107 protein-coding genes (1 of these 107 running past the window's edge) are annotated in these 115,343 nt (G+C 54.5%); 49 read left to right on the forward strand and 58 right to left on the reverse strand.

Going from position 1 to position 115,343, the window contains the following annotated elements; all coding sequences use genetic code 11:
• Positions 1-76: 76 nt before the first annotated feature.
• Positions 77-637, reverse strand: coding sequence for a D-glycero-beta-D-manno-heptose 1,7-bisphosphate 7-phosphatase (gmhB, locus tag FY046_RS15690; protein ID WP_133842165.1), 561 nt, complete (start codon positions 635-637; stop codon positions 77-79).
• A 188-nt stretch (positions 638-825) separates the two neighbouring features.
• On the opposite strand from gmhB, the gene metN reads away from it, so the two are divergent.
• From metN to proS, 6 genes are all read left to right on the forward strand, one after another.
• Positions 826-1,857 (forward strand): methionine ABC transporter ATP-binding protein MetN, encoded by a 1,032-nt coding sequence (gene metN, locus FY046_RS15695; RefSeq protein ID WP_133842166.1) that lies wholly within the window; start codon positions 826-828, stop codon positions 1,855-1,857.
• Positions 1,850-2,503 carry a methionine ABC transporter permease MetI gene (locus FY046_RS15700; RefSeq protein WP_133842167.1) on the forward strand — a complete coding sequence of 218 codons (654 nt, stop codon included), beginning with the start codon at positions 1,850-1,852 and terminating at the stop codon, positions 2,501-2,503. Before metN ends, FY046_RS15700 begins: the two co-directional genes overlap by 8 nt.
• 36 nt (positions 2,504-2,539) lie before the next feature.
• The gene (locus tag FY046_RS15705; RefSeq protein WP_133842168.1) at positions 2,540-3,355 is read left to right on the forward strand and encodes a MetQ/NlpA family lipoprotein; all 816 of its coding nucleotides are present in this window, start codon (positions 2,540-2,542) and stop codon (positions 3,353-3,355) included.
• 140 nt (positions 3,356-3,495) lie between these two features.
• A complete protein-coding gene (rcsF, locus tag FY046_RS15710; protein ID WP_133842169.1) occupies positions 3,496-3,900 on the forward strand; it encodes an Rcs stress response system protein RcsF in 405 nt (134 codons plus the stop codon).
• Entirely contained in the window at positions 3,897-4,604 is a 708-nt protein-coding gene (tsaA, locus tag FY046_RS15715) for a tRNA (N6-threonylcarbamoyladenosine(37)-N6)-methyltransferase TrmO (protein WP_133842170.1), read from the forward strand. The genes rcsF and tsaA overlap by 4 nt, the downstream gene beginning before the upstream one ends.
• A gap of 90 nt (positions 4,605-4,694) precedes the next feature.
• On the forward strand, positions 4,695-6,413 hold the full coding sequence (gene proS, locus FY046_RS15720; RefSeq protein WP_133842171.1) for a proline--tRNA ligase: 1,719 nt from the start codon (positions 4,695-4,697) through the stop codon (positions 6,411-6,413).
• A gap of 73 nt (positions 6,414-6,486) precedes the next feature.
• Here the strand turns inward: proS and FY046_RS15725 are convergent, their stop codons facing one another.
• The 4 genes from FY046_RS15725 to FY046_RS15740 form a co-directional block, all read right to left on the reverse strand.
• Positions 6,487-8,343 carry a M48 family metallopeptidase gene (locus FY046_RS15725; protein WP_167863197.1) on the reverse strand — a complete coding sequence of 619 codons (1,857 nt, stop codon included), beginning with the start codon at positions 8,341-8,343 and terminating at the stop codon, positions 6,487-6,489.
• 337 nt (positions 8,344-8,680) lie between these two features.
• Complete coding sequence (locus tag FY046_RS15730) at positions 8,681-9,091, reverse strand: copper resistance protein NlpE N-terminal domain-containing protein (protein ID WP_133842173.1); 411 nt, start codon at positions 9,089-9,091, stop codon at positions 8,681-8,683.
• Positions 9,092-9,117: 26 nt separating this feature from the next.
• Positions 9,118-9,534, reverse strand: coding sequence for an alternative ribosome rescue aminoacyl-tRNA hydrolase ArfB (gene arfB / locus FY046_RS15735; protein ID WP_133842174.1), 417 nt, complete (start codon positions 9,532-9,534; stop codon positions 9,118-9,120).
• Positions 9,531-10,085: a YaeQ family protein gene (locus tag FY046_RS15740; protein ID WP_133842175.1), complete on the reverse strand. Its 555-nt coding sequence runs from the start codon at positions 10,083-10,085 to the stop codon at positions 9,531-9,533. The genes arfB and FY046_RS15740 overlap by 4 nt, the downstream gene beginning before the upstream one ends.
• A 132-nt stretch (positions 10,086-10,217) precedes the next feature.
• On the opposite strand from FY046_RS15740, the gene FY046_RS15745 reads away from it, so the two are divergent.
• Together FY046_RS15745 and rof are read left to right on the forward strand one after the other, a co-directional pair.
• Positions 10,218-10,421, forward strand: coding sequence for a YaeP family protein (locus FY046_RS15745; protein WP_133842176.1), 204 nt, complete (start codon positions 10,218-10,220; stop codon positions 10,419-10,421).
• Positions 10,405-10,671 (forward strand): Rho-binding antiterminator, encoded by a 267-nt coding sequence (gene rof / locus FY046_RS15750; protein ID WP_133842177.1) that lies wholly within the window; start codon positions 10,405-10,407, stop codon positions 10,669-10,671. Before FY046_RS15745 ends, rof begins: the two co-directional genes overlap by 17 nt.
• A gap of 37 nt (positions 10,672-10,708) precedes the next feature.
• Here rof and FY046_RS15755 read toward each other — a convergent pair whose 3' ends face one another.
• The 21 genes from FY046_RS15755 to rpsB form a co-directional block, all read right to left on the reverse strand.
• Positions 10,709-11,023 (reverse strand): c-type cytochrome, encoded by a 315-nt coding sequence (locus FY046_RS15755; protein ID WP_159336930.1) that lies wholly within the window; start codon positions 11,021-11,023, stop codon positions 10,709-10,711.
• A 14-nt stretch (positions 11,024-11,037) separates the two neighbouring features.
• The gene (tilS, locus tag FY046_RS15760) at positions 11,038-12,339 is read right to left on the reverse strand and encodes a tRNA lysidine(34) synthetase TilS (RefSeq protein ID WP_159336929.1); all 1,302 of its coding nucleotides are present in this window, start codon (positions 12,337-12,339) and stop codon (positions 11,038-11,040) included.
• 53 nt (positions 12,340-12,392) lie between these two features.
• Entirely contained in the window at positions 12,393-12,788 is a 396-nt protein-coding gene (locus FY046_RS15765; RefSeq protein WP_133842180.1) for a VOC family protein, read from the reverse strand.
• Between the two features lie 90 nt (positions 12,789-12,878).
• Complete coding sequence (locus FY046_RS15770; RefSeq protein WP_167863198.1) at positions 12,879-15,029, reverse strand: lysine decarboxylase LdcC; 2,151 nt, start codon at positions 15,027-15,029, stop codon at positions 12,879-12,881.
• Positions 15,030-15,130: 101 nt separating this feature from the next.
• A complete protein-coding gene (gene accA / locus FY046_RS15775; protein ID WP_133842182.1) occupies positions 15,131-16,090 on the reverse strand; it encodes an acetyl-CoA carboxylase carboxyl transferase subunit alpha in 960 nt (319 codons plus the stop codon).
• A 12-nt stretch (positions 16,091-16,102) separates the two neighbouring features.
• Entirely contained in the window at positions 16,103-19,585 is a 3,483-nt protein-coding gene (gene dnaE / locus FY046_RS15780; RefSeq protein ID WP_133842183.1) for a DNA polymerase III subunit alpha, read from the reverse strand.
• Positions 19,586-19,661: 76 nt separating this feature from the next.
• Positions 19,662-20,294, reverse strand: a complete 633-nt coding sequence (rnhB, locus tag FY046_RS15785; RefSeq protein ID WP_159336926.1) for a ribonuclease HII — start codon at positions 20,292-20,294, stop codon at positions 19,662-19,664.
• Positions 20,291-21,436 carry a lipid-A-disaccharide synthase gene (gene lpxB, locus FY046_RS15790; RefSeq protein WP_133842185.1) on the reverse strand — a complete coding sequence of 382 codons (1,146 nt, stop codon included), beginning with the start codon at positions 21,434-21,436 and terminating at the stop codon, positions 20,291-20,293. Before lpxB ends, rnhB begins: the two co-directional genes overlap by 4 nt.
• 3 nt (positions 21,437-21,439) lie before the next feature.
• A complete protein-coding gene (gene lpxA, locus FY046_RS15795) occupies positions 21,440-22,228 on the reverse strand; it encodes an acyl-ACP--UDP-N-acetylglucosamine O-acyltransferase (protein WP_133842186.1) in 789 nt (262 codons plus the stop codon).
• A 3-nt stretch (positions 22,229-22,231) separates the two neighbouring features.
• The gene (gene fabZ / locus FY046_RS15800; protein WP_133842187.1) at positions 22,232-22,687 is read right to left on the reverse strand and encodes a 3-hydroxyacyl-ACP dehydratase FabZ; all 456 of its coding nucleotides are present in this window, start codon (positions 22,685-22,687) and stop codon (positions 22,232-22,234) included.
• 148 nt (positions 22,688-22,835) lie between these two features.
• Positions 22,836-23,858, reverse strand: a complete 1,023-nt coding sequence (lpxD, locus tag FY046_RS15805; RefSeq protein WP_133842188.1) for a UDP-3-O-(3-hydroxymyristoyl)glucosamine N-acyltransferase — start codon at positions 23,856-23,858, stop codon at positions 22,836-22,838.
• A 3-nt stretch (positions 23,859-23,861) separates the two neighbouring features.
• Positions 23,862-24,359 carry a molecular chaperone Skp gene (gene skp / locus FY046_RS15810; RefSeq protein ID WP_133842189.1) on the reverse strand — a complete coding sequence of 166 codons (498 nt, stop codon included), beginning with the start codon at positions 24,357-24,359 and terminating at the stop codon, positions 23,862-23,864.
• Between the two features lie 117 nt (positions 24,360-24,476).
• Positions 24,477-26,888, reverse strand: coding sequence for an outer membrane protein assembly factor BamA (gene bamA / locus FY046_RS15815; protein WP_133842190.1), 2,412 nt, complete (start codon positions 26,886-26,888; stop codon positions 24,477-24,479).
• Between the two features lie 55 nt (positions 26,889-26,943).
• Positions 26,944-28,293: a sigma E protease regulator RseP gene (rseP, locus tag FY046_RS15820; RefSeq protein WP_446186275.1), complete on the reverse strand. Its 1,350-nt coding sequence runs from the start codon at positions 28,291-28,293 to the stop codon at positions 26,944-26,946.
• A 9-nt stretch (positions 28,294-28,302) separates the two neighbouring features.
• Entirely contained in the window at positions 28,303-29,160 is an 858-nt protein-coding gene (gene cdsA, locus FY046_RS15825) for a phosphatidate cytidylyltransferase (RefSeq protein ID WP_159336923.1), read from the reverse strand.
• 18 nt (positions 29,161-29,178) lie between these two features.
• Positions 29,179-29,931 (reverse strand): (2E,6E)-farnesyl-diphosphate-specific ditrans,polycis-undecaprenyl-diphosphate synthase, encoded by a 753-nt coding sequence (gene ispU / locus FY046_RS15830; protein WP_133842193.1) that lies wholly within the window; start codon positions 29,929-29,931, stop codon positions 29,179-29,181.
• Positions 29,932-30,224: 293 nt separating this feature from the next.
• A complete protein-coding gene (ispC, locus tag FY046_RS15835) occupies positions 30,225-31,439 on the reverse strand; it encodes a 1-deoxy-D-xylulose-5-phosphate reductoisomerase (RefSeq protein WP_446186276.1) in 1,215 nt (404 codons plus the stop codon).
• A 149-nt stretch (positions 31,440-31,588) separates the two neighbouring features.
• On the reverse strand, positions 31,589-32,146 hold the full coding sequence (gene frr / locus FY046_RS15840; RefSeq protein ID WP_133842195.1) for a ribosome recycling factor: 558 nt from the start codon (positions 32,144-32,146) through the stop codon (positions 31,589-31,591).
• Between the two features lie 128 nt (positions 32,147-32,274).
• A complete protein-coding gene (gene pyrH / locus FY046_RS15845) occupies positions 32,275-33,000 on the reverse strand; it encodes a UMP kinase (RefSeq protein WP_133842196.1) in 726 nt (241 codons plus the stop codon).
• 154 nt (positions 33,001-33,154) lie between these two features.
• The gene (gene tsf / locus FY046_RS15850; protein WP_133842197.1) at positions 33,155-34,006 is read right to left on the reverse strand and encodes a translation elongation factor Ts; all 852 of its coding nucleotides are present in this window, start codon (positions 34,004-34,006) and stop codon (positions 33,155-33,157) included.
• A gap of 199 nt (positions 34,007-34,205) precedes the next feature.
• Positions 34,206-34,931 carry a 30S ribosomal protein S2 gene (gene rpsB / locus FY046_RS15855; protein ID WP_133842198.1) on the reverse strand — a complete coding sequence of 242 codons (726 nt, stop codon included), beginning with the start codon at positions 34,929-34,931 and terminating at the stop codon, positions 34,206-34,208.
• A 370-nt stretch (positions 34,932-35,301) separates the two neighbouring features.
• Here rpsB and map point away from each other — a divergent pair, with 370 nt between their 5' ends.
• The 4 genes from map to FY046_RS15875 all read left to right on the forward strand — a co-directional run bounded on the left by map (position 35,302) and on the right by FY046_RS15875 (position 40,480).
• Complete coding sequence (gene map / locus FY046_RS15860) at positions 35,302-36,093, forward strand: type I methionyl aminopeptidase (protein ID WP_133842199.1); 792 nt, start codon at positions 35,302-35,304, stop codon at positions 36,091-36,093.
• 109 nt (positions 36,094-36,202) lie between these two features.
• Complete coding sequence (gene glnD / locus FY046_RS15865) at positions 36,203-38,860, forward strand: bifunctional uridylyltransferase/uridylyl-removing protein GlnD (protein ID WP_133842200.1); 2,658 nt, start codon at positions 36,203-36,205, stop codon at positions 38,858-38,860.
• A gap of 173 nt (positions 38,861-39,033) precedes the next feature.
• A complete protein-coding gene (dapD, locus tag FY046_RS15870) occupies positions 39,034-39,858 on the forward strand; it encodes a 2,3,4,5-tetrahydropyridine-2,6-dicarboxylate N-succinyltransferase (protein WP_133842201.1) in 825 nt (274 codons plus the stop codon).
• 229 nt (positions 39,859-40,087) lie between these two features.
• Positions 40,088-40,480 (forward strand): DUF3461 family protein, encoded by a 393-nt coding sequence (locus FY046_RS15875; RefSeq protein ID WP_133842202.1) that lies wholly within the window; start codon positions 40,088-40,090, stop codon positions 40,478-40,480.
• Between the two features lie 98 nt (positions 40,481-40,578).
• Here FY046_RS15875 and degP read toward each other — a convergent pair whose 3' ends face one another.
• Together degP and dgt are read right to left on the reverse strand one after the other, a co-directional pair.
• Positions 40,579-42,024, reverse strand: coding sequence for a serine endoprotease DegP (gene degP / locus FY046_RS15880; RefSeq protein ID WP_133842203.1), 1,446 nt, complete (start codon positions 42,022-42,024; stop codon positions 40,579-40,581).
• 147 nt (positions 42,025-42,171) lie between these two features.
• The gene (gene dgt, locus FY046_RS15885) at positions 42,172-43,677 is read right to left on the reverse strand and encodes a dGTPase (RefSeq protein WP_159336920.1); all 1,506 of its coding nucleotides are present in this window, start codon (positions 43,675-43,677) and stop codon (positions 42,172-42,174) included.
• A gap of 196 nt (positions 43,678-43,873) precedes the next feature.
• Here dgt and mtnN point away from each other — a divergent pair, with 196 nt between their 5' ends.
• From mtnN to FY046_RS15900, 3 genes are all read left to right on the forward strand, one after another.
• The gene (mtnN, locus tag FY046_RS15890) at positions 43,874-44,572 is read left to right on the forward strand and encodes a 5'-methylthioadenosine/S-adenosylhomocysteine nucleosidase (RefSeq protein ID WP_133842205.1); all 699 of its coding nucleotides are present in this window, start codon (positions 43,874-43,876) and stop codon (positions 44,570-44,572) included.
• Entirely contained in the window at positions 44,565-45,374 is an 810-nt protein-coding gene (gene btuF / locus FY046_RS15895; protein ID WP_339507339.1) for a vitamin B12 ABC transporter substrate-binding protein BtuF, read from the forward strand. Before mtnN ends, btuF begins: the two co-directional genes overlap by 8 nt.
• Before the next feature lie 120 nt (positions 45,375-45,494).
• Entirely contained in the window at positions 45,495-45,749 is a 255-nt protein-coding gene (locus FY046_RS15900) for a hypothetical protein (RefSeq protein WP_133842207.1), read from the forward strand.
• A gap of 148 nt (positions 45,750-45,897) precedes the next feature.
• Here the strand turns inward: FY046_RS15900 and erpA are convergent, their stop codons facing one another.
• Positions 45,898-46,242, reverse strand: coding sequence for an iron-sulfur cluster insertion protein ErpA (erpA, locus tag FY046_RS15905; RefSeq protein WP_133842208.1), 345 nt, complete (start codon positions 46,240-46,242; stop codon positions 45,898-45,900).
• A gap of 100 nt (positions 46,243-46,342) precedes the next feature.
• Positions 46,343-47,758, reverse strand: coding sequence for a H(+)/Cl(-) exchange transporter ClcA (gene clcA, locus FY046_RS15910; protein WP_339507338.1), 1,416 nt, complete (start codon positions 47,756-47,758; stop codon positions 46,343-46,345).
• 168 nt (positions 47,759-47,926) lie between these two features.
• Between clcA and hemL the strand changes: the two genes are divergently transcribed.
• Positions 47,927-49,207 carry a glutamate-1-semialdehyde 2,1-aminomutase gene (hemL, locus tag FY046_RS15915; RefSeq protein WP_133842210.1) on the forward strand — a complete coding sequence of 427 codons (1,281 nt, stop codon included), beginning with the start codon at positions 47,927-47,929 and terminating at the stop codon, positions 49,205-49,207.
• A 66-nt stretch (positions 49,208-49,273) separates the two neighbouring features.
• On the opposite strand, the gene fhuB is transcribed toward hemL, so the two are convergent.
• From fhuB to FY046_RS15945, 6 genes are all read right to left on the reverse strand, one after another.
• Positions 49,274-51,250: a Fe(3+)-hydroxamate ABC transporter permease FhuB gene (gene fhuB / locus FY046_RS15920; RefSeq protein ID WP_446186296.1), complete on the reverse strand. Its 1,977-nt coding sequence runs from the start codon at positions 51,248-51,250 to the stop codon at positions 49,274-49,276.
• The gene (fhuD, locus tag FY046_RS15925; protein WP_133842211.1) at positions 51,250-52,131 is read right to left on the reverse strand and encodes a Fe(3+)-hydroxamate ABC transporter substrate-binding protein FhuD; all 882 of its coding nucleotides are present in this window, start codon (positions 52,129-52,131) and stop codon (positions 51,250-51,252) included. The genes fhuB and fhuD overlap by 1 nt, the downstream gene beginning before the upstream one ends.
• 30 nt (positions 52,132-52,161) lie before the next feature.
• Positions 52,162-52,956, reverse strand: a complete 795-nt coding sequence (gene fhuC, locus FY046_RS15930) for a Fe3+-hydroxamate ABC transporter ATP-binding protein FhuC (RefSeq protein ID WP_133842212.1) — start codon at positions 52,954-52,956, stop codon at positions 52,162-52,164.
• Positions 52,957-53,004: 48 nt separating this feature from the next.
• Positions 53,005-55,218, reverse strand: coding sequence for a ferrichrome porin FhuA (gene fhuA / locus FY046_RS15935; protein ID WP_446186277.1), 2,214 nt, complete (start codon positions 55,216-55,218; stop codon positions 53,005-53,007).
• A 211-nt stretch (positions 55,219-55,429) separates the two neighbouring features.
• The gene (gene mrcB, locus FY046_RS15940) at positions 55,430-57,979 is read right to left on the reverse strand and encodes a bifunctional glycosyl transferase/transpeptidase (RefSeq protein WP_159336917.1); all 2,550 of its coding nucleotides are present in this window, start codon (positions 57,977-57,979) and stop codon (positions 55,430-55,432) included.
• Between the two features lie 165 nt (positions 57,980-58,144).
• Positions 58,145-59,107: a LysR family transcriptional regulator gene (locus tag FY046_RS15945; RefSeq protein ID WP_197931242.1), complete on the reverse strand. Its 963-nt coding sequence runs from the start codon at positions 59,105-59,107 to the stop codon at positions 58,145-58,147.
• 167 nt (positions 59,108-59,274) lie between these two features.
• Here FY046_RS15945 and FY046_RS15950 point away from each other — a divergent pair, with 167 nt between their 5' ends.
• From FY046_RS15950 to FY046_RS15980, 7 genes are all read left to right on the forward strand, one after another.
• The gene (locus FY046_RS15950; protein ID WP_133842216.1) at positions 59,275-60,738 is read left to right on the forward strand and encodes an NAD(P)-binding domain-containing protein; all 1,464 of its coding nucleotides are present in this window, start codon (positions 59,275-59,277) and stop codon (positions 60,736-60,738) included.
• Positions 60,735-61,217 carry a CMD domain-containing protein gene (locus FY046_RS15955; RefSeq protein ID WP_446186278.1) on the forward strand — a complete coding sequence of 161 codons (483 nt, stop codon included), beginning with the start codon at positions 60,735-60,737 and terminating at the stop codon, positions 61,215-61,217. The genes FY046_RS15950 and FY046_RS15955 overlap by 4 nt, the downstream gene beginning before the upstream one ends.
• Positions 61,214-61,780 (forward strand): peroxidase-related enzyme, encoded by a 567-nt coding sequence (locus FY046_RS15960; protein WP_167863203.1) that lies wholly within the window; start codon positions 61,214-61,216, stop codon positions 61,778-61,780. Before FY046_RS15955 ends, FY046_RS15960 begins: the two co-directional genes overlap by 4 nt.
• Positions 61,781-61,818: 38 nt before the next feature.
• Positions 61,819-62,559 (forward strand): amino acid ABC transporter ATP-binding protein, encoded by a 741-nt coding sequence (locus tag FY046_RS15965; RefSeq protein WP_200643777.1) that lies wholly within the window; start codon positions 61,819-61,821, stop codon positions 62,557-62,559.
• Between the two features lie 17 nt (positions 62,560-62,576).
• A complete protein-coding gene (locus tag FY046_RS15970; RefSeq protein WP_133842220.1) occupies positions 62,577-63,404 on the forward strand; it encodes a transporter substrate-binding domain-containing protein in 828 nt (275 codons plus the stop codon).
• A gap of 68 nt (positions 63,405-63,472) precedes the next feature.
• The gene (locus FY046_RS15975) at positions 63,473-64,180 is read left to right on the forward strand and encodes an amino acid ABC transporter permease (RefSeq protein WP_133842221.1); all 708 of its coding nucleotides are present in this window, start codon (positions 63,473-63,475) and stop codon (positions 64,178-64,180) included.
• Positions 64,181-64,199: 19 nt separating this feature from the next.
• The gene (locus FY046_RS15980; protein ID WP_133842222.1) at positions 64,200-64,892 is read left to right on the forward strand and encodes an amino acid ABC transporter permease; all 693 of its coding nucleotides are present in this window, start codon (positions 64,200-64,202) and stop codon (positions 64,890-64,892) included.
• Between the two features lie 79 nt (positions 64,893-64,971).
• On the opposite strand, the gene hrpB is transcribed toward FY046_RS15980, so the two are convergent.
• Positions 64,972-67,422 carry an ATP-dependent helicase HrpB gene (gene hrpB, locus FY046_RS15985; protein WP_446186279.1) on the reverse strand — a complete coding sequence of 817 codons (2,451 nt, stop codon included), beginning with the start codon at positions 67,420-67,422 and terminating at the stop codon, positions 64,972-64,974.
• A gap of 183 nt (positions 67,423-67,605) precedes the next feature.
• Here hrpB and sfsA point away from each other — a divergent pair, with 183 nt between their 5' ends.
• The 8 genes from sfsA (at position 67,606) to panD (ending at position 74,507) form a co-directional block, all read left to right on the forward strand.
• Positions 67,606-68,310, forward strand: a complete 705-nt coding sequence (sfsA, locus tag FY046_RS15990; protein WP_133842224.1) for a DNA/RNA nuclease SfsA — start codon at positions 67,606-67,608, stop codon at positions 68,308-68,310.
• A 366-nt stretch (positions 68,311-68,676) separates the two neighbouring features.
• On the forward strand, positions 68,677-69,132 hold the full coding sequence (gene dksA / locus FY046_RS15995) for an RNA polymerase-binding protein DksA (RefSeq protein WP_133842225.1): 456 nt from the start codon (positions 68,677-68,679) through the stop codon (positions 69,130-69,132).
• 69 nt (positions 69,133-69,201) lie between these two features.
• Positions 69,202-70,110, forward strand: a complete 909-nt coding sequence (gluQRS, locus tag FY046_RS16000) for a tRNA glutamyl-Q(34) synthetase GluQRS (protein WP_167863215.1) — start codon at positions 69,202-69,204, stop codon at positions 70,108-70,110.
• 58 nt (positions 70,111-70,168) lie between these two features.
• Positions 70,169-71,590, forward strand: a complete 1,422-nt coding sequence (gene pcnB, locus FY046_RS16005; protein ID WP_207105627.1) for a polynucleotide adenylyltransferase PcnB — start codon at positions 70,169-70,171, stop codon at positions 71,588-71,590.
• A complete protein-coding gene (gene folK, locus FY046_RS16010; RefSeq protein WP_133842227.1) occupies positions 71,587-72,066 on the forward strand; it encodes a 2-amino-4-hydroxy-6-hydroxymethyldihydropteridine diphosphokinase in 480 nt (159 codons plus the stop codon). Before pcnB ends, folK begins: the two co-directional genes overlap by 4 nt.
• 331 nt (positions 72,067-72,397) lie before the next feature.
• On the forward strand, positions 72,398-73,192 hold the full coding sequence (gene panB / locus FY046_RS16015) for a 3-methyl-2-oxobutanoate hydroxymethyltransferase (RefSeq protein ID WP_133842702.1): 795 nt from the start codon (positions 72,398-72,400) through the stop codon (positions 73,190-73,192).
• Between the two features lie 14 nt (positions 73,193-73,206).
• Positions 73,207-74,061, forward strand: a complete 855-nt coding sequence (gene panC / locus FY046_RS16020; protein WP_133842228.1) for a pantoate--beta-alanine ligase — start codon at positions 73,207-73,209, stop codon at positions 74,059-74,061.
• A gap of 65 nt (positions 74,062-74,126) precedes the next feature.
• Positions 74,127-74,507, forward strand: coding sequence for an aspartate 1-decarboxylase (gene panD, locus FY046_RS16025; RefSeq protein WP_446186280.1), 381 nt, complete (start codon positions 74,127-74,129; stop codon positions 74,505-74,507).
• 91 nt (positions 74,508-74,598) lie between these two features.
• On the opposite strand, the gene FY046_RS16030 is transcribed toward panD, so the two are convergent.
• Positions 74,599-75,369, reverse strand: a complete 771-nt coding sequence (locus FY046_RS16030; protein WP_159336910.1) for an ABC transporter permease — start codon at positions 75,367-75,369, stop codon at positions 74,599-74,601.
• The gene (locus FY046_RS16035; protein WP_133842231.1) at positions 75,366-76,292 is read right to left on the reverse strand and encodes an ABC transporter ATP-binding protein; all 927 of its coding nucleotides are present in this window, start codon (positions 76,290-76,292) and stop codon (positions 75,366-75,368) included. The genes FY046_RS16030 and FY046_RS16035 overlap by 4 nt, the downstream gene beginning before the upstream one ends.
• 107 nt (positions 76,293-76,399) lie before the next feature.
• Between FY046_RS16035 and can the strand changes: the two genes are divergently transcribed.
• Positions 76,400-77,062: a carbonate dehydratase gene (gene can, locus FY046_RS16040; RefSeq protein ID WP_133842232.1), complete on the forward strand. Its 663-nt coding sequence runs from the start codon at positions 76,400-76,402 to the stop codon at positions 77,060-77,062.
• Between the two features lie 58 nt (positions 77,063-77,120).
• On the opposite strand, the gene hpt is transcribed toward can, so the two are convergent.
• Positions 77,121-77,657 (reverse strand): hypoxanthine phosphoribosyltransferase, encoded by a 537-nt coding sequence (gene hpt, locus FY046_RS16045; RefSeq protein ID WP_133842233.1) that lies wholly within the window; start codon positions 77,655-77,657, stop codon positions 77,121-77,123.
• Positions 77,658-77,909: 252 nt separating this feature from the next.
• Between hpt and FY046_RS16050 the strand changes: the two genes are divergently transcribed.
• Entirely contained in the window at positions 77,910-79,187 is a 1,278-nt protein-coding gene (locus FY046_RS16050) for a cystathionine gamma-synthase family protein (RefSeq protein ID WP_446186281.1), read from the forward strand.
• A gap of 345 nt (positions 79,188-79,532) precedes the next feature.
• Here the strand turns inward: FY046_RS16050 and cueO are convergent, their stop codons facing one another.
• Complete coding sequence (gene cueO / locus FY046_RS16055) at positions 79,533-81,137, reverse strand: multicopper oxidase CueO (RefSeq protein WP_339507351.1); 1,605 nt, start codon at positions 81,135-81,137, stop codon at positions 79,533-79,535.
• Positions 81,138-81,342: 205 nt separating this feature from the next.
• On the opposite strand from cueO, the gene FY046_RS16060 reads away from it, so the two are divergent.
• The 3 genes from FY046_RS16060 (at position 81,343) to speD (ending at position 83,598) form a co-directional block, all read left to right on the forward strand.
• A complete protein-coding gene (locus FY046_RS16060; protein ID WP_048914955.1) occupies positions 81,343-81,690 on the forward strand; it encodes a YacC family pilotin-like protein in 348 nt (115 codons plus the stop codon).
• 213 nt (positions 81,691-81,903) lie between these two features.
• The gene (gene speE / locus FY046_RS16065; protein ID WP_133842706.1) at positions 81,904-82,761 is read left to right on the forward strand and encodes a polyamine aminopropyltransferase; all 858 of its coding nucleotides are present in this window, start codon (positions 81,904-81,906) and stop codon (positions 82,759-82,761) included.
• 27 nt (positions 82,762-82,788) lie between these two features.
• The gene (gene speD, locus FY046_RS16070; protein WP_133842235.1) at positions 82,789-83,598 is read left to right on the forward strand and encodes an adenosylmethionine decarboxylase; all 810 of its coding nucleotides are present in this window, start codon (positions 82,789-82,791) and stop codon (positions 83,596-83,598) included.
• Positions 83,599-83,716: 118 nt separating this feature from the next.
• On the opposite strand, the gene FY046_RS16075 is transcribed toward speD, so the two are convergent.
• The 3 genes from FY046_RS16075 to dtnK are packed head-to-tail and all read right to left on the reverse strand — an operon-like array spanning position 83,717 to position 86,741.
• Positions 83,717-84,478: a DeoR/GlpR family DNA-binding transcription regulator gene (locus FY046_RS16075; protein WP_133842236.1), complete on the reverse strand. Its 762-nt coding sequence runs from the start codon at positions 84,476-84,478 to the stop codon at positions 83,717-83,719.
• A gap of 6 nt (positions 84,479-84,484) precedes the next feature.
• Positions 84,485-85,465 carry a D-threonate 4-phosphate dehydrogenase gene (locus FY046_RS16080; protein WP_159336909.1) on the reverse strand — a complete coding sequence of 327 codons (981 nt, stop codon included), beginning with the start codon at positions 85,463-85,465 and terminating at the stop codon, positions 84,485-84,487.
• The gene (gene dtnK / locus FY046_RS16085) at positions 85,458-86,741 is read right to left on the reverse strand and encodes a D-threonate kinase (RefSeq protein WP_421505187.1); all 1,284 of its coding nucleotides are present in this window, start codon (positions 86,739-86,741) and stop codon (positions 85,458-85,460) included. The genes FY046_RS16080 and dtnK overlap by 8 nt, the downstream gene beginning before the upstream one ends.
• A 229-nt stretch (positions 86,742-86,970) precedes the next feature.
• Here dtnK and FY046_RS16090 point away from each other — a divergent pair, with 229 nt between their 5' ends.
• From FY046_RS16090 to FY046_RS16125, 8 genes are all read left to right on the forward strand, one after another.
• On the forward strand, positions 86,971-88,119 hold the full coding sequence (locus FY046_RS16090; RefSeq protein ID WP_167863210.1) for an iron-containing alcohol dehydrogenase: 1,149 nt from the start codon (positions 86,971-86,973) through the stop codon (positions 88,117-88,119).
• 13 nt (positions 88,120-88,132) lie between these two features.
• Positions 88,133-89,017 (forward strand): dihydrodipicolinate synthase family protein, encoded by an 885-nt coding sequence (locus tag FY046_RS16095; protein WP_159336948.1) that lies wholly within the window; start codon positions 88,133-88,135, stop codon positions 89,015-89,017.
• A 54-nt stretch (positions 89,018-89,071) separates the two neighbouring features.
• On the forward strand, positions 89,072-90,022 hold the full coding sequence (locus FY046_RS16100) for a phosphoglycerate dehydrogenase (protein ID WP_133842240.1): 951 nt from the start codon (positions 89,072-89,074) through the stop codon (positions 90,020-90,022).
• Positions 90,023-90,081: 59 nt separating this feature from the next.
• A complete protein-coding gene (locus tag FY046_RS16105; protein ID WP_133842241.1) occupies positions 90,082-91,401 on the forward strand; it encodes an MFS transporter in 1,320 nt (439 codons plus the stop codon).
• 130 nt (positions 91,402-91,531) lie between these two features.
• Positions 91,532-92,947, forward strand: a complete 1,416-nt coding sequence (locus tag FY046_RS16110; RefSeq protein ID WP_133842242.1) for a sodium:solute symporter family protein — start codon at positions 91,532-91,534, stop codon at positions 92,945-92,947.
• Between the two features lies 1 nt (position 92,948).
• Positions 92,949-94,130, forward strand: coding sequence for a sialidase family protein (locus tag FY046_RS16115; protein ID WP_446186282.1), 1,182 nt, complete (start codon positions 92,949-92,951; stop codon positions 94,128-94,130).
• Complete coding sequence (locus FY046_RS16120) at positions 94,127-94,603, forward strand: YhcH/YjgK/YiaL family protein (RefSeq protein ID WP_159336906.1); 477 nt, start codon at positions 94,127-94,129, stop codon at positions 94,601-94,603. Before FY046_RS16115 ends, FY046_RS16120 begins: the two co-directional genes overlap by 4 nt.
• Positions 94,600-95,277 carry an SDR family NAD(P)-dependent oxidoreductase gene (locus tag FY046_RS16125; protein ID WP_159336905.1) on the forward strand — a complete coding sequence of 226 codons (678 nt, stop codon included), beginning with the start codon at positions 94,600-94,602 and terminating at the stop codon, positions 95,275-95,277. The genes FY046_RS16120 and FY046_RS16125 overlap by 4 nt, the downstream gene beginning before the upstream one ends.
• Positions 95,278-95,338: 61 nt before the next feature.
• On the opposite strand, the gene yacL is transcribed toward FY046_RS16125, so the two are convergent.
• Entirely contained in the window at positions 95,339-95,701 is a 363-nt protein-coding gene (gene yacL, locus FY046_RS16130) for a protein YacL (RefSeq protein WP_133842246.1), read from the reverse strand.
• Between the two features lie 305 nt (positions 95,702-96,006).
• Between yacL and FY046_RS16135 the strand changes: the two genes are divergently transcribed.
• Positions 96,007-96,339, forward strand: a complete 333-nt coding sequence (locus FY046_RS16135; RefSeq protein ID WP_159336904.1) for a type II toxin-antitoxin system RelE/ParE family toxin — start codon at positions 96,007-96,009, stop codon at positions 96,337-96,339.
• Positions 96,336-96,608, forward strand: coding sequence for a helix-turn-helix domain-containing protein (locus tag FY046_RS16140; protein WP_159336903.1), 273 nt, complete (start codon positions 96,336-96,338; stop codon positions 96,606-96,608). Before FY046_RS16135 ends, FY046_RS16140 begins: the two co-directional genes overlap by 4 nt.
• A 51-nt stretch (positions 96,609-96,659) precedes the next feature.
• Here FY046_RS16140 and acnB read toward each other — a convergent pair whose 3' ends face one another.
• The 3 genes from acnB to FY046_RS16155 all read right to left on the reverse strand — a co-directional run bounded on the left by acnB (position 96,660) and on the right by FY046_RS16155 (position 102,060).
• Entirely contained in the window at positions 96,660-99,257 is a 2,598-nt protein-coding gene (acnB, locus tag FY046_RS16145; protein WP_133842249.1) for a bifunctional aconitate hydratase 2/2-methylisocitrate dehydratase, read from the reverse strand.
• A 485-nt stretch (positions 99,258-99,742) separates the two neighbouring features.
• Positions 99,743-99,955 (reverse strand): transcription antiterminator/RNA stability regulator CspE, encoded by a 213-nt coding sequence (gene cspE, locus FY046_RS16150; protein WP_133842250.1) that lies wholly within the window; start codon positions 99,953-99,955, stop codon positions 99,743-99,745.
• A gap of 1,178 nt (positions 99,956-101,133) precedes the next feature.
• Positions 101,134-102,060: an aldo/keto reductase gene (locus FY046_RS16155; RefSeq protein ID WP_446186297.1), complete on the reverse strand. Its 927-nt coding sequence runs from the start codon at positions 102,058-102,060 to the stop codon at positions 101,134-101,136.
• 101 nt (positions 102,061-102,161) lie between these two features.
• Between FY046_RS16155 and FY046_RS16160 the strand changes: the two genes are divergently transcribed.
• Entirely contained in the window at positions 102,162-103,103 is a 942-nt protein-coding gene (locus FY046_RS16160; protein ID WP_159336901.1) for a LysR family transcriptional regulator, read from the forward strand.
• A complete protein-coding gene (locus tag FY046_RS16165) occupies positions 103,100-103,882 on the forward strand; it encodes an enoyl-CoA hydratase/isomerase family protein (RefSeq protein WP_133842252.1) in 783 nt (260 codons plus the stop codon). The genes FY046_RS16160 and FY046_RS16165 overlap by 4 nt, the downstream gene beginning before the upstream one ends.
• 2 nt (positions 103,883-103,884) lie before the next feature.
• On the opposite strand, the gene FY046_RS16170 is transcribed toward FY046_RS16165, so the two are convergent.
• The 3 genes from FY046_RS16170 to FY046_RS16180 are packed head-to-tail and all read right to left on the reverse strand — an operon-like array spanning position 103,885 to position 107,010.
• The gene (locus tag FY046_RS16170) at positions 103,885-105,090 is read right to left on the reverse strand and encodes a thiolase family protein (protein WP_446186283.1); all 1,206 of its coding nucleotides are present in this window, start codon (positions 105,088-105,090) and stop codon (positions 103,885-103,887) included.
• The gene (locus FY046_RS16175; protein ID WP_446186284.1) at positions 105,053-106,564 is read right to left on the reverse strand and encodes an AMP-binding protein; all 1,512 of its coding nucleotides are present in this window, start codon (positions 106,562-106,564) and stop codon (positions 105,053-105,055) included. The genes FY046_RS16170 and FY046_RS16175 overlap by 38 nt, the downstream gene beginning before the upstream one ends.
• Positions 106,565-106,569: 5 nt before the next feature.
• A complete protein-coding gene (locus FY046_RS16180) occupies positions 106,570-107,010 on the reverse strand; it encodes an acyl-CoA thioesterase (protein WP_339507329.1) in 441 nt (146 codons plus the stop codon).
• A 37-nt stretch (positions 107,011-107,047) separates the two neighbouring features.
• Here FY046_RS16180 and FY046_RS16185 point away from each other — a divergent pair, with 37 nt between their 5' ends.
• On the forward strand, positions 107,048-108,034 hold the full coding sequence (locus FY046_RS16185; protein ID WP_446186285.1) for a zinc-dependent alcohol dehydrogenase family protein: 987 nt from the start codon (positions 107,048-107,050) through the stop codon (positions 108,032-108,034).
• Positions 108,035-108,176: 142 nt separating this feature from the next.
• Here the strand turns inward: FY046_RS16185 and FY046_RS16190 are convergent, their stop codons facing one another.
• The 7 genes from FY046_RS16190 to aceE form a co-directional block, all read right to left on the reverse strand.
• The gene (locus FY046_RS16190) at positions 108,177-108,713 is read right to left on the reverse strand and encodes a biotin transporter BioY (RefSeq protein WP_133842257.1); all 537 of its coding nucleotides are present in this window, start codon (positions 108,711-108,713) and stop codon (positions 108,177-108,179) included.
• A complete protein-coding gene (locus tag FY046_RS16195; RefSeq protein ID WP_421507125.1) occupies positions 108,713-109,357 on the reverse strand; it encodes an energy-coupling factor transporter transmembrane component T family protein in 645 nt (214 codons plus the stop codon). Before FY046_RS16195 ends, FY046_RS16190 begins: the two co-directional genes overlap by 1 nt.
• Positions 109,354-110,028 carry an energy-coupling factor ABC transporter ATP-binding protein gene (locus FY046_RS16200; RefSeq protein ID WP_421505180.1) on the reverse strand — a complete coding sequence of 225 codons (675 nt, stop codon included), beginning with the start codon at positions 110,026-110,028 and terminating at the stop codon, positions 109,354-109,356. The genes FY046_RS16195 and FY046_RS16200 overlap by 4 nt, the downstream gene beginning before the upstream one ends.
• 13 nt (positions 110,029-110,041) lie before the next feature.
• Positions 110,042-110,746, reverse strand: a complete 705-nt coding sequence (locus tag FY046_RS16205) for an SDR family NAD(P)-dependent oxidoreductase (protein ID WP_133842260.1) — start codon at positions 110,744-110,746, stop codon at positions 110,042-110,044.
• A 131-nt stretch (positions 110,747-110,877) separates the two neighbouring features.
• Positions 110,878-112,305 (reverse strand): dihydrolipoyl dehydrogenase, encoded by a 1,428-nt coding sequence (lpdA, locus tag FY046_RS16210; RefSeq protein ID WP_133842715.1) that lies wholly within the window; start codon positions 112,303-112,305, stop codon positions 110,878-110,880.
• Between the two features lie 300 nt (positions 112,306-112,605).
• Positions 112,606-114,207, reverse strand: a complete 1,602-nt coding sequence (aceF, locus tag FY046_RS16215) for a pyruvate dehydrogenase complex dihydrolipoyllysine-residue acetyltransferase (RefSeq protein ID WP_213202135.1) — start codon at positions 114,205-114,207, stop codon at positions 112,606-112,608.
• A 14-nt stretch (positions 114,208-114,221) separates the two neighbouring features.
• Positions 114,222-115,343, reverse strand: the end of a protein-coding gene (gene aceE / locus FY046_RS16220; protein WP_159336895.1) for a pyruvate dehydrogenase (acetyl-transferring), homodimeric type. Its footprint extends 1,542 nt past the window's final position; the window shows 1,122 of its 2,664 coding nt (coding positions 1,543-2,664); its start codon lies beyond the right edge, outside the window; its stop codon occupies positions 114,222-114,224.

A 115,343-nucleotide genomic window follows, 5' to 3' on the forward strand; every position in this document is an offset into this window, starting at 1 on the left:
ACAGGCGCTCCGGGAACGCAAGCAGTAATCTCAACTTTTTCACTGCCTGCTGAAAGTTCCAGCGAAACGCTGCTTTTTAGCCCTGTTTGATACGTCCAGGCAGCTCTTTCAGGCTATTAAGCACCCAATCCGCTGCACTCTCGCCTTCAGCAGTGACAGGCTTCCCGCTACGAACCAGTACTTTTTTACCGACTCCGGCAGCTAAAGCGGCCTGCATGTCCTCAATCTTATCGCCAACCATATAAGAAGCGGCCATATCGATGTTCAGCTCCTGCTGCGCGGTCAGGAACATTCCCGGCTGCGGCTTACGGCAATCACATGACTGACGTAACTCTTCTACTATTGCTTCCGGATGATGCGGACAGAAATAGATGCCATCCAGATCGACATCGCGGTCGGCCAGCGACCAGTCCATCCATTCGGTCAGATGCATAAACTGATCTTCGGTAAACAAGCCGCGCGCGATACCGGACTGGTTTGTCACCAGCACCAGCGCAAAGCCCATTTCTTTTAGTTCACGCATGGCATCAATCACGCCATCGATAAACTCGAAGTTGTCGCTTTCAAATACATAACCGTGATCGACATTAATGGTGCCATCCCGATCGAGGAAAATTGCGGGGACTTTCTCAGCCACGTAGTAACTCCTGCTACAAAATTTGCCGTAGTGTATCGCATCACTACCATAAAAGAGAGAATGGCAGATTGAATGACTTCGATTGATTTAGACGTCTGGATGCCCTACCATCCATCCAGTCCCTTCAATGCGGGATGCCGTTATAATGAATGCCACGGATAACTCCCATCACGATAATAAATAAATCAATGATTAAACTTTCAAATATCACCAAAGTGTTCCAGCAGGGTTCACGCACGATTACAGCGCTGTCTGATGTCAGCCTGCATGTGCCCGCCGGACAAATTTATGGCGTGATCGGCGCTTCCGGTGCAGGTAAAAGCACCTTAATCCGCTGCGTCAATTTGCTGGAGCGTCCAACTTCCGGCAGCGTGCTGGTTGATAACCAGGATCTCACCACACTATCAGAAAGCCAGTTAACACTGGCGCGTCGCCAGATTGGCATGATCTTCCAGCACTTCAACCTGCTGAACTCACGTACCGTCGCCGGTAACGTTGCACTGCCGCTGGAGCTGGGCAACCTGTCAAAGGCTGAGATTAAAGCCCGTGTCAGTGAATTACTTGACCTGGTTGGCCTGGCGGATAAACACGATGCCTGGCCTGCCAATCTCTCCGGCGGGCAGAAGCAGCGCGTGGCCATTGCCCGTGCGCTGGCCAGCAACCCCAAAGTGCTGCTGTGTGACGAAGCCACCAGCGCGCTGGACCCGGCGACCACCCGTTCCATTCTTGAATTGCTGAAAGACATCAACCGTCGTCTTGGGATCACCATCCTGCTGATCACTCATGAGATGGACGTGGTGAAACGTATCTGCGATTGCGTTGCGGTCATCAGCAACGGTGAGTTGATTGAGCAGGATACGGTGAGTGAAGTGTTCTCTCATCCAAAGACGCCGCTGGCCCAACAGTTTATTCAATCAACGCTGCATCTGGATATCCCGGAAGACTACCTGAAACGTCTCTCCCCAGAACCCAGCGCAACAACCGTTCCTTTATTACGCCTGGAATTCACCGGTCAGTCAGTGGATGCCCCGCTGCTGTCTGAGTCAGCACGCCGTTTCAATGTGAACAACAATATTATCAGCGCGCAGATGGATTACGCCGGTGGCGTGAAGTTCGGCATTATGCTGGCCGAAATCCACGGTGAGTCAGCCGATACTCAAGCGGCCATCGCGTTCCTGCAAGAGCACCATGTGAAGATAGAGGTATTAGGTTATGTCTGAGGCGATGATGTGGTTAATGGGCCGCGGCATCTGGGAAACCCTGATGATGACCTTTGTCTCCGGCTTTTTCGGTTTTGTGCTTGGGCTGCCCGTTGGTGTGCTTCTTTATGTTACCCGTCCTGGGCAGATCGTGGCGAACGCGAAGCTTTATCGCGTGCTGTCAGCCGCGGTGAATATCTTCCGCTCGATTCCTTTCATTATTTTGTTGGTGTGGATGATCCCCTTCACCCGGATTATCGTCGGTACCTCAATTGGTCTGCAGGCCGCGATTGTTCCGCTCACCGTAGGCGCAGCACCCTTTATTGCCCGTATGGTTGAGAATGCCCTGCTTGAATTACCTACCGGCCTGATTGAAGCATCACGCGCCATGGGTGCCACACCATTGCAGATTATCCGTAAGGTTCTGCTGCCTGAAGCACTGCCAGGTCTGGTGAATGCCGCTACTATTACTCTGATTACTCTGGTCGGCTACTCAGCAATGGGTGGCGCAGTCGGCGCAGGCGGTCTGGGTCAGATTGGCTATCAGTACGGCTATATCGGTTACAACGCGACAGTGATGAATACGGTATTGGTTCTGCTGGTTGTTTTGGTGTATTTGATTCAGTTCTGTGGCGATCGCATTGTTCGTGCGGTTAGCCACAAGTAAACACAACAGTAATTTCTCTCTATTTAAGGAAGGGATATGTCTTTTAACGTTAAAACGCTTGCCGCTGTTGGCGCACTTATCGGTACTCTGGCACTGGCTGGCTGCGATCAGAAAGAGAAAGATCCAAACCACATTAAAGTGGGTGTGATCGTGGGTAGCGAGCAGCAGGTAGCTGAAGTCGCCGCGAAAGTGGCAAAAGATAAATACGGCCTGGATGTTGAGCTGGTGACCTTCAACGATTACGTACTGCCTAACGAAGCATTGAGCAAAGGCGATATCGACCTTAACGCCTTCCAGCATAAACCTTACCTGGACCAGCAGATCAAAGATCGCGGTTACAAGCTGGTTTCTGTAGGCAGCACCTTCGTTTATCCGATTGCGGGTTACTCGAAAAAGATTAAAACGCTGGATGAACTGCAAAACGGTGCACAGGTGGCTATCCCTAACGACCCAACCAACCTGGGTCGTTCACTGCTTCTGCTGCAGAAAGTGGGCTTGATCAAACTGAAAGAGGGTGTTGGCCTGCTGCCAACCTCACTGGATGTGGTTGAGAACCCGAAAAACCTGAAACTGGTTGAACTGGAAGCACCGCAGTTGCCACGTTCCCTGGACGATCAGCAAATTGCCCTGGCAGTGATCAACACCACTTACGCCAGCCAGATTAACCTGACGCCAGCAAAAGACGGCATCTTCGTTGAAGATAAAAACTCGCCGTACGTAAACCTGCTCGTTGCCCGCGAAGATAATAAAGACGCGGAAAACGTGAAGAAATTCGTACAGGCTTATCAGTCAGATGAAGTTAACGACGCAGCGAACAAAGTGTTCAACGGCGGCGCAGTGAAAGGCTGGTAATTTAACCAATGCGGGTGGCTTCTGCCGCCCGCTATCACATTCTCATCGTCCATACGTGCCAGACTGTACGCTCTCCGCTTGTTATTTCCCTCCCGGCTTGCTTCAATAACGCCACTTTTACCGATCGTGAGGATTTTCCCATGCGTGTTTTACCGCTCTGTTTGTTAGCGCTAACGCTGACAGGGTGCTCGTTGGTACCACGGCCCTATGAGCCTGTGAAACCTTTTCCACAGTCTACGCAAACTGGCGCATCTCAGTCGAAACCCGCAGCCCGCCCTGCCCCGGTAAAACTGTATACCGACCCTGCTGACCTCGTTAGCAAACCTTTTGCTGACCTGGGCGAAGTCTATGGCGAAGATTGCCAGAGCAGCGCACAGGATTCACCACCGAATCTCGCCACCGCACGTAAACGTCTGCAGATCCGGGCATCCGGTATGAAAGCCAATGCGGTGCTGGTACATAAATGTGAGATCGTGAGTGGCGCTCAGGGCTGCGTGCGTCAGGCCGTATGCCAGGGTTCAGCCCTCAAAGTCAGCAATCAATGAGTCGTTTCTCCTTCGATCAGATTGGCGTGATCCATTCACCGTGGAAGGAGAAATTTGCCGTTCCCCGTCAGCCTGGTTTGATACAGGATGGTGGCGGCGAGCTGCATCTGCAAGCGCCTTATAACCAGCCGGAAGCCGTACGTGGGCTTGAAGCATTCAGTCATCTCTGGCTGTTGTTTGTTTTTCATCAGACGATGGAAGGCGGCTGGCGGCCTACCGTACGGCCACCGCGGTTAGGGGGTAATGCGCGCATGGGTGTGTTTGCCACCCGCTCAACCTTCCGTCCAAATCCTATCGGCATGTCGCTGGTTGAGTTAAAGGGCGTTCGTTGTGAACAGCAGCAGGTGATCCTCGAATTAGGCAGCCTCGACCTGGTTGACGGCACGCCCATCGTGGATATCAAACCTTATCTGCCGTTTGCCGAGGCGCTCCCCGAAGCGCGCGCCGGGTTTGCCCAGCAAGCCCCCGATGCCGATATGCCGGTCTGCTTCAGCCTCCCGGCACAACAGCAGTTACAACAGCATCAGCGGCACTATCCGCACCTTGAACGCTTTATCGCTCAGGTGCTGGCTCAGGATCCCCGGCCAGCATATCGCAAAGGCGAAGAACCGGACCGGGAATATGCCGCCTGGCTGCTGGAATTCAATGTACGCTGGCGCGTGACCCAGTCCGGTACGGAAGTTATCGCCATCGACCCGCGTTAATTTCTCCCGGCATCTTTTGACTCACCTGACACGCTGGTACACTAGCGTCCACGTTTTTTGGCTTTATGCGTTCATATGGAATCGTAATTCATGCGTACTACTCAATACCTGCTCTCCACTCTGAAGGAGACACCTGCCGACGCTGAAGTGATCAGCCACCAGCTGATGCTACGCGCCGGGATGATCCGTAAACTGGCCTCCGGTCTGTACACCTGGTTGCCGACCGGTTTACGCGTGCTGAAAAAAGTTGAAAACATCGTGCGCGAAGAGATGAACAACGCCGGTGCAATTGAGATTTCTATGCCCGTCGTTCAGCCTGCGGATCTGTGGCAGGAGAGTGGTCGTTGGGAGCAATATGGCCCGGAGTTACTGCGCTTCGTTGACCGTGGCGAGCGCCCGTTTGTTCTCGGCCCAACGCATGAAGAAGTGATTACCGATCTGATCCGTAACGAACTCAGCTCCTATAAGCAATTACCGCTGAACCTGTTCCAGATCCAGACTAAATTCCGTGATGAAGTGCGTCCACGCTTTGGTGTAATGCGCTCACGTGAATTCATCATGAAAGATGCCTACTCGTTTCATACTTCGCAGGAGTCGCTGCAGGAAACCTACGATGCGATGTATCGTGCCTACAGCCAGAGTTTCAGCCGTATGGGGCTGGACTTCCGCGCCGTTGATGCAGATACCGGCTCTATCGGCGGCAGCGCCTCCCATGAGTTCCAGGTGCTGGCGCAGAGCGGTGAAGACGATGTGGTGTTCTCTACCGAATCTGACTACGCCGCCAATATTGAAAAAGCAGAAGCAGTCGCCCCTGCCGGTGGCCGTGCAACCGCCACGCAACCGATGGTGCAGTTCGACACGCCAAATGCAAAAACCATCGCCGAACTGGTAGAACAGTTTGGGTTGCCGATCGAGAAAACCGTCAAGACACTGATGGTGCAGGCAACCAAAGAGAGCGGCCATACGCTGGTTGCCCTGCTGGTTCGTGGCGATCATGAGCTGAATGAAGTGAAAGCGGAACATATTGATATCGTTGCTGCCCCGCTGACCTTCGCAACAGAAGAAGAAATCCGTGCGCTGGTTAACGCGGGCCCTGGCTCCCTCGGTCCGGTAGGCCTGAACATGCCGATCATTGCAGACCGTACTGTGGCAGCGATGAGCGATTTCAGCGCAGGTGCCAATATTGACGGACAGCACCTGAAAGGCATCAACTGGGAGCGCGATTTGCCGCTGCCACGCGTTGCGGATATCCGCAATGTGGTCGAAGGTGATGCCAGCCCGGATGGGAAAGGTACGCTGTTGATCAAACGCGGTATTGAAGTTGGCCATATCTTCCAGCTGGGCACCAAGTACTCTGAAGCGATGAAAGCATCGGTACAGGGTGAAGACGGCCGTAACCAGATTATGACCATGGGCTGCTACGGGATTGGTATTACGCGCATCGTTGCGGCGGCCATTGAGCAGAACCACGATGAGCGCGGCATTATCTGGTCTCCTGCGCTGGCACCTTTCCAGGTGGCCATCCTGCCAATGAACATGCAGAAGTCATTCCGCGTGAAAGAGCTGGCGGAAGAGCTATATGCCACTCTGCGTGCTAAAGGGATTGATGTGATCCTCGACGACCGCAAAGAGCGCCCGGGTGTGATGTTTGCCGATATGGAACTGATTGGCGTACCGCATACCATCGTGATTGGCGACCGTAACCTCGATAGCGAAGAAGTTGAGTATAAAGCGCGTCGTGCCGGTGAGAAACGTATGATCAAAACCAATGAAATCGTTGATTTCCTGGTGAGTGAGCTGGCGGTTTAAGATCCACGACTACTGACCAAAGCGATCAGACATAAAAAAGCCACCGCATGCGGTGGCTTTTTCGTTTTAGCTTTTAGCTTTGCGCTGCCAGAGCCTGGTCTTGTTCCTGTAACGCCCGCATTGTCTGATGGCGCTGCCAGTAGTGACTCAGTGTGTATTTAAATACCTCAATATCCTTCTTCACCCCAGGCAAACGGATCTCAGTGCGTTTTTTACCCGCTGCATTAGGCTGAACATGTTGTAGATAAAGCACGTCAGTGCCGAAACGGCGAATCACATTGATATTTTTAATATTATCCCACGGTAACAGTTCAGCGGTCCCTGGCTTCACAATCCCCTGATACGTAATCTCAATCGGGTTGCCGTCTTTCAGCGTCCAGGCCGCCGGTGGGAAATGCTTCAGTACCAACGCCGTCTCTTCTTCACCTTCCGGCTCATAACGCCATGCAAGGCTCTGTTCATGAGCAGATGAGAAATCCTGCTCATATTTCTGCCAAAGGTGTTGTTCAATGTCTGACGCCACTGGCATCAGGTCGACCCAGCTCTCCGTCGGCAGTTCCGCCGCGATTGCGGCATAACACGTTTCGTCGATCGTATAACCGACATTGCGCATGCGATCGGCCAGCGGCGGATGCGAATCGAACGGATGCGGTACGTTCTGTTCACGCATCACGCTAATAAAGTCAGGTGAATTAACGTGCTGAGGCAGGCCAATGGCAATCGCTTTACTGATCCCCAGCTCATTCCCATGCAGGGTTTTATTTTCAAACAGCATTTGCTCAACTTCACTACGATAGCTGGCATAGGCCGAGATTTTAATCAGCGACTCGACGATCGCCGCCGGGGTAATTACGTTTGCGGCACTGCGGTCAGCCACAAATTCGCGCTCACGGCTGTTACGCTGCCACGCCAGTTCAAACAGCATGCGATACAGGCAGAGCGGATAGAACACCACCAGCGTAGACACATCGCTGCTCATCAGATGAATGTACTGATCGAAGCGATGCAGCTTCGGCCCCAGCAGGGCACCCGAGGCGGTATCCCCCTCATGCAGGTGCGTTAATTCATGCACCATCACGCCATCTGCCTGTGCCGTAGTTAGCTGGCGCAGCAAGGGAATACTGACGTACAGTTTGCGACCATTCAGTGCCTGCTCATTCACGCTGAGAGGCGCTTCAGTAACATAAAAGTTGGTATCGATACCCGCAATAATATGATCCGGCGGCGTGGTCCCCACCTGCGACGCCAGTGCATCAATGCGTGCCCAGAGTTCAGGTGCGGCTTCGCGCGTGACCACTTCACCTTCAACATCCTCATCACGTGGCAGCTTTTTGAAGATGCCTCTGATCATATAGAACATCGCGACCAGCACCAGCAGGCCCATCGCCATAACCAGCTTCGGATAATAGGTTTGGGTAAAGAATGCCGTTCCCCAGAAGGAGAGCCAGACCAGCATACCTCCCTGCACCAGCACTTCCAGCGCACTGGCCAGCATCAGGAAGGGACGTGCCAGCGTCAGGCTTTGCAACTGTCCCTGACGATTTTTAAATGCCAGCACGCTGAACAGAACAATCATCAGCAGCATGGCGACACCGCCCACCAACGTCCAGAAGGCAACTTTATCCATCATCCAGAACTGCCACAGCTCTGACTTCTCTGCACAAACCGCCCCCTGATAGTCGAGCAGATCGTCCGGTACCACACCACAAACGCTGGAAGGGGGATTCTGTTGCAGGAAAGCAGTCAGTTTATTGACGTCCTGACCTTGCCCGCGGGCATCATCAATAAAAATTTCGCTGTATTCCTGATCGAGCTGGCGTGTGCCGTATTCAGCAAAAACCAGCGTAATAGTGGGGATCAGGAAAAGCGTGACTAAAAGCCACAGGAAGACTTTTGCATAGCCTTTTTTCAATGCCGTTAATTGATTCAAAATTATAAACTCGCAAACTGTGTGTAAGAAGACAAAGCTGCTTATATCAGGCAATACCGAAAGAGTGATCTCCCGACATAATGGGAAATGGCGTGAGATCCTTCTCTGGCGTGCTTCAGCTATATTGGATAATAAAGGTCAGAACGAGGATATAAAACGATAAATGAACCGAAGCAACAAGAGGTTAGCCACGTTTTAGGATTATTTACCTGGGGAAGTGCGCCATGACCATTGCAGAGAATCGTTCTGTTCTACAATGGCCATATTAATTTGAGTTAATTCCACTTAATCCCGGAAATGCATCACGTTAATAAATACGGGATGATTTAAGGGACTTTTATAACACCTTACGGTTATTCGCCGTGAGATGATAAGGATGCTGACTGTTCATTGCCACCGAGCGCCAGGAAATCACGTCGAGGCCATTTTCCGTGGGGCGAAAACGTTGTTTCTCACCGTTCATGGCCACCAGCGTCAGCGTATCAGCCGTGCGCGCCCATTTACCATACTGCGCACTACGTAGCGTACTCTCTCCGCCCGCACGCTGCTCCAGCACATAACTGCCATCGGCCGCCAGGAACAACGAGGATTCACTGTCCTGACAGGCAGGTCCGCAGGGCAGCAACCCGCTATAACTCTGCTGCATCGGCTCCAGCGGTGAGGGTTGTTGTGCGTTTTGTCGGTTATTACAGCCAAATAACGCGCCCAATGCCAGTGTGGCAAACAGCGTGAGAACAACAGCTTTCATAGTCGCTCCTGCAAAAAATAAACAAGTCAGTCGCCGCGAACTTTACCCCGCAGCGATTTGGTTGAGGCCTTATGCGCTTTACCTTCCAGCCGACGCTTTTTTGATGCCAGCGTCGGACGCGTTGCGCGGCGGGTTTTCTCCACCACGGTAAGCTCAAGAATCAAATTCTCCAGCCGCTTTAATGCCGCCTCACGATTCATCTCCTGGCTGCGATATTCCTGCGCCTTAATAATCACAATGCCTTCGGGAGTGATCAGATGGTGGCTGACAGCCATCATCCTTTCCTGATAAAACACCGGCAGGCTGGAGCGCCGAATATCAAAGCGCAAATGGATTGCCGTCGAACTTTTATTCACGTTCTGACCACCGTTTCCCTGCGCTCTGATCGCGGTGATTTCGATTTCGGCATCAGGAATAGTGACGCTACGTGATAATACAATCATACCCTTTTTCCTGCCTCCAGCCACTGCTCAAACTGAATTTCCAGATGATGAGTCTCATCAGAGAGCCAGATAGTGCCGTCCTGAATAGTGGCCTGTAACGTCATTGAGCGTGATGCCAGTTGCGTCAGAGCACTCAGTTGCTCGTCATTGAGGTAACGTATCGTCAGATTATCATGCTGGGTCAGTTTGTTTTGATGCTGCTGCCACCAGGGCTGTGCCGCGCGCCAGTTATAGGTGTACAGCCAGACATGTTGAGAGCGACTACAGGCCTTTTTAATTCTGCGCTCATCTGGCAGACCGAGATCCACCCAAACATCAATCCCACCATGATCGTTCAGCTGCCAGATTTCTGGCTCATCTTCTGCGCTCAGTCCACGCGTAAAGGTCAAACGCTCATTCGCATGAACCAGCCAGGCCAGCAGACGCAGCATCAAACGCTCTTCGGTTTCCGAAGGGTGGCGGGCCAGCGTCAGGGTATTATCGATAAATACATTGCGGTCCATGTCTGCGACGTTAACCGTGGCTTTATAAATCGTTGCTTTCAGTGCCATAAGGATCCTTATCTCAGTTACCCGCTATTGTAACCTGATGACGAAGCAAATCACCCGCTCGCAGGCTGATTTCCCGTAAATGCCTGTGCTATAGTCGGATAATCGCCAGAGAAAACTCGGAAGGGGGTGCATGTGCAAAAGTATTGTGAATTAGTTCGCCGGAAATATGCCGAAATAGGCAGTGGCGACCTGGGATACGTGCCTGACGCATTAGCGTGCGTGTTGAAAGCGCTTGATGAAGTAGCGGGCGATCCTGTGCTACCGTCTTCCATCAGGGAAAAGGCAGCGTTTGCTGCCGCGAACTTATTGGTGAGCGACTATGTTGACGAAAGATGAAGCCTACAAACCGATCAACTGTGATGACTATGACAACCTGGAACTCGCCTGCCAGAACAACTGGATGCTGACACTGGCGTTAAAAGACGGTGAACAGCTTAAGGCAAAGGCCAAAGATATGGTGTCGCGAAAGAACGTGGAATACCTGAGCATTGACATTGCCGGAGAAAACCGCGATCTCCGCCTCGACCATATTGCCAGCTTCAGCCACCCCGACCTCGGTACCGTGGTGGTGAGTGAATCCGATTAGTCTCCCAGTCAGGCGGATCGTCGATCCGCCTCTCTTCTCAGGGCTTCAGCCCCGCATAATACGCTGCTAAATCATCAATATCGTCATCACTCAGCCCGGCAACAAACGCTTTCATCACTTCCGCCTGGCCGCCGCTGCGTGCCCCACTTTTATACGCCTGCAATGCCTGAGCCAGATAAGGCGCATGCTGCCCGGCAAGGTTGGGGTAGATCGGTGCCGATGCTTTTCCTTCTGTTCCGTGGCAGGCCATACAACGCGCTGATTTTTCCTGCCCGGCGCCGCTGTCTCCTGCGGCCAGGGCGGGCAGGCTACCACTCAGCAGCAGCAACACCATCACTCTGATAATTATCATGACTCTCTCAATATTTAGCGACGCCAGTACACAAACCAGTCCGTATCCGCAGCCGTTGGGGCACCGTCACGGGTGACAAAAAAATCAGCGGCGGCAATCAGACGGTCGCCATAAAAAATCAGCGGTATTCGACCCCGCTGCCACGGCGGCACCGCCAGTTCCTGCCACAGTTTTTTCAGCGGGCGACTGCCTGCGCGTCCGACGATATGCAACGATCCCTGTGCCTGGAAGCGTACGCTGACCGCCTCACCGGAAAGGGGGCGCCGCAGCGCCAGACCATCATTATGCTGTTCCAACTGCCCTAGCCCGTCAGGCAGCTGTAGCGGTTGTGCTCTATCCGGCCACGGCAGCGCGTGCTCGCTTAACGATGTCAGTAATGGCAACCAGTAAAGACGGCCACGAAAACGGCGTACCTCGTTCTGCCCGAGCCGAAAACGCGGCTCTGCATCCTCACGGCTACAGGCCACCTCCTGCCATACACGCCGCAGCGCATCGCGCGAGGGCATACTGCCCTGCTGATGCGCAATCCAGCGCCGCAGCAGGGCAAAGCGCCGGGCTTCACTCATCTCCAGCATCGGGAGAATCGACAACGTGCCGGATGCATCCATCAGCGAATCCAGTGACTCCGCCAGTAACTCATCCAGAAGTTGTTCCTGCTCGCCACACAGCGCTGCGCTGCGGGCCACCGCACGTGAGAAGTGCGGCCAGCGGGCATTCAGCATTGGCATCACCTCGAGGCGCAGAAAATTCCGGTCATAGCGCGCATCGCTGTTGCTGTCATCCTCAATCCACATCAGCTGGTGCTGTTCGGCCCACTCCTCCAGTTGCTGACGACTGTGTGTCAGCAAGGGACGCAGATGCCGGTGTTCGCCCAGCCAGTGTTGTTCCGGCATCGCCGCCAATCCAGCCGGCCCACTGCCCCGCTTCAGCGCCAGTAACAGGGTTTCGCTCTGATCGTCCTGATGCTGGGCGGTTAACAGCGTTTCCCCCGCCCGCAGCCGCTGACGGAAGGCCAGATAGCGTGCGGTACGTGCGGCTGCTTCAACCCCCCCCTGACGTGCATCCACACTGACATAGACCACCTCCAGTGGCACCTGCCAGCGTGCACACTGCTGCTGACAGTGCGCGACCCAACTCTCCGCCAACGGGTTGAGGCCATGATGAATATGCACCGCCCGCAGCTGCAACGCCGGACGCTGCTGTCTGAGCAACACCAGTTGATGCAGCAATACGCTGGAGTCGAGCCCACCACTGTAGGCCAGCAGCAGGCTGTGCTCATTCGCCAGTGTGGCTTCAAGATGGGCAAGGGATGACATGGCTTTCCTGAAAGAAGAACCCGACAAAAAGCCGGGTTTAGCAGAGGGGTATTTTAAGCCTGATACAACTCTAACGGCAATCCATCCGGATCATTAAAGAAGGTAAAGCGCTTACCGGTCAGCGGGTCAATACGGATCACCTCACAGGACACGCCGTGTGCTTCCAGTTGTCGTTTCGCCGCATCAACATCCTCCACGCTAAATGCCAGATGGCGCAGACCGCAGGCTTCAGGCTGAGTTGGTCGTGCAGGGGGGTGCGGGAAGGAGAACAGCTCAATAATGTACTCACCGTTTAGCGTCAGATCCCCTTTCCACGAATCGCGCTCCTCGCGATACACTTCGCCCATCAGGCCGAACCCCAGGATATCGCAGTAAAATGCCTTACTCACCGCATAATTCCCGGCAATGATTGCCACGTGATGGACTTTTTTTAACTGTAAACCTGACATTGTGGCTCCTGAATGCTCCTGATAAATACATGCCTGACGACCTTAACCGCCAGGCCTGACAGCGACAATGGCACGATTCTGGATCTTGGGTTAAATCTCTACGTCGTCCTTTAGCACGCGCACCAGATATTGCCCCTCATCGGTGAGCTTCGCGCCGTGAATATCGGTCTCAAACCCCGGATAGTGTTTGCCGATAGCGCACAACATCAGGAGAAAATCGAGCACTGCCCTGCTCTGCTCGGTGATCATCTCGCCCGGCATCACCACGGGTACGCCGGGAGGATAAGGCAGGATCATATTGGCCGAGACACGCCCCACCAGCTCACTGATATCTACTGTTTCGATATTGCCCTTCACCTGCTGCTGAAACATATGATGTGGTGTGAGCTTCATCTCGGGCAATGTGGCAAAGGCCTGTAACATCAGACGCGGCAGATCGTGTTGGCGGATCAGCGTATGGATCCCCTGCGCCAGATCCTGAATACGCATAGTGCGGTAAAAATCGGGATCTTCTGCATACAGATCCGGCAGCATGTTTTTCACCCGGAGGTTAAGATCGTACGAGCGCTTAAATTCGGTCAGCCCGCGCAGGACGCTCATCGCTTTGGTCTTATCAATACCGATGCTGAACAGGAACAACAAATTGTATGGCCCGGTTTTTTCCACCACCACACCACGTTCATCGAGGAACTTCGCCACCAGCGCCGCCGGTATCCCCTCTTCTGCCATCTCACCCAGTTCGCTCATCCCTGGTGTCAGGATCGTGACTTTGATCGGGTCGAGATACATATGGTCAGCATCTGCATCGCGGAAACCGTGCCACTCCTCGTCCCCGGGCTGAATCGCCCAGCATTCTGGTTCATCGACGCCTTCCGGCTGCCAGATATCAAAGAACCAGCCCTCAGACTCTTCGCGCAGACGCTGAACTTCGCGACGAAAATGCAGTGCCCGCTCCACTGACCGATTAATCAGACGCTTACCCGGATTACCACGCAGCATCGCTGCCGCCGTCTCAATAGAAGCCACAATCGCGTAGTTGGGGGACGTCGTGGTGTGCATCATGTAGGCTTCATTAAAGGTTTGCTCGTCATAGTCACCTTTAATATGAATCAGCGAGGCCTGTGAAAAGGCCGCCAATAGTTTGTGCGTCGACTGGGTTTCATAGATCACCTTACCCGGCGTGCGCTCTCCGCTCATACCGCTGAGTCCCTGGTAGATCGGGTGAAAGTTGGTATAGGGCACCCAGGCAGAATCAAAGTGGATAGACGGCACATCCAGCGTCTCTTTGATGTACTGCGTGTTATACAGCAATCCGTCATACGTCGAGTTGGTGATCACCGCATGGACCGGCCAGCTGGCACGCGGTGTCTGCGCGACTTTCAGGGCAATACTCTCTTTGGTGAATTCACGTTTCGGGATGCCGCCAAGAATACCCAGCGCGTTACGCGTCGGTTTCAGCCAGATCGGGATGATATCGCTCATCATCAACAAATGGGTGAGCGACTTATGGCAGTTACGATCCACCAGCATGGTGCTGCCTGCGGGGGCGGCGTACATACCGACGATCTTATTCGAGGTCGAGGTGCCATTGGTGACCATATAGCTCTGCTCGGCCCCAAACGTGCGCGCGACATACTCTTCAGCTTCAAGATGCGGGCCGGTATGGTCGAGTAGCGAGCCCAGTTCAGTAACGGAAATCGAGATATCCGCCTTCAGCGTATTGGCACCAAAGAAATCATAGAACAGGCTGCCCACCGGGCTTTTCTGGAACGCCGTTCCTGCCATATGCCCTGGCGTACAGAAGGTGTATTTACCCTCCTTCACATAGGTAAACAGCGCTTTGGTCAGGGGTGGCGTGATGGTATCGATGTATTCATCGGTGTAGTGCCGTATGCGCTGAGCAATGTCATCGGCCGCATTCAGGGCATATTCAAAGAACCAGAGGGTCATGCGCATTTCGTTAATGCTGACATCCATCGTCGAGTGGGTGTTGATAAAGGCGTATAGCGGCAGATACTCATTTAACTGGTTGATATCACGGCAGAGTTCGAGACTGTATTCGTCCCAGTCAAACACCACGCCACAGATGCGCGGGTTGTGTTCAATCAGCTTCAGCAGGTCGCTGGCATCGTGCGGATAGATGGTCTGAAAACCCTGGTTTTTTAACGTAGCGTCGAGTTCACGGATGGGTTCATCTTTATAGAATGCGTTATGCGGTCCCATGATCGCGATAATATTCAATGTGGCCTCCTGGTCGGTTTGCTCCAGTGTGTAAGCATAGTGGACGCAAAACAAAAAGGGCCAGACAATGTCTGGCCCTTTGGGTAACGAATGCTGAACGATCAGGCGTAGCCGTAGCTCATCAGACGTTGGTAGCGGCGATCCAACAACTCTTCTTTCGTGAAGGTATCGAGATCGGCCAGATCGGCAAGCAGCTGGGCCTTCAGTGACACACCAATCGCCAGTGGGTTGCGGTGTGCGCCGCCCAGGGGTTCCGGGATCACAGTATCAATCAGCTTCAGCTCTTTCAGACGCGGTGCAATGATGCCCATCGCTTCTGCGGCCAGTGGCGCTTTGTCGGCGCTTTTCCACAGAATAGATGCACAGCCTTCCGGCGAAATCACCGAGTAGGTGCTGTACTGCAACATGTTCACTTTGTCACCGACACCAATGGCCAGTGCGCCACCGGAACCGCCCTCACCGATAACAGTACAGATAACCGGCACGGTCAGGCCAGACATCTCACGCAGGTTGCGTGCGATGGCTTCAGACTGACCGCGCTCTTCTGCGCCCACACCAGGATAGGCACCCGGGGTGTCGATAAAGGTGATGATCGGCATATTAAAACGCTCGGCCATCTCCATCAGGCGCAGCGCTTTACGGTAACCTTCCGGCGCAGGCATGCCGAAGTTACGACGAATTTTCTCTTTGGTTTCACGCCCTTTCTGATGACCAATGATCATCACCGGACGGCCATCGAGACGCGCAGTACCACCAACGATAGCTTTATCATCGGCATAGGCGCGATCGCCCGCCAGCTCGTCAAAGTCAGTGAACACATTGCGAACATAGTCCAGCGTATACGGGCGCAGCGGATGACGCGCAAGCTGCGCGATCTGCCAGGCACCTAAATCTGAGAAGATTTTACGGGTCAGCTCAACGCTTTTATCGCGCAGACGCTGAATCTCTTCATCCAGATTAATATCCAGTTTTTCATCCTGACGGCCAACCGACTTGAGCGAATCAATTTTCGCTTCAAGCTCAGCGATTGGCTGTTCGAAATCCAGGTAATTAAGACTCATAATAATCCTGTTTTAGTCAAACTCCAGTTCCACCTGCTCCGATCCTATCAACGATCGCAGATCGTTCAGCAAACGATCGCTCGGCGACACGCGCCAGGTTGCACCGAAGCGCAACTTCGCCCGCGCATCCTCTCTCTGATAGTAGAGATGTACCGGAATTGTCCCCGAACGATGGGGTTCCAGGGATTGACGGAGACGGTTCAAAAGCTGGTCATCAATTTGCCTGTCCGTCAGCGAGATAGCAAGCCCACGTGCATATTTTTCACGTGCTTCATCAATGTCCATCATCTCGCGGGCCATCATTTTAAGCCCGCCGTTGAAGTCATCGAAGCTGACCTGCCCACTGACGATCAGGATACGGTCTTTCTCCAACATATGCTGGAACTTATCTAACGCATCTGTAAATAACATCACTTCCAGACGACCAGAACGGTCATCCAGGGTGCAGATGCCAATACGGTTACCGCGTTTTGTTACCATGACGCGGGCCGCCACCACCAGACCGGCTGCGGTGATCATCTTACCACGCTCGGTCGGGTGCATGTCTTTCAGGCGCAGTCCACCGACGTAGCGCTCAATCTCTTTCAAGTACTGGTTGATCGGGTGACCCGTTAAGTAAAGCCCTAACGTCTCTCTTTCGCCATCCAGTTGAATCTGTTCCGGCCATGGCGTGACGTCCGAATAGGACTTCTCTACCTGTTCCGGGGCTTCTGCCAGCACACCAAACATATCTGCCTGGCCGATGGCTTCGGCTTTGGCATGTTGGTCGGCTGCTTTCAATGCATCCGGTAAGGCGCTCATCAAGGCGGCGCGGTGCGGACCTAAACGGTCAAACGCGCCGGACATAATCAGTTTTTCCAGCACCCGCTTATTCAGCTTTTTGGTATCGGTGCGTGCGCAGAGGTCAAACAGCTCGCGGAAATACCCGCCCTCATTACGTGCGTCAATGATGGCTTCGATCGGGCCTTCGCCCACCCCTTTGATCGCGCCAATGCCGTAAACAATCTCGCCGTTATCGTTAACGTGGAACTGGTACTGCCCGGAGTTAATATCCGGCGGTAAGACCTTCAGCCCCATGCGCCAGCACTCATCCACCAGGCCAACTACCTTTTCGGTGTTGTCCATATCGGCAGTCATCACGGCGGCCATAAACTCAGCCGGATAGTGTGCTTTCAGCCACAAAGTCTGATAAGAGACCAGCGCATAAGCGGCGGAGTGAGATTTGTTAAATCCGTACCCGGCGAATTTTTCCACCAGGTCGAAGATTTTAACCGCCAGCTCGCCATCAATGCCGCGTGATTTCGCCCCATCTTCAAAGCCGCCACGCTGCTTGGCCATCTCAACCGGGTTCTTTTTACCCATCGCACGACGCAGCATATCCGCCCCGCCTAAGCTGTATCCTGCCAGTACCTGGGCGATCTGCATCACCTGTTCCTGATAGAGGATAATGCCGTAGGTCGGCTCCAGCACGGGCTTCAGCGACTCATGCTGCCACTGAATATCCGGATAAGATATCGCCTCACGCCCGTGTTTACGGTCAATGAAGTTATCCACCATGCCGGACTGAAGCGGGCCGGGACGGAACAAGGCAACCAGAGCGATCATATCCTCGAAGCAGTCAGGCTTCAGGCGTTTGATCAGGTCTTTCATGCCGCGTGATTCGAGCTGGAACACCGCCGTGGTTTCCGAGCGTTGCAGCATATCGAAACTTTTCTGATCTTCAAGCGGGATCGCCGCAATATCGATCGGATCTTTACCTTCTTTCGCACGACGGGCGTTGATCATCGCCAGCGCCCAGTCGATGATCGTCAGCGTGCGCAGCCCCAGGAAGTCAAATTTCACCAGCCCGGCATATTCCACATCGTTCTTATCGAACTGGGTAACCGGATGGTGGCCATTTTCGTCACAGTAGAGCGGGGCAAAATCAGTAATTTTGGTCGGCGCAATCACCACGCCCCCGGCATGCTTACCGGCGTTGCGCGTCACCCCTTCCAGAATGCGCGCCATGTCGATCAGCGCTTTAACCTCTTCATCTGCCTCATAGATTTCTGGCAGCTGCGGTTCTGCGGCAAAGGCTTTTTCCAGCGTCATACCGGGGTCAGGTGGCACCAGTTTGGAGATGCGATCCACGAAACCGTAAGGATGCCCCAGCACGCGGCCGACATCGCGGATGACCGCTTTTGCCGCCATGGTACCAAAGGTGATGATCTGTGAAACCGCCTGGCGCCCGTACATCTCAGCCACATGCTCAATCACCAGATCGCGTTTTTCCATACAGAAATCGACGTCGAAGTCGGGCATCGACACACGTTCCGGGTTGAGGAAACGTTCAAACAGCAGATCAAATTCGAGCGGGTCGAGGTCGGTAATTTTCAGCGCATAGGCCACCAGTGAACCGGCACCCGATCCACGTCCCGGCCCCACTGGCACATCGTTATCCTTCGACCACTGGATAAACTCCATCACGATCAGGAAGTAACCAGGGAATCCCATCTGGTTGATAACGTTGAGTTCAATATCCAGGCGCTCATCATAGGCGGGGCGGCGTTCGGCGCGCACCTGCTCATCAGGGAACAGAAACGCCAGGCGATCTTCCAGCCCTTCTTTCGATTTCACCACCAGGAAATCTTCCGTTGTCATGTCACCCGTCGGGAACTGCGGCAGGAAGTACTCACCCAGACGGATAGTGACGTTACAACGACGGGCAATTTCCACGCTGTTTTCCAGCGCTTCCGGGATGTCCGAGAACAGCTCGCACATCTCCTCACTGCTACGCATATACTGCTGCGGACTGTAGTTGCGCGGACGTTTTGGATCGTCGAGGGTAAAACCATCGTGGATGGCGACGCGGATTTCATGTGCATCGAATTCTGATTCCGTCAGGAAACAGACTTCGTTGGTGGCGACCACCGGGATCGCGTTCTCCATTGCCAGCGCAACGGCAGCATGCAGGTACGTTTCTTCGTCCGGGCGACCGGTACGAATCAGTTCAAGGTAGTAGCGATCGGGAAAATGATGCTGATAAAACGCCAGACACTCTGCGACCTGCGCCGTGTTGCCGCGCAACAGCATTTTACCGACATCGCCACGCCGTCCGCCTGACAATAAAATAATCCCCTGCTGATGCTCAACCAGCCAGTCCCGATCAATCGTCGGGCCCGCCGGACCGTAGCCACGTTGGTAGGCTCGGGAAATCAACAAGGTGAGGTTTTGATAACCGTCGTTATCGGCGGCCAGTACGGTGATTTGGGACAGCTCATCACCCATGGCCTCACTACTGACGTTGAAATCTGCGCCAATAATCGGCTTCATGCCTTGACCGTGTGCAGTGCCGTAAAATTTTACCAGCCCACACAGGTTGGTGAAATCCGTGATCGCGATGGCTGGCATGCCCATTTTTGCCGCGTTTTTCACCAACGGGCCAGTTTTGGCTAGCCCATCGATCATGGAGTAGTCGCTGTGGACGCGTAAATGAATAAAACGAGGTTCGGCCATCGGTGATCCTGTTAAAACAGAGGAAGAAGATTAACTATTCTGCAAACGTGAAACGGCAGCGCTGCCACCGTAACCGTTATATCGGCTCACGCGTACACGCAACCGTAGCGGCAACATCGGCATCCATTAAGACATTGCGTACCGGAGCGAAACTGCGCCGATGCTGCGATGTCGCGCCAAACTGAGTCAGTTTTTCCATATGCAATGCGGTCGGGTAACCTTTGTGCTGGGCAAAACCATATTCAGGATAGAGCCGATCCAACTCAGCCATTTCGCGGTCGCGTGTCACCTTCGCAATAATTGAAGCGGCGCTGATTTCTTTCACCAGGCTATCACCTTTAACCACTGCCTGACTGGGCATGGCCAGCGCCGGGCAACGGTTACCGTCAATCAGTACAAAGTCTGGCGTCAGGTGCAAACCGGCCACCGCACGCTGCATCGCCAGCATGGTGGCATGCAGAATATTCAGCTGATCAATCTCTTCCGGTTCTGCCCGGCCCAGACTCCAGCTCAGTGCCTTCTCTTTGATCTCATCGTACAACGCCAGACGGCGTTTTTCCGACAGTTTTTTCGAGTCGGCAAGCCCGACAATAGGCCGCGCCGGATCCAGGATCACGGCGGCAGTCACCACGGCGCCCACCAGCGGGCCACGGCCAACTTCATCAACGCCCGCAATCAGCGCGGCATTGGGATAAATAAATTCACTCATGGGCACAGCTCCAGTACGGCTGCCGCTGCCTGCTCATCGGCATTCCAGCGGATCTGATGATGGAGTTCAGCAAAAGTCGCCAGCAGTTTATCGCGGGTTTCACCTTGTGCCAGCAGCGGTTCTAATGCTGCGGCCAGCCGATCGGGCTGACATTCATCCTGGAGCAGCTCTTTCACCAACTCACGGCCCGCCAGCAGATTGGGCAGTGAGACGTAATCCGTCTTTACCAGGCGTTTTGCCAGCCAGAAGGTGAAAGGCTTCATACGATATCCCACCACCATCGGACACTTCGCCAACATACACTCCAGCGCAGCCGTACCGGAAGCCAGCAGTGCGGCATCACTGGCGACCATTGCCTGTCGCCCTTTACCATCCAGCAGATGCATGGTCAGGTCAGGTGCAACCTCGGCTTTGATTTTCTCAAACTGCTCGCGACGGCGCGGATTAACCAGCGGCACCACAATTTCCAGCGCCGGGTATTTTGCCCGAAGCAGCATCGCCGTTCGCAGAAAATCGCCACTGAGCATCTCGACTTCAGCCCCACGACTGCCAGGAAGCAGTGCCAGACAAAGTGCATCCGGGGCAATGCCCAGCTCGCGGCGTGCAGCCTCTTTATCCGGTTCTATCGGCATCGCATCAGCCATGGTATGGCCAATAAAGCGACACGGCACATTAAAACGGTCGTAGAAAGCTTTTTCAAATGGCAGGAATGCCAGCACCAGGTCAGTGGAGCGACCAATCTTAAACACCCGTTTCTGACGCCATGCCCAAACGGACGGACTGACGTAGTGAATTGTCCGGATGCCCTGCTGTTTCAGACGCCCTTCCAGGGTGATATTGAAATCTGGCGCATCAATGCCGACAAAAACGTCAGGCTTTAGCGCAGTAAAGCGGCGGGTCAGATCGCGGCGTATATGTAACAGGCGACGCAGGCGGCCGAGCACTTCAACAATGCCCATCACCGCCAGTTCTTCCATTTCATACCAGGCTTCACAGCCTTCAGCCTGCATCAGCGGGCCAGCCACCCCAACAAAACGGGCGTCAGGATGCTTTTCTTTCAGCGCACGAATGAGACCTGCACCAAGAATATCGCCGGAGGTTTCTCCGGCGACAAGGGCAATCGTTAAGGGATGCTTTGGCATGAGTTAACGAATCAAACCCCTTGTAGAGCGGGCAAAGAAGTCATAGAACGGCTGAACTTCAGGATGCGCTTTCGCGATTTCCTCAATTTCAGGTTTCACTTCGTCCAGTGTTTTGCCGCTGCGGTACAACAGCTTGTAGGCGGCAGTAATCGCATGCAGCGCGTCTTTGCTGAACCCACGGCGCTTCAGGCCCACAAGGTTAATACCAAACGGCGTCGCATGGTTACCCTGCGCAATCACGTAGGGTGGCACATCCTGGGCAACGCCAGAACAACCACCTACCATCACATGAGCACCGATGATGCAGAACTGATGCACTGCCGTCATCCCCCCAATGATCGCATGATCATCGACGGTCACATGGCCGGCCAGCGTTGCGTTATTCGCCAGGATGCAATGACTTCCTACCACACAGTCGTGCGCCACGTGCGCATTGACCATCAGCAGGTTGTCATCACCGACTTTCGTCAGCCCACCGGACTGCGCCGTACCACGATGGATGGTGACGCTTTCACGGATGCGGTTACGGTCGCCGATCTCAACTCGCGTCGGTTCACCAGCGTATTTCAGATCCTGATTCGCTTCACCAATTGAAGCAAACTGGTAGATAGTATTGTCTTTACCGATAACGGTGTGACCATTGACCACTACATGGGACTTCAGAACCGTGCCTTCGCCGATCGAAACGTTCGCACCAACGATGCAAAACGGACCAATCTGGACACCGGCACCAATAATGGCGCCTTCTTCTACGATCGAGCTGGGGTGAATTACGGCGGTGCTATCAATCACGAATTAAGCCTCCCGGCTGCGGGCACACATCATCGTTGCTTCGCAGACAATTTTACCGTCAACAGTGGCCACACCTTTAAAGCGTGTCACACCACGGCGGGTTTTTTCGAAAGTGACTTCCATGATCATTTGGTCGCCTGGTACCACGGGGCGCTTGAAGCGCGCATCGTCAATACCGGCAAAGTAGTACAGCTCACCCGGCTCAAGTTTACCAACGCTTTTAAACGCCAGAATACCTGTTGCCTGTGCCATTGCTTCCAGAATCAGCACACCGGGAAAAATCGGTTTACCAGGGAAATGGCCCTGGAAAAACGGTTCGTTGACCGAGACGTTTTTTACTGCACGCAAGAACTTGTGTTCTTCAAACTCAAGGACGCGATCAACCAGTAAAAACGGATAACGGTGCGGTAAAAGTTCAATAATCTCTTCAATCTTCAGAGTATGAGTTTCAGTAGTCAAAATACTCTTCCTGTCCTAAAAATTCTGATGGCATCAATGACACGGCCCGCAACGATCATCCCATCGTCTGCAGGCCGCAAATTTTTCTGTACGCTAACGCTTTCGCATATTGTATTTATGAAAGCCGGGCAGCGTGATGTTGACGCGCTTAGTCTTTGCCGACCTTGCGTTCGATGGCTTTTAAGCGTTTGCTTATTTCATCGATGTTCATCACCAGAGCTGCAGTTTTGCGCCAGGATTTGTTGGGCTGTAGCGGAATCCCGGAGGAGTATACTCCAGGTTCAGTGATTGGCCTCATCACCATTCCCATCCCTGTGACGGTAACTTTGTCACAAATTTCCATATGACCATTAATCACGCTGGCACCACCAATCATGCAATAGCGGCCAATTTTCAGGCTGCCAGCCATAATTACGCCACCGGCCACTGCGGTGTTGTCGCCAATCACCACATTGTGAGCAATCTGGCACTGGTTATCTATGATAACACCATTCCCTATTTGGGTGTTATCGAGAGCACCGCGATCGATGGTGGTACAAGCACCAATTTCTACACGATCGCCAATGATCACCGTGCCAAGCTGGGGAATTTTCACCCAATTGCCACGATCGTTAGCATAACCGAAGCCATCAGAACCGATCACTGTGCCAGACTGAATCAGGCAATCACGGCCAATCTCAACTTCATGGTAGACAGAAACGTTGGCCCACAAGCGGCTACCGGCACCAATACGTGCCTTTTTACCCACAAAGCACCCTGGGCCGATAACAACATTATCGCCAAGGGTAACATCAGATTCGATCACCGCATTCGCGCCAATCGAGACATTATTGCCAAGCTGTGCGCTCGCATCAATCACGGCGCTGGGGGCGATATTTTTGGCAGGTTGCGGCGTAGTATCCAGCAACTGTGCCATACGGGCGTAGGTCAGATACGGGTTTTTAACCACCAGCGCTGCGCCAGGGAAAAATTCCAGATCCGCTTCAGTGAGCACCACGGCTGAAGCCTGACAGGCTGCGAGCTGCTCGCGGTAACGGCTGTTTGAAAGAAACGTGATCTGACCGGTTTGGGCGGATTGCATAGAAGCAATGCCGGAGATGGCGATATCGCCATCTCCGTGCAATTCTGCATCCAACTGCTGGGCTAAATCAGCCAGTCGAATTGAAGACATGAATTATTTAACCTGTTTCAGAACATCAGCAGTGATGTCTTTAGATTTAGCAGAGTATGCAACCGCATTTTGATCGATTACAACATCGTAACCTTCGCTATCAGCCACTTTCTGAACGGCGTCCTGGATACGGCTCAGGATCTTGTTACGCTCTTCCATCTGACGACGACGGTTGTCCTGCTCGAAAGCCTGCGCTTTCGATGAGAATGCTTCACGCTGCGCCATCACGTCTTTTTCCATGCGGCTGCGGTCGGCTGCCTTCATGGTAGAACCGTCACGCTGCAGACGCTGCATTTTAGTTTGCAGATCACGTTCCATACCCTGCAACTCAGTTGCACGGCCTTTGAATTCGTTCTCCAATTGCTTCGCAACGGTCGCACGCGCTGGTAACTGTTGGAAAATGCTGGAAACGTTCACCACTGCAATTTTATCAGCAGCCTGAGCACCGGCGGAAACCGCCAGAGCAATACCCAGACCTGCGGCACACAACAACTTTTTCACTATAAAACTCCTCACCATCAACGTTTGTGTCACGGACACATGTGTTGCGCTTACCCGCTCTTTTTTCAAACAGAGTAAGCGCGATACTCTCTTGCAGTGCTTCCGTGCAAATCCGAATTACCAGGTTTTACCAATGTTAAATTGGAACTGTTCGGCCTTATCTCCATCATACTTTTTGAACGGCTGGGCGTAAGAGAACACCAGCGGGCCCAGAGGGGACATCCATTGTAATGCCAGACCTGCTGACATACGGATGTTGCTTGGATCGCTGTAGTCCGGGATACCTGCTGCACGGGTGGCGGCAGTGTTTTCCCATTTGGTGTCCCACACAGTACCAGCGTCCACAAACAGGGACGTACGTACAGAGTTAGCGTACTTCTCACTCAGGAACGGCGTTGGGGTGATCAGCTCTGCGCTGGCAACCGCCATGGCGTTACCACCGATAGCATCATCGGAGTTACACACCTTATTCACATCGGTACCTGAACAGTCCGAAGAACCGTTATTCAGGTAAGCCGCTTTAGGACCAATGTTATTGGAACGGAAACCACGAACGGTGCTGGAACCACCGGCATAGAAGTTCTCATAGAACGGCATTTCTTTACCGCTCAGGCCATCCCCATAGCCCACACGGCCACGACCTAACAGAACCCAGGTACGATCCTGGTTCAGTGGCAGATACTGTTGCGTATCCAGCGTCGCTTTGTAGAAGGCATTATCGGAACCTGGGATGGTCACTTTACCGTTCAGGTTGGTACGGTTACCCGCCGTTGGGAAGAACCCACGGTCAAGGGTGTTATACGTCCAGCCATAGTTAAAGGTGAAGTCATCTGCGGAGTAGTCTTCATCACCAGACAACGTCGGATTCTGCCCCACAGAACGCAGGTAGCGCCACATGGCAACCTGAGGCTGCATATTAGACAGGCTGTTATGAACATAGCCCAGGCCAACACGCAAACTGTTGTTCTCATTGATTGGGAAGCCCAGCGTTCCATCCACACCATAACTTTTATTGGTGTAGTCAGACAGGTCAGCATCGTCCGCTTTAAAGTCATTATAGAAGACGCGGCCACCCAGGCTGACACCATCAACCGTGAAGTACGGGTCAGTCAGTGAGAATTCAGCATAGGTTTGGTAATCGTTCTTGGTTCCGCTGATGCCAACGGTATTACCCGTACCCAGCCAGTTATCCTGGGTGACGCCGACCTGGAAGCTCACGCCACTCTCGGTGCCGTAACCCACGCCGAAGTTCAATGTACCGGTGTTGCGTTCTTTCACCTTGTACACGACGTCGACCTGGTCAGGCGAACCTGGCACACGCTGAGTGTCAGTGTCGACGGTTTCGAAGTAACCCAGACGGTTCAGACGCTCTTTACCCTGCTCGACCAGGTCGCTGCCTAACCAGGCACCTTCCATCTGGCGCATTTCGCGGCGCAGAACAGAGTCTTTAGAGGTGTCGTTACCTTCGAAGCGGACTTTGCGCACATAGAAACGGTTGCCCGCATCCACATTGATACGTAATTTTACGGTTTTGTTCGCATCATCAATTTCTGGCTGTGTCTGCACACGCGGATAAGCGTAGCCATAACGACCCAGCAGTTTCTTGATATCGTCTTCGATGCGCGTCACTTTCGAACCGTTATACAGTTCACCTGGGGTGATTTTACTCAGCGTTTCGATTTCTGCTGAGTGCCCGGCCAGATTACCCGTCACCGCAACACCGGAAAGCTTGTACTGCTCGCCTTCATTGATGTTAACGGTAATGTAGATACCTTTTTTATCTGGCGTCAGGCTGACCTGGGTTGAGTCGATATTGAATCGTGCGTAACCGCGATCCAGATAGAAACTGCGCAGGGTTTCAAGGTCACCCGCCAGTTTCTGTTTCTGGTATTTACGATCGCCGACGACGTTCCACCATGGCACATCATCACGCAGCTGGAAGCGCGAGATCAGTTCATCTGAACTGTACGCTTTATTACCCACGATGTTGATCTGTTGGATCTGAGCAGAGACACCTTCAGTAAACACCAGCTTCAGGTCAACACGGTTACGTGGCAGTGGCGTAACCACTGCTTTCACGCTGGCACTGTATTTACCGACGCTGTAATAGAAGTCTTCCAGGCCTTTCTCAATGGAGGAGATCGTGGTGCGATCCAGAGCTTCACCCACTCGCACACCGGATGCTTCAAGGTTCTGCTTGAGCATGTCCTCTTTCACCGCTTTGTTACCGGAGAAAGTGATACTGGCAATGGTCGGACGCTCTTTCACCTGGACGATCAACGTATTGCCGTCGCGCAGGACCTGAACATCTTCAAAATTCCCGGTGGCAAACAGTGCACGAATGGTGTTACTGAGATCTTCATCGGAGACAGTATCTCCAACGCGGACTGGCATACTGAGCAATGCCGCACCGACGGCGACTCGCTGCAGGCCTTCAAAGTGAATATCATTCACCACGAATCCGTCTGCACCGTATACGGTAGCGCTGCTAAGCAGCAGCGACGCTATGAGCAACTTTTTCATCGCCATCGTTTTTCTGCAATCTTCCTAACTAGTTCTCACAGACAATTTACCGATTGGTAAACTATAGCCTTGAGAAGTCATTGAATAGCGCAAGCCCCATTAACAGCACCAGCAAAATCGAGCCGATACGATAACTGAAGTCCTGAACTCGCTCGGACACCGGCCCTCCCTTGATCTTTTCGATCAGCAGGAACAGCAAATGGCCACCATCTAACACCGGCAATGGGAACAGATTGATAATTCCAAGGTTCACGCTAATCAGAGCGAGGAACATCAGGTAGTAAATCAAACCGTATTCCGCTGACATCCCAGCACCCTGCGCGATCGAAATCGGCCCGCTGAGATTGTTCAACTTCACATCACCAACAATCAGTTTGCCCAGCATGCTGACCGTAAGCTTCATCAGTTGCCAGGTTTTCGCGCTGGCCTCACCGATTGCGGCAAACGGGCCATACTGGCGCACCGTTCTGTACTCTTCAGGCAGAGGATTAATGCGCGGTATCACTCCGGCAAACCCTTCGGCCTTGTTATGGGGATTAACGTCCGGTGTCAGTGTCAAACTGACCGTACTGCCCTGACGCTCCACCTCAATGGCTATATCTTTACCTGGATTATCGCGCACTGTGGCAACAAAATTTTGCCACTGGTCTAAAGGCTGACCATCGACTTTAACGATCCTGTCGCCAGCTTGCAAACCCGCTCGACTTGCAGCGGAATCCTTTTGCACCTGTGCCAACACCGATTCGATCTGTGGTCCACGCGGCTGTATCCCCAATGACGTCACGGGATCCTGCTTGTCTGGCTCAAACTGCCAGTCGTGCAGATTCACTGTCTTATCACTGGTTTTTTCACTGCCGAATGGCGCAAGGGTTAACGTGGTGCTTTCGTCACCAATCTTCGCAACCAGTGCCATACGCACAGCATCCCAATCAGGCGTTTCGATACCGTCAACGGCTTTAAGTTCCGTGCCTGGGGTAATTTGCGCTTCAGCAGCTGGCGATCCGCTCACTATTTCGCCAACAACCGGGCGTACACCCGGAACGCCGATGATAAACACCAGCCAATAGGCGAAGATGGCAAAGATGAAATTTGCGATAGGGCCGGCACTGATGATCGCGGCACGCTGGAGGACCGTTTTGTTATTGAAGGATTGATGGCGAAGTTCTGGCGGTACACTTTCTACACGCTCATCGAGCATCTTGACGTAGCCGCCCAGCGGGATCAACGCGATAACGTACTCAGTGCCCTGCTTGTCACGGCGCCGCCACAGCGCTTTACCGAAACCAATGGAGAAGCGCTCAACTTTCACGCCGCAACGGCGGGCTACCCAGAAATGGCCAAATTCATGCACGGTGATTAATATCCCCAGTGCAACAATAAAGGCAGCAAAACTCCAGAGTACGCTCAACATAATGTTTCCCTACAGCGTCCCAAAGACCAGCAGCAACAGGCAGGCAAACACCGGTACAGCTGCCGTGAGGCTGTCAATGCGATCAAGAATACCGCCGTGACCTGGAATAAGACTGCCGCTGTCTTTAATGCCCGCTTCGCGTTTAAACATGCTCTCGGTTAAATCACCCAGGACCGATGCAAGCGCGGCAGTAATTGAACAAATCAGCAATGTCGACAATGGCACTTGAAGCGGAGCGAACACGCTAAACAGCCATGAGAGTACTGCTGATGTCACCAGCCCGCCGAAGAAACCTTCCCACGTTTTACCTGGTGAGACCTTAGGTGCCAGCTTGTGTTTGCCGAATAATTTGCCAAACATATACGCGCCAGAGTCAGCTCCCCACACGAGGAACATCACATAAAGCAGCCACCATGCACCCGCATAATGGTCAGCTTCGTAGTGATACTGACGCAGCGCCAGCATCCCCCAGAAGAACGGGACAATGGTAAGCAACCCAAATACCAGACGTAATGGGCGGGAATTACGCCAAAATGCGGCAGAACCGGGATAGGACAAGACCAAAAGTAGCGCCACAATCCACCAGCCAAGTGACACCCACAAGGCGCCACCAATCTGCGGCAGATGCACGGAGTGCTGATATGCAGGCAATGTAAACAGCATAAAGGCCAGCAGCAGCCCACACAGCAGTGCAAGCCAGATGCGCTGTGAGCGGGCAGCAAAGCCCGCAAACTGGCCCCATTCCCACGCGGCCAGCATGCAGATCGCTAAAATTGTGATGGCAAACCCTAGCGGCGGCAGCATAAACAGCGCTGCAATGACGATAGGTATTAATATAAACGCGGTAATCAGGCGAGACTTTAACAAAGATTACCCCCAGTGCGCTTATGCGCCGCCGGGTGCTGCGCCGCCAAACCGACGCTCTCGTTGTGCAAACGCATTCAGTGCACCTTCAAAAACTTGTTCATCAAAATCAGGCCAAAGAGTATCGGTAAACCAAAACTCTGCATAGGCGACTTGCCACAGCAGGAAGTTACTAATCCGATGCTCTCCCCCGGTCCTTATTACCAGATCCACAGGTGCCAGTTCATTCAGGCAGAGATACGGGTGCAAGGTCTCTTCTTCGATCTGATCCGGGCGAAGAAGTCCTTCCTGTACCTGTTCTGCTATTTTTCTGACTCCGTGGATAATATCCCAACGTCCGCCATAATTCGCGGCAATGTTGAGTGTTAGTCCATTATTTTGTTGAGTAAGTTCTTCAGCACGGCGAATACGCTCTTGCAAACGTGTGTTGAACCGACTGATATCACCGATAATTTTCAACCGGACATTATGTTTGTGCAGGCTTTTTACTTCACTGTCGAGTGCCCAAACGAACAACTCCATCAGCGCCAGAACTTCCTGCTGAGGACGGTTCCAGTTTTCACTACTGAAGGCATAGAGTGTGAGCGCATCCAGCTTATTGCTCACCGCAAAACTCACGGCGCGACGCACGGATTTCACTCCCGCTTTATGACCAGAAATACGCAGCTTGCCCTGGCTTTTAGCCCAGCGACCATTGCCATCCATAATGATGGCCACATGGCGGGGGCCTGCCCCCTGCTGGTCATCGGTTTGTAATTGATTTTCGGACGACATAATGCGTAATTATTTCCTTATTCAGAAATATACCCTTCATATTTTAAGCTGCTGCTGCGCCGACCGCCGACATTCGCGCCTGTCACTTACTACTGTAAGCGTAAACAGAACAATGCCTTGCCGCCTTGCTGCAGCGCCAATGATTTGGGTATGCAATGGCTTCTGAAATATCTCACCCGCCCGGCGTAAATAGACTGTAATTGCACGAACTTATCCGCTTAATCACGCACTGGCACCGGAACGGTGGGGCAAGACTATACCACCTCCGCCCAGCGCTCACAAATAGCGGCGCGTTAAATCGCGCTGGCTCTGCCTGCAGAAAAACGTGGCAGTAAAGCACTTGCCATCGCGCGGGCTTCCCGGTCAATGGCAATCACCGCGTCGACGCTAGAAGGTTCCTTGCAGGACAGTGTCTCCAGTACCGCAACATTCAAAGCAGCAATATCGGTAAAGCGGATCTCAGACGCAAGAAACGCGGCAACCGCAATTTCATTCGCCGCATTCAGCATGGTGGTCGCCGCCTGCCCGGTAATACTGGCATCAATAGCCAGTTTCAGGCAGGGATAGCGCGCATAATCAGGCTCAGAGAAGGTCAATGCCGACATACGTGTGAAATCAAGCGGTTGGGCACCTGAAGTCACGCGCTGCGGCCAGGCCATCGCGTGAGCAATTGGCGTACGCATATCCGGCGATCCAAGCTGGGCAATCACACTGCCATCACGATAACGGACCATTGAATGAATAACGGATTGCGGATGCAGAACCACTTCCATCTGCGCATCAGTCGCATTAAACAGCCAGCGGGCTTCAATATATTCCAGGCCTTTGTTCATCATGGTGGCCGAATCGACAGAGATTTTTCGCCCCATCGACCAGTTCGGATGCGCACACGCCTGATCCGGCGTCATATGGCGTAACTCTGCCAACGGCGTCTCACGAAACGGGCCACCTGACCCCGTGAGGATAATGCTGTCAATGCCATTATCTTCTAAAGAAGCGTACCCTAACTGCTGCTGGAGGGAAGCAGGCAAACTCTGAAAAATGGCGTTGTGCTCGCTATCGATGGGCAACAACTGCGCTTTCGAGGCGCTTACTGCCTCCAGGAATAGGCGGCCGCAGGTCACAAGCGACTCTTTATTGGCCAGTAAGACCTGTTTTCCAGCGCGAATTGCAGCCAGGGTAGGCAATAATCCTGCTGCACCAACAATCGCGGCCATTACCTGGTCCACACCATCCAACGCGGCCAGATCGCAGGCAGCCTGCTCCCCGCTTAACACTTCAGTGGCCACATTCAGATCTTTCAGACGAAGACGCAGTGTTTCAGCCGCTTTACTATCTGACATTGCGGCGTAATCCGGGCGAAATGCCAGGCATTGTTCGGCCATCAGTTCCACATTGCGCCCGGCAACCAGTGCCTTCACGGCAAACAAGTGAGGGTTAGCACGTACCACGGCCAGCGTGCTGGTCCCGATAGAGCCGGTCGAACCGAGGATCGTCAAGTGTTTCATGAGGCTGCTCTGTGTAATGACCCGGCGCAGGCAGCAATCAGGAGAAGGGAGAGAAACCTGCCGGGGAAGTTAACAAATGCAAAACGCCGTAAGACCGACCCTTCATGTGAATGGCAATCTGTACGGCGTTTCATTGGGTGATGACGAACTCAGAAGTCCATCAGCTCCGCTTCTTTTTCGGCCAGCGCAGTATCAATTTTCTTGATAAATACGTCAGTCATTTTCTGTACATCTTCCTGTGAACGACGATCATCGTCTTCACTGATCTCTTTGTCTTTCAGCAGTGCTTTCACTTTGTCATTCGCATCACGACGAACGTTACGCACAGACACACGACCCTGCTCAGCTTCACCGCGCACGATTTTGATCAGGTCTTTACGACGCTCTTCGGTCAATGCTGGCAATGGAACACGGATGTCTGTGCCTGCTGACATTGGGTTCAGACCCAGATCAGACGCCATGATCGCTTTTTCAACGGCAGCGCTAATAGAGCGGTCGAAGACGTTGACTTTCAGCGTACGCGAATCTTCTACGGTCACACTGGCCAGCTGACGCAGCGGGGTTGAAGAACCGTAATAATCGACCATGATACCGTCGAGAATACTCGGCGATGCACGGCCGGTGCGGATTTTGCTGATATGGCTTTTGAATGCCTCGACGCATTTATCCATGCGCGTTTCTGCATCTTTCTTGATGTCGTTAATCACGTGGGAACCCTTGGATTCTGTTTGATCCACCAGCCTCTGGCATCGCCAGAAGCCGTTCAAATACATTTAAAGATAATCCTGACATGCAGAATATACCTTATTTTAACCCTTTTAACCGCAGACTGATATTAATGCGTAATCAGTGTGCCTTCTTTTTCACCCATCACTACGCGACGCAGTGCGCCCGGCTTGTTCATATTGAACACGCGGATTGGCAGTGAATGGTCACGCGCCAGGGTAAAGGCGGCCAGATCCATCACTTTCAGTTCTTTATCCAGCACTTCAGTATAGGTCAACTGCTCGTGCAGGACCGCATCCGGGTTCTTCACCGGGTCGGAGGAGTACACGCCATCCACTTTGGTGGCCTTCAGCACCACATCGGCTTCGATTTCAATGCCACGCAGGCAGGCTGCAGAATCTGTGGTAAAGAACGGGTTACCGGTACCGGCGGAGAAAATCACCACGCGGTTATTACGCAGCAGGCTGATGGCTTCTGCCCAGCTGTAGTTGTCACACACACCGTTCAGCGGAATAGCCGACATCAGGCGGGCGTTAACATAGGCACGGTGCAACGCATCACGCATCGCCAGGCCATTCATCACGGTTGCCAGCATACCCATATGGTCGCCAACAACACGGTTCATACCAGCCTGAGCCAGACCAGCACCGCGGAACAGATTACCACCACCGATAACCACACCTACCTGAATGCCCAGTTCTACCAGTTCTTTCACTTCCTGAGCCATACGATCCAGCACGCTGGCATCGATACCGAAGCCTTCAGCACCTTGCAGGGCTTCGCCACTCAGTTTTAGCAGGATACGTTGATATACGGGTTTTGCATTGGTCGCCATGGTTTTTTTCCTGGAAGATATCGTCGAAAAGGGGTGTTAACTGTGTGCGGTATCATCCTAAAAGCATCAGAGAAATACTATTGGGATGAGACTGAAAATGCGCTGCCAAAAGCAGGCAAAAAAGAACCGCCATTTGGCGGTTCTTTTCGGATCATTAAGACTGCTTGGACATGGCAGCAACTTCTGCCGCAAAATCTGTCTCAGCTTTCTCAATGCCTTCGCCCACTTCAAAGCGGATGAAGTTGGTCACGTCTGCGTTTTTCTCTTTCAACAGTTGGCCCACAGTTTTGCTTGGGTCAATGACGAAAGGCTGGCCGGTCAGAGAAACTTCGCCGGTGAATTTCTTCATACGGCCTTCAACCATTTTCTCTGCGATTTCTTTTGGCTTGCCAGACTGCATAGCGATGTCCAGCTGAACCTGGTACTCTTTCTCTACCACTTCAGCAGACACGTCTTCAGGCTTAACGAATTCTGGTTTGCTTGCAGCAACATGCATTGCCAGCTGCTTAACCAGCTCTTCGTCAGCGCTTTTAGCCGCGATCAGAACGCCGATGCGAGCACCGTGCAGGTAGCTACCCAGCACTTCGCCTTCCAGAGTAGATACGCGACGAATGTTGATGTTTTCACCGATTTTAGCAACCAGTGCAACGCGCTCTTCTTCGAACTGTGCTTTCAGCACTTCAACGTCAGTGATTTTGCCTGCAACAGCAGCATCCAGCACTTTGTCAGCGAAAGCCTGGAAACCAGAATCTTTAGCAACGAAGTCAGTCTGGCAGTTAACTTCCAGAATCACTGCGTAGTTGCCGTCGATCTTAGTTTTGATCACGCCGTCAGCAGCAACGTTGCCTGCTTTCTTAGCAGCTTTGATCGCGCCAGATTTACGCATGTTCTCGATCGCCAGCTCGATGTCGCCGTTGGCTTCGGTCAGTGCTTTTTTACAATCCATCATGCCAGCGCCAGTGCGCTCGCGCAGTTCTTTTACCAGAGCAGCGGTAATATCAGCCATTCTCTAATCCTCGGTTAGCTTGCATCTGCCAGCTCGCCTTGCGGCGTTCGCTTGAGATGCCTGGTCTCGGGAGAAACATTCTGCCCCGCCGATTGTGACAACCGGCAAAGCGAAGTCGAAAAAATAAAGGGGCCAATCAAGGCCCCTTCCTTACAGATTCACATCTGATGTACAAGGGCTCTCTAAAGAGCAAGCCTTATTACTCAGCTTCAGCGAAGGTTTCTTCAGCTTGCTGAGCCAGGTCCTGAGAGCGACCTTCACGTACAGTGGTAGCCACTGCAGTCAGGTACAGGCTAACAGCACGGATTGCATCGTCATTACCAGGGATAATGAAGTCAACACCGTCTGGATCAGAGTTGGTATCAACGATAGCAAATACTGGGATACCCAGGTTGTTTGCTTCTTTGATAGCGATGTGTTCGTGATCTGCATCAACAACAAACAGTGCGTCTGGCAGGCCGCCCATATCTTTGATACCGCCCAGGCTGTTTTCCAGCTTGGCCAGTTCGCGGTCGCGCATCAACGCTTCTTTCTTGGTCAGTTTGTCGAAAGTGCCGTCCTGAGACTGAATTTCCAGATCTTTCAGACGTTTGATTGACTGACGAACAGTTTTCCAGTTAGTCAGCATACCACCCAACCAGCGGTGATTAACGAAGAACTGGTCGCAGCTCAGAGCGTGCTCTTTTACCGCTTCGCTTGCAGCGCGCTTAGTACCAACGAACAGAATCTTACCTTTACGGGAAGAGATCTTGCTCAACTCAGCCAGAGCTTCGTTGAACATTGGCACAGTTTTCTCAAGGTTGATGATGTGAACTTTGTTACGAGCGCCGAAGATGAATGGCTTCATTTTCGGGTTCCAGTAACGGGTCTGGTGACCGAAGTGTACACCGGCCTTGAGCATGTCGCGCATGGAAACAGTTGCCATGATTACCTCTATAGATATAGTTTGGGGTTAAGCCTCCACGTATCCCATACAACCGACCCATCGGCTCTTTCGAACCAGCAAGGCACCCCGGCGTAGGTGTCGATACGTGTGTGTTATTTACACATAGTGAGATTTATGCGTTTCTCTCATCGCAGTGAGAATCACCGAACAGAGAATCGTCGGCGCGCTTTATACCATAAATGAGGCATTGAAGCCAACTGGTAGTTGCCTTATTCACCGAAATGGGCTGACTCACGTCTGCGCCGCGGTTTACGCTACAAACTACAATTGGCAGCGTCCGGGGGGACTGCTACCATTGCAGCACTTTCTTTATTATTGTCGAAAATGACGACAAATGCGGACCTGATGAATGGCTATTTCAATTAAAACCCCGGAAGAAATCCAAAAAATGCGCGTGGCTGGCCGCCTGGCCGCCGAAGTTCTTGAAATGATTGAAGCGCACGTTAAACCGGGCGTCAGCACCGGTGAACTTGATCGCCTGTGTAACGATCATATTGTGAACCAGCAGCATGCGGTTTCTGCCAGCCTGGGCTACCACGGTTTCCCTAAATCTGTATGCATATCTGTGAATGAAGTGGTGTGCCACGGTATTCCCAGCGACGAAAAAATCCTCAAAGATGGCGATATCGTCAATATCGATGTCACCGTCATTAAAGATGAATACCACGGTGATACCTCTACCATGTTCATCGTCGGTAAACCGACCATTCAGGGCGAGCGTCTGTGCCGTGTGACTCAGGAAAGCCTGTATCTGGCTCTGCGCATGATCAAACCCGGCATTCGCCTGCGTACCCTGGGCCGCGAAATTCAGAAATTTGTTGAAGCACAGGATTTTTCTGTTGTGCGTGAATATTGTGGTCACGGTATCGGTAAGGGCTTCCACGAAGAGCCACAAGTATTGCACTACGATGCCGATGACGGCGGTGTCGTCTTGCAGGCCGGTATGGCTTTCACCGTTGAGCCAATGGTCAATGCCGGTGATTACCGCATTCGCGTCATGAAAGATGGCTGGACGGTAAAAACGAAAGATCGCAGCTTGTCCGCTCAGTACGAACACACTATTGTGGTGACAGAAAACGGCTGCGAAATTATGACGCTGCGCAAAGATGACACCATTCCGGCCATTCTGGTCGCAGAATAATGCGTAGGGGCTGACCTTATCTTCCGGTCAACCCGGGTCAAATTTAAAGCCGGCGCCAGCCGGCTTTTTTACGTGTTCAGTATGATCAGATCCACATTGGGGCGGTGAAATGAATAAAGACGTACCTGAAGCCAGCATCCTGAAAAAACTCACCAAGGCCCCGCGCCGCTGGGAAGATGCCGAACTGAACCGCGATACGCTCAGGCATCACCTGGATGTTTTCCAGCAGCATCTCGCTGCCGCTTTTGACGCCGGGCAGGATGCAGAAAGCCTGATCGACGCCCGTACCCTCTTCATCGATCGCCTTCTCCGGCGCCTGTGGCGCTTCTTCGGATTCCCGGAAAAAGACGGCATTGCACTGGTTGCGGTCGGTGGCTACGGTCGGGGTGAACTGCATCCACTATCGGATATTGATGTCCTGATCCTCAGTCGTAAACCCCTGTCCGAGGAAGATGCCCGTCGTACCAGTGAGTTGCTGACCCTGATGTGGGACCTCAAGCTGGAAGTCGGTCACAGCGTGCGAACGCTGGAAGAGTGTTTGCTCGAAGGGTTGTCCGACCTCACCGTCTCAACCAACCTGATTGAATCGCGCATGTTGACCGGCGATCTCACGTTATTTCTTGAGATGCAGAAGAACGTCTTCAGCGATGGCTTTTGGCCGTCAGACCGCTTTTTCGCAGCAAAAATTGATGAACAACAGGTACGTCATCAACGCTATCACGGCACCAGCTACAATCTGGAACCGGACATCAAGAGCAGCCCCGGTGGCCTACGCGACATTCACACGCTGTTGTGGGTGGCACGCCGTCACTTCGGCGCGACCTCACTGGATGAAATGGTCGGTTTTGGCTTTCTGACGGAAGCCGAGCGTAACGAGTTGAACGAGTGCCAGAGCTTCCTGTGGCGCATCCGTTTTGCCCTGCACCTGACACTGACGCGCTACGACAACCGCCTGCTGTTTGATCGTCAGCTCAATGTTGCCCAACGCCTGAACTATCAGGGCGAAGGGAACGAGCCGGTTGAGCGCATGATGAAGGATTTCTTCCGTGTCACACGCCGCGTTGGCGAGTTAAACCAGATGCTGTTACAGCTGTTTGATGAAGCCATTCTGGCGCTGCCAACCGACGAGAAACCCCGCCCGCTGGACGATGAATTCCAGCTACGCGGCACGCTGATTGATCTGCGTGATGATACGCTGTTTGCACGTCAGCCAGAGTCCATCATGCGTATGTTCTACACCATGGCGCGTACACCGAAAATTACCGGTATCTACTCCAATACGCTGCGTCATTTGCGTCACGCGCGCCGTAACCTGAAGCAGCCCCTGTGTACCATCCCAGAGGCCCGGGAGCTGTTCCTGTCGATACTGCGCCATCCAGGTGCAGTCAGCCGGGCACTGGTGCCTATGCACCGCCACAGTGTGCTGTGGGCTTATATGCCGCAGTGGAGCAACATCGTTGGTCAGATGCAGTTTGATCTGTTCCACGCCTATACGGTCGATGAACACACCATTCGCGTACTGCAAAAGCTGGAAAGCTTTGCCGACGAACGTACACGTCAGCAACATCCGCTGTGCGTTGAACTCTGGCCACGCCTGCCGCAGTTGGAATTACTGCTGATGGCGGCGCTGTTTCACGATATCGCCAAAGGGCGCGGCGGCGATCATTCCATTCTCGGGGCCCAGGATGCGCTGGAGTTTGCCGAGATGCACGGCCTGAACTCACGCGAGACGCAGCTGGTTGCCTGGCTTGTGCGCCATCACCTGCTGATGTCGGTCACCGCCCAGCGCCGCGATATTCAAGACCCGACGGAGATCCAGCAGTTTGCCGAGGTGATGCAGAATGAAAACCGCCTGCGTTATCTGGTGTGCCTGACCGTTGCCGATATCTGTGCCACCAATGAAACCTTATGGAACAGCTGGAAGCAAAGCCTGTTACGCGAGCTGTTTTTCGCCACAGAGAAACAGCTGCGCCGTGGAATGGAAAACAGCCCGGACCTGCGCGAACGCGTGCGCCATCATCGGCTTCAGGCGCTGGCCTTACTGCGCATGGATAATATCGACGAAGAAGCGTTGCACAGCATCTGGGGCCGCTGCCGCGCCGACTATTTCCTGCGGCACACGCCAAACCAGCTCGCGTGGCATGCGCGTCATCTGATGAATCACGATCTCAACCAGCCCCTGATCCTCGTTAGCCCGCAGGCGACACGCGGCGGTACCGAGATCTTTATCTGGAGCCCGGACCGCCCGTACCTGTTTGCCACTGTAGCCGGTGAGCTGGATCGTCGTAATCTGAGCGTCCATGATGCCCAGATCTTCACCAGCCGCGACGGCATGGCAATGGACACCTTTATCGTGCTGGAGCCGGATGGAAGCCCGCTGGCGACTGACCGCCATGAGATGACACGCCAGGCGCTGGAACAGGCGATCTGCCAGACCAGCTGGCAGCCTCCGCGCACGCGCCGTCAGTCAGCTCGTTTGAAGCATTTTAATGTCGATACCGCGGTCAACTTCTTACCCACACACACTGACAGGCGAACTTATCTGGAATTAGTCGCGCTGGATCAGCCGGGATTGCTGGCGCGCGTTGGCGAAGTTTTTGCTGACCTGAACGTGTCGCTGCACGGTGCGCGCATCAGTACCATCGGTGAACGCGTCGAGGATTTGTTTATTCTCGCCAATAGCGAGCGCCGGGCATTGGATGCCGATTTGCGCCAACGGCTGCAACAACGGTTGACAGAGGCCCTTGTTCCAAACGATAAAGTGTGACCCAGATTTACTTTTCATCCCTAAAGAGTGACACAGGCGTCATTGTCGCAGGCAGTTTGAGCGCAGACAGCGCAGCGTACTGAAGTACGTGAGGATGGCGAGCACTGCCTGCGTTCAAAATGGCAAGTAAAATAGCCTGTTACACCGAACTCACTGAAATTGAGAGATCTAATATGCAACAGTTACAGAGTGTTATTGAAGCGGCCTTCGAACGCCGTGCGGACATTACCCCAGCAAACGCTGACGCCGCAACCCGCGAAGCCGTCAACCAGGTTATCGCCCAGCTGGATAGCGGTGCCCTGCGCGTCTCTGAGAAAATCGACGGCGAATGGGTTACGCATCAGTGGTTGAAGAAAGCGGTCCTGCTCTCTTTCCGCATCAATGACAATCAGGTAATTGATGGCGCAGAAAGCCGTTATTACGATAAAGTTCCGATGAAATTCGCTGACTACGACGAAGCACGCTTCAAAAAAGAAGGCTTCCGCGTTGTTCCACCAGCGGCAGTACGCCAGGGCGCATTCATCGCACGTAACACCGTGCTGATGCCTTCTTACGTTAACATCGGCGCTTACGTTGACGAAGGCACGATGGTTGATACCTGGGTCACCGTAGGTTCCTGCGCGCAGATCGGTAAAAACGTTCACCTGTCTGGCGGCGTTGGCATTGGTGGCGTACTGGAGCCATTGCAGGCCAATCCAACCATCATTGAAGACAACTGCTTCATCGGTGCGCGTTCAGAAATCGTTGAAGGCGTGATCGTAGAAGAAGGTTCCGTGATTTCAATGGGCGTTTATATCGGCCAGAGCACCAAGATCTTCGACCGCGAAACCGGGGAAGTGCATTACGGCCGTGTCCCTGCGGGTTCCGTTGTCGTTTCAGGCAACCTGCCATCGAAAGACGGGACTTACAGCCTGTACTGCGCCGTTATCGTGAAAAAAGTCGATGCGAAAACGCTGAGCAAAACCGGCATCAACGAACTGCTGCGCACTATCGATTGATCCTCCTGCGGGCCACACCAGTGGTCCGCACCTTACTGTAAAGTAAGTTTTACACTCCTGCCCTGAACTACCTCTTTCACGTCACGAAACAAGTGGTGCTATTGTGCACAATCTGCGCCATAATCCGCGCCAGAAAATACTGTATTTAAATTAAACGATCCTTTTCCGTTTCTCGGATAGCGACTACTCTGATCGCATCTGGATCGATAGTCTCTTAAAGGAAAATACCATGTACGACAATCTCAAGGGTTTGGGCATCGCGACGCCGGAAGATATCGACCGTTACAGCCTGCGTCAGGAAGCCAACAATGACATCCTGAAAATCTATTTCCGTAAAGATAAAGGCGAGTTCTTTGCCAAAAGCGTGAAATTTAAATATCCGCGCCAGCGCAAAACCGTGGTAGCTGACAATGCCAGCCAGGGTTACAAAGAAGTTCAGGAAATCAGCCCGAACCTGCGCTATGTGATTGATGAACTTGACCAGATTTGCCAACGTGACCAGGTAGAAGTTGATCTGAAGCGCAAAATTCTTGATGACCTGCGTCATCTGGAGAGCGTGGTCTCCAACAAGATTGCTGAAATTGAATCAGACCTGGATAAACTGACCCGCGGCGGTCGTTAATTCCTTTTCTGACATAAAAAGGGGTGACCATAATACTGGTCACCCCTTTTTTTTGTCCGGTGCCGCTCTTATTTTCGAACGGCACTTTTCAGCATAACTTACTGCATCAGCAAATAAATACTGGCATCGCCACGCTGGATATTCAGCGCCAGCACTGACGGTTTGGTATCCAGGATTTTGCGCAATTCGCCCAGATTCGCGACCGGCTGTTGGTTAACGCCTAAAATCACATCATCTTTCTTCAGGCCAACGCGCGCTGCCGCAGAACCCGCTTTAACGCTGTCCACTTTCACACCCTTAACGCCTTTCGCATCAAAGTTGCTCAGGTCAGCCCCTTCGATACCGTTATAGATAGTGCCAGAATCGACTTTCGCTGCGGCGCTTTGTTGCAACGCCACGTTCACTTTCATTGGCTTGCCATCCCGGATCAGGCCCAGTTCCATTTTGGTGCCAACCGGCAACGACCCCACTTCCGCACGCAACGCAGAGAAACTGGAGATCGGCTTGTTGTTGATCGACACAATCACGTCACCGGCTTTAATGCCCGCCTGCGCCGCTGAAGACTTCGGCAATACCTGACTGACGAACGCACCGCGCTGGGCATCAACTTTCATCGCCTTCGCGAGTTCGGAGTTCAGTTCGGTGCCCATGATCCCCAGCTCACCGCGTTTCACCTGACCGAATTCAACCATCTGTGACGTCAGGTTTTTCACCATATTACTTGGGATGGCGAAGCCAATACCGATGTTGCCGCCGTCTGGCGCGAGTATCGCCGTGTTAATCCCAATCAGCTCACCATTCAGGTTCACCAGCGCCCCCCCGGAATTACCCCGGTTAATCGCGGCATCAGTCTGGATAAAGTTTTCGTAGTTTTCCAGGTTCAGACCACTGCGGCCAAGGGCAGAGACAATACCGGAGGTAACCGTTTCCCCCAGACCATACGGGTTACCAATCGCTACCGTGTAATCGCCCACGCGCAGATTATCGGAGTCAGCAAGCTTAATCGCGGTCAGGTTTTTCGCCTCTTTCAACTGGATCAGCGCAATATCAGAACGCGGATCTTTACCAATCACTTTTGCATCGTATTTACGACCATCGCTCAATTGAACCTGAATTTTTGTCGCATTGTCGACCACGTGGTTGTTGGTTACGACGTAGCCTTTAGCGGCATCAATCACCACACCGGAACCCAGTGCGCGGAATTTCTGCTGCTGACTGTCAGCGCCGCCGTTGCCCTTCCCTTCCGGGCCACCTTCCTGACACATCGGCGATCCCTGGAATGGAGAACCGTCCTGACAGAATGGGGAATTATCGCCAAAGAACTGCTGGAACTGCTGAGGCATGCGCGGCGTACGTACCGTCGTGCTGCCCTCAACATTAATGCTGACAACCGAAGGCATCACTGTTTCCAGCATAGGAGCCAGACTGGGTAATGGCTGGCTTGAAGAGGAAGAGGCCGTTTCAGCAGCACTCGCCGCTAAAGGGTTTAACGCCAGCCCAAGGCTCAGAGCCAATGCGCTCAATACTAACGTGGTTTTTTTCATTCGTCGGATTCTCAAGTGATTCTGTGGGATAACCATTGCTGTGGTTGTGAAGGTGAGATTAATTTTTTATCCCTAAGTTCATATTTAACCACTAAGAAAAAGTAAAAAAATATTGTTCTTCTTTACAAATCATCACGACTGATGGATTTATTCCACGGCCATTAACCGTCGATACTCATCCCAGGCATACAAATCTGTCATCCCGCTAATGTAGTCCTGCAATAAACGAACGCGATAATAGTATTCCCATATATTCTCTTCGTCGGGATTTTTATCCAGAGACTCCACCGCTTCGCTGTAAGCAAGACGAAAACGCGTCGAAAGCTTATGGAACAGGCGTGTTTCAATCGGATAACCTTTTAAATAATCCTTTTCCGTCAATTCGCTGAACTCTTCGCGCGTCAACAGCAACAGTGGCTGGTAAATATCCAGCAAGCCGCTGATCACCCGATACCCTTGCAACTCTAACTGTTCCACTTCAGGATGGTTAAACACATGACGAAAAGCGACTTTTTTGAAAATATCTAATAGCTGACTATGCGGGCTACCATCTTCCAGCAGCGCCTCATTAAACTCGCCGTGGTACACCGCAGGCAAATGCTCGATAAAACGGCTGGCCGCATGGGGCACCAGTTCTGCCACCGTATTCACACGTAAATACATAAAGAACTGGTCTTCACTGCTGCGATTTGTGCGGCGACTGCGTGATTTATCTAACGCGCTGGTCACCACGGTGGCAAACAGATCGCCTGCCTGATGGTCAGGCCAGAGTTGGAATAAATAATGATACAGTTGTTCAACAGTAAAGATATTTTTTTCTACGGCATCTTCTAAATCGGCTACGCAGTAAGAGATATCGTCAGCAGCTTCCATAATATAAGTCAGCGGAAAACGGCAATGCGGCTGAAGATCTAATTGCTCACGCAGTCGCGCGATATATTCCTCTTCTGCCAGGTAGTATCCCGGTTTCTTCATTAAATAATCATGGCTGGCGGGAATGGCTCCGCTATGCCAGGCAGGACGCGTGTATTTTAAAATACAGCCGACCTGCGCCCAGGTCAGGTTCATCTTCATCAGCGTATGCACCGTGCGGATTGCCTGCGCGTTGCCTTCAAAATGAGACAGGTCCTGACGGACTTTAGCCCGCAGCGCATTCAAGCCATCATCCTGATGGCGTAATACCTCGGGTACACAGCGATCTTCCCGTCCGCTCTCCGGCTGCCAGCTTGTATCAAACTGCTGACGGAACCAGTCATTGATCGCTGCCTCACCAAAGTGACCAAACGGCGGATTGCCAATATCGTGCATCAGGCAAGCCATCTCGACGATACTCTCAAATGGCCCGGTCAACTGCGCCAGCCCCAAAGAGACTAAACGGTCAGCTTCCTGCAAGCGTGTCAGTACTTCTTTTGCGATATAGCGCCCCACCTGCTGCACTTCCAGCGAATGCGTCAGCCGGGTGCGAACGGCGGCATTACGCTCAAGCGGGAAGACCTGGGTTTTCTGCTGCAGTCGGCGGATAGCTGCTGAATTAATAATACGACCACGATCGCTTTCAAATATGCGCAGGATTTCATGTTCATCCTTCGGTCCCTGATAGGGGCGATAGCGCCGCTGCCAGTTGATTTTTATGCGAAAATCGATCCCAGTCATACCTTATTCCCTCTGATAAATGGCGCAGTCATTCTCGCAGTATACCCAAAATAATTCGAGTCCCCTCATGGGGCCTACTTTTGATGCAGCCAACGCCTGTGCAGCTTGAAGTATGACGGGTATAGCGATGATGTTTGTCATGATAAACTATGCGCCGCAATGAATAATACATTCCACAACTTCAGAGAGTATCCCTATGAAAGCAGGCATTATTGGCGCAATGGAACAGGAAGTGACGCTGCTGCGTGACAAAATTGAAAACCGTCAGACCCTCACCCTGGCGGGCTGTGAAATTTACACCGGTACACTGAATGGCGTTGAAGTTGCTCTGCTGAAGTCGGGCATCGGTAAAGTGTCTGCGGCGCTGGGCACCACCCTGCTGCTGCAACTGTGCAAACCCGATGTGGTCATCAATACCGGTTCAGCTGGCGGCCTGGCCCCTACGCTGAAAGTGGGTGATATTGTGGTGTCTGATGAAGTGCGTTATCACGACGCCGATGTGACGGCCTTTGGCTATGAACCTGGCCAGATGGCGGGCTGTCCGGCGGCGTTCAAGGCGGATGATAAGCTGATTGCCGCTGCCGAACAGTGCATTGGCGAACTGAACCTCAACGCAGTCCGTGGTCTGGTGGTGAGCGGCGATGCCTTTATCAATGGCGCAGCGCCGCTGTCACGTATTCGCAGCACCTTCCCGCAGGCCATTGCGGTTGAGATGGAAGCGACCGCGATTGGCCACGTTTGCCATCAATTCGGCACACCGTTTGTCGTGGTCCGTGCTATCTCCGATGTAGCCGATCAAGAATCACACCTCAGCTTTGATGAATTCCTGGTGGTGGCAGCACAGCAATCATCACTGATGGTGGAAACCCTGCTGACCCATCTGTCTCGTGGCTAAACGCCTTGTTTGCCTGCTGCTGTGGCTGGCCTGCGCCGCCACAGCTCAGGCCGCCCCCCGCGTGGTCACGCTGGCACCCAATATTACCGAACTGGCCTTTGCTGCCGGAATTACTCCGGTGGGCGTCAGCGCTTATTCCGATTACCCTGCCGCCGCACAGCACATCGAACAGGTCGCTAACTGGCAGGGGATCAACAGCGAAAAGCTACTCAGGCTGAAGCCGGATGTCGTGGTTGCCTGGAAAGGCGGCACGCCGCAACGCCAGGTCGATCAGCTTCAGGCGTTGGGCATCAGGGTGGTCTGGCTGGCACCGGATTCTATCGATCAGTTGATTGCCAGCCTGCGTCAGCTTGCCGCCTGGAGCCCGCAACCGCAACAGGCAGAGCAGTCGGCTGCCACGCTGCAACAGCAGTTTGCTAACCTGCGCCAACGCTATCAGCACTCACCCAGGCAGCGCGTCTTTCTTCAGTTTGGCCTCAAACCGCTGTTTACCGCATCGGGCAATACCTTACAGGATGAAGTTCTGCGCTTATGTGGCGGAGAGAACATCTTTGCCGATGCCCGCGTGCCCTGGCCACAGGTGAGCCGCGAGCAGGTATTGTTACGCCATCCCGCCGCTGTCGTCATCCCCGGCGATCATACTCATGCACAGCAGATTGTGCAGTTCTGGCAACCCCAGCTCACACTCCCGGTCATCGCCATCAATGATGACTGGATAAGCCGAGCCGGACCGCGTATGATTCTGGCCGCACAAAAATTGTGCAGTGAATTACACACCATCGGCACGTCAAAACCGCAATAATCGCCGCCAAAGGTGAGTAAAGTTCTGACAAAAATTGCCGTTAACCAAAGATAACGGGCGACTTTACGCTCGTTTTTTATTCAGGGCTTTTTGCTCTGATTTTGACCAGGAAATTGCAACATGAAAACCGTTTATCTGGCCCTCGGGCTGATGATGACGGGTCACGCCTTTGCCGCTTCGATTACCGGCAGCATTGGCGTGAAATTAACCATCTACTCACAGTGCAGCGTAGAGAGTCGCAGCTTGTCTGCTGTCAATTTACCCGGTGTTGTGTGTGGAGCTCAGCCTGATGCGCAGCCAAAAGTGACGCAAAGCGTTATATCACGTAATGCGGATACGCGGCAGGAAGCAAGGTTAGTGACCGTCGAATGGTAAGTTCTTACTAAACAGTATCTGTTTACCCAGAATAATTGGCGGTGCAGCAAGGCGGAAAGTGCTTGAATCCCCGGGAGCTTACATCAGTAAGTGACCGGGGTGAGGGTTCGCAGCCAACACAGCAGCGGCGTCAAGTATGAAGGGTAAATCAGATACTGAAGGACGATCCGCAGCCACAGGTGGTCTTGGCATTCGGGTTGGTCACAATAAAGCGCGACCCTTCCAGCCCTTCGGTATAATCCACTGCGCCACCCACCAGATATTGCAGACTCATCGGGTCAACAACCAACGCCACGCCCGCTTTCTCAATGGTCATATCACCATCGTTAATCTTATCGTCAAAGGTAAAACCGTACTGGAAGCCGCTGCAACCGCCGCCGGTGATGTAGACGCGCAGTTTCAGATCCGGATTGTTTTCATCGGAAATCAGGTTTTTGACTTTACTGGCCGCTGCTTCAGTAAATTGCAGGGGCAGTGCTACATCGTCGCTCATAGGTAACTCCAGTATACATACGTACAGGCCGGGTGCCTGACAGGTCACAAATCGACCATAATTGTTGTTATTATCTTACACACTGGTATAGCAATCAAGCTCAGGCTGTACCACCCTGTGCGGTAGCATTAGCCGTTTCCTGCTGCTGTTGTTTCGCCAGAGTGCGGGTAAGCAGTGACGAATACAAGGGTTGCCCCCCAAGAAACTGGGCTAATAGCGTCGCGCCAAGGCAGGTAATAATCATCGGTAAAATCAGCTGATAGTTATCCGTCATCTCCAGTACCAGTATAATACCGGTCAGTGGCGCACGTACCGAGGCGGCAAACAGCGCGCCCATCCCGGCAATGGCAAAGGTGCCAGCCTGCAAGTGATACTCCGGGAGCCAGCTTGAGGCGCACAGGCCAAATGCCGTTCCCAGCAGCGTGCCGAGTGCCAGCATCGGGGCAAAAATCCCGCCGGGTGCGCCGGAACAGAAGCACAGTAAAGTGGTAATCAGTCGAACAATAAACAGAAACAGCAACATGCCGATAGAAAAGTTTCCCGCCGCCGCCAGTGGGATCAGGCTGGCTCCCCCTCCGGCCGCCGCGGGCAGAAACACCCCCAATACGCCGCACGCCCCTCCCAGCACAGCCCCCACCAACAGTATTTTACCTAAACGTCCGCCGTGGAAACGCTGGAACAGATCCTGGATGCGGAAAATCAGCTGATTGAACAGCACCCCCACCACGCCAAACACCATACCGAGCAGCAGATAGAGCCACAGAGTATTGACAGGGGCATCGGTCAGGCGGCCTATCTCGATCACCGCATGTTCACCGTTAAAAATCCGAAACACCACGCTCGACATAATCACGCCAACGAACACGGCTTTAATGGAAATCAGACTGTAGCGAAATTGCAGACGCATCTCTTCAATAATAAACAGGATCCCGGCAAGAGGGGCATTAAAGGCAGCCGACAGACCCGCCGCCGCGCCCGTTGCCAGCAGCGTGTGCCGCGCCTCAGTGCTTCTCATCCTGAAAATATCCAGCATCATGCGGCCAATATTGCCACCCAACTGAACCGTTGGTCCTTCACGTCCCAGCACCATCCCCGCTCCCAGCGTGCCCATCCCGCCGATAAACTTCACTGGGATCACCCGCCACCAGCGCACCGGACGCAGTTCCTCCAGGGCACCTTCAATCTCCGGAATCCCCGACCCCGCCGCCTCTGGTGCAAAGCGGCGCACCAGGTAATAGCCGATAGTGGCCAATAGCGCGGAGACCAGAAATGCGCACAGCACCATCACCCCAGGATGGCTTCCCAACGTGGCAAGCCAACGGGTGCGCTGGTGAATAATCTCGTTGACGGCCAGCTCGAAACCCACGCCCACCAGGCCAGTCAGTGTGCCAACAATTCCCGCCATCACCAGCACCGCCAGCGGCGTTTTATCGCGGCGTAACAACATCCGCAGGAAATCACCGCGCCGGGCAGGCACAACATTCAGTTCGTTGGTAGAAAGTGATTGTTGATTCATGAGCCATTCATAACATTGTCAATCCATGTCAGCATTTTACGTATTCTCACGCTGAATGCCCGCATTTAAGGCTCTCTAATCGTGTCGCAGATGCGAGTAGCCTTTCGCTACCCCATGATGTTCACTTAGAATAGAGGGGTTTTTAAATGAATGATCAGGAGCGGTTCCATGAGTAAGTCTGAAAACCTGTACGCCCAGGCGCAGCAGTTAATTCCCGGTGGCGTAAATTCACCGGTGCGGGCCTTTAACGGCGTGGGCGGCGTGCCGCTGTTTATCGAACGTGCTGACGGTGCCCTGCTATACGATGTCGATGGTAAAGCCTATATAGACTATGTCGGTTCATGGGGCCCAATGGTGCTGGGTCACAACCATCCCGCCATCCGTCATGCCGTTATCGACGCTGCCGAACGCGGCCTGAGTTTCGGCGCGCCGACGGAGATGGAAGTCAAAATGGCCGAACTGGTCACCCAACTGGTACCGACCATGGATACCGTTCGCATGGTCAACTCCGGTACAGAAGCCACCATGAGTGCCATTCGTCTGGCACGCGGTTTCACCCACCGTGACAAAATTATTAAGTTTGAAGGCTGCTACCATGGCCACGCTGACTGCCTGCTGGTGAAAGCGGGCTCTGGCGCACTGACGCTGGGCCAGCCGAACTCACCGGGCGTGCCCGCTGACTTTGCCAAACATACCCTGACCTGCACCTTCAACGATCTCACCAGCGTACGCGCGGCCTTTGAGCAGTACCCGGAAGAGATCGCCTGCATCATCGTTGAACCGGTCGCGGGCAACATGAACTGCATTCCACCGCAGCCGGACTTCCTTCCGGGCCTGCGTGAACTGTGCGACGAATTTGGCGCGCTGCTGATTATCGACGAAGTGATGACCGGTTTCCGCGTTGCGCTGGCAGGTGCACAGGCCCATTACGGTGTGAAACCGGATCTGACCTGCCTGGGTAAAATCATCGGTGGCGGTATGCCAGTGGGCGCCTTTGGTGGTCGTCGCGAAGTGATGGATGCGCTGGCACCGACCGGCCCGGTATACCAGGCGGGTACGCTGTCCGGTAACCCGATCGCGATGGCAGCGGGCTTTGCCTGTCTGACGGAAGTCTCCCGCCCGGGCACGCATGAGACGCTGACCCGTCTGACCACCCAACTGGCCGATGGCCTGCTCGCTGCGGCAAAAGCCGAAAATATCCCGCTGGTGATCAACCATGTCGGCGGGATGTTTGGGATTTTCTTCACGGATGCAGACAGCGTGACCTGCTATGCGGATGTGACGAAGTGCGATGTTGAGCGTTTCAAGCGTTTCTTCCATCTGATGCTGGAAGAAGGTGTGTATCTGGCACCGTCCGCCTTTGAAGCAGGCTTTATGTCGCTGGCGCACAGCCCGGATGATATTCAGCACACCATCGATGCGGCACGCCGTAGTTTCGCGAAGCTGTAACATCCAGACGGGCGGGGCATGCCCCGCCCCGACCCGAAGGGGTCAGGCATGCCTGACCCTTTTTTTTTATACCTTACGCAGCAGATAGATAAAGTACGGCGCACCGATAAAGGTCGCCAGCAGCCCTGCCGGGATCTGATCCGGGAACGAAAGCATTCTGCCGCACCAGTCCGCCGCCACCATCAATCCACCGCCCAACAGTGCCGCCATCACCTGCTGCGGCAATGCCCGGCGGAAACCGAGCATCCGCGCAATATGCGGTGCCATCAGCCCCACAAAGCTTAATGGCCCAATGGTCAGCGTTGCGGCAGCAGTCAGCACCGCAGCCAGCAGCAGCAGCGTCAGACGCGTTGGCGTCAGCGCCATACCGACTGCGCGCGCCGTGGCACCGCCCAGTGGAAGGATGGTCAGCCAGCGACGGCATAGCGGCACCAGCGCCAGCAGCACGACCATAATGATCAGCGTGCGCTTCGCCTGCAAAACATCAATGTTATAGGTTGAGCCGGAGATCCACGTCAGCAGATTCGCCATACGCGGGTCACCGCTGGCCAGCAGCAGCATCATCAGCGTGGTGAAGGCCGTGCTGAGCGCCATCCCGGCCAGCAGCATCCGTTCCGGTGAAAAACCCCCGCGCCCGGCAGCGATCGAGATCACCAGCAACGTCAGGGCCGCGCCAATACTCCCGGCAGGCAGCAGCCAGCCAAACGCATCACCCGGTACGATAAACAACATCACCACGACGCCAAATGCCGCCCCGGAGCTAATCCCCAGCACTTCAGGGCTGGCCATCGGGTTGCCTGTCAAACGCTGCACGACGCACCCTGCCACACCCAGCATCATCCCGGTCGCCATCGCGGCCACCAGACGCGGCCAGCGCCACGGCAGAAGTTGCTGCCACAGTTCACCGCTGGCCCATACCCAGCCGTGAGCATCGCGTCCAAAGCTTAACGCCACCGCCATCAGCAACAGCAGAGCACCGCCCCCGATGAGCGCCCACCACAGTACCCGGTGACGTTCTGTCGGCACATTGTCACCCTGGTTCATCGCTGGCGGCACCGAACCGGTTCGCAGACGCGGCAGCAGCCACAGCAGCAGCGGCGCACCGATAACCGCAGTGATGGTTCCCGTAGAGATCTCTCCCAGACGACTGGTCAGCCAGAGCACCGACTGATCCGCCAGCCACAGGAGTAGCGCCCCAATAATCGGCGCCACCAGCAAACGGCTGATCAGACGACGGAAGCCCAGCATCCGCGCCAGCAGAGGAGAGAACAGCCCGATAAAGCCGATAATACCGACAGCATTTACCAGGGAAGCACTGATTAAAATCGCCAGTGCCAGCAGGCCAAAGCGGGCCAGCGAGATCGCCAGGCCCAGGTTCTTTGCCACACCATCATCCAGCCCCATCAGGGTCATCGGACGTAACATCAGTAGCGTGAGCAACAGGCCGCCGAGCAGCCGTGGCCAGAGGAACTCCACGTTGCTCCAGTCCATCTGATTCAGTGAACCGGTGCTCCACAGAAACATATTCTGCAGCTGGTCGTGATTGAAGATGGCAAAAATCTGGTTCACCGCACCACAGTAAAGTGACACCACCAGCCCGGCGAGGATCAGCGTTACGGGCGACATCCGTTTGCCCCAGGCGACGCCGAACACAATCAGCCCCACCAGCACCGCACCGATCATCGCGGCCAGCTGCTGCGTGACCATACCGCCCGGCACGCTCCACAGAGTGACAACGGTCAGCCCCAGTTGCGCACCGCTGGCGACGCCCAGGGTTGCCGGTTCGGCCAGGGGATTGCGCAGCACCTGCTGAAACAGCAGGCCCACCAGCCCCAGGCCTGCGCCCGCCAGCAATGACAGCGACAGGCGCGGCATCAGGCTGTAATGAAACACCATCTGCTCAATGCGGTTGGTGTCCGGGGTCAACAATGCTGTTAACCACTGCGCACCAGGCAGCCGCTGTTGCAGGTTAATCAGCGTCAGAGCCAGTGCACTGGCAAACAATGCTGTTAACAGCAGGATGGCTAAACGATAGTGACGCATCATTTCACCTCCAGCGCATGGTCAAGGCTGTGGATCAGCTGCATTGCCGACAGTGTGGCACCGTAGAACCACACGCGCGGCATCTGCCTGAAACGCCCGGCACGCACAAACGGCAGCGACTGCCAGAGTGCGGTCCCGGTCACCTGATCAACAATCGCCTGATTGTCATGTTCGAAGCCGATGGCATCGACATCCCCCAGATCGGCCAGACGTTCAATGCCAATGATCACGCTCCCCCAGAAAGTGCTTTCTGCTTTCCAGGCATTTTCCAGCCCGAGGTTATCCAGCACTTCCTGGAACAGTCCATTCTCAGTGAAAACAATCACATGACGCGGATCGACAATCGACAACAGCAGCAGCGGGCGCTTCGGCCTGTTTGCCAGTTTGGTTTTCAGGCGCTCAGTCTGGCTATCCAGTTCGGCCAGATTCGCCACGGCCTGCGGGACGCGATCGACCCGCTTTGCCAGCTCCATGAGTGCGTGACGCGCACTGGTCAGCGGTTTCCCCTTCCCGCCTTCGTTAAAGGCAAACCCCATTCCCGGGGCGATGCGCATAAAGCGAGTCGGATCGGGCCCATAGCCCTGTGAAAACAGGATCAGAGAAGGCTTCATCTGAGTTATCAGTTCAAGATTAGGTTCGGTTCGCAGCCCGACATCGACCACGGAGGCGGGCAACTTCGGTTCACCAACCCACTGGCCATAACCGTAAAGCTCGGCGGCGCCGATCGGCATCACGCCCAGCGCAAGCAGCAGCTCAAGGGGATACCACTCGAGTGCGATAATGCGTTGTTCTGTCGCAGCACGCAGCGGGAAGGGAAACTGGGCCAGCAGCGGGGAAAAAGCCAGTGCCGTCAGTAAACGGCGACGCAAAATATCCGGCATCACAACATCCAATTCTCAGAGCCTAAGCGCTTAGTAAACAAAGCTTACCGGCGCGCCACCTTGTGGGTGCGGTAAAATTCCCATAGGAATGCCATAAATCTGTTCCAGCACATCCCCGTTCATAATCTCAGCAGGCTCGCCCTGAGCAATCATTTCGCCACCGCGCAGCGCCACCAGGTGGTCGCAATAACGCGCAGCCATATTGATATCGTGCAGTACCGCAATCACCGTCAGGCCACGTTCACGGCTGAGACGCTGGATCAGCGCCAGCACATCGACCTGGTGGGCGATATCCAACGCGGAAGTGGGTTCATCCAACAGCAGGCAACGGCTGTTCTGCGCAACCAGCATGGCAATCCATGCACGCTGACGCTCACCGCCGGACAGACTGTCCACCAGGCGATGGGCAAAAGGCTTCAACCCGACAAGTGCAATGGCTTCATCAACACGTTCGCGATCTTCCACACCGTAACGCCCCAGCGCACCGTGCCACGGATAGCGGCCAATGGCGACCAGTTCACGTACTGTCATCCCTTCCGCCGCAGGCAGTTGCTGAGGCAAATAGGCAACTTCACGGGCAAAGGCTTTACTCTGCCAGCTGGCCACCGGCTGCTCATTCAGCAGCACCTGCCCGGCCGATGCCGCGTGATGGCGGCCGAGCATTTTCAGCAGTGTGGATTTTCCTGAACCGTTATGGCCGATCAGCCCACAGACTTTTCCGGCGGGAAAGGCCAGCGACAACGGTTGTAACAGGGTACGGCCTGGAACGCTAAAACTGACACGGTCCAGGGTGAAGGTCGTTTCTGACGTGTGCTGTTGTTGCATGGTGATCTTCTGATTGGCGGGCGCGGCGAACCGCGCCCGGATAGATATTTAGAAACGGAAGGTGGCAGTACCGACAATCTGACGCTCTGCGCCCCAGTAGCAGGCATGCTCACGATAACAGCTGGCAACATACTCACGGTCAAACAGGTTGTTAACGTTAATACCGACCGATGACCCTGGAAGTCCAAAACGAGCCAGGTCGTACTTCACGACGGCATCAACCAACGTATAACCGGCAACATCAAAATTCTGATCCTGGTTATCGCCATTACTCGCCTGATGACGATACAGACCTTTACTCTCACCCACGTAGCGCAAGCCCGTGCCCAGCGTCAGGCCGGATAAGGCACTTTCATTGAATGTGTAGTCGCCCCACAGTGATGCCATATGTTTAGGCACCTGCACTGGCGTTTTTCCACGCAGGTAATTGTCTTCTGTATATTCAGCATCGGTATAGCTGTATGACGCAGTCACGTTGATGTTGGCATTGACGGCGGCTTTGGCTTCAAACTCGAACCCACGGGAACGAATCTCCCCGCCCTGTACGCTAAACAGTGGCGCAGTCGGGTCACCCATCAGGTTGTTATTTTTGGTCAACTGGTAAATCGCCCCGGTCAGAACAATAGGACGATCTTTCGGAACGTATTTCACGCCTGCTTCATACTGTTTTGCACGGGAAGGTGTGAAGGTTTCCCCACCGAGAGTAGTGCCAGTATTAGGAATAAATGATTCGCTGTAACTGAAGTAAGGTGCAATACCGTTATCGAAGACATAGTTCACCCCGCCGCGCCAGGTAAAGGCCTGGTCGTGGGTTTTGTTTTCACTGGCATTACGGTCAAACGCCGACATGGTCAGGTAGTCATAGCGTCCGCCCAGTGTCAGCACCCAACGATCCCACTCCATTTGGTCCTGCGCATACAGACCGGTTTGTTCCTGCTTATTCAGATATTGATACGGGAATCCTGATCCCTGAATCATTTGATCGTTTCCATATTGTGGATTCAACGCATCCAGCGGCGCAACGGCGCCAAAAATCGCATCTATATCATTGCGTGAACGCTGATAATCCACGCCCATCAGCAGAGTGTGATCCACCTGACCAGTAGCAAACTTCGCCTGAGCCTGGGTATCAACCGCAAACTGATTCAGCTTTTCCTGTGAATGCGCGTATCCACGATTAATGGTGTTGTTGGCTGTATTCAGGCCGTTGCCATAAATGCTCAGGTAATTAGTACGCATCTGCGCATAACGCAGGTTCTGACGTACGGTCCATGTATCATTGAACGCATGATCGAAGCTGTAACCGATCATTTTGGTGTTGCGGGAGATTTTATTGCTGTCTTCACCCTCATCAAAATCGGTTGGTAGCTTGTGCTGATTGCCGTTGGCATCCGTAATGGGCACGACCGTGCCTTCACGCGGCAACCAGCCGTAATAACCGGTTTCCGGTTCATTCTGGAAGTAGCTCAGGAAGGTGAAATGGGTATTCTCATCCGGTTGCCAGCTGAAAGATGGCGCGATGGCATAGCGCTTCTCTTTATTCATCTGCTGCTGCGCATCTGCGCTGCGTGCCAGACCCGTTAAGCGGTAAGAGAACTCGCCGTTGTCATCCAGAGCGCCTCCGAAATCAAAGCCGGTAGAAAACAGGTTATCGGTCCCCATCTGGAACTGGACTTCACGCAGAGTTTCGGTGGTTGGGCGCTTGCTCACCATCGATACAATGCCACCCGGGTTACTTTTTCCATACAGCACAGACGTTGGCCCGCGCATCAGTTCAACGCGTTCCAGGAAATAAGGGTCAACAGCAAATTCGGAGTAGTTATCACCCTGTAATTTCAGGCCATTGAGATACTGATTGGTATTCGTTTCACTAAAACCACGAATGGATAATGCATCAATCACGTTTGACGCACCGCGGTTACCTACCATCACTCCGGTGGTATAACCCAGCGCTTCTTTTACTGACAAAGGCTGATGTGTTTGCATTTCCTGGCTGGTGATAACAGACACAGACTGCGGATTCTTCTCAATCGGTGTATCGGTTTTGGTGCCGGTGGCGCTGTGTTTTGCCGCAATGGTCGGGGCCGGGCCCCAGGCACTTTCCTGCGGCGCACTGCCAGCATCCGCCGTGACATTAATCGTCTGCTCAGCGGCAGCAAAGGCTGCACCACTGGTGAGTGAGAGAGCGACCAGCGCCGCCAGTTGTCGTTTTGCTGTTTTCAGGTGTGTAAAATCAGTGGATAAATCGCGCACATTGGCCATTTAGCTTTTCTCTGAACAAGGATTGTTGAATGTGAAACGAAACGATAATTATTATTATAACGCTCGGATAATATGCGAAACAAAGTCAGTTCTGCAAGGAAAAACGCCCCACATGATCTGCCACACAAGCGGCATGGGCATTGACCTGGCGCGGAAAAAAGCCAAAAAAAAAGCCGGTTTCCCGGCTTTTTCATTCAGATAACAATGAAGGCTACTGACCAAACATATCTTTGATCCAACCAGCCACACCATCGCCATCCTTTTGCTGATTCTGCGGTTGCTGCCCTTGTTGCTGATTCTGTTGCTGATTCTGCTGTTGATTCTGCTGCTGCAACATCTGTTGCTGCTGCTGAACCTGCTGCTGTTGCTGCTGGCACAGGGCGTTAGCATCCGTGGTCCAGACCGGCAGGCTACGCCAGCTGCTGCTGGCACTACCGCAGACAAAGTTACCGGCAGAATCGACGTTCATCAGTGCAATATCTTCTGGTGGCGTGAGAGTTAACGGCATCGGCGCCTGCATTTCCAGATAACGACGATACAGCTGCATCGCCCCGCTGGAACCATACAGTTTGGTCGGCTGGTTGTTATCACGACCCACCCAGGTGATGGCGACTTCTTTGCCATCGATCCCGGCAAACCAGGTATCTACCTGATTGTTGGTGGTGCCGGTTTTGCCTGCCAGCGTCGCTTTCGGATACTTAGCCCCAAGCGCACGCGCCGTACCGTGATCCACCACCTGCTGCATGCTGTAGAGCGTCAGGTAAGCCCCCTGCGCCGGAACGGCACGTTCGGCCTGCGGGAAGCTCTGATACAGCACGCTACCATCTTCAGCAATCACGGAACGTACGGCCGACAGCGGCGCACGGCTGCCGCCGCTGGCGATAGTCTGGAAAGCCTGTGCCACTTCAATCGGTGTCAGGTTCAGCGCACCCAGTAACATCGCCGGCACCGGATTCAGCTGATCTTTCGGTACACCCAGCTTGGTCCAGGTATCCACCACCTGTGGCAGACCGAGCGTCATCCCCAGGTTCACCGTCGGCACGTTCATGGAGTTGGTCAGTGCATCCACCAGCATCACCTGGCCGCTGTAACGACGGTCGTCGTTCTGCGGTTTCCACACCTGGCCGTTAGGCTGTTTCAGCGCAATCGGATTATCCGCGAGCCAGGTATTCAGACGGTAGGTATCCGGCTGGCTCAGCGCGGTCAGATAGGTCGCCGGTTTTGCCAGTGAACCAATCGAACGACGCGCCTGCAAGGCACGGTTGTAGCCCGCGAACTGTGGATCGGCACCACCGACCATGGCGCGCACTTCACCGCTGAAGCGGTCCACCACCACCATCGCCGCTTCCAGATCGTTGACCCCACGCTGTTTACGCAGCGCCGGGATCCCCTCTTCGACTGACTTCTCAGCAGCATCCTGCGACACCGAATCCAGCGTGGTGAAAATTTTCACCCCGGAGAGATCCTTCACCTTATCGCCGAGTTTGCTCTGCAACTCGTTACGCACCATCTGCATAAACGCTGGCTGTGGGGTGATCACGCCGCCTTTCGGCTGCACGCCCAGCGGACGCGCACTCAGCATGTCGTAAAGCTCCTGGTCGATCACCTTCTGCTGCTGCAACAGGCGCAACACCAGGTTACGACGCTCCAGCGACAACTGCGGGTTGCGCCACGGGTTATACAGCGATGCGCCTTTCACCATGCCCACCAGCAGTGCCTGCTGGTCAAGGCTCAGCTCATCCACGGGACGGCCAAAGTAATACAGGCTGGCCAGCGGGAAGCCACGGATCTGATCGTTGCCTGCCTGGCCGAGATACACCTCATTGAGGTACAGCTCCAGAATGCGGTCTTTGCTGTAGCGCGCATCCATGATCAGCGCCATATAGGCTTCGTTGGCTTTACGCCACAGCGAGCGTTCGTTGGTGAGGAACAAGTTCTTCACCAGCTGCTGGGTCAGCGTACTTCCGCCCTGCACTGCACGTCCGGCAGTGATGTTGGCGACAAAAGCACGGCCAATCGAATAGAGGCTGATGCCATCATGCTGATAGAAATGACGGTCTTCGGTCGCCACCAGCGTATCCACCAACAGGTCCGGGAACCCGGCGCGTGGTACAAACAGGCGCTGTTCGCCGTTAGGCGACTGCAACATGGTGATCAGACGCGGGTCGAGGCGGAAGAAGCCGAAGCTGCGTCCATTGTCGAGGTTCTTAATATCGCTCAGCCGATCGCCGCTGAAGCTCAGACGTGCGCGGATCTGCCCCTCTTTGCTGTCGGGGAAATCAAACGGACGACGGATCATCTCAATGCTGTTGGCCTGCACGGTAAATTCGCCCGGGCGCGTCATGCGCGTCACTTCGCGATACTGTGTGCCTTCCAGCAGCGTGATCATCTCTTTTTTGTTGTACGACATACCTGGCTCAAGGTTGACCATGCGGCCATAGACCGTGGCCGGTAGCTGCCAGACTTTGCCATCAATACGGCTGCGGATCTGTGAATCGAGGTAGAAACCATAAATGGCCATGACCACCGCGAAGATCAGGAAAAGCTTAAACAATAAGCCTATCCAGCCTCTTTTTTTACGCGTCCCGCGCCCTTTTCCTTTACGTGGCATCGAAGTTACCTCTTCCTCATCCAGATCTTCATCATCCTGATCGTCATAGTCATCATATTCTTCTTCCCTGCGGCGACCACGCCCCGCTTTGTTGCGCGCAGGCTGGGGCTGTTTTCCTTTACGCCCGATAGGTTCGCGATCGTCAGACATCTTGTTTATTTCTCCAGAAGCAGGCGTCGGCCGGGCCGACTACTTTCGTCGTATGACGACAGTTGCGGAACCAGAACCTTCTGAAAGCCTCTGGCAGTCACACAAGCGCGACAGAATACCATTTATTACTGGCGAGCATCTATTGTGCCTTTGCAACAAAAAACCTTAATTCTCCTGATGCAGGGACTGCATCACACGCGCATGTTCATTCGCATCAAGGCAGATAAACTCCGGGAGCAGGCTGGTAGCCGCCTGTTTCAAGGCATCGATCAAGGCCAGAACGCTGGAACGCGGTGGGCGGGATTGCGGAGTGGTGACCCCAAAGTAATAAGGAATGTCCACATCCAGCTCTCTGATCACCACACCGGCCACGGGCAAACCGTAAGCGGTGACGGGTTCCATAATCGCCACGCCTAATCCCGAACGAATGCAGGAGAGAATATTCACCGATGAGTTCGTTTCAATCACACCCGCCGGTTTGACCTTTGCCTTACGTAATACCTGCTCATAGCGCCTGCGCAGGCGATACGGGTTGTAAGGTGTGATCAGCTTGCGTGACGTTAAGTCGGTTAACAGCACCTGCTCTTTCTGGGCCAACGGGTCATCTTCTCTCAGCGCCATGACGCAGCGTGATTGACCAATCCAGTGAACCTGCGCCCCCTGATGCTCCAGCGGCAGGCTGCTGATCCCCAACTCCGCCTGGCCGGTAATAATGGCGTGCGCCGTTTGTTCTGCGGAATCACTCAGGATTTGCACCGAGTCATCCAGATTCACCTGCGCCAGTGCCACGGGCAGCAGGCCGGAGGACATTGATGGCGTAGCGGCAATCAGCAGCGGGGTTTTTTCTTCTTTCCAGATCTCATTGGCGCGCAGGCGTATCTGTTGCAACGACGTCAACGCCGTCTCAACGTACTCATGCAGACGCAGTGCCTGCTCGGTCGGGTAGATACGTGGCCCGTTACGCAAAAAAAGCGGATAACCAAGGGTGTTCTCCAGATCCTGGATCAGCCGGGTCACGGCAGGCTGCGAACGTTGCAGAACTTTAGCCGCTGCCGTCACACTGCCGGACGAGATGACCGCCGAGAAAGCCTGTAACTGGCGAAGGTCAAGATCGTTAAGTGAAGCCAGGTTCTGCATACGGGAATCCTTTATTTTTCAACAGCCATAATTATCAAGTGCAATTTTTGAATAAGCTAATTATTAATTAGTATTAAGAATACGCATACACACTAATTCATAATGCGTTTTTCATATAATCCATTATATGCATTGAGATGACGAAAAGGGGCTTAATCATGTCAGCAAAGGGTGCAAACAAAACCGGTTTAGACGCGTTGCAACAACGCCTGGCTGAGGATTTGTCTTTGCTGGAACTGCCCGCCAGGCCCTGGGTTCCCACACGTGTTTACCATGGTACCGCTGTGCGTGACGTGGTGGTGATTGGTGGCGGTATGTGCGGCCTGGCTACCACGGCAAAGCTGATCCTGAGCGGGATCACCAATGTCGTTGCCTATGATGCCGCGCCTGCCGGGCTGGAAGGGCCGTGGGTAACGTTTGCCCGTATGGAAACACTGCGATCCCCCAAAACGCTGCACGGCCCGGCACTCGGCCTGCCGCAACTGACCTTTCGTGCCTGGTTCACGGCGCAGTGGGGAGCAGAAGCCTGGGAAGCGCTGGATAAAATTCCGAAAGGTCAGTGGATGGATTATCTGGTTTGGTATCGCCAGGTGCTGGCGCTGCCCGTGCGTAACAATGTGCGCATGACCAGCATCACTGCAGCGGACGATCTGATCGCTATCGATCTTGAGGGCGCAGAAACGGGCCGGGTCTATACCCGGCATCTGGTGCTGGCAACGGGACGTTCAGGGCTGGGCGGCTTTGCCGTTCCTGATTTCCTGCAAGGGGTCGACCACGCCCTCTGGGCACACTCTGCCGATGATATCGATTTCGCTGCACTGAAGGGCAAGCGCCTGGCGGTGATCGGGGCGGGTGCATCATCGATGGACAATGCCGCTGCGGCACTGGAGTCCGGTGTCGGCTCCGTTGACCTGCTGATCCGCCGCAAAGAGATGCCACGCATCAACAAAATGACCGGCATCGGCAGCCAGGGCGTGGTGCACGGTATGCATCTGCTGCCTGACGCGTGGAAATGGAAGTTTGTCGACTACACCAACACCACCCAGACGCCGCCGCCACGCTCCTCCACCCTGCGCGTTTCCCGTCATGCAAATGCCCGCTTCCTGCTCGATTGCGGTATCAGGGCGGTTGAAGAAAACGCGGGCGCGCTACGCATTGACACCACTCAGGGTCCGCTGCATTACGATTTTCTCATCGCCGCCACCGGCTTTTCCAATGACTTTAACGGCCGCCCGGAATTTGCTGCCATAGCGCCGCATATCCGCACCTGGTCGGATGGCCGCTACACGCCGGAAATGGGTGCACCGCGCCCTGGCATGCTGGCGTCACCGGACCTGGGGCCAACGTTTGAATTCCGAGAGCGTGTACCGGGTGCCTGCCCGATGCTGGCGAATATTCACTGCTTTAACGATGCCGCCATGCTGACGCACGGGAAGGTGTCCGGTGATATCCCGGCGGTCAGCGCCGGGACAGAACGTCTTGTGCGCGGCATTGCCGCTGCATTATTTGCTGAAGATGTCGATGCACACTTCACCAGCCTGATGGCTTATGACATCCCAGAACTCCAGGGAGATGAATGGACTGATTCCACTCCCCAACTTCAAAAGGATAACGCATTGTGATTGATGCTATCGACAAGGCGGCAGGCCTTGCCGCCGAGGATGCACTGTACGCAACCCGGCGTTTTCGCCCGGAATTTGTTCAGGGGGCCGAACTGTGCCGTCTCTCGGTGCTGCACCCCGAAAACGATCAGGGTCTGTCTGCGGCATGGCGCCATGGGGTGGCCCTGCGCATCGTCACATTGAATGCGGATACAGCACTGATAGCCGAATACAGCGCACAGCTGGCGGCGTTGACGCCTGACGGCACGCTGCTGGCTTTCGCCAGTGGAGCATCCGTCTGCGACGAACCGCTGGCGACCCTCGCTCGCCATGTTGACCGGATCACACTGACTCCGGGTGAAGCCAAAGCCGATGATATCGCCCGGCTGGCCGGGGCGGGCTTCAACAATCCGCAGATCGTCGCGCTATCTGAACTGATTGCCTTCGTGAATTTCCAGACCAAAGTGGCCAGCGGTTTGCGCCTGATGAGGTTGTTATGATCCCATCTGTTACCCTGAAGCCCCTGACCTGGCACCCGCATATCGCTCCGGTCGAGCTGTCTGAAGCCACGCCACAGCAGATTGAAGCGATGAAGGTCACGCCATCGAATAAGAAGGTCTCGGAATATGTGCGCACGCTGGCGCACGACCCCGAGAGCTACGTAGCCCGTACCGTGCTGTTCAATGCCATTATGTATGTTGACGGCGGTTTGCCCCATGCCGACCGCGAACTGGGTGCGCTTGGAGCGTCAATGGTGAATGGCTGCAAGTTCTGCGCCGTGGTTCATGCGCGCCGCCATGCCAACCTGACCAAAAGCAACGACGTAGTCAGCGCACTCTATTTCGATAAACCCGAGCAGCTCGGCCCACGCGATGCGGCGATCCACCGCTTTGCCCGTCGTCTGTCGGCCGTGCCCTCGGAAGCGACGGCGGAAGATATCGCCCTGCTGAAATCCGTTGGCATGGATGACGTCGACATCGTCGACCTGATCCACGCCATCTCCATCTTCGGCTGGGCAAATCGCCTGATGCACGTTCTCGGCCACGCCGATAGCGGAAACTGAAGCACCTTAACGCCACCTGTGCCAGGAAACTGACCAACATGCTTGAACTTGACAATATTAAGCTCGCCTACGGTAGCTCAGAAATTCTGAAAGGCGTGAACCTCTCGGTGAAACGCGGTGATGTGCTGTCGATTATTGGCCCAAGCGGCACCGGGAAAACCACGCTGCTGCGCTGTATTAACTATCTGGCGAAGCCTTCATCCGGCAGCATCACATTCGATCAAATCCGCATGGATTATCAGTCCGTCGACAAAAACGCCGTTCAGGCGATCCGTCTGCGTACCGCCATGGTATTCCAGCAGTTTAACGTGTTTAAAAACATGACGGTCATTCAGAACGTGATGGATCCGCTGATTGTCGTACAGCGTAAGTCTGCTGATGAAGCGCGTAAAATTGCCCTTGAAGAACTGGAGCGCGTCGGTTTGTCTGACAAGCGCGACCACTATCCGTCTCAGCTTTCCGGCGGGCAGCTTCAGCGTACCGGCATCGCCCGTGCGCTGGCGGTGCGGCCGGATGTGATCCTCTTCGATGAACCGACCTCCTCACTGGACCCGGAGCTGGTCGGCGAAGTACTGAAAGTGATCAAAGAGGTGACTTCATCGGGGATCACTTCGCTGCTGGTCACCCATGAGATGCAATTTGCTAAAAATGTCTCAAACCGCATCGTGTTTATGGATCAGGGCGTTGTCGCGGCGGAAGGTAGCCCGACGGAGATTTTTGACACGCCGTCAAATCCACGACTCGCGCAGTTCCTCCAGTCCGAAACAACGCTCTACTAACTAAAAGGATAATAACAATGCCTGCAAACACTACCCCTTTCCGTCGTCTGACCCTGGCATTACTTGCCGGTGTCGCCATCGCGGCATCCGGCATGGGTTCCGCCTCTGCACAGACGCCTGTACGCGTTATTAAAGTGGCTACCGCTGCAGAATCTAAGCCGCTCTCCTGGGGCGCCATCGGCCATGAACCCCAGGGCTACGAGCCCGATCTGTTGAGAGCGATTAACGCCAAACTTCCGCAGTATCGCTTCGAGCTGGAAGGGGCCGCGGATATTGCCCAGGAAACCGGGCTGGCCACCGGCAAATACGATATGGCGACCGGCGGTTTCTACACCGCTCCGGCACGCAGCAAGCAGTTCCTGATCCCGGCCACCCCGATGGGGGCCAGCATGATGAAAATCTACAGCCGCAAGGACAGCAACATCAACACCATGAAGGATCTGGTGGGTAAGAAAATTGTTCCGGTCACTGCCGGCGGTGGCGTCTATAAATTTGTGACTCAGTGGCAGCAAGAGAACCCGAACGATGCGGTGAAAATCTCAGCGTCCAGTGCCGGTATTCCTTACCCGGACCGTCTGAAAGAAGTGCAGCGTGGTAAGTACGATGCCCTGATCCTTCCTTCAAACCTGGGTGAGCAGACGGTTATCGAAACACAGAAACTCGATATCAAAGCCAGTGAGCCGGTGTCAATCAACAATACCTACGTGCTGATCCACCGCTCAGAAGAGAACCAGCGTCTGTCAGATGATATTGATGGCGTGCTGAAAACGCTGAAAGCCGATGGCACTCTCGACAAACTGTCGCAGAAGTGGTTCGGCGAAGACGTGGTGAAGTACATCAAGTAACTCTGACGATGGCCCGGCGTTGCCGGGTCAACGGTCAATGCCGACATTATTAGCAGGAGTGTTTCACCATGGATCTTACCGTCATGATCCCAGAGCTACTCTCGGCCTTGCCGTTAACGCTCGCGATTATGTTTGTAGCGCTCATCGCTGGCTTCGTGCTGGCGCTGATTGCCACAACCTTCAGGATTCGCAGGGTACTGGTGCTCAGCCAACTGGCCGACCTTTACGTCTCCTATGCCCGCAGCGTGCCGGTGGTATTGCAGCTGTTCGTGGCGTTCTACGGCCTGCCTGTTTTTGTTGCCCTGTTTGATATGAAAGATTTCGTCACGCCCACGCTGGCGTCAATGGTTGGGCTGAGTCTGTATCACGGCGGCTATCTGTCAGAGGTGATTCGCCCGGCCTGGCTGGCGGTTGAACGCGGCCAGCATGATGCCGCAGACAGCCTGGGTTACAGCTTCTGGCAAAAACTCACCCGCGTCGCCGGGCCACAGGCATTGCACATTGCGTTACCGGGTTACGGCAATGCGGTGATCTACATGATCCACAATGTGGCGCTGGTGATGTATATCGGGGCTGCCGATATCATGGCGACCGCGCACCTGGTGATGGAGCGGGATTACAACCAGTATCAGTTCAGCACCTATCTGGTGTTGGGGGTGATTTACTCCCTGCTGTGCCTGATTTCCTGGCTGATTGTGCGCGTCTTCGAGCGTCGGTTCTCTCGCTACACCTCGAAAACCGCCCCGTCCAGAATTAAGCTCACGGCGAGCATCTGACTGAAGAAGGTGATTAACCATGTTTGATTTAGATGTCTTGCTGCCGGATTTTTTAAGCATTATGGACGCTGTGCCATTAACGTTGATGATGGCCGTGACGATTTTTATCTTCTCGACGCTGACAGGGGGTCTGTTTGCCCTGATCGAATACCGACAAATCCCGGTGCTGCGGCAACTGGTTGTCGGTTATAAGGTGGTGTTTAAAGGCGTGCCGATGGTGGTGATGATTTTCCTTGCCTACTACGGCCTGCCTCCGGCACTGCATTTCAGCGCATCGCTGGTCGGTGTTGACTATAACGGCCATTCCATGCCGAACTGGGTAATCGTTATCGTGGCGCTCACGGCCTGCGTGGCCGCCTTCCAGGCCGAAGTGATCAAAGGGGCGCTGAACTCCTTTGATACCGGGCAGTCGGACGCCGCGCGTTCGCTGGGCTACTCCAACGGCCAGCTGTTCCGCCGCGTGCTCTTTCCTCAGACGATCATTGCCGCGATCCCGGATCTGGCAAACTCCTTTATGGTGATCATGAAGGCGCTCTCGCTGGCCTTCGCCATTGAAGTGGTGGATATCTTTGCGCAAGCACAGCTGACAGCGGCACTGAACTATTACTACCTGGAAGCGTTCCTGGTGGCGGTGGTGTTCTATATGGTGATCGCCTGGGTAATCACCAAAGTGGCCGATAAACTGGAAGCACGGCTCAGGATCAGAACCTGATTATTGCGGGTTTCACAAAGGATCATCGCCCTGGCAGGTTGCCGGGGCGATTGTCGTCAGGCGCACTGACAGCAGAAAGTTACTTCTTGGTTGCAGACGGGGAAAACCGTTTCACCCGGCTGGTGGGGAGGGTATTGGCGGGATCATCAGGCCACAAATGCTTTGGATAACGCCCTTTCATCTCTTTTTGCACTTCCCGATAGGCACCCGACCAGAATGCTGCCAGGTCCCGCGTGATCTGCAACGGCCGATGCGCCGGGGATAACAGCTCCAGTACCAGCGGCACGCGTCCGTTCGCCACGCTTGGGTTCTTCGCCTCGCCGTACATCTCCTGCAAACGCACCGCCAGCGCCGGGGGCTTATCCTGATGATAGTGAACAGGTAAGCGGCTGCCGGTGGGCACGACATAATGAGTCGGCAGTACCGCGTCCAGCTGCTGGCGCTGCGCCCAGCTCAGCAGCTGCGATAGCGCGCTGGTCACATCGAGCTGTCGCAATCCTTTACCATCACGCACACCGCTCATTGCCGGCAGCAGCCATTGTTCCAGCGATGCCAGCAACGCAGGCTCCTCTGCATCGGGCCAGCCCCCTTCGGGCAGCCATTGCGCGGCACACACCAGACGTAACCGCAGCTGTTCTGCCTGCGGGGTCCAGTTAAGCACCGACAGCCCTTTCGCCCGCACCCAGCGCAGCATCGCGGTATGCAGCTCACCCTCTTCGGGTTTTGCCAGCGGCTGGGATTTCAATACCAGCTGGCCGATCTGCTCGCGCCGCCAGGCACGCAGGGTGCCTTTTTCTTCATCCCATTCAACGTCAGTCTGCTGCTGCACCAGCTCAGGACACTGGCTGACCAGACGCTCAATATCCAGCGGTAACGCCTGTAACATACGTGCATCCGGCTGGCTGTTTCCCTGCAACAGGGCGGGGGCGATCAGCCATTCATGGCGAGTTAAACCGTCTTCACGATCGAGCGAAGCACCGCTGCCGTTCGCTAACTGATAGCGCCCGTCCACACCCCGCCGCCGTGCAATCCGGTCTGGAAACGCCGCCGCCAGCAACGGCGCAATAAGATCGTCGTCAGCCCGTCCTCCGGTGATGTTTAACCGTTGCTGAAGCTGACGTGCGCGGCGCTGCCACTGTGGCAGGCGGCGATGAAAACTGTCACGCAGATCCGTGCTGCCGCGCACCGGCTCCTCCAGCATCGCCACCAGCTCCGCAGCGGTGGCAACCGCATTCGCCTCCTGCCCGGCCGCCATCAGCAGCGCGGCAAAGCGCGGCTCACTGCCCAGCGTCGCCATTTTTCGCCCGCGCGACGTCAGGCGGCCTTCATCATCGGTTGCGCCCAACTGGCGCAGTAACTGACGGGCGGCCGCAATCCCTGCCGCCGGAGGCACATCCAGCCACTTCAGCTGGCTGACCTCCTGGCATCCCCACTGCAACAGATCGAGCCACAGCGCAGCCAGATCGCTGTTGAGGATTTCCGGCTCGCTATGAGCAGCGGCACGCTCCGCCTGTTCACGGGCAATCAGATGCAGACAGATGCCGGGCTCCAGACGCCCGGCACGTCCGGCGCGCTGGGTCATCGATGCCTGGCTGACGCGCTGCGTTTGCAGGCCAGTCACGCCGCTGCGCAGATCAAACTGCGCGCTACGTTCCTGAGCGCTGTCCACCACCAGGCGAATGCCTTCAATCGTCAGGCTGGTTTCCGCAATATTGGTCGCCAGCACCACTTTACGCCGCCCGTCAGCGGAAGGCAGGATCGCCCGGCGCTGTTCCGCCAGCGACAGCGCGCCGTAAAGCGGGCAGAGGTCAACATCGCTGGCGACTCGTTCGGCCAGTTGCGTTTGCACGCGCTGAATTTCGGCCACGCCGGGCAAAAAAAGCAGCATCGAACCCGACTCTTCATTCAATAACTGGCTGGCCTGCCGCGCCACCGCCTCTTCAAAACGCAGGTTGGTCGCCAAAGGCTGATAACGGCGCTCCACCGGAAATGATCGCCCTTCTGAGCTGATCAACGGTGCCTCGGGTAACCTTTCGCGCAGCCGTGAATTGTCCAGCGTCGCAGACATGATCAGCACTTTAAGGTCATCACGTAATCCGCCCTGCACATCCAGCAGCAGCGCCAGCGCCAGATCGCCTTGCAGGCTGCGTTCGTGGAACTCATCGAGGATCACCAGCGACACACCGTCCAGCATCGGGTCCTGTTGCAGCATGCGCGTCAGTATCCCCTCCGTCACGACGTCCAGGCGGGTATGTTTTCCGCTGCGGCTTTCACCCCGCATGCGGTAACCCACGGTGGCACCCGGCTCTTCCCCCAGCAGTTCGGCCAGCCGTTGCGCCACATTTCGCGCCGCCAGCCTGCGGGGTTCAAGCAGCAGAATACGCCCGTCAAAACCGGCCTGTTGCAGGATCTGCAGCGGCAGCCAGGTGGATTTCCCGGCCCCGGTGGGCGCAGCCAGCAATACCTGCTGTGATGTCTGCAAGGCGGCCAACAGCTCAGGTAATACGACACTGACGGGTAATGAACTCACGTTTTGCTCCAGAACAACATGGTCTAATTTTTGCGGGCATTGTAGCATTGCCCGCGAGGGATTGACCGCAGGACGCAATGCGTGTTTGCAACTATCCACCCTATTCATCTGCCTGTCACATTTCTGCGCAACGCTACGCAGCCTGACGTGCTGCTGCCGGGCAATTTACGATAAGGAATTCCTATGGAATTTACGCCCGGACTGCTGTCAGCACGACTGGTTAAACGTTATAAACGCTTTCTGGCCGATATTGTGACGCCCGAAGGAGAGGCCCTGACCATCCATTGTGCCAATACCGGTGCGATGACCGGATGTGCCACGCCGGGCGATACGGTCTGGTACTCGACATCGGCCAGCCTGACGCGGAAATATCCGCACAGCTGGGAGCTGACGCACACGCAGCAGGGGCACTGGATTTGTGTTAATACCCTGCGCGCTAATGGACTGGTACGTGAAGCACTCGCCGCCGATCGGATTCCAGAGTTATCCGGTTACGATAAAATCGTACCTGAAGTGAAATACGGCAGCGAAAACAGCCGGATTGACTTCCTGTTACAGGCGGATAATCGCAGTAACTGCTATATTGAAGTCAAATCCGTGACGCTATTACAGCAGGGTAAAGGGTATTTTCCGGATGCGGTGACCGAGCGTGGCCAGAAGCATTTGCGCGAACTCATGCAGATCGCGCAATCGGGCCATCGTGCGGTACTGTTCTTCGCCGTTCTGCATTCGGGGATTGAGGACGTTTCCCCGGCGCGTCATATCGATGTACGCTACGCGGAACTATTGGCACAGGCACAACAGAGTGGCGTTGAACTGCTCTGTTATAAGGCGCAGTTATCACCCGAAGGGATCAACCTGCACAGCCCCCTGACGGTAGAGTTGTAAAATTTAGCGCAATTTGTTTTGATACGGCAAATCTGCATTTCCAACCGATTTCAAACGGCAGAAAAAGGGCAACCGAAAGAATCTCCCAATGCTTACATCATGTTAAGTGCAGGGGGAAAAAGAAGAAGCCAACATCGCTGTGGATTGAGAGAGGAAGATGAGCCGCGCTAAATACGCTTTTCCTCACATGCTTGTCAATAGATGTTCAGGAATAATTGCTAACCTTGACCGCTTCTGTTATTTATAGCGGCCTGTTTTTTCCCCTTAGTGGGATCGATACCCGAAGATTCGGGTTGCAGGATGGCTGCTAACGCACCTGCAGCTTAAAGACAAAGGGTGTAGTGCGTGTTATCCAGGAGAAACAACATGCAAGAAGGGCAAAACCGTAAAACATCGTCCCTGAGTATTCTCGCCATTGCTGGTGTGGAACCATACCAGGAGAAGCCGGGCGAAGAGTATATGAACAAAGCCCAGCTGGAGCACTTCAAGAAAATTCTTGAAGCCTGGCGTAACCAGCTTCGGGATGAAGTGGACCGCACTGTTTCGCATATGCAAGATGAAGCCGCTAACTTCCCGGACCCCGCTGACCGCGCAACTCAGGAAGAAGAGTTTAGTCTTGAACTGCGTAACCGTGACCGTGAGCGCAAGCTGATCAAAAAGATCGAGAAGACGCTGAAGAAAGTGCTGGATGACGATTTTGGCTACTGTGATTCCTGTGGTGTTGAAATCGGTATTCGTCGCCTTGAAGCACGTCCAACGGCTGATCTTTGCATTGACTGCAAAACGCTGGCGGAAATCCGCGAAAAACAAATGGCCGGTTAACGGCGCATTGATTGTGCAGTGAAGCAGGGAGCGGTTTCCGCTGCCGCTTCACTGCCTCTCTTATTCATGATGTCATCATCTTATATTGGGCGCTTCGCCCCCTCCCCGTCTGGCGACCTGCATTTCGGCTCACTGATTGCTGCTTTAGGCAGTTACCTACAGGCACGTGCGCAACGTGGCCTCTGGCGTGTCCGTATTGAAGATATCGACCCTCCCCGCGAAATTCCCGGCGCCGCAACGCGTATCCTGAAGCAGTTGGAAGATCACGGGCTGGAATGGGATGGCGATGTGCTGTGGCAGTCGCAACGCCATGACGCTTACCGTGCAGCACTCCACGATCTGCAACGGCAGGGTCATTGCTATTACTGCACGTGTACCCGTAGCCGGATCCAGCAAACAGGCGGACTGTATGACGGCCACTGCCGCACGCTAGGTCATGGCCCGCATCAGGCTGCGCTGCGTTTAAAAGTCGACCATCCGGTGCTGGCGTTTAACGATCGGCTGCGCGGGCGGGTTGAGGCCGATCCTGCACTGGCACGTGAAGACTTTATTATTCATCGCCGTGATGGGCTCTTTGCCTACAATCTGGCGGTGGTGGTCGACGACCATTTTCAGGGCATCACTGAAGTGGTGCGCGGGGCAGACCTGATTGAACCCACGGTGCGCCAGATAACGTTGTATCAACAGTCTGGCTGGACTGCGCCCGCACATTTACATCTGCCGCTGGTGCTTAATCAAGACGGCAATAAACTGTCCAAGCAAAATCATGCCCCGGCATTGCCCGCAGGGGATTCGCGTCCGGCCCTGGTTGACGCATTGCGTTTTCTCGGCCAGACCGTCACCGCTGGCTGGCGCGATTTAACGCTAACAACACTATTACAGCAGGCCGTTGATGGCTGGGATTGCGAAAAAATCCCCATTAACGATGCCAGGCTGGCGCATACCGCGACTTCGGCATTCTCAAACGGCTCACTCTGAGCTATGATTAGCCGCTGTTTTTACTGACCAGATTTCAATGTCACTATCGAGGTGTCCCATTTTTACCCGAGTTGCTAATTTTTGCCGGAAAGTCCTCAGTCGTGATGAGGTGGCGCCAGCCGTGGTCGAGGAAGTGCGCCAGATGGCCATCGTTCCGCGTGACGCCCATAACATCTCGCGCAAGGACATCAGTGAAAATGCCCTCAAGGTTCTGTATCGCCTGAATAAAGCCGGATATGAAGCCTACCTGGTAGGCGGCGGCGTGCGCGATTTGTTGCTGGGTAAAAAACCGAAAGACTTCGATGTGACCACCAATGCCACGCCGGACCAGATGCGCAAGCTGTTCCGCAACTGCCGCCTGGTTGGCCGTCGCTTTCGTCTGGCACACGTGATGTTTGGCCCCGAAATTATCGAGGTTGCCACCTTCCGTGGGCATCACGAAGCCGAACAACAGGTTGCCGATGACCGCAACAGCTCGCAGCGCGGCCAGAACGGCATGCTGCTGCGCGACAATATTTTTGGTTCAATTGAAGATGACGCCCAGCGCCGCGATCTGACCATTAACAGCCTGTATTACAGCGTGGCTGACTTCTCCGTACGTGATTACGTTGGTGGGCTCAGCGATCTGCAGCAAGGCATTATCCGCATGATCGGCGACCCGGAAACCCGCTACCGTGAAGACCCGGTGCGTATGCTGCGCGTAGTGCGTTTTGCCGCCAAACTGGATATGAGCATCGCGGCCGAGACAGGTGAACCTATCCCGCGTCTGGCAACGCTGCTGAATGATATTCCCCCGGCGCGTCTGTTTGAGGAAACCCTTAAACTGTTGCAGGCGGGCTACGGCCACAATACCTACCTGAAACTGCGTGAACACCAGTTGTTCCAGCCGTTGTTCCCAATCATCACTCGCTACTTCACCGAACAGGGTGACAGTAATATGGAGCGGATGATCCTTCAGGTGCTCAAAAACACCGACAGCCGCATCCACAACCAGATGCGTGTTAACCCGGCGTTCCTCTTTGCCGCCATCTTCTGGTACCCACAGCTGGAAGCGGCACAGAAAATTGCTCAGGAAAGCGGCCTCGCTTATTACGATGCCTTCGCCCTGTCGATGAATGATGTGCTGGATGAAGCCTGTCGTTCGCTGGCGATCCCGAAACGTATTACCACGCTGGTGCGTGACATCTGGACGCTGCAACTCCGCCTGTCACGCCGTCACGGCAAACGTGCGTGGAAGCTGATGGAGCATCCTAAGTTCCGTGCCGCCTACGACCTGCTGGCACTGCGTGCTGAAGTGGAACATAACCACGAGCTGCAACGACTGACCACATGGTGGAGCGAGTTCCAGGTTTCTGCGCCACCGCAGCAGAAAACCATGCTCAATACCCTGGGCGACGATCCGGTGCCACGCCGTCGTACGCGCCGTCCGCGTAAACGCGTACCGGGCAGCCCACGTCGCGATCATAATAACGACGCATGATCCGCGTTTATCTGGCGCTGGGCAGTAATCTGGCCGACCCGTTGCATCAGGTGCAGTCTGCACTGAATGCGCTGGCGGCCATTCCCGATACTACGTTGGTTGCCACCTCGTCCCTCTACCGCACCCCACCTTACGGTCCGCCGGATCAGCCTGATTTCCTCAACGCCGCCGTGGCGCTGGATACCCGACTTGACGCTGAATCCCTGCTGAACCATACCCAGCGTATTGAGCTGGAGCAGGGCCGCGTACGTAAAGCACACCGCTGGGGGCCACGCACCCTCGACCTGGATATCATGCTGTTTGGTGAGCAGACGCTGAACACGCCGCGCCTGACAGTGCCGCATTATGATATGCACAACCGCGCCTTTATGCTGCTGCCGTTACTGGAGATAGCGCCAGAGCTTTGCCTGCCAGATGGCACGCGGCTGGCGGATATTCTGGCCACCCTCGACAGCAGCAGTATCCGGCGCTGGTAAAGCATAAGGGTCGGGCATGCCCGACCCCTACGGAAAAATCGCACGTCTGTTCCCACCCCAACGGAAAAATCGCACGTCTGTTCCCACTCCACGGGAAAATCGCACGTCTGTTCCCACCCCACGGGAAAATCGCACGTCTGTTCCCACTTCTACGGGAAAATCACACGTCTGTTCCCACCTCTACGGGAAAATCACACGTCTGTTCCCTTACCCGTAGGGGCGAGGCACGCCTCGTCCGCGACAGTGCTGACATGCCTCACCCGCGACAGTGCTGACATCCCTCTTCCCTTCCTTTAAGATACTGCCCAACTGGATTTTATTAGGTGGAATGATGAAACCGACAACTGTCTCGACCCTGCATCAGTGGAAACAACAGGGGCGTAAATTCGCCTCAATTACCGCGTACGATTTCAGTTTCGCCAAACTCTTTGCCGATGAAGGCATTGAAGTGATGCTGGTCGGGGATTCGCTCGGCATGGTCGTACAAGGCCATGACTCCACACTGCCCGTGACGGTTGCAGATATTGCCTATCACACTCAGGCAGTGCGCCGTGGCAGCGCCAATGCCCTGCTGCTCGCCGATCTGCCGTTTATGAGTTACGCCACACCGCAACAGACTTTTGATAACGCCGCGCAGTTGATGCGTGCCGGGGCCAATATGGTCAAACTGGAAGGCGGGAAATGGCTGGCAGAAACGGTAAAACAGCTGACTGAACGCGCAGTGCCCGTTTGCGGGCATCTGGGTCTGACGCCCCAGTCGGTCAATATTTTCGGCGGCTACAAAGTCCAGGGGCGCTCCAGCAGCGATGCTGACCGCCTGCTGGATGATGCGCTGGCGCTGGAAGCCGCAGGTATGCAGCTGGTCGTACTGGAGTGCGTGCCGGTTGCACTGGCGCAGCGTATTACCGAAGCACTGACCATTCCAACCATCGGCATTGGTGCGGGTAACGTTACCGATGGTCAGATCCTGGTGATGCACGACGCCTTTGGCATCACCGGCGGCCATATCCCCAAATTCGCCAAGAACTTCCTCGCTGAGGCTGGAGAAATCCGCGCTGCAGTGCGCCAGTATGTGGCAGAAGTGGAAGCCGGAAGCTATCCGGCTGCCCAACACAGTTTCCAGTAACCGAGGAGTAAGCCGTGCTGATTATTGAAACCCTGCCGATGCTGCGTCGTGAAGTGCGGCGCTGGCGCCAGGATGGCAAGCGTATCGCGCTGGTTCCCACGATGGGTAACCTGCATGACGGGCATATGACGCTGGTCGACGAAGCACGCGCGAGTGCCGATATCGTCGTGGTGTCGATTTTCGTTAACCCGATGCAGTTCGAACGCGCTGATGACCTGGCACGCTACCCGCGTACGTTGCAGGAAGATTGCGAAAAGCTGAATCGCCGTGGCGTTGACCTGGTGTTCTCTCCTGCCCCTGGCGACGTTTACCCGCAAGGTCTGGGTGAACAGACCTTCGTTGAGGTTCCCGGCCTCTCCACGCTGCTGGAAGGTGCCAGCCGTCCCGGTCACTTCCGTGGCGTCTCCACCATCGTCAGCAAGCTGTTTAATCTGGTGCAGCCCGACCTCGCGTGCTTTGGCGAAAAAGATTATCAGCAACTGGCGCTGATCCGCAAAATGGTGGCGGATATGGGCTACGATATTGACATCGTTGGTGTGCCAACCGTGCGCGCCAAAGATGGCCTGGCGCTCAGTTCGCGTAACGGTTACCTCACCGCCGATGAGCGCAAAATTGCGCCCGTGGTGAGCAAGGTCATGAACGGTATTGCGGAAAAACTGAGCCAGGGTGAACGCCATGTGGACACACTGATTGCAGAGGCCGAAAACGCCCTCAGCGATCAGGGGTTACAGCCTGACGGCCTGGCGATTGTCGATGCCGATACGCTGCGACCGCTGAATGTCGACAGCCAGCGCGCAGTCATCCTGATGGCGGCGTGGTTGGGTAAAGCGCGTTTGATTGATAACCAACAGGTTGATCTGACGCAGTAGACAGCCGCGCCCTCTCAGGCAATACTGACGACCGTTTTTTTGAATTGATTGCAGAGTGACTCTTTATGAAACGTACTATGTTGCAGGGCAAACTTCACCGGGTCAAAGTGACTCAGGCGGACCTGAATTACGAAGGTTCCTGCGCCATCGACCAGGACTTCCTCGACGCTTCCGGCATTCTGCAATACGAAGCGATTGATATCTATAACGTGAACAACGGCCAGCGTTTTTCCACCTATGCGATTGCTGCCGAACGGGGTTCAAAAATCATTTCGGTGAACGGTGCGGCAGCGCGCTGTGCCTGCGAAGGGGACCTGCTGATTATCTGTTCTTACGTGCAGTTGTCCGATGCCGAAGCGCGTGAATGGCAGCCTAAAGTGGCCTATTTTGAAGGCGACAACCAGATGAAGCGCCTGGCGAAAGCCGTGCCAGTTCAGGTCGCGTAAGTGATATTTAACGGGCCGATCGGAAAAATGATCGGCCCCTTTGCGACCTGTAGGGATTGACCCTCTTTTTCGGTCAACCCGCTATCTCACATTAAGTACGTAACCCGCGTCCACGCTGAATTAACACCCACACCAGCGCATAGAACACCACGATAAACGCCACCAGCACGCCCAGCGTAAACACCAGAGGCACATCGTTAATCCCCAGGAAACCATAGCGGAAGCCACTGATCATATAGACAATCGGGTTCAGCTTAGACACCATCTGCCAGACCGGTGGCAACAGCGTCAGCGAGTAGAACACGCCCCCCAAATAGGTCAGCGGCGTCAGCACAAAGGTCGGGATCAGACTGATATCATCGAAGGTCCGGGCAAATACGGCGTTCAGCAGACCCGCCAGTGAGAACAGCACCGCCGTCAGCACCAGCGTAACCGCCACCATCAGCCATGAATGCACCTGGAACGGCACGAAGAACAGTGAAATCGCCGTCACCAGCACACCCACACAGATACCGCGCGCCACACCGCCGCCCACGTATCCGGCAATGATCACGTGCGTCGGCACCGGTGCCACCAGCAGTTCTTCAATGTTGCGCTGGAACTTGGCGCTGAAGAAGGATGAGGCCACGTTGGCATAGGCATTGGTGATCACCGCCATCATGATCAAACCCGGCACGATAAACTGCATATAGCTGAAACCGTGCATTTCACCGATGCGCGAACCAATCAGGTTGCCGAAAATAATGAAATAGAGCGTCATAGTGATCACCGGCGGCACCAGCGTCTGAATCCAGATGCGCGCGAAACGATTCACTTCCTTGCCCCAGATGCTTTTCAGCGCCACCCAGTACAAATGTGTCATGCTTTATCTCCTTTGCGACCGTTCACCAGGTCGACAAACAGCTCCTCAAGACGGTTGGCTTTGTTGCGCATACTGAGCACCTGAACCCCCTGATGACTCAGCTGGCTGAACACACTGTTCAGCCCCTGCTCACGCAGCACTTCCACTTCCAGCGTTGAGGTATCCGCCAGACGATACTGGAACCCTTCCAGCTTCGGCAGCGGGCTTTTTGGCGCGAGGTCGAGGATAAAGGTTTCTGATTTCAGCTTAGAGAGCAGGCCTTTCATCGAGGTGTTTTCCACCAGCTCACCGCGCTGGATAATGCCGATATTGCGGCACAGCATCTCGGCTTCTTCCAGATAGTGGGTGGTGAGAATAATGGTGGTGCCCTGGGCGTTCAGCTCCTGCAGGAAAGTCCACATTGAGCGACGCAACTCGATGTCGACACCCGCGGTGGGTTCATCGAGGATCAGCAGCTTAGGCTCATGCATCAGCGCACGGGCAATCATTAAACGGCGCTTCATCCCACCGGAGAGCATCCGCGCACGTTCGTTGCGTTTCTCCCACAGATCCAGCTGTTTGAGATACTTTTCAGCGCGTTTCTGCGCTTCCGGTTTTTCCACGCCGTACAGTCCAGCCTGGCTGACCACAATCTGTAGCACCGTTTCAAACTGGTTAAAGTTGAATTCCTGCGGCACCAGGCCCAGTTGACGCTTAGCGTTAACCACATCCTGCTGGAGGTCGTAGCCAAACACGCGCACCTTACCGGCGGTTTTATTGACCAGCGAACTGATAATGCCAATGGTGGTGGACTTCCCTGCGCCGTTAGGTCCCAGCAGTGCATAGAAGTCACCGGCTTCTACCGCAAGGTCGATTCCTTTGAGCGCCTGAACCCCACCTGCGTAGGTTTTGGTTAGCTTTTCAAGCTCCAGTGCATAAGTCATAGATTAAAGAGTGCCCTGTTTTGTTGTGGTTTCTTGTTTGTCATTTTCAATTGCGCCGCATTACCCTATATTACTGTACGCATTTCGAGTTATTGGCCGACACCATTATGAAAGACATTGATACCCTTATCAGCAACAACCGCCAGTGGTCCAGGTTGCTGAAAGAGGAAGATCCCGGTTTCTTTGAGCGCCTTGCTCAGGCACAAAACCCCCGTTTTCTCTGGATTGGCTGTTCAGACAGCCGTGTACCTGCCGAGCGCCTGACCGGGCTGGAGCCGGGTGAACTGTTCGTTCACCGTAACGTCGCTAACCTGGTGATCCATACTGACTTAAACTGTCTTTCGGTCGTGCAATACGCGGTTGAAGTGCTGGAAGTGGAACACATTATTATTTGTGGTCACTACGGCTGCGGCGGCGTTAAAGCGGCAGTTGAAAATCCAGAGCTTGGCCTGATCAACAACTGGCTGCTGCATATTCGCGATTTGTGGTACAAGCATAGTTCGTTACTGGGTGAGCTGCCGCCAGAAAAGCGTTTCGACAAACTGTGTGAAATCAACGTGATTGAGCAGGTATATAACCTGGGTCATTCGACCGTGATGCAGTCAGCGTGGAAACGCGGGCAGAAGGTCAATATTCATGGCTGGGTTTACGGCATCATGGATGGTTATCTGCGCGATCTGGGCGTCAGCTCAACCAATCGTGAAACCCTGGAACAGCGCTATCGCCAGGGCATTGCTAACCTGCTCAATGACCCGGACCTTAATCCTTAAGCGGCACATATTATTATAGGCCGGAGGATCCGGCCTTGGTCGATTGTGCTCTGCCGGATTATTCGTCCAGCATGACCACTTTGCCCACATAGGGCAGGTGGCGATAGCGCTGAGCGTAGTCAATACCGTAGCCCACCACAAACTCATCGGGGATGGCGAAGCCAACATATTCTACTGGCACATCCACTTCGCGACGCGACGGTTTATCCAGCAGGGTACAGATCGCCAGCGACTTTGGCCCACGCAGGCTGAATATCTCACGCACTTTGCTCAACGTATTACCTGAATCGATAATATCTTCGACGATCAGTACGTCTTTGCCACGGATATCTTCATCCAGATCTTTCAGGATTTTCACATCACGCGTGCTTGAGGTGCCATTGCCGTAGCTGGACGCCGTCATAAAGTCGACTTCGTGAGAAACATCGATCGTGCGGCACAGGTCGGCCATAAACATAAAGGAGCCACGCAGCAGGCCCACCAGCACCATGTCGCTGCCGCTGTCACGGTAGTGGTCACTGATTTGCTTGCCGAGTTCGGCAACGCGGGATTTGATCTCAGCTTCGGAGATCATCACTTCAACGGTGTGTTTCATAGATAGTGGTTCGTCGATTGCTCAGGGAAAGCGGTGAAGTTTATCACACTTCAGCGCTTTCCCTCACTGTTGCGCAACGTCGCTTACTCACTTCTCGCCACAGACATATAGACTGCCATACGTTCAGATAGCCCTATTTCATATGGCTTTTTGATTTAACCATAGAGCGATTATTCATTTATCTCTCACTCCTGCCCCATGCTAGCTTATGCGCAACAATAATAAGTCACAGGCCTGATAGCCGGAGTTTGCATGCCTTCTTCACATTCGAAAAAAACACGTATCGGTAACCGCGAGCTACATCCTGAAACCCAGATGCTCAACTATGGCTATGATCCGTCATTGTCAGAAGGCGCGGTCAAACCGCCGGTGTTTCTCACCTCCACGTTCGTATTTAACAGCGCAGAAGAGGGGCGGGACTTCTTTGACTATGTTTCCGGCCGCCGTGAACCGCCAGCCGGAGAGGGCAACGGGCTGGTCTACTCGCGCTTTAACCATCCGAACAGCGAAATAGTTGAAGACCGCCTGGCAATTTATGAACGCACCGACAGCGCTGCGTTGTTCTCTTCCGGCATGTCAGCGATCTCCACCACCCTGCTGGCTTTCGTCAAACCGGGCGATACCATCCTGCATTCACAGCCGCTGTATGGCGGCACGGAGACGCTGCTGAGTAAAACCTTCCGTAATCTGGGCGTTTCGACGCTTGGCTTTGCGGATGGTGTGAACGAAGCCGTGGTGCAAGCCGCCGCTGAAGAAGCGATGAAGCTGGGACGGGTATCGGTGATCCTGATTGAATCCCCGGCAAACCCGACCAACAGCCTGGTGGATATTGCGCTGATTAAGCGTGTAGCCGACCATATTGAGCGCCAGCAGCAGCATCGCCCGGTGATCGCCTGCGATAACACCCTGCTCGGCCCGGTGTTTTCACGCCCGACGGAACACGGTGCCGATATTTCTCTCTACTCACTGACCAAATACGTAGGCGGCCACTCCGACCTGATTGCCGGAGCCGCCATGGGCAGCAAGGCGTTAATCCGCCAGGTGAAAGCCCTGCGCAGTGCCATTGGCACCCAACTGGACCCGCATTCCAGCTGGATGATTGGTCGCTCGCTGGAGACGCTGGCGCTGCGTATGGAGCGCGCCAACGATAACGCCACGGCGGTTGCTGAGTTCCTGCGCAGCCATCCGCAGGTGGAGCACGTCCATTATTTGCCGTTCCTGGACCCGGCCTCCCCAGAGGGCAAGGTGTATACCACTCAGTGCAGCGGCGCAGGCTCGACCTTCTCCTTTGATATTCGCGGCGGCGAGGCAGCAGCGTTCCGTTTCCTCAACAGTCTGCAACTGTTTAAGCTGGCGGTGAGCCTGGGCGGCACCGAATCCCTCGCCAGCCACCCGGCCAGCACCACCCACTCCGGCGTACCGCTTGATGTGCGCAACCGTTTTGGTATCACCTCATCCACCATTCGTCTGTCGATTGGTATTGAGAATAAAGATGATTTGATTGAAGACGTCAGGTTATCGCTGGGCTAAACGTGTTATCCGCAGCGCAGAGAAGCTCTCGTTTGTAGAGCGCGAGATATAACGTTTTGCGCTGCGCCAGCCCAATGTTGGGGCGGACCCTTTTTTCCGGTCCGCCCTTTCTAAACTGCCTGTACGGCAGTGAACAAGCAGAAGAGAACAAATAGTGCATATTGCATTTTCTAAGCTGCCTGTACGGCAGTGAACCCGTTAGCTTACAACGCTAACCTGTTAACTTAATTACCTTTTATCACTTTTTATCATGCCAGACCCTTTTTTCATCGCCATATCCCTATACTGATATAAATCAGTTAGATAAAAACACATCTAAAAAAAGGGTCTGTCACACCGTGGTGATTACGCCACGGTAAAGCCCAGCATCATGCCGGTATCTTCATGCTCCAGCAGATGGCAGTGCGCCATATAGGCATTGGCGGCATCGGCCTGATGGTTGAAGCGCACCAGCACCTCGCTGCGCCAGCCCTCAACACGAACGGTGTCTTTCCAGCCGCTGCGATGTGCGACAGGGGGTTTGCCATTTTCCGACAGGATACGGAACTGGGTGCCGTGAATATGGAACGGATGCAGCATCTCATCGCCTTCACCTGAAATGGTCCACTTCTCATACACGCCCTTCGCGACCTCAAACGAGGGTTTATCCATATTAAAGGCCACGCCGTTGATCTGATTACCGTTATGGAAATCATAGCCTTTCACTGGTTTTGCATGATCCATTCCGGCCATGTTGCCGTGATCCATTCCAGCCATATCAGATTTCGCCGGGCTTGCCGGTTTATCGCTGTCGTGCCCGTCCATCGCCATACCCGCCATTGACGCATGTCCGTATTTTTCCATCAGCGCCATCATGCCGCGACGGTCGAGTTCCGGATCCATCATTAATTGCATCCAGCGAGTTTTAAGCCCGTCAGTCGCAGGAACAGCGGGCATATCCACCAGCTTGTCCGGTAGCGTTCCGCTGGCCAACACCCGCAATGGGTTGATCGACAACACCGGCAACGGCTGATCAAAGGGCTTCAGTGTCATGCCCATCTGACGCACCGGCAGCGTTTGCAGATCGAAAGGTTTACCGTCAGAGGTATCTACCAGCACTTCATAACGTTCACCCGGCAGCATCGGCAGCTCGCTGACCTGCACGGGCTCAGCCAGCAGGCCGCCATCACTGGCAATCACATACATCGGGCGCTGATCGCTGGTGGTCAGATTGAGCGAACGGGCATTACAGCCATTTAGCAGACGCAGGCGCAGCCAGCCTCGCGGTACGCCGGTCTGCGGGTAGATAGCCCCATTCGTCAGCATCGTGTCGCCAAACCAGCCCACCGCCGCACTCATAATATCCAACTGGTAATCGATCTGGCTGCCGTCAGCACTCAGTCGCTTATCCTGTAAAATCACGGGAATGTCATCAACGCCCCACTGTTTGGGCAGCAGCAGCTTGCCGCTTTCCGGGTCGTTGATCAGCACCAGCCCAGCCAGTCCTTGCGCGACCTGGTAACCGGTACGGCCATGTTGATGCGGATGGAACCAGCAGGTCGCAGCCGGTTGATCGGGCGTGAATGTCACCCGGCGGCTGCTGTTCGGCGCGATCCGCGCCTGTGGCCCACCGTCGACGTTGCCCGGCAGTTCCAGACCATGCCAGTGCACCGTCGTCGTTTCGGGCAGACGATTATGCACGGTGATGTTGACCTCTTTGCCACGATCCAGTTGGATCGCCGGGCCAAGCAGGCTGCCATTATAGCCCCAGCTTGGCACGTTTTTACCGCGCCACAGGCTGTTACCGGTCTGGGCAATCAGGGTGATTTCACTGCGCGCATCGGCCGTCAGTAACGTGGGTATCGGCAACAGCGGGCGCTGTTCAGCCGCCATTAATGAACGGCTCCACAGGGGCAAGGCACTGGCTGCGCCGATAGCGGCGCTTAATTTGATAAAATCACGACGTTGCATCATCCATTCCTTATTCAGTCCTTGTGTAAGATGTCTGTGTCAGATATCGATAGCGACTGACAGCATAAACCCTGCCCCAGTGGGAAGGTCAAGCCCGTTAAAAGATTGCGGGATAAGCCCTTCAGGACTTTTCTGTCTTAAAAGTGGCTGGCACCCGGCCTGAACTGTGCTAACGTCAAGCTATTGCACACGTATGAGATAAACCATGAAGAAAAGCATCAAGGCTCTGTTGCTGTTAGGGCTGTTTGGCTTCTCCTCCACCAGTTTCGCCCTCAGCGAATCGGAAGCAGAAGATTTGGCAGATTTAACCGCCGTATTTGTTTATTTGAAAAACGATTGTGGTTATCAGGATCTCCCCGACGGGCAAATTCGCCGTGCATTGGTGTTTTTCGCACAGCAAAATCGTTGGGATTTAACCAATTACAACAGTTTTAATATGAAAGCATTAGGTGAAGACAGCTATCGCGATCTCAGTGGTATTGCCGTACCGAACGATACTAAGTGTAAATCTCTGGCGCGTGACTCTCTGAGCCTGCTGGCCTACGTGAAGTAATCGTTCTCTCGCCCTCCTGCTGCTGATTTGACCGTGCAACTGCGGTCATTAATCGCTATGATACTGGCCCATTTTTCGCGGCTGTTATATTCGCCCTGATTCAGCCTGCACCTGCGCAGGCCGCGTTTGCTCCCCCGTCACACAGTGTTCACACGGGTGCCGCCGGGCTGCAACGTGCATGACGGAGAGTATATGAGGATGAAAACCCCCACCATGACCGATAAAGAAATGTGGTATGAAACGCTTCATGCCGGATTCGGGCAGTATTTTTCTGTCGACAACGTACTGTATCGCGAGCAGACCGAACACCAGGATCTGATTATCTTTCAGAATGCGGCATTAGGCCGGGTAATGGCGCTGGACGGCGTAGTACAAACCACCGAACGCGATGAGTTTATCTATCACGAGATGATGACCCACGTTCCGTTGCTGGCCCACGGCGCCGCAAAGCGAGTGCTGATCATCGGCGGCGGTGACGGGGCCATGCTGCGTGAAGTATCCCGTCATAAAAACATCGAACAGATCACGATGGTCGAAATCGATGCTGGCGTGGTGACCTTCTGCAAAGAACACCTGCCGAACCACAGCCAGGGCGCCTATGACGACCCGCGCTTTACCCTGGTGATTGACGATGGCGTGAACTTCGTTAAACAGACCAGCGAAAAATTCGATGTGATTATCTCTGACTGCACCGACCCGATTGGGCCGGGAGAAAGCCTGTTTACTTCAGACTTTTATGAAGGCTGCCACCGCTGCCTGAACCCGAATGGCATCTTCGTGGCACAAAACGGCGTCTGTTTCCTGCAGCAAGATGAAGCGGTGAACAGCCATCGCAAACTCAGCCACTATTTCGCTGATGTCAGCTTCTACCAGGCTGCGATCCCGACCTACTACGGTGGCATTATGACCTTCGCCTGGGCCAGTGATAATCCCGCGCTGCGCCAGCTCGATGCTGCGACAATTGCCTCACGCTTTGCACAAGCGGGCCTGACCTGCCGTTACTATAATCCGGCGATCCACACTGGCAGCTTTGCCCTGCCGCAATATCTGTTAAATGCGCTGGCCGACTAACCAGGTATTTCAAGGGGGTGAACTAAATTGCAAAAGCTTAAACTACATGGCTTCAACAACCTGACGAAAAGCCTGAGTTTTTGTATCTACGATATCTGTTACGCAAACACCGATGCGGAGCGTGACGGATATATTGCATACATTGATGAGCAGTATAATGCTAACCGCCTGACCGAGATCCTGAGCGAGACCTGCTCAATTATCGGTGCCAACGTGCTGAATATCGCGCGTCAGGATTATGAACCCCAGGGGGCCAGCGTTACGATTCTGGTCAGTGAAGAGCCGATCGATCCGCGCGACATCGACACCTCCGAACATCCTGGCCCGCTGCCCAACTCCGTTGTGGCGCACCTCGACAAAAGTCATATCTGCGTACATACCTACCCGGAAAGCCATCCTGAAGGCGGTCTGTGTACCTTCCGTGCAGATATTGAAGTCTCGACCTGTGGTGTCATTTCACCACTGAAAGCGTTGAACTATTTAATTCATCAGCTGGAATCCGATATTGTCACCATCGATTATCGCGTGCGTGGGTTTACCCGCGATGTGAACGGGGTGAAACACTTCATCGATCACGAGATTAACTCTATTCAGAATTTCATGTCGGATGATATGAAATCGATGTACGACATGATGGATGTGAATGTGTATCAGGAAAATATCTTCCACACCAAAATGCTGTTGAAAGAGTTCGATCTGAAACACTATCTGTTCAATACCGAACCCGCCGATCTGAGTCCACAGGAACATAAACGCATTACGGATTTACTGTGGAAAGAGATGCGTGAGATTTATTACGGCCGCAATATTCCGTCGTTGGGATTAAAAACGCAGTAACTGGTTGGGTGTATTGATATCCGCAAAAAGGCGACCTTCGGGTCGCTTTTTTTATTGGCGTCAGATTTTGTTACTGAAAAGTGCGCGGGTCGATCGTTGATCGGCCCGGGATTTAGCGTTACAGCGCCAGCCTCAGCGTAAAGTCCTGCTCACTCAGCTCACTCTGAGATTCATCGGTTAGCAGCCTGTCGGTAATAATATCCGTCAGTTGCTGAAGCGGTGCCGCCTGAAACAGCGACCAGGAACCGTACTTACTGCTGTCGGCCAGCAGCACCCGGCGGCGCGCATTGGCCAGCAGGTCCTGCTTCAGTCCGGCTTTCTCTTCCGTCGGTGCCGTGATGCCCTTCTCCAGGCTCCAGGAGTTACAGCTGACAAAAGCGATATCCGGATAGATATTACGCAGCAGACGGCGTCCGTGCTCACCAATACAGGACTGACTGGAGTCGTCGATGCGCCCGCCGATAATCGTCACTTCAATCTGCTTAAACTCGGAAAGAAACAACGCGATATGCAAATCAGCCGTGATCACCCGCAGCGGCAAATGCGTCAGCTGACGTGCCAGCTCCAGCATGGTGGTGCCGGCATCCAGCACCACAGCATCACCGGATTTCACCAGGCTGGCCGCGGTATGCGCAATAACCCGTTTCTCTGCCAGATGGCGCTGCATCTTCTCAACCGTGGTGGGCTGATTGGGAATAAAGCGGTTCAGGGTTACCCCACCGTGGCTACGGCTGATCACCCCTTCCTGATCGAGTTTTATAAGGTCGCGTCGGATGGTGGCGGGTGACGCCGCAATGGCAGCCACCAGCTGTTCGACCGTGACCAGATTATGACTTTTCAGATAGTCCATAATCTGATCGAGGCGGCTTTGTCCCTTCATATGTCCTTATGCAAGCTGCATCGCTAACTGAATAGAGATCGCCATGCTGGCAGAGTTCGCTTTTCCTGTCCAGGCAATATCAAAAGCCGTGCCGTGGTCTGCCGAGGTACGGATAAACGGCAGCCCGGCGGTAATATTGACCCCATCGTAAAAGCCCAACAGCTTGAGCGGAATGTGCCCCTGATCGTGATACATCGCCACTACAATATCGTACTGGCCTTCCTGGCACTGCAGGAAAACGGTATCCGGCGGGCACGGCCCGGTCACGTTCAGCCCTTGCGCTTTCATCGCCTCTACCGATGGGCCGACGATAGTGATCTCTTCATCGCCAAACAGGCCATTTTCACCCGCATGCGGATTCACCCCGGCCACGGCAATACGCGGGTTCTCAAAACCAACGCGCCTGAGGAAGGTATCCGCCATGCCGATCACCGTCTCAACACGTTCACGCCCCAGGGTATCAAGGAACTGACGCAGCGCAATATGCGTGGTGACGTGGATCACCTTCAGCTTGTCGGTATACAGCACCATCGCGTAATTTTTGCTGTCGGTCAGCTTCGCCAGCAGTTCGGTATGCCCGGGATAAAGATGCCCGGCTGAGTGCAGCGCTTCTTTATTTAACGGGGCGGTGGCAATCGCCTGTACTTCCCCCGCCAGCGCCAGTTCCGTGGCACGTTTAACGCAGCGGTACGCCAGATCACCCGCTTCCGACTGCACGACTCCGGGCTTCAGGGCAGCCGGATCGGTCAGCGGTTCATCGATAACATTGATAATACCAGGGGCGAAGTGAGCATCGGCCACGCGATCCAGCACGCGCAGTTCTGCCTGCGGGGTAATATTCAGGCTCAGCACGCGCCGCAGGGTACTGGCACAGCCCACCACCACTGCCGGAACCCCGGACAGCTCACCGCTGGCCAGTGATTTGATAATGATTTCCGGACCGATACCCGCCGGGTCGCCCATAGTGATCGCAATAATTTTACTCACTCGATTTCTCCTCAATAAAACGAATAACGTCGACCAGGGTGTTTGCATCACCGAAGCCACCGGCTTTGGTCATCACCAGCAAGGGTTCAGTCACATTTAATAAGCGGCCCCAGGGCACACAGCCCGCAATCTGGCCTTGAATCTGGAATCCACTGGCACCCAGCCCGCGCGCCACGGCAATCGCCACGTCACCGCCGGAAAGATACAACCCGCCAGGCTGGGCTTCTGCCAGCACTTCAGCCGTGAGCTGTGCCAGTAGCTGGCAAATTTCTTCACCCAGTTGAGCACGGCTCAGTTGATGTTCTTCACACAGTGCAGCAATCGCTTCACGCTGCCCGTTATGCTGGCAGGTGCGGACCACACAGTGCTGCCCGGCGCGCAATGCCTTGGTCACGGTCTGGCGCCAGGTGGGAAACGATACCCAACGCGGGCGAGAAAACAGTTCGGCAATATCGATATCCACCAGCGTCACGGGATGCTGCTGCTGAATCCGGTCAATTTGCTGACGGGCAATGTCACTCATCGAGCCCACCACAGCCAGCAGCGGTGACGGGTGGCGATCCACCAGCAACGCCGTCAGAGCATCACTCAGCCCGGCAGCACCGACCAGCAGCGGACGCTGTGCCAGGTGGGACGCTGCCTGCGCAATGCGCTGTAAGTCATCATCGGTTTCTGCATCCACCACCAGCAGCGACGGTGTGCTGTCGGCGGCCTGTTGCATCAGCGCCAGCAGCTGTGGCCCGCGCACCTGCGCCAGCGTCAGGCCGCCGCAAGGCAATGTGCTCTGCTCCAATAACCGCCGGGCAATGTTCGCTGTTGTCACCGGCGTTTTCGGGTCGCTGGCAAATTCGGTCTCGGTCAGTCGCAAGCCGTGAATAAAGCACTCACCGTCGCGGGTAATGCGCCCCAGCCGTGGAACCGCCGGAACTACCAGCGCCAGCGATGCACCGCTGGCCAGCAGAGCCGCTTCGGTTTCTGCGCCCAGATTGCCGCGCAGAGTGGAATCCATCTTCTTAAACAGCCAGCCTTCGCGGGCAACCGGCGACCAGTGCATCAGCGCACGATGCACCCGCTCTGCAGCATCCTGGGCAGAGAGCGCGCGGCTGTCCGTGCTGACCACCCAGACGTCGGCCTGCTCGTCACCACACGGTGACTGGCTGTCAAAAAGCACATTCACCCGCGCTCCCGCTCTGGCCAGCCCGCTGCCCGCATCATTGGCCCCGGTAAAATCATCCGCAATCACCAGTACCGGCGTTTGCCATTTACGCTGCGTCATCGCCACTCCTGTACGGAACATTGAGGTGCCTGTCTGTGAAGAGAGGTTCAGGACACCACTCATTATTTGAATATGATTATATTCAATCACATTTGATTAAATGTGAGCAAGTTCAAATTAATCAGAATCAATATGCCCTATAAATTACCCATCAAAGTCGGAAAGCCCTTACAAATGACGAAATACAATCACCCGTAACTGAAAGCGGCGTGATGAGGAGAAATCAGGCATGAACATAAACAGTACCGTGATCGCGGGCTACCAGACACTCAATGACATTGGCTACCTGTTAAAAGGTAAGCAGCGTGTGTTGCTGGTCACCGATAAGAATATTGCGGCGATCCCGGCAGTGCAGACGCTGACGGAGCAGGTACGCCGTCAGGTCTCAACCTTACATACCGTCAGCAACGTGCCACCCGAGCCGAGCCAGCATGATGTAGCAGAGATCCTCGCCGGCCTGGCCTCGCGCGATGTGGATCTGGTGATTGGCGTAGGCGGTGGCAGCGTGCTGGACGTGGCAAAACTGCTGTCGGTGCTGTGCGTTGAGAATGCACCTACGCTAGAGGCCCTGCTGGCCGGAGAGAAACCTCAGAGACGCACCTCCTCGTTGCTGATCCCGACCACTGCAGGTACGGGGTCAGAAGCCACGCCAAACGCCATTCTGGCCATCCCGGAGAAAGAGACGAAAGTCGGCATTATTTCCCCAGTGATGCTGCCGGACTATGTGATTCTGGCCCCGGAACTGACCACCAGCATGCCGGCACATATTGCATCTTCAACCGGGATTGATGCGCTCTGCCACCTGATTGAGTGCTTTACCGCGACGGTTTCAAACCCGGTGAGTGACAACTACGCGCTGATCGGGATGAAGAAGCTGTTTGCCAGCCTGGAAACCACCGTGGCTGAACCCGGTAACCTGGAAGCCCGACTGAATATGCTGTGGGCGTCTTATTACGGCGGGGCGGCCATCGCCCATGCCGGGACTCATCTGGTGCACGCCATGTCCTACCCGCTGGGAGGCAAATATCACCTGCCGCACGGCGTGGCGAACGCCATTCTGCTCGCTCCCTGCATGCGCTTTGTGCGCCCGGCGGCGGTAAGCAAATTCGCCGAAGTCTACGATCTGTTGCCAGAGGCTAACCCGCAGCTCAACGCGGAGGAGAAGTCTCACGCACTGGTGGATTACTTCGCGGCCCTGGTCCAGCGACTGAAGCTGCCTGCCAGCCTCGACGAGCTGGGGATCACCTCAGAACACCTGCCTTATTTAGTGGAAGCGGCACTCGATGTGCAGCGCCTGATGAAAAATGTCCCGGCACCGGTGAGCGCAAACGACGTGCGTAACGTGTACCTGACGCTGTTTCCGGCACTGAATCACTAACAGAGAGATTATGATGAGCAAAACTATTCAGGGCGTACTGACCGCCATCGTCACACCTTTCGATCATGACGGCGCCTATGCTGAAGCAGCCATGCGCCGTCAGGTGCAGCGCCAGCTGGCGGCCGGAAACGGTATTTTCTGCGGCGGCACCAACGGTGAGTTCTTCGTATTAAACGAACAGGAAAAGCTGGCTGTGACGGCCACCTGCGTCGACGAAGTGGCCGGAAAAGCCAATGTGGTGGCCCACGTCGGCGAGATATCCACACGTGAAACCATTCGCCTCGGTAAACAGGTTGCCGCGCTGGGTGTGGATGCCGTGTCGGTGATCACTCCGTACTTTGTTCCACTCAAACAGTCAGAGCTGATCGCCCACTACACCGCCGTGGCCGATGCACTGACGGTGCCGGTGTTTCTCTACAACATCCCGGCGCGTACCGGCAATACCTTACAGCCGGAAACCGTTCGCCAGCTGGCTGCCCACCCCAACATTATCGGCATCAAAGACAGCGCAGGCAGCTATGAGAGCCTGAGCGGCTTCCTGAAAGCAGCCGAAGGTATTGATCACTTTAACGTGCTGAACGGTCCGGACTCGTTGATCCATCAAGGATTCGTGGACGGCTGCTCGGCGTGTATTTCCGGTCTGGCTAACGTTGCACCGCAAGAGATCAACGCCATCTGGTCGCACTTCCACGCGGGCGATATCGCGGCCTCACGCAAAGCCCAGGAGAACGTCACCGGACTGCGTACCGACCTGTATGCCGTGGCCTTCTCACCCGCAGCGGTGAAAAAAGCCGTGGCACTGATGGGCTTTGACGTGGGTGACAGCCGCTACGCGGTGCAGTTTAGCGCGGAAGAAGAGCAAAAAATTCGCCAGATCGTTAACCAGTATCTTCAATAATTTTCCGGCAGCGGCACTGCGATGCCGCCTGCTCTGACACCGGGGATCCCTGTCATGAAAGTGATTTGTACTTCACCGTCTTTTGCTAAATATGATGCCCAGCCTATCACCACATTGCGTGAACAGGGCTTCGAACTGATCAGCCTGCCTGCGGATGCACCGCTCAGTGCACTGGAGCCACATCTGGCCGATACCGTGGCGATGATCGTTGCCTTTACGGACGTGAATCAGGCACTACTGGCGTGCGCACCAAAACTGGCGATCGTCTGCAAGCACGGCGTGGGCGTCGACAATATCGACCTGAATGCTACCCGCGAACGCGGCATCTATGTCACCAACGTACCGGATGCCAATAAACATGCGGTGGCTGACTTTGCCTTTGCCTTGATGCTCAACAGCGCCCGGCAGCTGAATCAGGCCATCAACGACACCCGCTCCGGGCAGTGGCCACGTATTTTTGCCACCGATATGTACGGCAAAACCCTTGGCATAGTGGGGCTGGGCAATATTGGTAAGCAGGTGGCACTGCGGGCACGCGGTTTCAATATGCGCGTGCTGGCATTTGATTTCTATCCTGACCAGCAATTTGCCGCCGACCATGACATTCAATTCGTCAGCATGGACCATCTGACGCAGGAGAGTGACTTCATCACCCTGCACACGCCACTGACGGCCGAAACCCACAATCTGTTTGATGCTGTCCGCATGAAGCGTATGAAAAAATCCGCCTTCCTCGTGAACGTGTCACGCGGTGGCGTTATTAATGAAGCCGACCTCTATCAGGCGCTGGCCGATAACGTGATTGCCGGTGCGGCAGCCGATGTCTTTGAGCATGAGCCGCTGGAAGCCCACCCCCTCTTTACCCTGAATAATTTCCTGCCGACGTCGCACATTGCCGGCTATACCGACGGTGCCATTGGCGCGATGGGTGAACGCTGCGTGCAGCAAATTATTCAGTGCATTAAAGCACGCCAGAAGCCCGTCAATATTATGAATCAGCTCTGAAAATTACAACGCTGCTGTTAAATCAGTAGCCTACGATAACTTTGACCTCGGTTACTACGATGAATAATGTTGCAAGCAGCACCAGAATTCGCTGGTGGATCGCCGGGTTGATGTGGCTGGCAATTGCCATTAACTACATTGACCGCACCGTGCTGTCAGCGGCGGCTCCGCACCTGATCGATGAACTTAGCCTGAATCCGGAAATGATGGGCTTTATTATGGCGGCCTTCTTCTGGTCCTATTCGCTGTTGCAGATCCCGGCGGGTTGGTTTGCCGATCGCTACGGCCAGAAAAAAGGGCTGGGGATTGCCGTTGCCTGGTGGTCTATTGCCACCTCAATGATGGGCCTGGCCACCGGGTTTAAATCCCTGCTGGCATTACGCCTGGCGCTCGGCGTGGGTGAAGCGGCGGCGTATCCAAGCAATGCCGGGATCACCGCGCGCTGGTTCCCGGATAAAGAGCGCGCCACCGTCTCTGGCTTGTTTGACAGTGCCTCGAAATTTGGCGGTGCCGTGGCGATGCCGCTGATCGTCTGGATGATCTATATGGTCGACTGGCGCATGACCTTCCTGATCATCGGTAGCGTCGGCCTTCTGTGGGTGATCGCATGGTATCTGATTTACGCCGAAAACCCGGAAGATCATCCGAAAATCAGCAAGGCAGAAGTCAGTTTGATCCGTGATGGTCAGGCTCAGAAGCATGGCGATAAAAACGTGTTGCCGATGAAGTGGTACAAGCTACTGCGCTACCGCAATATCTGGGCGATGTGCCTGGGCTTTTTCACCATTAACTACACCTCCTATTTCTTTATCACCTGGCTACCGACCTACCTGGTGAAAGATAAAGGCATGGATTTCATCAAGATGGGGATGGTTGCCGCTCTGCCGTTGCTGTGTGGCATGGTGATCGAAGTGATCGCGGGCTGGGCATCCGATCGTATGGTCCATAAAAAAGTGCTGTCGCTGACCGCCACCCGCAAACTGTTCCTGACGATTGGCCTGCTGATGGCACTGTGCATCGGATTCGCGCCTTTCACAGATTCCGTCTTTATGACCGTGTTCCTGCTGTGCGTTGCCAAATCAGGCACCACGGTAGCGGCGTCTCAAGTTTGGGCACTGCCGGGCGATGTGGCACCAAAAAATAGTGTGTCGATGGTCGCCGGGCTACAAAACACCGTCTCCAATATGGGCGGCGCGGTCGGCCCGATTATCACCGGTGCCATCGTCGCCGCGACAGGATCCTTTACTTATGCACTGGTGTTCTCAGCCGCGTTGGTGGTGTTGGGGATCCTGAACTACCTGTTCCTGCTGGGTAAGGTCGAACCCATCATCGATGAGGATCAACCTGCTCTTTCTCAAACTTCAGCCAGTCACGGCTAAATCAGACACGAACAGCAATACAGGCACACCTTCCTGTGAGGTGTGCATCGCTCTCTTTTGCCTTTGTACCCTACTGAAGCGTCACAAGAGCCTGAAGGCCAGCGCGCTTCCTACAACTTAAGAGGTTGTTATGAAAGAATTTACCACGCAAGGTACGCTGATCATCGTCGGGATGGTGCTGGTGTACATCCTGTTTACCAGTTGGCTGACCTGGCGACTGCGCAGTAAAACCTCCGGTGAACATATGGAAGGCGCACGCGCCATGCCCGCGTTTATCGTCGGCATCCTGCTGATGTCGGAATATATCGGCGCCAAATCCACCATTGGTACCGCACAGGCGGCGTTCGAAGATGGCTTCGCGGCCTCCTGGTCGGTGATTGGTGCCGCCATTGGCTTCCCGATTTTCGGTCTGCTGCTGGTAAAACGCATCTATAACACCGGAAAAATTACTATTTCTGGTGCCATTGCCGAGAAGTACGGCAACACCACCAAATGCATTATCTCGCTGATTATGATCTACGCCCTGCTGCTGGTGAACGTGGGTAACTATGTCAGCGGTGCGGCGGCGATCTCCACCGTGCTGAAAGTGAACCTGCCGGTGGCGGCCTTTATTACCGCCATTGTCAGCACCTTCTACTTTGCCTTTGGCGGCATGAAGGGGATGGCCTGGGTCACGATGCTGCACAGTGGCCTGAAGTACATCGGTATTCTGATTATTCTCGGCGTGGCACTGAAGATGACCGGCGGTATTACGCCCATGGTTGAGAAAATGCCATCGTTCTACTGGACCTGGGATGGTCACGTTGGTGCCAGTACGATTATGGCGTGGCTGATCGGAACTATCGGTTCGATCTTCTGTACCCAGTTCGTGATCCAGGCGATCTCCTCCACCAAAAGCCCGGCCTCTGCGCGCCGTGCCACCTGGGTGGCCTTCTTCTTCTGTCTGCCGATTGGCCTGGCGATTGCGGTGATTGGCGTGGCGGCCAAATTCCTGCATCCGGACATCAACAGTCTGTATGCCCTGCCCGTATTTTTACAGGATATGAGCCCGTGGCTGGCGGGTGTGGTCACGACATCGCTGGTGGCCTCGATCTTCGTCAGCGTCAGTACGGTAGCGCTGGCGATTGCATCGCTGATTGTGAAGGACTTCTATGTGCCGATGCGTAACCCAACGCCAGAGCGTGAGTTCAAAATGACGCGCTGGCTGTCGCTGGCCATCGGCTTTGCCCCGCTGATTTTTGTGTTGCTGGTGCCGGAAGTGTTGAAGCTGTCGTTCTTCACCCGTGCTATCCGTCTGTCGATTTCCGTGGTGGCGATTATCGCCTTCTACCTGCCGATGTTTAAAAGTGCGCGCGGCGCAAACTGGGGGCTGATTGGTTCCTGCGTCGTGACCTCGGTCTGGTTTGTCATGGGCGATCCGTTCGGCATCAATAACATGTACATCGCCCTGATTGTTCCGGCGCTGGTGATGGTGATTGATCGCATGATCCCATCGCGGGACAGCCAGAAAAAAACCGCACACCAAATTCAAAAAAGTGGAGCCTGATATGACACTGGAAACGCTCACCGTAGAACGTAACGGCATTATCGCTACCGAGGGTGACAGGCAGCAGGCGATACTGCCCTCATCCTGCCCGCAAAATCATGCGGCTAACCTGCTGCCGCTGCCGGATGGCGATGTGCTGTGCGTATGGTTTGGCGGTACTCAGGAAGGGATCGCCGATATTTCTGTCTGGTGCTCACGCCTGGAGAAAGGGAGCGAGCGCTGGTCCGACGCGGTAAAACTCTCGGACGACCCGACCCGCTCGGAGCAGAACCCGGTACTGTTCCTCGACCCGGACAACGTGCTGTGGCTGCTGTACACCGCGCAAAAGTCCGGTAATCAGGATACGGCGATTGTGCGCTATCGCCAGTCAACGGACTTCGGCCAGAGCTGGGGGCCGATTGCCACGCTGCTCGACCAGCCCGGCACCTTTATCCGTCAGCCCGTGGTCGTGCTGGCTAACGGCGACTGGCTGCTGCCGGTGTTCTACTGCCGTACCCAACCCGGAGAAAAATGGGTGGGCAATAATGACGACAGCGCGGTAAAAATCTCGCGGGATAAAGGCAAAAGCTGGCACGATGTGGCCGTGCCGGACAGCACCGGCTGCGTGCATATGAATATTACGCTGCTGAAAGATGGCTCGCTGCTGGCGCTGTATCGTAGCCGCTGGGCAGATCATATCTATCAAAGCCGGTCCGACGACGGCGGGCAAAGCTGGTCCGCCCCACAGGCCACCGAACTGCCAAACAATAACTCGTCGATTCAGGTGACCACGCTGGCGAACGGTGACCTGGCGTTGGTGTTTAACGCCATGAGTGCCGAAGGGGCCAGCGAACGCCGCACCTCACTGTATGACGAAATTGAAGATGAAGAGGATGACGTGGCGGTCGCCGCCGAACCGGTGATCCACAGCGGTAAAACCGCCTTCTGGGGAGCACCACGAGCCCCCATGACGCTGGCGATTTCACGTGATGGCGGAAAAAGCTGGCCGTTCCGGCGTAATCTGGATGAAGGCGACGGCTACTGCATGACGAATAATTCGCAGCAGAAGCTGAACCGTGAGTTCTCCTACCCCAGTATTAAGCAGGGGCTGAACGGGGAACTGCATATTGCCTACACCTATTTCCGCCAGGCGATTAAATATGTGCGTGTGGAAGAGGAATGGGTGACAGGAGATCGCCGATGATCGCCGGTAACCTCAACCATCTGACGCTGGCTACCCTGCCTGCATCGCTGTTTCAACTGCTGGCGCAGCCCGCGCACAGCCTGGCAGCATTGAGTGCGCTGCCCGATGGGCGATGGCAGCCGGAGGGGGCCGCCTGGTTCTGTCATATCGGCTCACAGCAGAGTGCACCAGCGGTCACACGCCATACCGAGTTTCACCGGGAATATCTCGATATTCAGATCGTGCTGACGGGCGAGGAGGTTATCCGCTACGGACTGACCGATGCACGCCCGGCCGGCGGTGAAGAACGTAAAGCGGATCTGTATATCGTCGCCGATCCACAGCTGACGCAGCAGGTCCATCTGCGTCCCGGCGACTTTGTAACGTTTGCACCAGGCGAAGCGCATCAGGCACTGTGCGCCATCGGGCAACCGATGATGGTCCGCAAGGCCGTTTTTAAGATCCCGGTGGGAATGCTGGAGGGCACGCTATGAGCCGTCATGCGCTGGTGACCGGCGCCAGTTCAGGCATTGGGGCGGCGATTGTCGATCATCTGTTAACACAGGGCTGGCAGGTGACAGGATTAAGCCGCAGCCACATTGAACATGATAACCCGCAGTTTCGGTCTGTCAGCGTGGACCTGTTCGACAATGCCGCGCTGGCCCGGGTACTTGCCGGGATGGAGACACCGCAGGCCATTGTTCACGCGGCCGGGATGATGAAAGCGGCATTGCTGGGGGAGCTGGATGTCACGGCCAGCCAGCAACTGTGGCAGCTGCATATTGCCGTGGCGGAAACGCTGGCCAATACCTTTGTGCCGCATATGCGCAGCGGTGGGCGCATCGTGCTACTGGGCAGCCGCACGTCACGCGGGGCAGCAGGCCGTAGTCAGTATGTCGCCACCAAATCGGCCATGATAGGTATGGTTCGCAGTTGGGCAGCAGAACTGGCACCTCGTGGGCTGACGGCCAATATCGTTGCGCCTGGCGCCACACAGACACCGATGTTGAACAGCCCCGGACGCGAAGGTTCGCCGCCAAAACTGCCACCCATCGGCCGCTTTATTCAGCCGCAGGAAGTTGCCGAACTGGTGGGCTATCTGCTGTCACCTGCCGCCGCCGCCATTACCGGGCAGGAGCTGGTGATGTGCGGTGGAGCATCGTTATAAAACAGGCATGTATTGGCAAGGGCCGGGCATGCCCGGCTCCTGCGGGGCTTCGGCGTAAACGTTAACGCCCCTGTAAAAATTCCCGGTAGGCGGCAATCACGGCCAGAAAGTCTTCCACTCCGCAGAATGACAGACTCTCTTCATCGTAGTAATTCATCCCCTCTTCCATCTCATCGCCTTCAAAGTTGAGCTGGTTTGAACGGATCATCACTTCTTCTTCATCCAGTAACAGCGTGTACTCTTTGCCCACGCGCTGCCACTGACGCACGCTGCCTTTGACGTCTTCGGCAGCGGCTTCGACCTCATCCAGCAGGGTGAGGTCTTCATTCACTTCATCATTAAACCAGTGACCGACGGCTTCATGGCCCATCGTCATGCGAACCTTCACACCACCGGTGATATCTCTTAAAAATTCATATTCCATCGCGCTTTCCTCCCGGCCAGCCTGCTCACAGGCTCAACCACATTTTGCGCGTCTGCCGCGACAATACTGAGCTTTGGCGCGCATTATCGCAGCCCGGCGCGGGAAAAGCAGGAGGTTTTACGTAGCGCTTTCCAATATTGATAACGGAACAGTGAAAATACTGGCCTGTCCGCTTTCCCCCATGGCATGTTCTGCCCGGCACAACGGTAATACCCGTTCACCAGCAACATAAAATTACGTAATCACGGAAAAACAGTTGCTTAAAATTACGTAATTCCGTAAATTCATCAACAGGGAAGAATCGAATGAAAAAGATCTGTTTTCTTGGTAGCTCGTTGAGCGACCTTAAACGCTTTCCCAGGAATGTGATGCATGATGCGGGTTATCAACTCGCTCAGCTACAGGCGGGTGCGACACCCGCAGATTTTAAATCACTGGCTGCTGTTGCCAGTGGGGTGTGGGAATTGCGAATACATGATGGTGACAGCGGGACATTTCGCGTGGTCTACGTGTCAAAGCTCCGCGATGCTATCTATGTACTGCATGCTTTCCATAAGAAAACGCTCAAGACCAGCCCGCAGGATGTGGCACTGGTCCGCCAGCGTTATCAGCAACTGATACAGGAGTTCAGCTCATGATCCAGCGTTTCGACAGTGTCTGGGATGCCCTTGCCGACACCCCGAAAGAGGCCGAACAGCTCAAAGCACGCTCACAATTACTGATGGCGTTGCAGGAAAAAATTGACGGCATGCCGCTCAAAGAGGCCGCCGTACTGCTCGGCGTCACCGTCTCACGTATTTCCGAAATTCGTAGCGGAAAGTTTCATCTTTTCAGTCTGGATAAACTCGTCACACTGCTTGCCAAAGCCGGCTATCAGGTGAAGTTCGAGATCGCAGCCATCCACTGAGCACATAAAAAAACCGGGCACATGGCCCGGTTTCTTAGCGCTAACTGAAGATTAAACCGCAGTCTGGAAAATCACGCCATCGGCTTTGTCGGTGTACTGACTCAACTGGTCGAAGTTCAGATAACGATAGGTGTCCACAGCGGTTTTATCCACCTGGCCCATAAACGTCAGATACTCTTCCGGCGTTGGCAGTTTACCCAGCAGAGAAGCGACTGCGGAGAGCTCAGCAGACGCCAGGTACACATTTGCACCCGTTCCCAGACGGTTCGGGAAGTTACGCGTGGAGGTCGATACCACCGTTGCGCCATCTGCCACACGTGCCTGGTTACCCATGCACAGTGAACAGCCCGGAATCTCAATGCGCGCGCCGCTCTTACCGAATACGCTGTAGTAGCCTTCCTCGGTCAGCTGTGCCGCATCCATCTTGGTTGGCGGAGCCACCCAAAGACGCGTAGGCAGCTGGCCTTTATGCGCATCCAGCAGTTTCCCAGCCGCACGGAAGTGGCCGATGTTGGTCATGCAGGAACCGATAAAGACTTCATCGATTTTTGTGCCCTGCACATCAGACAGCAGACGGGCATCATCCGGGTCATTCGGTGCACACAGAATCGGCTCTTTAATATCTGCCAGATCGATGTCGATCACCGCAGCGTATTCCGCATCCGCATCGCCTTCCAGCAACTGCGGGTCGGCCAGCCATTTTTCCATGCCCTGAACACGACGTTCAAGCGTACGACGATCGCCGTAACCTTCAGAGATCATCCATTTCAGCAGCACGATATTCGAGCTGAGATATTCGATGATCGGCTCTTTATCCAGCTTGATGGTACAGCCGGCTGCGGAGCGCTCTGCTGAAGCATCCGTCAGTTCGAATGCCTGCTCAACTTTCAGTTTCGGCAGGCCTTCGATTTCCAGCACGCGACCAGAGAAGATGTTTTTCTTCCCTTTCTTCTCAACGGTCAGCAGGCCAGCTTTAATCGCATACAGTGGGATCGCATGCACCAGATCGCGCAAAGTGATACCCGGCTGCATTTCACCTTTGAAACGCACCAGCACGGACTCTGGCATATCCAGTGGCATAACGCCGGTCGCAGCAGCAAAGGCCACCAGACCTGAACCCGCCGGGAAGGAAATACCAATTGGGAAGCGAGTATGTGAGTCACCGCCTGTACCTACGGTATCCGGCAGTAGCATACGGTTCAGCCAGCTGTGGATTACCCCATCCCCCGGACGCAGCGACACGCCGCCACGGTTCATAATGAAGTCAGGCAGCGTATGGTGCGTGGTCACATCGACCGGCTTCGGATAAGCCGCGGTATGGCAGAAGGACTGCATCACCAGGTCTGCAGAGAAACCGAGGCAGGCGAGGTCTTTCAGTTCATCGCGGGTCATTGGACCGGTGGTGTCCTGCGAGCCAACCGAGGTCATTTTCGGTTCGCAGTAGGCACCAGGGCGCACACCGTCAACGCCGCATGCACGGCCGACCATTTTCTGCGCCAGTGAGAAGCCACGGGTACTGGCTGCCACATCTTTCGCCTGCTCGAACACATCACTGTGCGGCAGATTCAGAGATTCGCGGGCTTTGGTGGTCAGGCCACGGCCGATGATCAGTGGAATACGGCCACCAGCACGAACTTCATCCAACAGTACGTTGGTTTTCAGTTCAAAGTTAGCCAGAACTTCGTTGGTGTCGTGATTGCGGACTTCACCTTTATACGGATAGATGTCGATAACATCGCCCATATTCAGACGGTCAACATCGACTTCAATTGGCAGTGCGCCTGCATCTTCCATCGTGTTAAAGAAGATAGGTGCGATTTTACCGCCGAGGCAGACGCCACCGCCCTTCTTGTTCGGCACGTAAGGAATATCGTCGCCCATAAACCACAGCACCGAGTTAGTAGCGGATTTACGCGAAGAACCTGTACCGACCACATCACCAACGTAGGTCAGTGGGAAGCCTTTAGCCTGTAATGCTTCGATCTGTTTGATCGGGCCTACGTTACCAGCATCGTCGGGTTCGATGCCTTCACGGGCGTTTTTCAACATCGCCAGCGCGTGCAGTGGAATATCCGGGCGAGACCATGCATCCGGCGCCGGAGAGAGGTCGTCGGTATTGGTTTCGCCGGTCACTTTGAACACGGTTACGGTGATTTTTTCTGCAAGTTTAGGGCGTTTCAGGAACCATTCAGCATCAGCCCACGACTGAATAATCTTTTTCGCGTGTGGGTTGCCTGCTTTAGATTTTTCTTCGACATCGTAGAAATTGTCGAACATCAGCAGCGTGTGGGACAGCGCTTCAGCGGCAATCGGTGCCAGCTTTTCATCGTCAAGCGCGTCAATCAGCGCATGGATGTTATAACCGCCCTGCATGGTGCCCAGCAGTTTGACTGCCAGTTCAGGAGTAACCAGAGGAGAAGTTGTTTCGCCTTTCGCGACAGCAGCCAGGAAACCCGCTTTGACATACGCCGCTTCGTCAACGCCCGGCGGCACTCGATTGATTAACAGATCGGACAGAAATTCTTCTTCACCCGCTGGAGGGGCTTTTAGCAGTTCAACCAGCGCGGCCATTTGGGAAGCATCTAACGGTTTTGGAACAATCCCCTGGGCAGCACGCTCGGCAACGTGCTTACGGTATTCTTCTAGCACGACGTTCTCCTCGCTCTCATTGTATTTAGCATCCCGGGCTACCTGAGTTCACCGCAAAGTGAAAACCATCCATGTGTAGGGTAAGGTGCCCGGTTCCGCGAGGGCCAGCATAGCAGGATTTCGGTTGCGTGTTAATCCGTTTACAAAAAAGCAACATCAATAGCCTGACAGTTTTTATGGGCAAAAAAGCCTTTTTCCAGCGTTTTTAGCTGCTTTTTTAACATGACCATATTGGATGTTCTTCACTTGCGACTAAAAAACCGCATTCCTGCCGCACAGCAATCTCCCGCTACTACCTGTGGAAATAAATGCAGCTTATTTTAAACAGCGGTTCAATGACTTATCGTGGAGGGACACGCAGGGGATATTTTTTGCGGGGAGAAAAACAAAAAAAGCCGCACTTGGCGGCTTTTTTATCACTAACACATCACTGCTCAGGCTAATGCCCTCATCGCTGTCGTCGGTGTTAGCGAGATTATCGCAAATTACAGAGCGATAACGTTTACAGCTGATGGACCTTTAGCGCCGTTCTCGATAGAGAACTCAACTTTCTGGCCTTCATCTAAGGTTTTGAAATCGCTGCTCTGGATAGCAGAGAAATGTACGAATACATCTTTGCTGCCGTCTGCTGGAGTGATGAAACCGAAGCCTTTATCAGCGTTAAACCATTTTACTAAACCAGTCATTTTGTTAGACATAGATATTTCCTTTCAATTTTTGAGCCACTTAACATGGCGAACATGGCCTGTTCATCAGATTTAAACTTATGGGCACTTAGGAGGAGGCTCTCGATGAAGGGATATCTTTGATAACACTTGTACTGAGGACTGCTTTACTAAAACTGCTTTCATAAGGTCTGTATTCCAAACCGATGAGGCATAGTAGACCGGATAAGACTCAACAAGCAAGGATTCATTTCACTTATATTTTTTGAACTTTATGGTTCACGTCTGGTCAGCGGGTCGTTCTGAAGGATGAGTGCTCATGTGGGTAAGCTCATGAAAATGCCACCAGGCTTAAAATGATAAAAGCCCTGACAGAGATTGCCAGGGCTTTTAAGGTACTGCTAACTCAAACTTTAACATTAATGAACTTAACGAGTAATGACTTCTATTAGTACTTCGTCAAATGTACGTGTTTATTACGGATAGTATAAGTGACTAAGATTCTAGCTTACCTCCATAAATGACAGTTAACATCATGCCTGTCGAAAGACATGGCCGGTTAAACAAGTACACACCCAACGCGACGTAGACTCTTTGATACGTGGCTTGACTTCCATTGTGACTTATTAACACACATCACAACATTCGGACTCGCTTATATCGGTAAAACATAGCCTTATGTCATCGCGCTTACGTTCCCACCCTGCGATTTCGCAACTGACTGCGTGGCCTTAAGCATCATCGAAGCGAGTGGATAACAATAACTAAACTCACAACGACTCTCCCATACAAAAATACTTCGTGACTTTCATCGCAAAATAAACATTAAACTTTATCTGACACAACCCGGTAATATTCCCGTGCTGTGAGTTCTAATCTACTGCTTTAAAAACAAGAGTCAATACTGTTTTTAATGCCATGTGATTATTATCAGTGTTTATCACCTCAATTGTCAGGCAGGGAGAAAATCTGGTGATATAAACGCCAGCTGTCCGCCAAACCGGGTAGAAATCATTATAAATGGGCAAAAAAACAAGGTAAAAATCAATATCCATGCCAAGAAAGTCATTACTCGAAAATAATTTAGGCTACGTTCAACTTTTTCCTGCATTTATTTTTAACATGCACATGGTTCAGTCAACGCGTGGCCCTTCAGGATTGCCAAACAGCAAACGCTGCGCCCACGGGTGACATTATCGACATGATAATGCTTAGCGGGGTAAATCGCTTTCAACCAGCGTAAGCTCCTGTGCCGTATAGCGTTCACCGATAATATTCTCCGCCGCAAACAAGCGATCGAGCAGTGCCAGATCATCCTCTGCCAGACGGATATCGACGGCACGGCAGTTATCTTCCAAATGGGGAATTTTGCTGGCACCTGGAACAGGCACAATGTTCTCACCTTTCGCCAGTACCCAGGCCAGCGCCTCTTTCTGGAAACGCGGCAGATAATGACGGAAATCATCGGCTGCCAACACGGGAAGCTTTCCTGAAAGGAAACCTCGACCCAATGGACTGTAAGGGACAAAACCGATGCCAAGCTGACGACAGGTTGAGAGCAAGCAGTGTTCAGGCTCACGTGACCACAACGAATACTCACTCTGCACGGCGGTGATGGGATGCACCGCATGTGCACGCTGTAATGTTTCGCTGGAAATTTCTGACAAACCCAGGTGCAGAACTTTCCCCTCACGTACCAGGTCGGCCATTGTTCCCACCACGTCCTCCACTGCTACGCTCGGGTCGAGGCGGTGTTGATAGTAGAGGTCAATCACTTCTACCCCCAGACGCTGTAAGGATGCCTCTACCGAGGCACGAATATTTTCAGGCTGGCTGTTCACGCCTTTAATACGTTCCCAGCCTTCCCCCTCATCTGTGATATGAAAACCAAATTTGGTAGCGATCTTTACTTTACCCGCGTGGCCTTTCAGTGCTTTGCCAATCAGAGACTCGTTGGTGAACGGCCCGTAAACTTCCGCAGTATCAAGGAAATCTATGCCCAGATCGAAGGCGCGATGCAGCGTTTTGATCATCTGCTGTTCATCGCCCGGCTGCCCGTAGGCAAAACTCATTCCCATGCATCCCAGACCGAGAGCGGAAACGTGAAAATGTTCACTGCCTAATGTTCTTTGTTTCATCATTTTTATCCCGTTGATTAGCGACAATGTCGTTATACTTTCCCCGGTTAAAATCAACAATTGACGCTAATTAAGCGCTTTAATGAAAAATAATCATCAATATGAAAAATCGCACTACGCTACAGGAATTAGAGATTTTCGCTGCCATCGCCCGCCATCTCAATTTCCGCAAGGCGGCGGAGGAGCGTAATGTCACACCTTCGACGTTGAGTCATACCCTCACAAATCTGGAGCAGCGTATCGGTTTGCGGCTCCTGAACCGCACCACGCGCAGCGTATCGTTAACTGAGGCGGGTCGTGCTTTTCTGTCGCGTATTGAACCGGCACTGGTCGATTTGTCCAGTGCGGTGGATGAGTTGAACACCTGGCGTGCCGATCCACGTGGCACACTGCGTCTCAATATGCCGCGCAATGCGGAAGCCCTTGCTCTTCACCCTATACTGCTGCCATTCCGCCAGCAGTATCCCGACATTGCCCTGGAGATAGCCACCAGTGATGGCTTTGTGAACATTGTGGAAGAGGGTTTTGATGCCGGTGTACGTTTTGGCAACGTCATTCCGCAGGATATGGTGGCGATCCCCTTCGGCATGCCCGTCACTGGCGCAGTGATTGCCAGCCCGGCGTTTGTTGCCCGTCACGGTGCACCGCAGCATCCGGATGAACTGCCAGACTATCCCTGTATCCAGCGGCGTTTTCCCAGCGGGATGCAATATAAATGGGAGTTCCAGGTGCAGAGCAAATTGAAGGAGATTGCGGTCAACGGCAATCTGACACTGGATAACGATCAGATGATGATTAAGGCCGCACAAGCCGGGGCCGGCATCGCCTTTGTGCTGCGCAACCTGAGTGAAAGCGCGCTGGCAAGCGGGGAACTGGTGGAGCTGCTGACTGACTATGTGGCGCCAGCTGAAAGTTTCTGGCTCTATTATCCCAGCCGTAAATACCACTCCGCCGCGATGCGCTGCTTTATTGAGTGGGTACAACAGGCCAATCGCGGCGTGATACACTCAAATTCCTTGCTGAATCACGCTGAGCCACGATGAATAGCGAACAACCGAATACGCAACTGGTCCGCTGCGACCGCCCCATCCCACACGTTGCGCGGCTGACGCTCCACCGCCCCGCCGCGCGTAATGCCTATAATGCCGTCATGATCAGCGAGCTGGAACAGTGCCTGAACTGGTGCGAACAGCAGGCCGATATCCGCACCGTTATCCTTACTGGCAGCGGAACCGTGTTTTGCGGTGGGGCCGATCTACAGGAGGCCTTTACCGACGGTGGCAAAGGCCTGATCAATTCGCACGGTGGGTTTAACCCGTTGCAACATCTGCCACGGCGCAAAATCTGGATAGCGGCACTGAATGGTCATGCCTTTGGTGGTGGACTGGAACTGGCGCTGGAATGTGATTTTATTATTGCTGCTGAGCAGGTGAAAATTGCGCTACCCGAAGTGAAGCATGGCCTGCTGCCGCTTGGCGGGGCCATCGGCCAACTGGCAACACGGCTGCCTGCGAGCGTTGCACGAGAGATGCTGCTTATTGGTGAGCCCATGGACGCTCAGCGTGCGCTGGCGCTGGGCCTGTTTTACCAGGTGACCACAGCGGAAGACCTTTTGGAAAATACACTGACGCTGGCTGCCAGCCTCAACCGCAACGCACCGCTGGCCGTTCAGGCCTGTAACGCCCTGCTGAAAGCAGCCAACGCCCGGGATCTTTGTCAAATCAGCGCTGCAGAATTGCAGCAGCTCCAGGCGAGCCAGGATTATCAGGAAAGTCTGCTCGCCTTCAGCGAAAAGCGCGCTCCGCAGTGGCGCGGAAAATAGGTTTAAAGCCGCACGGCTTTAAATAACGCACTTAACCCCAGCCCTCCGGCGATGCCCAACATCGCCAGACCAAAGCCGCCACTGTGCGGTTGGCCCAGAAGCTGGCTGAACAGACGCGTTACCATTATCGCGCCTGATGCGCCATAAGGATGCCCCAGAGCAATAGCGCCGCCCTGGCGGTTAATCCGCATCTCATCAATATGCAAAGCATCAACAGACCCCAGAACCTGGGCAGCAAAAGCTTCGTTAAACTCAATGACGTTGACCTGATCCAGGGTCAGACCCGGCTGGCGTGCCAGCAGTTTCTGCGTGGCGGGCACCGGCCCGAGGCCCAGCAGATTAGGATCGACGCCTGCGCTACAGGCATCCGCAAACAGCAGTCCTTCGGTAAAACCACTGGCACGTGCCCTGCGGCGGCTCATCACCAGAAGCAACGATGCGCCATCATTCAGCGGGCAACAGTTGCCCGCCGTTACTGTTCCGTCAGCGGCAAACACCGGCGACAATGCAGAGAGCTTAGCCAGCGAGGTGTCGGCACGCGGACACTCATCATCCTCCACCAGACGCCCCCTGACGCTAACCGGGACAATCTCCTGCCGAAATGCCCCCTGCTGCTGTGCCGCCAGCGCACGCTGATGGCTGCGCAGGGCAAACTGATCCTGACGCTCCCGGCTGATGCCACACTGGCGCGCCACATTCTCGGCCGCCATGCCCATCTCCGGGTCACCGATATCATCCGGTGAAAACTGCGCGCGTCCGAAGAAACGCGGCATCTGTTTCAGCGATGCGGGTTTTTCCACGCGCCACGGTGCAGTACTGACACTTTCAACGCCGCCCGCCAGATAACACTCCCCTGCTCTGGCCTGCACCAGACGGCAGGCATTAATCACCGCTTCCAGCCCGGAACCACACTGGCGATCCACCGTGACGGCAGGAACAGAGAGCGGCAAGCCCGCCGTCAGCGCTGCCAGCCGGGCAATATTGCCGCCGCCGCCCGTCGCATTACCGATAATCACTTCATCAATCGCGGTAAACCCCGCTGGCAGGGTCGCCATGATCTGCTCAAACAGCGGTGTCAGCAGCTCGGCCATTGGCACACCGTCAAAGATGCCATAAGCTCTGCCAACCGGAGTACGTCGTGCAGCGACGATCACCGGCTGCCAGTCATCCTCAGGCTGGTAATTCAGTAAGCTCTTTGCTGCTGCCATGTTGTGCGATCCTTTTTTCCAGCTCGGTGCGTTTTATTTTACCGCTCGGCGTCAGTGGCCAGTGTGTAATATGATAAAACTGGCGCGGAATTTTATATTTCGCCAGCAGTGAGCGACAACGTTGTGATAACTGTGTCAGTTCTTCTGGTGCGCCCTCAACAATAGCGACCATTTTCTTACCCAGATAATCATCATCAACCGCAATCACTACGGCTTCAATAATTCCCGGCAATGATTTAATCGCTGACTCTATTTCAGAGAGATAAATATTATTGCCACCGCTGAGGATCATATTTCCCCGACGGCCAATCACATGCAGGCGATCATCATCATCGAGATAACCGATATCAGCCACCGTCGCCGTTGACTGATCTTTTACAAAGGCGCTGCCGTCATCGCCCCACAAATAACGGTCGATAATTTGTTCGCTGGTAATATAAATGGTGCCCGGCTGGTTCGCGGGAAGAACCTCTCCCTGATCATTACGGATGCTAATCTCCACGCCGGGAAACGCCTGGCCGACCGTTGCCAGCGATGCGCTGATATCGGCATCCACCAGGGTGGAAACGGCAATAAAGCCCAGCTCTGAGGCACCGTAATACTCCTGCATTCGCGCGACGGGAAACAGTGTCCGCGCCTGACGGTAGTGATTTAGCTCCAGCTTGGCACCCGCGCTTAACAGACGCTGGAGGCTGGGATATGCGCTGCCTTCTGCCACACGAGCAAACCCGGCGATCATCGTGGGGACGACCACCAGCCGTTCGATCTGTCGCTGCGCAATCAACGCCAGCGCCGCCGCAGGCTGCCACTGCCCGGGGCTGTAGAAGGTTCCTCCGGCGTACAGCGTTTCATTCAGGCAGTAAAGGCCAATACCGTGAGAAAGGGGACCGGGAAACAGCGTTGAGGGGGCATGTTTTAACCCAAAGAGCGCTTCACCGTTTTCAAAGCTACAGCGCCAGGATCGTCGCGATCGGATAAAGGCTTTCGGCAGACTGGTGGTGCCGGAGGTAAAGTTGATCAGAAACGGCGTTTCAGCCTGCATCCCGGCGGTAAATTCGGGATCGTCTGGCAGAACACGTGGCGCGGGTTCGCTATCGACGGCCAGCCAGCGGATCGCCAGCTGCTCGGCCTGTGCGATCAGCGCCCGATCTTCTGCTTTCAGCAGCAACAGATCCGGCGCCAGCCGTTGCAGCATATCGTGGCGTTGTTCAACGGGCACCTGAGGATCGATAATCGCCGCCGTAAAAGGCTGCGCAGTGGCCGCCAGCCAGGCAACGGGGAAGGTAATATCGTTACCGATGGCTATTGCTACAGTGCGGTTTTCACTAGTGGAAGGCATCCGGCACAGCTGCTGGTACAGCACCTGCGCACGCTGCCACAGCTGCTGCCAGCTCAGCGTGTAACCTTCAATATCAACGGCGGTCAGGTCGGGATGGTTTTCTGCATGCTGCTTAACTCTGTCGTGAACCGGCATGACGATCAGGCCCCGACAAACGGAAAGTGCCGGGTGAGCGCCTGACGGGCTTCATCCGGGATCGGGCACGGCTTATTATCCGTTGGATTCACACAGACCCAGATGAATTTGCCTTCGGCGCACAGCGTGGTTTTATCATCGAGCATTAAACGGATGGTGAAAATTAAACTGCTGTTACCGATTTTCTCAATCAACACCTGAGGTAACACCACATCATCCACCGACAGCGGATGAGAGAAAGTGGCTTCGCATTTTTTCACGTGGTAGGCCACACCCGCAGTGTGTGGTCGAAATAAAGGCAGAATATCAGCGCGGCGAAACGCATTAACCACGGCATCTTCACAATAGTCTAAATAAACAGAATTATGCACGTGACCGTTTAAATCTATATCGCGCATTGATACGCGAAATGTTTCGCTATTATACTGTTCCTGCATAAAAAACATTAACCTGTCAACCGGACAACACTGAAGAAAATATACCATGAAAGAGACTTTATTCACCAGAGCAGTCGTCCGGGAGTTCGGCAAAATCGGTGAGGTGATGCAGCTTGAACAGAGTCCACTCACAGAGTTAACCGCAGGCCAGGTGCGGGTGAAAATGACCTTCGCCACCATCAACCCCTCTGATATTATTACTATTTCTGGTGCCTATCGTTCACGTATCGCCCTGCCCTTTGTGCCGGGCTTCGAGGGAATGGGCAGAATAAGCCAGAGTAATGAGGCCGGGTTGCCTGTTGGCCAGCGTGTGTTACCCGTTGGCAGCATGGGAGCCTGGCAGCATTATAAGGACTGCGATCCGCAGTGGTGTTTTACGCTGCCAGACTTCGTGACTGACCAGCAGGCGGCGACCAGCTACGTCAATCCAATGACCGCGCTGCTGATGCTGACCGAGGAAATGCATTTCACCCCGGGGATGCGCATTATCATCAATGCGGCAAACTCGGCCATCGGTAAAATGCTGATCCGCATTGCCAATCATCTGGGGCTGAAGCCGATTGCAATTGTGCGTAAAGCAGAGAACCTCGACATCTTCGGCGGGTATGCCACAGAGCAGGTGCTGAACAGCAGCGCACAAGATTATCCACAGGCGCTGGCCGCGTTAGCACAACGCGGCGGCGTAGCGACTATTTTCGACTGCATCGGTGGTGAAGAGTCTCTGGCGCTGGCCCAGGCACTGACGCCTGGTGGGCAGTTTATTCACTATGGCCTGCTGTCTGGTCAGCCGATCCCGGCGACCTTCTGGCGCAGCCGCCCGGATATTCGCTTCTCTAATTTCCATCTGCGTCTGTGGGTGCACGGCCATGAGAAGACGCGGGTTCAACGCAAAATCAATGAGGTGATGGCGCTGATCCGCGACGGCGTGATTGCCACCGAGATTGTCGCCGAATATGCGCTGGAGGAGATCGACCAGGCGGTCAAAGCCGTGCAGTCAGGGGAGTTGAAAGGGAAGATTTTATTGCGGATGTAACCATTATTCCGGGAAAAAACCCGGGCGAGGCTTGCCTCGCCCCTACGCAGATCCCCGTAGGGGGCGGGCATGCCCGCCCCGTTTACAACGTCAGATAAGCCCCCACGCAGATCCCCGTAGGGGTCGGGCATGCCCGACCCGTTTACAACGTCGGATAAGCCCGGCGCACCGCGCGAATGATCAGCACCGCCAGCACCACTTTGACGATATCGCCCGGCAGGAAACCCAGAGAACCCAGCGCCGCCTGCTTCAGAGATAAGCCGGCTACCGCCGCAATCCACGGAATACCTGCCGAGTAGATCAGCACAACCCCGCCCAACACCAGGAACAGCACCTCTTTGACCAGCGTCAGCGAACGCAGATTACGCTGATACAGGAAACCAATCAGCAGCGCGGCCAGCGGCCATGCCAGAATAAAGCCACCACTTGGGCCGAGGAAAATCCCTAAACCACCGCGACCGCCCGCTAACAGCGGCAGGCCAATCGCCACCAGCACCACAAACAGCACCAGTGCCAGCGCACCGCGCTTCGCCCCGGCAATGGCACCGGCCAGCATCGGGCCTAAAGTCTGAGCGGTGATCGGCACAGCAATCACCGGCAGACTGAACGCCGGAAACAGACCCAGCGCGGCAGTGATGGCGGCAAACAGCGCAATATAAACAATATCTCGGGTGGACATTAAGATCCTCTCACTTTCTCAGCATCGGTGCGCTCACGGCGCAGTTGGGGGTCATAAGCGCGGGCTTCAAGCGCCGCCGCAATATCATCAGCCATTTTCAGGGTACGAACGATCACCGGAATGGCAATGGCGATCAGGCTGCGATCCAGCCCACGCGCTTTTTGCGCCTCCCGCACTTCAGCAACAATCGCTGCCAGTACCGGAATAAAACGCATCGCCAGCGACAGCGCCAGGCTGACCTTCGCCGGATTAATACGTACATAACGCAGCCAGAACAGGCCTTTCTCCAGGGCGTCAATCATCTCAGTGGTGCGCGTGGTGAGCGTCACCAGCGCCGCCATCAGCATGAGCGCCGCCAGCCGTGCAATCACCAGCACGCCGGACTGCCAGCTGACCATCCACCACTGCACGGCAAACAACAGCACCAGTACCCACAGCAACGGTTTAAGCTGCAACAACATAATACGGGGTGAGATTCGCGCCAGTGGATAGAGCAGCCCGACCAACAGCAGAGCCGTCAGCGCGGTTTCCAGCCGGGGGAACACAAACAGCAGCGTGCCCAGTAGCGCCAGCGAAAGGATCTTCAGGCCGGGTGGCAGCCGGTGGATGATCGAATTTCCCGGGACGTAATCGCTTAATATCATGACATCATCCTGACGTACTCTTTCAGTGCCACTGCGGGCACATCATCCATCACCACCTGCCCGCGCTCAAACACCAGCACGCGATCGAAATCCTGTAAAAATTCCAGATCGTGAGAGACCACGATCGCCGTCTGATCGAGATCGGCAATAGCCTGCGCAATGCGCCGTTTATTACGCAGATCGAGTAACGTGGTTGGCTCATCAAAGACGATATATTCCGGCTCCATGACCAGCACGCCAGAGATAGCCAGCAGTTGCTTTTGCCCGCCGCTTAACAGATGAGCCGGATGCTGACGCAGATCCTGCATATCATAACGTGCCAGCGCCGCATCGGTGCGTTCGCGGATCACCTGCTTTGACAGCCCAAGGTTTTTCATGCCAAAAGCGAGATCTTCTTCAACCACCGGGAAGACAATCTGGTTGTCCGGATTCTGAAACACGAAGCCGACTTTACGCCGTACCGCTTTCCCCTGCTGACGGGTGTTCAAGCCATCAACCAGCACCTCGCCCTGTTGCGGCAGCAACAGGCCGTTCAGCAGACGGGCAAAGGTACTTTTGCCGCACCCGTTGCTGCCGACAATACCAATGCGTTTTTCTGCGAGTTGCAGAGTGATGTTATCGAGGACCTTACGCTCACCATAAGCATGCGATACCCCTTTCAGTTCCAGCATAACGTCTCCTGGGTCAGACGGGTTTACGCGGACGATACTGCCGCCCGATGGTGAGTTGCTCCACAACCGCAGCCGGGGACAACGACATCACGAAATCAACCGCGCGGCAAAGATCGTCGGTACTCAGCATCTCATCGACGGCCAGACCGGAACCCTGCGCCATATCGGTATCCACCACGTCGGGGCAGAGCGTGGTGACTTTAATCCCCTGAGCTCCCAGCTCACGCGCAATCGATCGGCTGTATCCAACCAGCGCATGTTTGCTGGCGGCATAGCTGGCCACGCTGCCATAAGGCTGCACGCCGCTCACAGAGGCGAGATTAAAGATGCGCCCCTCAGGCGATTTCGACAGCCAGGGAACACACAGCTGGCAGAGATGATGAATGGCAGTGACGTTGGTCGCCAGCATGGCGCTGAAATCATCCAGCGCTGTCTGCGTTGATCCGCCACGGAAGATCCCCGCCGCGTTGATCAGCACATCAAGCTGTGCGTGCACGCTCAGTGCCTGCTGCACCTGTTGTGCCACCGCCGGATAATCGCAAACATCCAGCGCCAGCGTCTGCACGCGTGCAGAGCCGAGAGTGTTTGCTAAGGCGTTCAGCGCCTGCGCATCCCGTGCAATGAGTATCAGGTGATAGCCCGCAGCATGGAGATGGCGGGCAAGATGGTGACCGATACCACGTGAGGCACCGGTGATCAGGGCAACTTTATTCGACACAACGAGCCTTTTGACCGGTCAGAAATTGCCAGCAAAGATACGCGATTTTGCGGCGCCCTGCGCGGTTTTTTACGGAAAGACAGAAAGCAAAACGGCCCCCGCAGGAGCCGTTTTTTAAACACGAAGGCGAGTTATTTCTTTTTCGCTTTCGGGTTTGGCAGGTCGGTAATGCTACCTTCGAAGATTTCCGCCGCCAGACCCACCGATTCGTGCAGGGTTGGGTGAGCGTGGATGGTCAGAGCCAGATCTTCAGCATCACAACCCATCTCGATAGCCAGACCGATTTCACCCAGCAGCTCGCCGCCGTTGGTGCCAACAATCGCACCACCGATCACGCGGTGAGTGGTTTTGTCGAAGATCAGTTTGGTCATGCCGTCTGCACAGTCGGAAGCGATAGCACGGCCTGATGCTGCCCACGGGAAGGTGGACGTTTCATAGCTGATGCCTTTCTCTTTCGCTTCTTTCTCGGTCAGACCGACCCAGGCAACTTCTGGCTCAGTGTAGGCGATCGATGGGATCACTTTCGGGTCGAAGTAGTGCTTCAGACCAGAAATCACTTCTGCCGCTACGTGGCCTTCATGCACACCTTTGTGTGCCAGCATTGGCTGACCCACGATATCGCCGATGGCGAAGATGTGTGGCACGTTGGTACGCAGCTGCTTGTCGACACGGATAAATCCGCGCTCGTCCACTTCCACGCCCGCTTTGCCTGCATCCAGACCTTTACCGTTAGGTACGCGGCCAATCGCTACCAGAACCGCATCGTAACGCTGTGGTTCTGACGGGGCTTTTTTACCTTCCATCGTTACATAGATGCCGTCTTCTTTGGCTTCAACAGCGGTAACTTTGGTTTCCAGCATCAGGTTGAACTGCTTGCTGATACGTTTGGTGAAGACTTTTACCACGTCTTTATCAGCCGCCGGGATCACCTGGTCAAACATCTCGACCACGTCGATCTGAGAACCCAGCGCGTGATACACGGTACCCATTTCCAGACCGATGATGCCGCCGCCCATAACCAGCAGACGCTCAGGCACTTCTTTCAGTTCCAGCGCATCAGTGGAGTCCCACACGCGTGGATCTTCATGGGGAATAAAGGGCAGTTCAATCGGACGGGAACCCGCAGCGATGATGGCATTGTCGAAAGTGATGACGGTTTTAGAACCGTCTTCAGCGGTGACTTCCAGGGTGTTAGCACCGGTGAATTTACCCAGACCGTTGACCACATTCACTTTGCGGCCTTTCGCCATGCCCGCCAGACCACCGGTCAGTTGGGTGATGACTTTTTCTTTCCAGGTACGAATCTTGTTGATGTCGGTTTGCGGCTTGCCGAACACGATACCGTGCTCTTCCAGCGCTTTGGCTTCTTCAATCACCTTCGCCACGTGCAGCAGGGCTTTAGAAGGGATACAGCCGACATTCAGACAAACACCACCGAGGGTGCTGTAACGCTCAACGATCACGGTCTCCAGACCTAAATCCGCTGCACGGAAGGCTGCAGAGTAGCCTGCAGGACCTGCCCCAAGTACCACGACCTGAGTTTTAATTTCTGTACTCATCATGACCTCTTATTTGATTGTCCGGCGGGTCAGAGCAGATACCCGTCATACTTGAATCTGCATCTGTGTTGGCTACGCTCGCTCACCCGAATCACTGACTTATGTAAGCTCATCGGGATTCCCTCGCTTGCCGCCTTGATGCAGCTCCAATTATTTTGGGTATATATTTCAACGCCCTTCATCCACCGGGACGCGTTCACCGCAAGAGTTTACAGAATTGTTAATAAACTGCAAAGCGCGGCGCCACGAATCACTACAACAACTTACCAGAAGGCCGGCTTACGCCGGCCTTCTTCAGGATTACATCACCAGGCGGCGAATGTCGGCCAGTGCGTTGTTAATGATGGTGATGAAACGCGCACCATCAGCACCGTCAATAACACGGTGGTCGAAGGAGAGTGACATCGGCATCATCAGACGCGGCGTGAACTCTTTACCATTCCAGACCGGCTCAATCGCAGACTTGGACACACCGAGGATAGCCACTTCCGGCGCGTTAACGATAGGCGCGAAGTGGGTCGTCCCGATGCCACCGAGGCTGGAGATGGTGAAGCAACCGCCCTGCATTTCGCCCGCAGTCAGTTTGCCATCACGTGCTTTTTTGGAGATAGCCATCAGTTCGCGAGACAGCTCAGTGATGCCTTTCTTGTTCACATCTTTGAACACTGGAACCACCAGACCGTTTGGCGTATCAACCGCCACACCGATGTTGATGTATTTCTTCAGCGTCAGTTTCTGTGCGTCTTCAGACAGCGAGCTGTTGAAGCGTGGCATCTGCTCAAGCGCAGCCGCGACCGCTTTCATGATGAACACCACCGGGGTGAACTTCACATCCAGCTTACGCTTCTCAGCTTCGGTGTTCTGCTGTTTGCGGAACGCTTCCAGCTCAGTGATGTCGGTTTTGTCGAAGTGAGTCACGTGTGGGATCATCACCCAGTTACGGCTCAGGTTCGCACCAGAGATTTTCTGGATACGGCCCAGTTCAACTTCTTCGATCTCACCAAACTTGCTGAAGTCCACTTTCGGCCACGGCAGCATGCCAGGCAGACCGCCGCCAGCAGCAGCAGGAGCTTCAGCGCGTTTCACCGCGTCTTTCACATAGCTCTGCACGTCTTCTTTCAGAATACGGCCTTTACGTCCGGTGCCTTTGACTTTCGCCAGGTTTACACCGAATTCACGTGCCAGACGGCGGATAACCGGAGTCGCATGGACGTAAGCATCGTTTTCTGCGAATTCTGACTTCGCCTCCGCTTTCGCAGGCGCAGCAGCCGGAGCGGCTTTCTCTTCCTGTTTAGCCGGAGCAGGTGCAGTGGCAGCGGTGGTCTCGGCAGGAGCGGCGGCTGGCGCAGCGCCTTCCACTTCGAAGACCATTACCAGAGAGCCGGTGCTGACTTTGTCGCCAGCGCTGATTTTGATCTCTTTAACCGTACCCGCGAATGGTGCAGGCACTTCCATTGAGGCTTTGTCGCCTTCAACGGTGAGGATCGACTGTTCAGCTTCAACTTTGTCGCCCACTTTCACCATGATCTCGGTGACTTCAACTTCGTCGCCGCCGATATCCGGTACGTTAACCTCTTTTGCTGCGCTGGCCGCCGGGGCCGCTGCAGGTGCGGCTGCCGGAGCCGCTTCTTCTTTCTTCTCTTCGGCTGCTGCCGGTGCTGCTGCACCGCCTGCCGCTTCGAAGATCATGATCAGTTTGCCGGTTTCGACTTTATCGCCGGTAGCAACTTTGATCTCTTTAACCACACCAGCCTGTGGGGACGGCACTTCCATTGAGGCTTTATCGCCTTCAACGACCAGCAGTGACTGCTCAACTTCTACAGTGTCGCCCACTTTGACCAGAATCTCGGTGACTTCAACTTCGTCTGCGCCGATGTCCGGGACATTAATTTCGATAGCCATTACTCTATTACCTCTTATGCCAGACGTGGGTTGACTTTATCAGCGTCGATATCGAACTTAGCGATAGCGTCTGCCACCACTTGTTTGTCGATTTCGCCACGTTTAGCCAGTTCACCCAGGGCTGCAACCACCACGTAAGATGCGTCCACTTCGAAGTGGTGACGCAGATTCTCACGGCTGTCTGAACGACCGAAGCCGTCAGTACCCAGTACGCGATAATCGCTGGCAGGGATATAGCTGCGAACCTGCTCGGCGAACAGTTTCATGTAGTCAGTTGATGCCACAGCAGGTGCATCGTTCATCACCTGAGCGATGTACGGCACGCGGGCTTCTTCTGTTGGATGCAGCATGTTCCAACGCTCACAGTCCTGACCATCACGGGCCAGTTCGGTGAAGGAAGTCACGCTGTAGATGTCAGAACCGACACCGTAGTCTTTCGCCAGGATCTCTGCCGCGTCACGCACGTGGCGCAGGATAGAACCTGAACCCAGCAGCTGAACTTTACCTTTGCTACCTTCTTTGCTGTCCAGTTTGTAGATACCTTTACGGATACCTTCTTCTGCACCGGCCGGCATTGCTGGCATGTGGTAGTTTTCGTTCAGTGTGGTGATGTAGTAGTAAATATTTTCCTGAGCATCGCCGTACATACGCACCAGACCGTCATGCATGATGACCGCGACTTCGTAAGCGTAAGCTGGATCGTAAGAGATACAGTTCGGGATAGTCAGAGACTGAATGTGGCTGTGACCATCTTCGTGCTGCAGACCTTCACCGTTCAGGGTGGTACGACCGGAAGTCCCGCCGACCAGGAAGCCGCGAGCCTGCTGATCACCTGCTGCCCAGCACAGGTCGCCGATACGCTGGAAACCGAACATGGAGTAGTAGATGTAGAACGGGATCATTGGCAGGTTGTTGGTGCTGTAAGACGTTGCCGCCGCCAGCCATGATGCGCCTGCACCCAGTTCGTTGATGCCTTCCTGCAGGATCTGACCTTTCTCGTCTTCTTTATAGTAAGCAACCTGCTCACGGTCCTGCGGGGTGTACTGCTGGCCATTCGGGCTATAAATACCGATCTGACGGAACAGACCTTCCATACCGAAGGTGCGCGCTTCATCGGCAATGATTGGCACCAGACG

It is taken from the genome of Erwinia sp. 1181_3, from assembly GCF_052824965.1.

Coding starts and splice junctions, on each gene's coding strand:
- metN (WP_133842166.1), top strand. CDS start 826: ATGATTAAACTTTCAAATATCACCAAAGTGTTCCAGCAGGGTTCACGC.
- FY046_RS15700 (WP_133842167.1), top strand. CDS start 1,850: ATGTCTGAGGCGATGATGTGGTTAATGGGCCGCGGCATCTGGGAAACC.
- FY046_RS15705 (WP_133842168.1), top strand. CDS start 2,540: ATGTCTTTTAACGTTAAAACGCTTGCCGCTGTTGGCGCACTTATCGGT.
- rcsF (WP_133842169.1), top strand. CDS start 3,496: ATGCGTGTTTTACCGCTCTGTTTGTTAGCGCTAACGCTGACAGGGTGC.
- tsaA (WP_133842170.1), top strand. CDS start 3,897: ATGAGTCGTTTCTCCTTCGATCAGATTGGCGTGATCCATTCACCGTGG.
- proS (WP_133842171.1), top strand. CDS start 4,695: ATGCGTACTACTCAATACCTGCTCTCCACTCTGAAGGAGACACCTGCC.
- FY046_RS15730 (WP_133842173.1), bottom strand. CDS start 9,091: ATGAAAGCTGTTGTTCTCACGCTGTTTGCCACACTGGCATTGGGCGCG.
- arfB (WP_133842174.1), bottom strand. CDS start 9,534: ATGATTGTATTATCACGTAGCGTCACTATTCCTGATGCCGAAATCGAA.
- FY046_RS15740 (WP_133842175.1), bottom strand. CDS start 10,085: ATGGCACTGAAAGCAACGATTTATAAAGCCACGGTTAACGTCGCAGAC.
- rof (WP_133842177.1), top strand. CDS start 10,405: ATGTTGACGAAAGATGAAGCCTACAAACCGATCAACTGTGATGACTAT.
- FY046_RS15755 (WP_159336930.1), bottom strand. CDS start 11,023: ATGATAATTATCAGAGTGATGGTGTTGCTGCTGCTGAGTGGTAGCCTG.
- tilS (WP_159336929.1), bottom strand. CDS start 12,339: ATGTCATCCCTTGCCCATCTTGAAGCCACACTGGCGAATGAGCACAGC.
- FY046_RS15765 (WP_133842180.1), bottom strand. CDS start 12,788: ATGTCAGGTTTACAGTTAAAAAAAGTCCATCACGTGGCAATCATTGCC.
- accA (WP_133842182.1), bottom strand. CDS start 16,090: ATGAGTCTTAATTACCTGGATTTCGAACAGCCAATCGCTGAGCTTGAA.
- dnaE (WP_133842183.1), bottom strand. CDS start 19,585: ATGGCCGAACCTCGTTTTATTCATTTACGCGTCCACAGCGACTACTCC.
- rnhB (WP_159336926.1), bottom strand. CDS start 20,294: ATGAGTGAATTTATTTATCCCAATGCCGCGCTGATTGCGGGCGTTGAT.
- lpxB (WP_133842185.1), bottom strand. CDS start 21,436: ATGCCAAAGCATCCCTTAACGATTGCCCTTGTCGCCGGAGAAACCTCC.
- lpxD (WP_133842188.1), bottom strand. CDS start 23,858: ATGTCTTCAATTCGACTGGCTGATTTAGCCCAGCAGTTGGATGCAGAA.
- bamA (WP_133842190.1), bottom strand. CDS start 26,888: ATGGCGATGAAAAAGTTGCTCATAGCGTCGCTGCTGCTTAGCAGCGCT.
- rseP (WP_446186275.1), bottom strand. CDS start 28,293: ATGTTGAGCGTACTCTGGAGTTTTGCTGCCTTTATTGTTGCACTGGGG.
- ispU (WP_133842193.1), bottom strand. CDS start 29,931: ATGTCGTCCGAAAATCAATTACAAACCGATGACCAGCAGGGGGCAGGC.
- ispC (WP_446186276.1), bottom strand. CDS start 31,439: ATGAAACACTTGACGATCCTCGGTTCGACCGGCTCTATCGGGACCAGC.
- pyrH (WP_133842196.1), bottom strand. CDS start 33,000: ATGGCGACCAATGCAAAACCCGTATATCAACGTATCCTGCTAAAACTG.
- tsf (WP_133842197.1), bottom strand. CDS start 34,006: ATGGCTGATATTACCGCTGCTCTGGTAAAAGAACTGCGCGAGCGCACT.
- rpsB (WP_133842198.1), bottom strand. CDS start 34,931: ATGGCAACTGTTTCCATGCGCGACATGCTCAAGGCCGGTGTACACTTC.
- map (WP_133842199.1), top strand. CDS start 35,302: ATGGCTATTTCAATTAAAACCCCGGAAGAAATCCAAAAAATGCGCGTG.
- glnD (WP_133842200.1), top strand. CDS start 36,203: ATGAATAAAGACGTACCTGAAGCCAGCATCCTGAAAAAACTCACCAAG.
- dapD (WP_133842201.1), top strand. CDS start 39,034: ATGCAACAGTTACAGAGTGTTATTGAAGCGGCCTTCGAACGCCGTGCG.
- FY046_RS15875 (WP_133842202.1), top strand. CDS start 40,088: ATGTACGACAATCTCAAGGGTTTGGGCATCGCGACGCCGGAAGATATC.
- degP (WP_133842203.1), bottom strand. CDS start 42,024: ATGAAAAAAACCACGTTAGTATTGAGCGCATTGGCTCTGAGCCTTGGG.
- dgt (WP_159336920.1), bottom strand. CDS start 43,677: ATGACTGGGATCGATTTTCGCATAAAAATCAACTGGCAGCGGCGCTAT.
- mtnN (WP_133842205.1), top strand. CDS start 43,874: ATGAAAGCAGGCATTATTGGCGCAATGGAACAGGAAGTGACGCTGCTG.
- FY046_RS15900 (WP_133842207.1), top strand. CDS start 45,495: ATGAAAACCGTTTATCTGGCCCTCGGGCTGATGATGACGGGTCACGCC.
- erpA (WP_133842208.1), bottom strand. CDS start 46,242: ATGAGCGACGATGTAGCACTGCCCCTGCAATTTACTGAAGCAGCGGCC.
- clcA (WP_339507338.1), bottom strand. CDS start 47,758: ATGAATCAACAATCACTTTCTACCAACGAACTGAATGTTGTGCCTGCC.
- hemL (WP_133842210.1), top strand. CDS start 47,927: ATGAGTAAGTCTGAAAACCTGTACGCCCAGGCGCAGCAGTTAATTCCC.
- fhuB (WP_446186296.1), bottom strand. CDS start 51,250: ATGCGTCACTATCGTTTAGCCATCCTGCTGTTAACAGCATTGTTTGCC.
- fhuD (WP_133842211.1), bottom strand. CDS start 52,131: ATGCCGGATATTTTGCGTCGCCGTTTACTGACGGCACTGGCTTTTTCC.
- fhuC (WP_133842212.1), bottom strand. CDS start 52,956: ATGCAACAACAGCACACGTCAGAAACGACCTTCACCCTGGACCGTGTC.
- fhuA (WP_446186277.1), bottom strand. CDS start 55,218: ATGGCCAATGTGCGCGATTTATCCACTGATTTTACACACCTGAAAACA.
- mrcB (WP_159336917.1), bottom strand. CDS start 57,979: ATGTCTGACGATCGCGAACCTATCGGGCGTAAAGGAAAACAGCCCCAG.
- FY046_RS15950 (WP_133842216.1), top strand. CDS start 59,275: ATGTCAGCAAAGGGTGCAAACAAAACCGGTTTAGACGCGTTGCAACAA.
- FY046_RS15960 (WP_167863203.1), top strand. CDS start 61,214: ATGATCCCATCTGTTACCCTGAAGCCCCTGACCTGGCACCCGCATATC.
- FY046_RS15965 (WP_200643777.1), top strand. CDS start 61,819: ATGCTTGAACTTGACAATATTAAGCTCGCCTACGGTAGCTCAGAAATT.
- FY046_RS15970 (WP_133842220.1), top strand. CDS start 62,577: ATGCCTGCAAACACTACCCCTTTCCGTCGTCTGACCCTGGCATTACTT.
- FY046_RS15975 (WP_133842221.1), top strand. CDS start 63,473: ATGGATCTTACCGTCATGATCCCAGAGCTACTCTCGGCCTTGCCGTTA.
- FY046_RS15980 (WP_133842222.1), top strand. CDS start 64,200: ATGTTTGATTTAGATGTCTTGCTGCCGGATTTTTTAAGCATTATGGAC.
- sfsA (WP_133842224.1), top strand. CDS start 67,606: ATGGAATTTACGCCCGGACTGCTGTCAGCACGACTGGTTAAACGTTAT.
- dksA (WP_133842225.1), top strand. CDS start 68,677: ATGCAAGAAGGGCAAAACCGTAAAACATCGTCCCTGAGTATTCTCGCC.
- gluQRS (WP_167863215.1), top strand. CDS start 69,202: ATGTCATCATCTTATATTGGGCGCTTCGCCCCCTCCCCGTCTGGCGAC.
- folK (WP_133842227.1), top strand. CDS start 71,587: ATGATCCGCGTTTATCTGGCGCTGGGCAGTAATCTGGCCGACCCGTTG.
- panB (WP_133842702.1), top strand. CDS start 72,398: ATGAAACCGACAACTGTCTCGACCCTGCATCAGTGGAAACAACAGGGG.
- panD (WP_446186280.1), top strand. CDS start 74,127: ATGAAACGTACTATGTTGCAGGGCAAACTTCACCGGGTCAAAGTGACT.
- FY046_RS16030 (WP_159336910.1), bottom strand. CDS start 75,369: ATGACACATTTGTACTGGGTGGCGCTGAAAAGCATCTGGGGCAAGGAA.
- FY046_RS16035 (WP_133842231.1), bottom strand. CDS start 76,292: ATGACTTATGCACTGGAGCTTGAAAAGCTAACCAAAACCTACGCAGGT.
- can (WP_133842232.1), top strand. CDS start 76,400: ATGAAAGACATTGATACCCTTATCAGCAACAACCGCCAGTGGTCCAGG.
- hpt (WP_133842233.1), bottom strand. CDS start 77,657: ATGAAACACACCGTTGAAGTGATGATCTCCGAAGCTGAGATCAAATCC.
- FY046_RS16050 (WP_446186281.1), top strand. CDS start 77,910: ATGCCTTCTTCACATTCGAAAAAAACACGTATCGGTAACCGCGAGCTA.
- cueO (WP_339507351.1), bottom strand. CDS start 81,137: ATGCAACGTCGTGATTTTATCAAATTAAGCGCCGCTATCGGCGCAGCC.
- FY046_RS16060 (WP_048914955.1), top strand. CDS start 81,343: ATGAAGAAAAGCATCAAGGCTCTGTTGCTGTTAGGGCTGTTTGGCTTC.
- speE (WP_133842706.1), top strand. CDS start 81,904: ATGACCGATAAAGAAATGTGGTATGAAACGCTTCATGCCGGATTCGGG.
- FY046_RS16075 (WP_133842236.1), bottom strand. CDS start 84,478: ATGAAGGGACAAAGCCGCCTCGATCAGATTATGGACTATCTGAAAAGT.
- dtnK (WP_421505187.1), bottom strand. CDS start 86,741: ATGACGCAGCGTAAATGGCAAACGCCGGTACTGGTGATTGCGGATGAT.
- FY046_RS16090 (WP_167863210.1), top strand. CDS start 86,971: ATGAACATAAACAGTACCGTGATCGCGGGCTACCAGACACTCAATGAC.
- FY046_RS16095 (WP_159336948.1), top strand. CDS start 88,133: ATGAGCAAAACTATTCAGGGCGTACTGACCGCCATCGTCACACCTTTC.
- FY046_RS16100 (WP_133842240.1), top strand. CDS start 89,072: ATGAAAGTGATTTGTACTTCACCGTCTTTTGCTAAATATGATGCCCAG.
- FY046_RS16105 (WP_133842241.1), top strand. CDS start 90,082: ATGAATAATGTTGCAAGCAGCACCAGAATTCGCTGGTGGATCGCCGGG.
- FY046_RS16110 (WP_133842242.1), top strand. CDS start 91,532: ATGAAAGAATTTACCACGCAAGGTACGCTGATCATCGTCGGGATGGTG.
- FY046_RS16115 (WP_446186282.1), top strand. CDS start 92,949: ATGACACTGGAAACGCTCACCGTAGAACGTAACGGCATTATCGCTACC.
- FY046_RS16120 (WP_159336906.1), top strand. CDS start 94,127: ATGATCGCCGGTAACCTCAACCATCTGACGCTGGCTACCCTGCCTGCA.
- FY046_RS16125 (WP_159336905.1), top strand. CDS start 94,600: ATGAGCCGTCATGCGCTGGTGACCGGCGCCAGTTCAGGCATTGGGGCG.
- yacL (WP_133842246.1), bottom strand. CDS start 95,701: ATGGAATATGAATTTTTAAGAGATATCACCGGTGGTGTGAAGGTTCGC.
- FY046_RS16135 (WP_159336904.1), top strand. CDS start 96,007: ATGAAAAAGATCTGTTTTCTTGGTAGCTCGTTGAGCGACCTTAAACGC.
- FY046_RS16140 (WP_159336903.1), top strand. CDS start 96,336: ATGATCCAGCGTTTCGACAGTGTCTGGGATGCCCTTGCCGACACCCCG.
- cspE (WP_133842250.1), bottom strand. CDS start 99,955: ATGTCTAACAAAATGACTGGTTTAGTAAAATGGTTTAACGCTGATAAA.
- FY046_RS16155 (WP_446186297.1), bottom strand. CDS start 102,060: ATGAAACAAAGAACATTAGGCAGTGAACATTTTCACGTTTCCGCTCTC.
- FY046_RS16160 (WP_159336901.1), top strand. CDS start 102,162: ATGAAAAATCGCACTACGCTACAGGAATTAGAGATTTTCGCTGCCATC.
- FY046_RS16165 (WP_133842252.1), top strand. CDS start 103,100: ATGAATAGCGAACAACCGAATACGCAACTGGTCCGCTGCGACCGCCCC.
- FY046_RS16170 (WP_446186283.1), bottom strand. CDS start 105,090: ATGGCAGCAGCAAAGAGCTTACTGAATTACCAGCCTGAGGATGACTGG.
- FY046_RS16175 (WP_446186284.1), bottom strand. CDS start 106,564: ATGCCGGTTCACGACAGAGTTAAGCAGCATGCAGAAAACCATCCCGAC.
- FY046_RS16180 (WP_339507329.1), bottom strand. CDS start 107,010: ATGTTTTTTATGCAGGAACAGTATAATAGCGAAACATTTCGCGTATCA.
- FY046_RS16185 (WP_446186285.1), top strand. CDS start 107,048: ATGAAAGAGACTTTATTCACCAGAGCAGTCGTCCGGGAGTTCGGCAAA.
- FY046_RS16190 (WP_133842257.1), bottom strand. CDS start 108,713: ATGTCCACCCGAGATATTGTTTATATTGCGCTGTTTGCCGCCATCACT.
- FY046_RS16195 (WP_421507125.1), bottom strand. CDS start 109,357: ATGATATTAAGCGATTACGTCCCGGGAAATTCGATCATCCACCGGCTG.
- FY046_RS16200 (WP_421505180.1), bottom strand. CDS start 110,028: ATGCTGGAACTGAAAGGGGTATCGCATGCTTATGGTGAGCGTAAGGTC.
- lpdA (WP_133842715.1), bottom strand. CDS start 112,305: ATGAGTACAGAAATTAAAACTCAGGTCGTGGTACTTGGGGCAGGTCCT.
- aceF (WP_213202135.1), bottom strand. CDS start 114,207: ATGGCTATCGAAATTAATGTCCCGGACATCGGCGCAGACGAAGTTGAA.